The sequence below is a fragment of the Paenibacillus sp. 37 genome, from assembly GCF_008386395.1.
In the GTDB taxonomy this organism is placed as follows: domain Bacteria; phylum Bacillota; class Bacilli; order Paenibacillales; family Paenibacillaceae; genus Paenibacillus; species Paenibacillus amylolyticus_B.
The window spans coordinates 3,629,661-3,745,003 of the sequence record NZ_CP043761.1; the positions used below are offsets into that span (position 1 = coordinate 3,629,661).

Annotated in this window: 91 protein-coding genes and 1 riboswitch (2 of these 92 cut by a window edge); of the genes, 69 read left to right on the forward strand and 22 right to left on the reverse strand. The window is 44.0% G+C overall.

The features are described 5' to 3' along the window. The 4 genes from F0220_RS15600 to F0220_RS15610 form a co-directional block, all read left to right on the forward strand. Positions 1-2,887, forward strand: the 3' portion of a protein-coding gene (locus F0220_RS15600; RefSeq protein WP_149846677.1) for a carbohydrate binding domain-containing protein. It extends 1,571 nt beyond the left edge of the window; only the last 2,887 of its 4,458 coding nucleotides appear in the window; the start codon falls outside the window, past its left edge; it ends in the stop codon at positions 2,885-2,887. A gap of 135 nt (positions 2,888-3,022) precedes the next feature. Then, positions 3,023-3,151 (forward strand): DUF6254 family protein, encoded by a 129-nt coding sequence (locus tag F0220_RS32910; protein WP_219845137.1) that lies wholly within the window; start codon positions 3,023-3,025, stop codon positions 3,149-3,151. A gap of 363 nt (positions 3,152-3,514) precedes the next feature. Continuing rightward, entirely contained in the window at positions 3,515-4,813 is a 1,299-nt protein-coding gene (locus F0220_RS15605) for an NCS2 family permease (RefSeq protein ID WP_124114804.1), read from the forward strand. A gap of 164 nt (positions 4,814-4,977) precedes the next feature. Then, positions 4,978-5,955: an alpha/beta hydrolase gene (locus tag F0220_RS15610; protein WP_149846678.1), complete on the forward strand. Its 978-nt coding sequence runs from the start codon at positions 4,978-4,980 to the stop codon at positions 5,953-5,955. Positions 5,956-6,047: 92 nt separating this feature from the next. On the opposite strand, the gene F0220_RS15615 is transcribed toward F0220_RS15610, so the two are convergent. Next, the gene (locus tag F0220_RS15615) at positions 6,048-7,400 is read right to left on the reverse strand and encodes an MATE family efflux transporter (RefSeq protein ID WP_105598809.1); all 1,353 of its coding nucleotides are present in this window, start codon (positions 7,398-7,400) and stop codon (positions 6,048-6,050) included. Between the two features lie 136 nt (positions 7,401-7,536). Here F0220_RS15615 and F0220_RS15620 point away from each other — a divergent pair, with 136 nt between their 5' ends. Then, the gene (locus F0220_RS15620; RefSeq protein ID WP_105598810.1) at positions 7,537-8,220 is read left to right on the forward strand and encodes a TetR/AcrR family transcriptional regulator C-terminal domain-containing protein; all 684 of its coding nucleotides are present in this window, start codon (positions 7,537-7,539) and stop codon (positions 8,218-8,220) included. Positions 8,221-8,266: 46 nt separating this feature from the next. Here F0220_RS15620 and F0220_RS15625 read toward each other — a convergent pair whose 3' ends face one another. Then, positions 8,267-9,154: a LysR family transcriptional regulator gene (locus tag F0220_RS15625; protein ID WP_091018923.1), complete on the reverse strand. Its 888-nt coding sequence runs from the start codon at positions 9,152-9,154 to the stop codon at positions 8,267-8,269. A 148-nt stretch (positions 9,155-9,302) separates the two neighbouring features. Here F0220_RS15625 and F0220_RS15630 point away from each other — a divergent pair, with 148 nt between their 5' ends. Together F0220_RS15630 and F0220_RS15635 are read left to right on the forward strand one after the other, a co-directional pair. Beyond that, complete coding sequence (locus F0220_RS15630; RefSeq protein WP_105599145.1) at positions 9,303-10,151, forward strand: SDR family NAD(P)-dependent oxidoreductase; 849 nt, start codon at positions 9,303-9,305, stop codon at positions 10,149-10,151. Then, entirely contained in the window at positions 10,141-11,319 is a 1,179-nt protein-coding gene (locus F0220_RS15635; protein ID WP_105598811.1) for an MFS transporter, read from the forward strand. Before F0220_RS15630 ends, F0220_RS15635 begins: the two co-directional genes overlap by 11 nt. Before the next feature lie 29 nt (positions 11,320-11,348). Here F0220_RS15635 and F0220_RS15640 read toward each other — a convergent pair whose 3' ends face one another. Together F0220_RS15640 and F0220_RS15645 are read right to left on the reverse strand one after the other, a co-directional pair. Next, on the reverse strand, positions 11,349-11,750 hold the full coding sequence (locus tag F0220_RS15640; protein WP_105598812.1) for a VOC family protein: 402 nt from the start codon (positions 11,748-11,750) through the stop codon (positions 11,349-11,351). A gap of 200 nt (positions 11,751-11,950) precedes the next feature. Continuing rightward, complete coding sequence (locus tag F0220_RS15645) at positions 11,951-12,610, reverse strand: helix-turn-helix transcriptional regulator (protein WP_105598813.1); 660 nt, start codon at positions 12,608-12,610, stop codon at positions 11,951-11,953. A gap of 168 nt (positions 12,611-12,778) precedes the next feature. On the opposite strand from F0220_RS15645, the gene F0220_RS15650 reads away from it, so the two are divergent. From F0220_RS15650 to F0220_RS15680, 7 genes are all read left to right on the forward strand, one after another. After that, positions 12,779-14,137 carry an MFS transporter gene (locus tag F0220_RS15650; RefSeq protein ID WP_105598814.1) on the forward strand — a complete coding sequence of 453 codons (1,359 nt, stop codon included), beginning with the start codon at positions 12,779-12,781 and terminating at the stop codon, positions 14,135-14,137. A 24-nt stretch (positions 14,138-14,161) separates the two neighbouring features. Beyond that, positions 14,162-14,497 (forward strand): winged helix-turn-helix transcriptional regulator, encoded by a 336-nt coding sequence (locus tag F0220_RS15655; RefSeq protein ID WP_181155424.1) that lies wholly within the window; start codon positions 14,162-14,164, stop codon positions 14,495-14,497. Next, on the forward strand, positions 14,487-14,846 hold the full coding sequence (locus F0220_RS15660) for a HesB/IscA family protein (RefSeq protein WP_181155426.1): 360 nt from the start codon (positions 14,487-14,489) through the stop codon (positions 14,844-14,846). Before F0220_RS15655 ends, F0220_RS15660 begins: the two co-directional genes overlap by 11 nt. Positions 14,847-14,867: 21 nt before the next feature. Further along, positions 14,868-15,155 carry a HesB/YadR/YfhF family protein gene (locus tag F0220_RS15665; protein ID WP_091018911.1) on the forward strand — a complete coding sequence of 96 codons (288 nt, stop codon included), beginning with the start codon at positions 14,868-14,870 and terminating at the stop codon, positions 15,153-15,155. A gap of 196 nt (positions 15,156-15,351) precedes the next feature. Continuing rightward, entirely contained in the window at positions 15,352-16,716 is a 1,365-nt protein-coding gene (locus F0220_RS15670) for an MFS transporter (RefSeq protein WP_105598816.1), read from the forward strand. Positions 16,717-16,786: 70 nt separating this feature from the next. Continuing rightward, positions 16,787-18,010, forward strand: coding sequence for a macrolide family glycosyltransferase (locus tag F0220_RS15675; RefSeq protein WP_105598817.1), 1,224 nt, complete (start codon positions 16,787-16,789; stop codon positions 18,008-18,010). A gap of 137 nt (positions 18,011-18,147) precedes the next feature. Beyond that, a complete protein-coding gene (locus tag F0220_RS15680) occupies positions 18,148-19,377 on the forward strand; it encodes a multidrug effflux MFS transporter (protein ID WP_149846679.1) in 1,230 nt (409 codons plus the stop codon). 163 nt (positions 19,378-19,540) lie between these two features. Here the strand turns inward: F0220_RS15680 and F0220_RS15685 are convergent, their stop codons facing one another. Continuing rightward, entirely contained in the window at positions 19,541-20,515 is a 975-nt protein-coding gene (locus F0220_RS15685; RefSeq protein WP_105598818.1) for a helix-turn-helix transcriptional regulator, read from the reverse strand. A 105-nt stretch (positions 20,516-20,620) separates the two neighbouring features. On the opposite strand from F0220_RS15685, the gene F0220_RS15690 reads away from it, so the two are divergent. After that, positions 20,621-21,103, forward strand: coding sequence for a GyrI-like domain-containing protein (locus F0220_RS15690; protein WP_105598819.1), 483 nt, complete (start codon positions 20,621-20,623; stop codon positions 21,101-21,103). Between the two features lie 105 nt (positions 21,104-21,208). Here the strand turns inward: F0220_RS15690 and F0220_RS15695 are convergent, their stop codons facing one another. From F0220_RS15695 to F0220_RS15705, 3 genes are read right to left on the reverse strand one after another with little or no spacing between them, the layout of a single operon-like run. Beyond that, positions 21,209-22,330 carry a Ger(x)C family spore germination protein gene (locus F0220_RS15695; RefSeq protein ID WP_105598820.1) on the reverse strand — a complete coding sequence of 374 codons (1,122 nt, stop codon included), beginning with the start codon at positions 22,328-22,330 and terminating at the stop codon, positions 21,209-21,211. Beyond that, on the reverse strand, positions 22,327-23,415 hold the full coding sequence (locus F0220_RS15700) for a GerAB/ArcD/ProY family transporter (protein ID WP_149846680.1): 1,089 nt from the start codon (positions 23,413-23,415) through the stop codon (positions 22,327-22,329). Before F0220_RS15700 ends, F0220_RS15695 begins: the two co-directional genes overlap by 4 nt. Then, complete coding sequence (locus F0220_RS15705) at positions 23,408-24,871, reverse strand: spore germination protein (RefSeq protein ID WP_105598822.1); 1,464 nt, start codon at positions 24,869-24,871, stop codon at positions 23,408-23,410. Before F0220_RS15705 ends, F0220_RS15700 begins: the two co-directional genes overlap by 8 nt. 232 nt (positions 24,872-25,103) lie before the next feature. On the opposite strand from F0220_RS15705, the gene F0220_RS15710 reads away from it, so the two are divergent. From F0220_RS15710 to F0220_RS15765, 12 genes are all read left to right on the forward strand, one after another. Next, the gene (locus F0220_RS15710; protein ID WP_149846681.1) at positions 25,104-27,401 is read left to right on the forward strand and encodes a copper amine oxidase N-terminal domain-containing protein; all 2,298 of its coding nucleotides are present in this window, start codon (positions 25,104-25,106) and stop codon (positions 27,399-27,401) included. 119 nt (positions 27,402-27,520) lie between these two features. Further along, positions 27,521-29,809 (forward strand): preprotein translocase subunit SecA, encoded by a 2,289-nt coding sequence (locus F0220_RS15715; RefSeq protein ID WP_105598824.1) that lies wholly within the window; start codon positions 27,521-27,523, stop codon positions 29,807-29,809. Between the two features lie 17 nt (positions 29,810-29,826). After that, positions 29,827-30,582: a class I SAM-dependent methyltransferase gene (locus F0220_RS15720; RefSeq protein ID WP_105598825.1), complete on the forward strand. Its 756-nt coding sequence runs from the start codon at positions 29,827-29,829 to the stop codon at positions 30,580-30,582. 246 nt (positions 30,583-30,828) lie between these two features. Beyond that, on the forward strand, positions 30,829-31,776 hold the full coding sequence (locus tag F0220_RS15725; protein ID WP_091018885.1) for an ABC transporter permease: 948 nt from the start codon (positions 30,829-30,831) through the stop codon (positions 31,774-31,776). A gap of 13 nt (positions 31,777-31,789) precedes the next feature. Then, a complete protein-coding gene (locus F0220_RS15730; RefSeq protein WP_091018884.1) occupies positions 31,790-32,659 on the forward strand; it encodes a carbohydrate ABC transporter permease in 870 nt (289 codons plus the stop codon). A 65-nt stretch (positions 32,660-32,724) separates the two neighbouring features. Further along, positions 32,725-34,311: an extracellular solute-binding protein gene (locus F0220_RS15735; RefSeq protein ID WP_105598826.1), complete on the forward strand. Its 1,587-nt coding sequence runs from the start codon at positions 32,725-32,727 to the stop codon at positions 34,309-34,311. 93 nt (positions 34,312-34,404) lie between these two features. Next, complete coding sequence (locus F0220_RS15740; RefSeq protein WP_105598827.1) at positions 34,405-36,144, forward strand: sensor histidine kinase; 1,740 nt, start codon at positions 34,405-34,407, stop codon at positions 36,142-36,144. Further along, positions 36,144-37,754 (forward strand): response regulator, encoded by a 1,611-nt coding sequence (locus F0220_RS15745; protein WP_105598828.1) that lies wholly within the window; start codon positions 36,144-36,146, stop codon positions 37,752-37,754. Before F0220_RS15740 ends, F0220_RS15745 begins: the two co-directional genes overlap by 1 nt. A 96-nt stretch (positions 37,755-37,850) precedes the next feature. Then, a complete protein-coding gene (locus F0220_RS15750; RefSeq protein WP_105598829.1) occupies positions 37,851-40,082 on the forward strand; it encodes an FAD-dependent oxidoreductase in 2,232 nt (743 codons plus the stop codon). Positions 40,083-40,099: 17 nt separating this feature from the next. Further along, complete coding sequence (locus F0220_RS15755) at positions 40,100-41,308, forward strand: SGNH/GDSL hydrolase family protein (protein ID WP_105598830.1); 1,209 nt, start codon at positions 40,100-40,102, stop codon at positions 41,306-41,308. A 308-nt stretch (positions 41,309-41,616) separates the two neighbouring features. Continuing rightward, entirely contained in the window at positions 41,617-46,650 is a 5,034-nt protein-coding gene (locus F0220_RS15760) for a golvesin C-terminal-like domain-containing protein (protein WP_149846682.1), read from the forward strand. 338 nt (positions 46,651-46,988) lie between these two features. Next, positions 46,989-47,876 (forward strand): cation diffusion facilitator family transporter, encoded by an 888-nt coding sequence (locus F0220_RS15765; protein ID WP_149846683.1) that lies wholly within the window; start codon positions 46,989-46,991, stop codon positions 47,874-47,876. A 124-nt stretch (positions 47,877-48,000) separates the two neighbouring features. Here F0220_RS15765 and F0220_RS15770 read toward each other — a convergent pair whose 3' ends face one another. Then, positions 48,001-48,471 carry a ferritin family protein gene (locus F0220_RS15770; RefSeq protein ID WP_091018869.1) on the reverse strand — a complete coding sequence of 157 codons (471 nt, stop codon included), beginning with the start codon at positions 48,469-48,471 and terminating at the stop codon, positions 48,001-48,003. Between the two features lie 108 nt (positions 48,472-48,579). Next, positions 48,580-49,020 (reverse strand): hypothetical protein, encoded by a 441-nt coding sequence (locus F0220_RS15775; RefSeq protein ID WP_149846684.1) that lies wholly within the window; start codon positions 49,018-49,020, stop codon positions 48,580-48,582. 539 nt (positions 49,021-49,559) lie between these two features. On the opposite strand from F0220_RS15775, the gene F0220_RS15785 reads away from it, so the two are divergent. Further along, the gene (locus F0220_RS15785) at positions 49,560-50,282 is read left to right on the forward strand and encodes a DUF421 domain-containing protein (protein WP_306299287.1); all 723 of its coding nucleotides are present in this window, start codon (positions 49,560-49,562) and stop codon (positions 50,280-50,282) included. An 83-nt stretch (positions 50,283-50,365) separates the two neighbouring features. Here F0220_RS15785 and F0220_RS15790 read toward each other — a convergent pair whose 3' ends face one another. Further along, the gene (locus F0220_RS15790) at positions 50,366-51,658 is read right to left on the reverse strand and encodes an alkaline phosphatase (protein ID WP_374954403.1); all 1,293 of its coding nucleotides are present in this window, start codon (positions 51,656-51,658) and stop codon (positions 50,366-50,368) included. A 412-nt stretch (positions 51,659-52,070) separates the two neighbouring features. On the opposite strand from F0220_RS15790, the gene F0220_RS15795 reads away from it, so the two are divergent. From F0220_RS15795 to F0220_RS15835, 9 genes are all read left to right on the forward strand, one after another. After that, positions 52,071-53,885 carry a glycoside hydrolase family 43 protein gene (locus F0220_RS15795; protein ID WP_149846685.1) on the forward strand — a complete coding sequence of 605 codons (1,815 nt, stop codon included), beginning with the start codon at positions 52,071-52,073 and terminating at the stop codon, positions 53,883-53,885. A 255-nt stretch (positions 53,886-54,140) separates the two neighbouring features. Then, positions 54,141-54,455 carry an ArsR/SmtB family transcription factor gene (locus F0220_RS15800; protein ID WP_091018859.1) on the forward strand — a complete coding sequence of 105 codons (315 nt, stop codon included), beginning with the start codon at positions 54,141-54,143 and terminating at the stop codon, positions 54,453-54,455. Then, on the forward strand, positions 54,452-56,920 hold the full coding sequence (locus F0220_RS15805) for an FAD-dependent oxidoreductase (protein ID WP_149846686.1): 2,469 nt from the start codon (positions 54,452-54,454) through the stop codon (positions 56,918-56,920). The genes F0220_RS15800 and F0220_RS15805 overlap by 4 nt, the downstream gene beginning before the upstream one ends. Positions 56,921-57,063: 143 nt before the next feature. Continuing rightward, on the forward strand, positions 57,064-57,390 hold the full coding sequence (locus tag F0220_RS15810) for an ArsR/SmtB family transcription factor (RefSeq protein ID WP_149846687.1): 327 nt from the start codon (positions 57,064-57,066) through the stop codon (positions 57,388-57,390). 73 nt (positions 57,391-57,463) lie between these two features. Continuing rightward, positions 57,464-58,759, forward strand: a complete 1,296-nt coding sequence (locus F0220_RS15815; RefSeq protein WP_091018854.1) for an arsenic transporter — start codon at positions 57,464-57,466, stop codon at positions 58,757-58,759. 38 nt (positions 58,760-58,797) lie between these two features. Then, positions 58,798-59,217: an arsenate reductase (thioredoxin) gene (gene arsC / locus F0220_RS15820; protein ID WP_149846688.1), complete on the forward strand. Its 420-nt coding sequence runs from the start codon at positions 58,798-58,800 to the stop codon at positions 59,215-59,217. A gap of 250 nt (positions 59,218-59,467) precedes the next feature. Further along, positions 59,468-60,286, forward strand: coding sequence for a MerR family transcriptional regulator (locus tag F0220_RS15825; RefSeq protein ID WP_149846689.1), 819 nt, complete (start codon positions 59,468-59,470; stop codon positions 60,284-60,286). Positions 60,287-60,310: 24 nt separating this feature from the next. After that, positions 60,311-61,483: an MFS transporter gene (locus tag F0220_RS15830; RefSeq protein ID WP_105598839.1), complete on the forward strand. Its 1,173-nt coding sequence runs from the start codon at positions 60,311-60,313 to the stop codon at positions 61,481-61,483. Between the two features lie 206 nt (positions 61,484-61,689). Further along, on the forward strand, positions 61,690-62,658 hold the full coding sequence (locus F0220_RS15835) for an ROK family protein (protein WP_105598840.1): 969 nt from the start codon (positions 61,690-61,692) through the stop codon (positions 62,656-62,658). A 208-nt stretch (positions 62,659-62,866) separates the two neighbouring features. Here F0220_RS15835 and F0220_RS15840 read toward each other — a convergent pair whose 3' ends face one another. Beyond that, the gene (locus F0220_RS15840; RefSeq protein WP_105598841.1) at positions 62,867-63,667 is read right to left on the reverse strand and encodes a helix-turn-helix transcriptional regulator; all 801 of its coding nucleotides are present in this window, start codon (positions 63,665-63,667) and stop codon (positions 62,867-62,869) included. Positions 63,668-63,803: 136 nt separating this feature from the next. Between F0220_RS15840 and F0220_RS15845 the strand changes: the two genes are divergently transcribed. After that, entirely contained in the window at positions 63,804-65,225 is a 1,422-nt protein-coding gene (locus F0220_RS15845) for a family 43 glycosylhydrolase (RefSeq protein ID WP_149846690.1), read from the forward strand. Positions 65,226-65,346: 121 nt separating this feature from the next. On the opposite strand, the gene F0220_RS15850 is transcribed toward F0220_RS15845, so the two are convergent. Further along, entirely contained in the window at positions 65,347-66,261 is a 915-nt protein-coding gene (locus F0220_RS15850; RefSeq protein ID WP_149846691.1) for a helix-turn-helix domain-containing protein, read from the reverse strand. Positions 66,262-66,478: 217 nt separating this feature from the next. On the opposite strand from F0220_RS15850, the gene F0220_RS15855 reads away from it, so the two are divergent. From F0220_RS15855 to F0220_RS15870, 4 genes are all read left to right on the forward strand, one after another. After that, positions 66,479-67,354, forward strand: a complete 876-nt coding sequence (locus F0220_RS15855; protein WP_149846692.1) for a fumarylacetoacetate hydrolase family protein — start codon at positions 66,479-66,481, stop codon at positions 67,352-67,354. Positions 67,355-67,375: 21 nt separating this feature from the next. Continuing rightward, positions 67,376-68,842: an alpha-ketoglutaric semialdehyde dehydrogenase GucD gene (gene gucD, locus F0220_RS15860; RefSeq protein WP_149846693.1), complete on the forward strand. Its 1,467-nt coding sequence runs from the start codon at positions 67,376-67,378 to the stop codon at positions 68,840-68,842. A 16-nt stretch (positions 68,843-68,858) separates the two neighbouring features. Beyond that, complete coding sequence (locus F0220_RS15865; protein ID WP_091020967.1) at positions 68,859-70,835, forward strand: YjhG/YagF family D-xylonate dehydratase; 1,977 nt, start codon at positions 68,859-68,861, stop codon at positions 70,833-70,835. A 62-nt stretch (positions 70,836-70,897) separates the two neighbouring features. Continuing rightward, on the forward strand, positions 70,898-72,553 hold the full coding sequence (locus F0220_RS15870) for a glycoside hydrolase family 43 protein (RefSeq protein WP_223199695.1): 1,656 nt from the start codon (positions 70,898-70,900) through the stop codon (positions 72,551-72,553). Positions 72,554-72,956: 403 nt separating this feature from the next. Here the strand turns inward: F0220_RS15870 and F0220_RS15875 are convergent, their stop codons facing one another. Continuing rightward, positions 72,957-73,820, reverse strand: coding sequence for an alpha/beta fold hydrolase (locus tag F0220_RS15875; protein ID WP_105598846.1), 864 nt, complete (start codon positions 73,818-73,820; stop codon positions 72,957-72,959). A 127-nt stretch (positions 73,821-73,947) separates the two neighbouring features. Here F0220_RS15875 and F0220_RS15880 point away from each other — a divergent pair, with 127 nt between their 5' ends. From F0220_RS15880 to F0220_RS15895, 4 genes are all read left to right on the forward strand, one after another. Beyond that, positions 73,948-74,841, forward strand: a complete 894-nt coding sequence (locus tag F0220_RS15880) for a LysR family transcriptional regulator (protein WP_105598847.1) — start codon at positions 73,948-73,950, stop codon at positions 74,839-74,841. 156 nt (positions 74,842-74,997) lie between these two features. Then, positions 74,998-75,252: an Imm26 family immunity protein gene (locus F0220_RS32915; RefSeq protein WP_210108222.1), complete on the forward strand. Its 255-nt coding sequence runs from the start codon at positions 74,998-75,000 to the stop codon at positions 75,250-75,252. A 226-nt stretch (positions 75,253-75,478) separates the two neighbouring features. Continuing rightward, complete coding sequence (locus tag F0220_RS15890) at positions 75,479-75,778, forward strand: immunity 53 family protein (RefSeq protein ID WP_105598848.1); 300 nt, start codon at positions 75,479-75,481, stop codon at positions 75,776-75,778. Between the two features lie 41 nt (positions 75,779-75,819). Beyond that, positions 75,820-76,551 carry a hypothetical protein gene (locus tag F0220_RS15895; RefSeq protein ID WP_105598849.1) on the forward strand — a complete coding sequence of 244 codons (732 nt, stop codon included), beginning with the start codon at positions 75,820-75,822 and terminating at the stop codon, positions 76,549-76,551. 264 nt (positions 76,552-76,815) lie between these two features. On the opposite strand, the gene F0220_RS15905 is transcribed toward F0220_RS15895, so the two are convergent. Continuing rightward, entirely contained in the window at positions 76,816-77,430 is a 615-nt protein-coding gene (locus F0220_RS15905) for a TetR/AcrR family transcriptional regulator (RefSeq protein ID WP_105598851.1), read from the reverse strand. 176 nt (positions 77,431-77,606) lie between these two features. Here F0220_RS15905 and F0220_RS15910 point away from each other — a divergent pair, with 176 nt between their 5' ends. Further along, positions 77,607-78,344 (forward strand): SDR family NAD(P)-dependent oxidoreductase, encoded by a 738-nt coding sequence (locus tag F0220_RS15910; protein WP_105598852.1) that lies wholly within the window; start codon positions 77,607-77,609, stop codon positions 78,342-78,344. A gap of 118 nt (positions 78,345-78,462) precedes the next feature. Here the strand turns inward: F0220_RS15910 and F0220_RS15915 are convergent, their stop codons facing one another. Then, a complete protein-coding gene (locus F0220_RS15915; protein ID WP_105598853.1) occupies positions 78,463-79,335 on the reverse strand; it encodes a helix-turn-helix transcriptional regulator in 873 nt (290 codons plus the stop codon). Positions 79,336-79,543: 208 nt separating this feature from the next. On the opposite strand from F0220_RS15915, the gene F0220_RS15920 reads away from it, so the two are divergent. The 9 genes from F0220_RS15920 (at position 79,544) to F0220_RS15960 (ending at position 97,165) form a co-directional block, all read left to right on the forward strand. Continuing rightward, positions 79,544-85,927 (forward strand): rhamnogalacturonan lyase family protein, encoded by a 6,384-nt coding sequence (locus F0220_RS15920; RefSeq protein WP_105598854.1) that lies wholly within the window; start codon positions 79,544-79,546, stop codon positions 85,925-85,927. A gap of 180 nt (positions 85,928-86,107) precedes the next feature. Further along, positions 86,108-86,581, forward strand: a complete 474-nt coding sequence (locus F0220_RS15925) for an SMI1/KNR4 family protein (RefSeq protein WP_223199696.1) — start codon at positions 86,108-86,110, stop codon at positions 86,579-86,581. A gap of 229 nt (positions 86,582-86,810) precedes the next feature. Further along, a complete protein-coding gene (locus tag F0220_RS15930; protein ID WP_105598856.1) occupies positions 86,811-88,523 on the forward strand; it encodes a sensor histidine kinase in 1,713 nt (570 codons plus the stop codon). Beyond that, the gene (locus tag F0220_RS15935; RefSeq protein WP_105598857.1) at positions 88,520-89,926 is read left to right on the forward strand and encodes a response regulator; all 1,407 of its coding nucleotides are present in this window, start codon (positions 88,520-88,522) and stop codon (positions 89,924-89,926) included. Before F0220_RS15930 ends, F0220_RS15935 begins: the two co-directional genes overlap by 4 nt. A gap of 249 nt (positions 89,927-90,175) precedes the next feature. After that, a complete protein-coding gene (locus F0220_RS15940) occupies positions 90,176-91,912 on the forward strand; it encodes an extracellular solute-binding protein (RefSeq protein WP_091020976.1) in 1,737 nt (578 codons plus the stop codon). Positions 91,913-91,973: 61 nt separating this feature from the next. Beyond that, on the forward strand, positions 91,974-92,888 hold the full coding sequence (locus F0220_RS15945; RefSeq protein WP_091020977.1) for an ABC transporter permease: 915 nt from the start codon (positions 91,974-91,976) through the stop codon (positions 92,886-92,888). Between the two features lie 13 nt (positions 92,889-92,901). After that, positions 92,902-93,795 carry a carbohydrate ABC transporter permease gene (locus F0220_RS15950; RefSeq protein WP_091020978.1) on the forward strand — a complete coding sequence of 298 codons (894 nt, stop codon included), beginning with the start codon at positions 92,902-92,904 and terminating at the stop codon, positions 93,793-93,795. 21 nt (positions 93,796-93,816) lie between these two features. Next, entirely contained in the window at positions 93,817-95,445 is a 1,629-nt protein-coding gene (locus F0220_RS15955) for a glycoside hydrolase family 13 protein (protein ID WP_149846694.1), read from the forward strand. A gap of 52 nt (positions 95,446-95,497) precedes the next feature. Beyond that, the gene (locus tag F0220_RS15960; protein ID WP_149846695.1) at positions 95,498-97,165 is read left to right on the forward strand and encodes a glycoside hydrolase family 13 protein; all 1,668 of its coding nucleotides are present in this window, start codon (positions 95,498-95,500) and stop codon (positions 97,163-97,165) included. 138 nt (positions 97,166-97,303) lie between these two features. Here the strand turns inward: F0220_RS15960 and F0220_RS15965 are convergent, their stop codons facing one another. The 3 genes from F0220_RS15965 to F0220_RS15975 all read right to left on the reverse strand — a co-directional run bounded on the left by F0220_RS15965 (position 97,304) and on the right by F0220_RS15975 (position 99,821). Further along, positions 97,304-97,585, reverse strand: a complete 282-nt coding sequence (locus F0220_RS15965) for a GNAT family N-acetyltransferase (protein ID WP_036615433.1) — start codon at positions 97,583-97,585, stop codon at positions 97,304-97,306. Then, positions 97,578-97,829 (reverse strand): (4Fe-4S)-binding protein, encoded by a 252-nt coding sequence (locus tag F0220_RS15970; RefSeq protein ID WP_091020981.1) that lies wholly within the window; start codon positions 97,827-97,829, stop codon positions 97,578-97,580. The genes F0220_RS15965 and F0220_RS15970 overlap by 8 nt, the downstream gene beginning before the upstream one ends. Before the next feature lie 225 nt (positions 97,830-98,054). Then, positions 98,055-99,821 (reverse strand): methyl-accepting chemotaxis protein, encoded by a 1,767-nt coding sequence (locus F0220_RS15975; protein ID WP_223199697.1) that lies wholly within the window; start codon positions 99,819-99,821, stop codon positions 98,055-98,057. Positions 99,822-100,288: 467 nt separating this feature from the next. Between F0220_RS15975 and F0220_RS32920 the strand changes: the two genes are divergently transcribed. Next, a complete protein-coding gene (locus F0220_RS32920) occupies positions 100,289-100,426 on the forward strand; it encodes a hypothetical protein (protein WP_223199698.1) in 138 nt (45 codons plus the stop codon). After that, on the forward strand, positions 100,404-100,682 hold the full coding sequence (locus tag F0220_RS32925; RefSeq protein WP_223199699.1) for a LysR substrate-binding domain-containing protein: 279 nt from the start codon (positions 100,404-100,406) through the stop codon (positions 100,680-100,682). Before F0220_RS32920 ends, F0220_RS32925 begins: the two co-directional genes overlap by 23 nt. 148 nt (positions 100,683-100,830) lie before the next feature. Here the strand turns inward: F0220_RS32925 and F0220_RS15985 are convergent, their stop codons facing one another. After that, a complete protein-coding gene (locus F0220_RS15985) occupies positions 100,831-101,235 on the reverse strand; it encodes a VOC family protein (protein WP_105598861.1) in 405 nt (134 codons plus the stop codon). Positions 101,236-101,542: 307 nt separating this feature from the next. Between F0220_RS15985 and F0220_RS15990 the strand changes: the two genes are divergently transcribed. Next, entirely contained in the window at positions 101,543-103,282 is a 1,740-nt protein-coding gene (locus F0220_RS15990; RefSeq protein ID WP_149846696.1) for an ABC-F family ATP-binding cassette domain-containing protein, read from the forward strand. 70 nt (positions 103,283-103,352) lie between these two features. On the opposite strand, the gene F0220_RS32505 is transcribed toward F0220_RS15990, so the two are convergent. Next, positions 103,353-103,736: a hypothetical protein gene (locus F0220_RS32505; RefSeq protein ID WP_047843165.1), complete on the reverse strand. Its 384-nt coding sequence runs from the start codon at positions 103,734-103,736 to the stop codon at positions 103,353-103,355. 487 nt (positions 103,737-104,223) lie between these two features. Between F0220_RS32505 and F0220_RS16000 the strand changes: the two genes are divergently transcribed. The 6 genes from F0220_RS16000 to F0220_RS16020 all read left to right on the forward strand — a co-directional run bounded on the left by F0220_RS16000 (position 104,224) and on the right by F0220_RS16020 (position 111,550). Then, a complete protein-coding gene (locus tag F0220_RS16000) occupies positions 104,224-106,896 on the forward strand; it encodes an endo-1,4-beta-xylanase (RefSeq protein ID WP_149846697.1) in 2,673 nt (890 codons plus the stop codon). Between the two features lie 207 nt (positions 106,897-107,103). Continuing rightward, positions 107,104-107,201: riboswitch (TPP riboswitch) on the forward strand. A 112-nt stretch (positions 107,202-107,313) separates the two neighbouring features. Continuing rightward, positions 107,314-107,976 (forward strand): thiaminase II, encoded by a 663-nt coding sequence (tenA, locus tag F0220_RS16005; RefSeq protein WP_091020987.1) that lies wholly within the window; start codon positions 107,314-107,316, stop codon positions 107,974-107,976. A gap of 332 nt (positions 107,977-108,308) precedes the next feature. Further along, complete coding sequence (locus tag F0220_RS16010) at positions 108,309-108,575, forward strand: CD3324 family protein (protein WP_091020988.1); 267 nt, start codon at positions 108,309-108,311, stop codon at positions 108,573-108,575. Between the two features lie 156 nt (positions 108,576-108,731). Then, positions 108,732-109,814 (forward strand): nucleotidyltransferase domain-containing protein, encoded by a 1,083-nt coding sequence (locus F0220_RS16015; RefSeq protein WP_149846698.1) that lies wholly within the window; start codon positions 108,732-108,734, stop codon positions 109,812-109,814. A 201-nt stretch (positions 109,815-110,015) separates the two neighbouring features. Beyond that, a complete protein-coding gene (locus tag F0220_RS32510; RefSeq protein ID WP_165789879.1) occupies positions 110,016-110,162 on the forward strand; it encodes a hypothetical protein in 147 nt (48 codons plus the stop codon). A gap of 629 nt (positions 110,163-110,791) precedes the next feature. Further along, positions 110,792-111,550, forward strand: coding sequence for a CPBP family intramembrane glutamic endopeptidase (locus F0220_RS16020; RefSeq protein WP_181155428.1), 759 nt, complete (start codon positions 110,792-110,794; stop codon positions 111,548-111,550). Positions 111,551-111,788: 238 nt separating this feature from the next. On the opposite strand, the gene F0220_RS33415 is transcribed toward F0220_RS16020, so the two are convergent. After that, positions 111,789-111,971 (reverse strand): IS3 family transposase, encoded by a 183-nt coding sequence (locus tag F0220_RS33415; RefSeq protein ID WP_105599147.1) that lies wholly within the window; start codon positions 111,969-111,971, stop codon positions 111,789-111,791. Between the two features lie 142 nt (positions 111,972-112,113). Here F0220_RS33415 and F0220_RS16030 point away from each other — a divergent pair, with 142 nt between their 5' ends. The 4 genes from F0220_RS16030 to F0220_RS16045 all read left to right on the forward strand — a co-directional run. Further along, on the forward strand, positions 112,114-112,725 hold the full coding sequence (locus tag F0220_RS16030; RefSeq protein WP_091020991.1) for a DUF2239 family protein: 612 nt from the start codon (positions 112,114-112,116) through the stop codon (positions 112,723-112,725). Positions 112,726-112,782: 57 nt separating this feature from the next. Next, positions 112,783-112,965: a hypothetical protein gene (locus F0220_RS16035; RefSeq protein ID WP_223199700.1), complete on the forward strand. Its 183-nt coding sequence runs from the start codon at positions 112,783-112,785 to the stop codon at positions 112,963-112,965. 39 nt (positions 112,966-113,004) lie between these two features. Then, a complete protein-coding gene (locus tag F0220_RS16040; protein ID WP_105598866.1) occupies positions 113,005-113,898 on the forward strand; it encodes an alpha/beta fold hydrolase in 894 nt (297 codons plus the stop codon). 772 nt (positions 113,899-114,670) lie between these two features. Further along, positions 114,671-115,343: the start of a GH32 C-terminal domain-containing protein gene (locus F0220_RS16045; RefSeq protein ID WP_105598867.1), read on the forward strand. The gene runs 3,131 nt beyond the window's last position; the window shows 673 of its 3,804 coding nt (coding positions 1-673); the start codon lies at positions 114,671-114,673; its stop codon lies beyond the right edge, outside the window.

The following is a 115,343-nucleotide window of genomic DNA, read 5'->3' on the forward strand; positions in this document are numbered from 1 at the left end:
AAAGCTTCCTATTGAAAAGGGCATGTGGCCTGCCATATGGATGATGCCAACGGATGAAGCACATTATGGTGGATGGCCTGCCTCTGGAGAAATCGATATTATGGAGCTAATTGGTGGCAAAGAGAGTAATAACAAGGTATATAGCACATTGCATTATGACAGTGTGAAGCCTGACGGCTCCCATGGACACGATCAGGGAAGCCTTACTCTTCCGAAGGGAGAAACTTTCGCTGACGATTATCACGATTTCCAGGTGGAATGGTTGCCGGGTATGATTCGTTTCTATGTGGATGGAAAGCTGCATCATGAAGTGACCAACTGGCAAACGAAGGCTGCGGGCCAACCCGAGTACTATACGTTCCCTGCACCATTTGATCGTCCATTCTATCTGATTCTGAATCTGGCAGTTGGAGGAGACTGGCCGGGCTCACCTGAAAGCAACTTCACTTCCGAAAAGATGAATGTTGATTTTGTGCGAGTATATTCTTACAAAAATCTAGACACATGGCCTGATGTAACAACAAATCCCATCGAGCCTGCACAACAACGTGAACCACAAGCCGATGGCAATCAAATCTACAATGATCGTTTTTCGGAAGGGTCTGCAGACAATGGAGTGCCTCTTCAGTGGAAATTCATCACAAATGCTGATGGAGCTGGCAGTGTCAAAGTTGTAACGGATGAGCAGAAAGGTAAAGCAGCAGAAGTTACCATTGATGCATCAGGAACTGAAAACTACTCGGTTCAACTGACTCAGATGCCGATGTACATCAAGAAAAACAAAAAGTACAAGATACAATTTGATGCGAAAGCATCTGCTAACCGTACAATCATGTCCAAACTGAACCAATTTGAAAAAAGTTGGACCAATTATTCGGGTGATAACACCTTTGCACTCACGACAGATTGGCAATCCTATGACTATACCTTCAATATGCGGGATGGCACGGATAACAATGCCAGATTCGAATTTAATCTGGGGCTGGATGATACAACCGTTTGGTTTGCCAATGTCAGACTGATCGAGGTGGGTGAGGCTGATCCGTTAACTGTCGAACGAAACGCACTACCTGATGGCAACTTTATTTACAATGGCACATTCGATCAGGGCAAGGAGCGTCTGGGATTCTGGTCAAACAGCATTCAGGACAGTGCTGCAGCCAATATAAGTGTAAATAACTTTTCGAAATTCCCGATTATGGAGCGTCAGCTAGTTGTTGATGTTACTCAAACGAATGGTGATCCACAGCAAGTTTCGGTGAACCAACCGGATTTGAAGTTGGAAGCGAATACAACGTATGGTTTCTCCTTAGATGCCAAGGCAGACACACCGCGAAGCCTCGACATTGATGTTGTCAGCAGTAATGGTCATACGGTACAGGTTCATCAAGGACAAAACCTCTCCTTAAACCAAGACATGAAAACATTCACTGGAGAAATCAACATTGGAGATGGAGCATCAATCGCACAATCCGAGCTAAGACTGTTATTTGGCAGTTCTAAAGGTAAGGTATATGTGGACAATGTTCGTCTGACCAAACGTGGCAAACCTCTCTCCGTGAATGGCTACGCACATATCCCTGCAACCGAAGCCTGGGCGATGCAGGGCCTGCAACTGGAGGACTCCGCAGAAGGTGGTAAACATGTCAGTTACATGGATCAGGGAGATCTGCTGCAATATAAAATCGATGTGGCCCAAGAGGGAGAATATGTTCTGTCTGCCCGAATGGCCAGTGGGAAAAGTGATTCTGAGGTACGGTTCAGCATTCAGGATGAACAGGGTACAATCGTTGCTCAATCCGAACTGAATCTCGGAGACTCGGGGGGATGGCAAACATACAAAACCGTGTATTTCCCAGGGGTCAACTTGACAGCAGGCAAACCCTATTATGTGAATTTTGAAGGAGCAAATTATAATACACGTTGGGTGGATATTTCACTAAACAAAGTTCAAAACAGCCAGCTTGCAGCGGATCTGAATCATTGGGAGCTAATTCCTAATGATCTGACAGCTTCACATGAAGAGGGCGAAGGATTAACGATTAACTTGTCTGGTACAAATGAACATTGGTGGGATGCATTGCTGCAACAAGGTCAGATCGAACTGGATGCAAATAAATCATATCGACTTACCTTCGAGGCATCTGCTTCAAGTCCTAAATCCATGCAAGCGGTTCTTTCTCAGAATGTAGGGGATTTTGTGAAGTATTTGGAAGAAGAAGTGCAATTAAGCACGGAAACACAGTCGTATAGTTATACCATCACCATGGGGGATGCCTCAGATTCGGCAGCCGTACTTGCATTCGGACTAGGTTACCCGTTATCTACAGGTGAACACTCGATTAACATTCATAACATTCAGTTATATGAAGTTAATCCGAATGCAGATCAAGGAGGGCAACCGGCTCATGTTAATCTTATTTCCAATGGAGACTTCTCCAAAGGTAAAGACAGCTGGTTTACCTACGCGGATGGTAATGCGGCTGATCTGGAGATGGAAGTTAGCAATCAACAGCTTCATGCCAAGATTGGTAATGCTGGACAGAACCCATGGGATCGTCAAGTCATCAATGAAGGATTTGGCATACAGCAAGGTTTTAAATATAAATTAACGTTTAAAGCCAAAGCGGAGAAGTCCAGGAAATTGGGTTTGGGGGTTGGATGGGTCGATGCCGCTGCCAACTATGAATGGCATGGTTTCTTTGGGGCACGAGTTGATTTGACTCCAGAAGAACAGGAATTCACGTTTACATTTGATGCAACCGAAGCCAGCTATGCGAATACTCGCATCTCATTTGATCTGGGTAACATCGATGGCGCAGAAGATGGTAACACAACTGTCTCTTTGTCCGATGCCAGCTTGATTAATCTGGGTCCTGCCAATTAGCTTCTGAATTCTCTATATATTGTCTTATATGCTTGCCTAATTCTCTTATTACCTATACATGCAGAATAAAGTTGTCCAGGAATGACATCATAAAGAAGTAGTATACATCTCAGTTTCCAGAGGAGGATATCTTGTATGGCTGACCAGAAGAAAAGAAAAGAAGCTGCCTGGAAGTCACGAAAGCAAGAACAGCATCCCCATGGCAAAATCAAATCGCTAAAAGAATTATCCAGCGAGTATGAAGAGAAACCTACTACGAATTAAACGAAAGACTGTCAGTGAACATTGCTGGCAGTCTTTCTTCATATATTGTAGACATTGAGCCATACGTACATACTCTATTCTAAAAACGAATGAACACAAGATATGATGTCTGTATAGTTCGTGAATAACTGTGAACAAATCGTTAATTCATTGACATTGCATGTCATTTTAATTAGAATACGAAATGGACTTCAGGTTGAAAACAGATATGAGTATCTTTATGTTTAGTTTAGAGCTTAGCTGTTGAATCTTTAAATCCTAACAACGAATATAGGAGCGAGAATATTACAATCCTATATGAAGATTAGGATTTTTTGTTTTTAGCTTTGGAGTATAATTTGAAAGTTGGAGGCTGGCTTTACCATGGATAAATGGTTCAAACTTAAAGAACGAGGCACGAGCATCCCCACAGAAATTATCGCAGGGGTTACAACATTCTTCACAATGGTATACATAGTTATCGTAAACCCAGGAATACTCAGCAGCACAGGCATGGACTTTAACGGGGTGTTCATAGCAACGGTACTGGCAAGTATTGTGGGAACTCTGATTATGGGAATATGGTCCAATTATCCAATCGTCATCGCGCCGGGTATGGGCCTGAATGCATTCTTTGCCTATAGCGTAGTTGCCGGATATGGCGTATCTTGGCAGGTTGCACTGGGAGCCGTATTTATAGCAGGGATTTTGTTTATCATTTTATCACTGACTTCATTCCGTTACATGTTGCTTGATGCAATTCCTGCTAGCTTAAAACATGCCATAACCGCAGGGATCGGATTGTTTATTACAACGGTAGGTTTGCAAAATGCCGGGATTATTGCCGATTCAGAATCGAATTTGATTACGATCGGAAATTTGGCTGAACCAATGGCTTATCTGACCATTATCGGATTGATTATTACCGTTGTGCTGATGGCTTACAATGTAAAAGGTTACCTGTTCATCGGAATGGTGGTAACAGCGATACTTGCCTGGATCATGGGACTATTCCAAATGCCGGAATCGATTGTATCCATGCCGCATGGGCTCGCTTCAACGGCTTTGCAACTGGATCTGGCAGGGGTATTCTCGAATGGTTTGTATACAATCATATTTACGTTCCTGCTGATCACGCTGTTTGATACGACAGGCACGATGCTCGGCGTTGCTGAACAAGCAGGATTGCTTAAGGATGGTAAATTCCCACGCTCGCGTGGCGCATTATTGGCAGATGCCGTAGGAACAACCAGTGGCGCTTTGCTCGGAACAAGCCCAACATCAGCTTATATCGAGTCCAGCACAGGGGTAGCCGCAGGAGGAAGAACGGGACTGACAGCGGTAACGGTAAGTGTGCTGCTTGCGCTGACTTTGTTCTTCACACCGATCGTAAGTGTAATATCAAGCATCCCGGCGATCACATCTCCGGCACTGATCATTGTTGGATACTTTATGATTAACGTTATCAGCAAAATCAAATGGGATGATCTCGAAGAAGCATTTCCTGCCTTCCTGATTATCATCCTTACTCCATTGACGCATAGTATTGCGACAGGCATCGGCGTAGGCTTCATCTTTTATCCGGTACTTAAGCTGCTTCGCGGAAAAGGTAAAGATGTTCATCCAATCTTCTACATTTTTGCGGTATTGTTCTTCATTCAGCTTGTGTTCCTGGACCACTAAAACTGTCTTATCCTATGGAGAACTGCTCTCAACAAGCAGCTCTCTTTTTTTTGTAGTTCATACTCCGTTCATATTCCCGTCACGAAGGGGACATCTTCCATGGTTACACTATACCTATGTCGCAAGAGCGGCTCTACAGATATAAAGGACAGGAGAAGATGGATATGGCAGAAGCAGTGGATGTAACAACAACGGGGACTAAGGGCCGTAAAAAACGGTACTTATGGTTGAAAATAATAGGTGGTATTGTCGGCGCGCTGGTGCTGTTCATGGGCATCACGTTTGTCGTTCATACGATAAGTAATGGGGCCGAGAAAAAGAAAATCGAATCGTACGGCCAATATGTCAATGTTGATGGGAAGAATATGAATGTATCCATTCAAGGTAGCGGCGAACAAACCATCGTGCTACTTCCCGGACAAGGAACACCATCACCAGTACTTGATTTCAAATTGTTAATCGATGAATTAACTTCTGATTACAAAGTTGTGGCGATTGAGCCTTTCGGTTATGGGTTAAGTGACCAAACCGAAACGGAGAGAACCACCGAGAATATTGTTAGTGAAATTCATGAAGCTGTACAGCAGCTCGGTATAAATCGTTATATTCTGATGGGGCATTCCATCACGGGACTGTACGCGGCGACTTATGTGAACACGTATCCGGATGAAGTCTCTGCTTTTGTCGGGATCGATAGCAGTGTCCCCAATCAACCTGGCATGGATGTAAAATTACCTTTGAACTTAATGAAATTTCTTAAACAATCAGGTCTGATGAGAGTAATCTCAAAAGTGAGCGGTGATTCAGATGCATCACTTGCATATGACGAACATACCAAAGAACAGATGAGGTTGATCTCGAATCAAGTTTCAACAAATCCTACATTGGTCGATGAGCTTAAACACTTGGGTTCCAATTTCAAAAATGGAGCAAACCTCACTTACCCTCGTGATTTGCCAATGCTTCTATTCGTTCAATCCAATAACGAGCATAATCCACAGTGGATTCCGCTGCATGAGGAGCAAGTGAAACAATCTGCACAGGGCAAAATGATCCCGATGGAAGGTTCACATTACCTGCATCATACGAAATACAAAGAAATTGCCGAGGAATTCAAATCTTACATGAAACAAATCCAATAGCATAATTGATTAGTAAACTGCGGTATTGTAATAATTGAAGGCAGGATTGAGGGGGATACCCTTACCCTGCCTTCTTTCGTTTTTTTGGTTAACTACTGTGCCAAATGTTCCAGATCTGGCTGCAATTTGGTCCGCAAAACATATATCATGATGGCTCCAACTAGGAACGCCACGGCATCCGCAATAACGAGCGACCAGACTACCCCATGAAAGCCGTTCATTTGATTAGCGATATACAATACAGGAATTAACGTAATCCCTTGAATGATGGACATAACAAACGCGGCGGTTCCTTGGGCTGTTGCTTGGAAGATTCCCATAAACAAAGAAGTCATTCCTGTAATAAACAAGGATAAGAAGGTTACATGCAGAATGTAGCTGCCCATTTCAATTAATTGCGGGTCAGTCGTAAATAAACCAATCAAGTTGTCAGAGATCAGATAGACGACAACCCCAAACAGGACGGCTAACGCCAAAATAGATTTGATCGTGAATCCAATCGTTTGTTTCATGCGTAATTTGTTCGCTGTGAATGAGAAGGCAATCAACGGCACAACTCCCTCGCACAAGCCCATCAGAATAAACTCAGGAAATTGCAATAATCGTGATGAGATTCCATACCCCGCAACGGCCTGATCTCCATATTCAACAAGAAAAAGATTAAGAATGAGCGACATTGCACCCAAGAAGACACTCATAACAAAGACGGGAACACCGATTTTGAACACATTGCTCAGGATGTCCTTGGTCACCTTGAACCATTTCAGGGAGACGGTTAAGAATTGACTTTTATAACTCATATGGTAAGCGTAAAATGCACTCGCAACCAAGTTGGAGATGACGGTAGCAGATGCAACTCCAATCACGCCCCAATGGAAGACAAAAATGAATAATGCATCAAGAACAATATTTATAACAACACTGAGAATCATACCGGTCATTGAGGTGATTGCTGAACCTTCTGAGCGCACGATATTCTCCAGCGTGAAGAATAAGATGACGAAGGGTGAACCCATAAGCATAATCGTGACATACTCTTTCGTAAATCCGAAGGACTCTGGGGTTGCCCCCAGCCCATGAACGATTGGTTCGATCAGCGGGAGGCCAACGGCCATCACAATAATTCCGAGAACTAAACTACTGTAAAAGGCGAATGAAGATACATGCTTCAGATCATCGACTTTTTTCTCTCCCAGCAAACGAGAGATGAATGTACCGCTGCCTATACCAATTAAATTACCAAGGGCCATGATGACCGCGAATAAAGGTAAAGTTAGTGCAAGTGCAGTTAACATTGCCGTATTACCCAGTGTGCCAAGGAAATAGGCATTCAAGATGGAGTAAATAACACTCATTGACGTGCCTAGCATCATTGGGACAGCAAAGTGAGCTACGGCTTTGGCGATTGGTGCTTTTTCAAAGTAATGGAGGTTTTCTGTATCCATGTGGGTCACTACTTTCTTCGTTAATATTGATCTAATCTAACACCGTTAGATTGAACCTTACAGTGTTAGATGTTATCATGAACTTATGAACCTGTAAAGCATAAACTTACACTGTTAGATAAAAGGGCGGATACCGATGAAAAAACAACAGCCTCAGATTTCGGAAGATAAGATTTTGGAAATTTCGTGGGAGCTTCTCGGAGAAGAGGGCATCGAGAAATTCAGCATGAGACGATTGGCAGACAAGCTGGGGATTCAGGCTCCATCTCTATACTGGTACTTCAAGAGCAAGCAGACGCTCTATCAGCGTCTAGCCAACCAGATATCAAAAATTATTCTGGACGAGTTTCACACTGAAGGAGACTGGAAGGAGCAGATGGAGGGGCTTGCCGTGACGGTACGGAGTGTGCTCAGCCGATACCCGTGCTCCACACAGCTCATGATGATGACGCTGCCTCATGAACCGGACATGATCCGCTTCACCAACCGCATGTTGCTCTGCATGGAATCAACACCACTAGAGCAAGAGCAGAAATTACAGGCAGTTCTTACACTAGTCAACTATGTATTCTATTTCGTACTGGACGATTATCAGCATCAGCGCAATATATCTGCTGTCCTTAAGGACAAGGAAGCACTTGAGGGTGAAGAGATGATCCATCTTCTGGACTCTATGAGTGAAAAGGAAGCTGGACTCTTCAGTAGGATGTATAAGAATGGTCTGTTTGAGGTGATGGGAACCGACGGAGCTTTTGAGTTTGGCTTGAAGCTTATTTTGCTCGGGATCGAACAAGTGGTAAAGAAACCCACCGAGAATTAAACTCCGGTGGGTTTCTTCTTGTACTCACGTTAATCCCTTTATCAGTCTAAAATTTAGCCTGAATTTCTTTTAAAAACAAATCCGCAGCAGTCGAAAAGACCTGATGTTTTTTCCAAACGATATTTAAGCCAGATTCAAGTCTTGGCTCTAGAGGTCTGAAACAAAGGTCGCTTTCACTAGACGTATTCACTATTTTATCAAGTGTTAATGCATAACCAATACCTTCTTCAACCATAATGGCAGCATTATATGCAAGATTGTATGTAGTAACCACGTTTAATTTGTCAAAATCTTCGCCAAACCAATCCGCAAACTCATTTTTTGAAAATGTCTGCTTCATTGACTGTCGTGAACAGATCAATGGAACATGAAATAAGTCTGTGGATCGAATCGTATCTTTGGAGGCGAGTGGACTTTCTTTTCTCATAACCACTCCCCAAACATCTTTGTCGGAGAAATTGATATAGTTATATTTGGAAACATCCGCTGGCTGGATTAGAATACCGAAGTCAAGGAGCCCCTTGTCGAGCCGCTCAGTTACATCATCTTCATTGCCGCTGTATAGGTGATAGCGTATATTGGGATATTTATTCTGTACGTCTTTTGCCACTCTTGCAATCTGTTTCATGGCTTCCGTTTCTCCACCGCCAATATAAATATCTCCACTTATGGTTTCTTCCATGGATTCAAATTCTGCCTCTAATTTATCGACCATACCCACAATTTCTTCAGCCCTATTTTTTAAAAGCATACCTTCATCTGTGAGAATAATACTGTAACTACTGCGAATAAATAATTTCTTTCCCAACTCTTGTTCAAGGTCTTTCAATTGTCTGGACAAGGTGGGCTGCGTAACATGTAAGAAATCAGCAGCGCGTGTAATACTTCCTTCTCTGGCGACCGTAAGAAAATAACGCAATACTCTAATCTCCATTTTAACTCCTCCTTTATCCTTTATATTCTACAATAAACCTTACAGAAATGCCTTTCAAGCATAACTTGTTATAAGATATGAGTATTTGCTATGTGGTGTATAAACGCTAAACTAAAAAGCAAGGCAACTGGAGAAGAAATTGAAAGGAATGAATGATATGGATAAGACAAAAGTATGGTTTATCACTGGCGCTGGTCGAGGTATGGGCACAACTATTGCTAAGGCTGCTTTAAATGCTGGACACAAGGTTGTTGCTACCGGCCGAAATCCCGATGCAGTGGTTCGTGCGATCGGTGATTCCGAGAATGTAATGGTTGTCCCATTAGATGTTTGCGAGCCTGCTGATGCACATGCCGCAGTTAAGGCGGCAATTGAACGGTTCGGGGCGATCGATGTACTCGTAAATAATGCGGCACATTTCTGTGGAGGGTATTTTGAGGAACTGACCCCTGACCAGATTGAACATCAGCTACAGGTGGCGTTGGTTGGTTCCATGCACGTTACCCGGGCCATATTACCTGTGATGCGCACCCAACGTTCAGGACATGTTATCTCGATCTCCTCGGGCGCTGGCATTTCAGGATTTGAATTTAATTCGGCATATAGTGCTGCAAAATTTGCGCTTGAGGGATGGATGGAGGCATTGGCTCCTGAGGTAGCTCCTTTCGGTATTCATACGACTATAGTCAATCCCGGATTTTTCCGGACGGAATTTCTTACCGATGCATCCTCAACTTTCGCTAAGCCTTCGATTGAGGACTATGATGATCGGAGAGCTGGTCATCTGGAATTTTTTAATAATCAGAACGGGCAACAACCTGGAGACCCAAAAAAACTTGCCAATGCTCTTCTTCAAATTGCAAACGAGGCCCAACCGCCGCAACGCTTCATTGCAGGAGCCGACGCGATAGACATTGCAGAGCAGAAAATTGCCAACCTTCAGACAGAGATCAATGCTTACCGGGATCTCTCTAAATCCATGGCATATGACAACTAAACGAAATCACCTGCTTGTATTCATTCTGACCTTTGGTGTATTCAGTATTTTAAATACGGAGATGGGCGTAATCGGAATCTTGCCTTTGATTGCAGAACATTACGAGGTCAGTATCTCAACCGCTGGTTTAATTGTGAGTCTTTTTGCGCTTGCGGTTGCTGTATCTGGTCCCACTTTACCCTTATTATTTTCGGGAATGAACCGCAAGTATGTTATGTTGTTTGTACTTGGGATTTTTATTGTGGGCAGCCTGGTCTCCGCCATCACATCGAACTTTACGGTATTGGTCATTGCACGTGTCGTTCCGGCTTTTTTCCATCCTGTCTATTGCTCATTGGCATTTACGGTCGCAGCGGCGTCAGTCCCCAAGGAAGAAGCGCCGAAGGCAGTGGCTAAAGTATTTGTAGGCGTGTCGGCAGGCATGGTACTTGGAGTACCCCTTTCGAGCTTGATTGCCACCAGCACATCGTTGTTCTATGCGATGTTGTTCTTTGCCGCCGTAACGATCGTCGCATTTGTAGCAACACTTCTTTTTGTGCCCTCAATGCCAGTTACGAAAAGAATCTCCATGGGTACTCAACTGTATGTATTGAGAAGATCCGTGATGTGGCTATCCATTGCTGGCGTGATTTTCATGAACGGAGCTGTATTTGGGGTCTATAGTTACCTTGCTGAGTTTCTGAAAACCGTGACAAGATATGACTGGAACACCGTCAGTGTGTTGTTATTTCTATATGGCTTGGCCAATATGGTTGGGAACATGATAGCAGGGAAACTGCTCGCTAATTTCCCTTTAAGAACGATCAAGATGTATCCCATTGCATTAATAACGATATACATCTTGTTGTTCACCTTCGGACAATTCAGTGTGCCAACAGCCTTCCTTATTTTCATTTGGGGGATCATAGGAGGCATAGGGGGCAATATCACTCAATATTGGGTGGTATCGGCAGCACCGGAGGCACCCGAATTGTCTAATGGGATCTTTCTAACCTCTTCCAACCTGGGAACAACACTTGGTGCTAGTGTATGTGGACTAATCGTAACTGGAATAAGTACACAATATATTGTAGTTGGAGGAATCGTATTCCTTATCTTTAGTATCGTAACGAATTACTTCAGAATCTCCATGACTGGCCGATTCGAGGGTTCCAAAGTTGAAGGATAAGAAGCGGACGTAGTGATAGACGTTATATGTTACCGTTTCGGCATTTTGCTCTCATCCATATACAACAGGTTCCAGCGGTGACCGTCCAGGTCGGCAAATCCCGCGCCGTACATCCAGCCGTCTGTTTCACCCGGCTTGCCAAAGATGGTTCCTCCAGCTAACTCGACTTTTTTAATAAAAGCATCAACTTCTTCTCTGCTGTCAGCACCAATGGAAAATATCACTTCTGCGCTATGGGAAGTATCTGCGATTTTGGCACCTGTAAATTTCTCGAACGTTGCATCCGGAAACAGGAGGATTGTTGTTGAGCCTATGACAAGCTGGGCTCTCTCGTTGCCAACATTCTCCCCATGGAATCCAATCTCATTAAAAAAGGTAGTGGATTTCACAACATCTTTCACCGGCAGGTTCATCCAGATTTTTTGTGACATGGCAGTAGCCTCCTAGAGTATGTTTTCGACACTCTTACTATACTCTACCTCAATTCAAAATTACATAATCGGATACATACGATTATGAAAGAGTTAGAAATAACCGGTATAATGAAGGATGATTTAGAGAAATCCGAATCGTTCTAATCAGTTCGAAATCCAAACCAAAAGAGCAATCTCCGATGAGGTTGCTCTTTTGGTCATGGCTTATTATGCCTAACGGTATATACGCAGTTTCTTCCTCCGGCTAAAATGTATTCTCCCCGTTCAATATGAACATTATCGCCTAGAACTGTTTTGAATAAATGTAGCTCATTCTTGCATAACCCGGTACATACCGCGGCGGCTTCACAGATCGGACAATGCTTCTCAATAAATAGAAGACTGCCATCATCCTGCTCCTTAACCTCGGCCATATAACCTTCATTGGTACGAATTTCGGCCAATTTCTCCAATCTCTCCTTAACTCCTGATGAATCGCCAAGATGCTGAAGATATTGTTCTTGCATATTTTTATTTCGAACATCCAGCAGCTTGTCCAGCCCTTCAGTACCAAAAGCTTCTTTCATCGAATTGATGAGGCTGACGGATAAATCCGAATATCCACTTGGGAAAAAACGATTAGCCGCGGGAGTTAATATCCATAACTTGGTGGGACGACCCATGGGACGGGCCTCTTCCACAGTGGTAACCAATCCTTCTCCTTTTAGCGCATTCAGATGTTGACGAATAGCCATTCCGGATAACGAAAACTGAGAGGAGAGAGTGACAACATCCATTCCCCCGCGCTCTTTTAACAGATTAATAATTGCTCTCCGGGTACTGGTCGAGACATCCTTTTTAGTTTGATCTCCGCTCATGGTGCACCTCCTTGTGACGCTCTACTGAATCTACATGACTAACTACATTTTAAACAAAAATGTTGACAAAGTCAAAGCCGAACTGTAGCTTAGACATTATAAACAAAAATGTTTACTAAGTATCCGGATACGATGTATACATACCAATTTTCTTGGAGGTCACATTTCATGTCGTCTAATCATCAAAGTATTTTCAGCCCGCGTTATTTTGCATTATCCATAGGAATTATTTTGTCAGTGATGGCCGTTGGATTCGAAGGTCTATCCGTAACCACCATTGCCCCTTCAATTGCTGGAGACTTGAACGGTCTTAGCCTGTTCGGGTGGATATTCAGTACATATCTGCTTGCGCAGATTATCGGGACGCTGGTCGTCGGTCGGATCATTGATAAAAGAGGACCTGCAGCACCGTTCACTTTTGCACTTCTGTTGTTTATCGTAGGGCTGATCGCTGCCGCAACCGCAGGCGACATGTATACCATGATAGGATCACGGGCCCTGCAGGGTTTGGGTGCCGGAGCTATGATGACTTGTGTGTATACAGCTATATCCTTAAGTTACCCGGATGAGTTGCGTGCCAAAATTCTTGGAGCATTTGGTACTGCCTATGTTCTTCCGTCCATGCTCGGTCCATATGTAGCAGGAGTTATCGCAGATCAGTGGTCCTGGCGCTTTGTTTTCTGGGGGATCTTACCTGTGCTGGTGGTTTCAGCATTGCTTAGTTTACCTGCCTTTAGGAAATTGAAAGTGCAGAAGACGGGAGGGGATAGCGGATCTTCATCCACTTGGATGGCGTTACTCTTAACGTTAGGTACAGGGATTTTCCTGGTTGGTCTAAGTATGCTTCCGAGCTTTATGGGATTTGTTTTAGTCGTGATTGGCCTGGTATTGATGTTATTTCCGCTCCGTAAATTGCTACCGAAGGGAACTCTTACGTTGCGAAGAGGTATGCCAGCAATTCTGGCAACACGTGGGTTGTTCTTCGCTGCCTATACCAGCACACAGAATTTCCTGGTATTAGCTCTAATCGACGTGAAAGGAATTACACCTTCACAGGCCGGATTAATTGTCGCGAGTGCTGCATTAAGTTGGTGTATCATTGCGTATCTGCAAGGACGATGGGATGCGGCAGATCAGGGCAGTGGACGTCATATGAGAATCATTCTTGGGGTAGTGCTGCTTACGATAGGGATTGCCATCGTATTTTGGGTACCTGTTGTGACCGTTACCATCGCAGTTCTTGGTCAGATCATTGCAGGCGTTGGTATTGGATTGGCGCACCCGATTAGCGGTGTTGTCGCATTTTCCCAAACGGGGGAGGAAGGTGTGGGCCAAACCTCAGCAAATCTGCAATTTGCAGATTCTTTTACACCTGGTGTAGTGATCGGCATTGGTGGTTCCATTCTTGTCGTGTGTCAGGCTGGCGGTATGTCACTTCAATCCGGCTTAATTGTAGCCATGGGTTTCCATCTCTTGTTGATCGTCACGAGTATCATTGCCAGCACTCGGATCTCACTACGCGGATGAATAAGAAAGTGGGTGTGCGAACCATTGTTCACTGAAGATCCGAATAAAATATTTACAGCTTATCGCATCATCGGAACGAAATGGACGATCCATATTTTATGTGCTCTGTCTCAAGGCCCGAAGAGATTTGGTGAAATATTTGATAGCATTCCTTCCATTTCCGAAATGATCCTCTCCAGACGTTTAAAGGGTCTTCAACATGATCATTTGGTCAAAAGAACAATACGGACACGTCCTACACAAATTATTTATGAACTTACGCCAAAAGGAGCTGCTCTTGCGACATTCATACCCTGTCTAATAGACTGGGATACCAAATTTCAAAATGATACCACCGGGAGGAATAAAGATGATTATTGAGGTCAGTGATTCAGCATCGGACAAAATCGTTGAGATCTTATCAAGTGCGGATATACAAAATGCCTTCCTTAGAGTAGGCGTTGATGAAGGGGGATGCAGTGGTTTATCTTATACCCTTATCGTGGATGAACAGCAGGCAGAAGAAGACATTGTGTTAAATAAAAAACAATTTAAGATATTGGTGCACGCGAAAAGTATTCCATATATTGATGGTCTTGAGATTGACTATGAAGAGAGCGGAATGTTAGGCGGATTCACCATGAATAATCCAAATGCCAAAGTTTCGTGTGGATGCGGGGCCAGTTTCAGAATGGCCAATTATCGTGGCGAAGTGAAAAAATGTGATTAATGAAAGAAGGAGTGCAAAGAAATGATCTCATTTGTAATATCTGAACAAGCAATCGATTCATTTAAGAATGAATGGGAATTGGAAGAAGACCAATATGTAAGGATTTATGCAAAATATGTTGGAGGAGGCTCCGATGCTTTTACCATTGGCATAAATGCGAGTGCTACACCGGTCGATCCCGCATTGGTTCAATCCATCGGAGGATTTCATTTCTTTGTTGAAAAAACAGATGCCTGGATCCTGGAGGATGAACTTCTCCAAATTGACTGTAATGAAAATGGCATATTTTCAAGCAAAATCTCCTATTGAACATGGGAACCCTATTCTAGACCATAATCTTACTTTTTAAACATTTAACTTTACAAAGTATAACACTTCATGTATATTCAGGAAGTAAAAAGGTTTATTTTACCATAATACCCATCGAATTATGGAGGTGTAGAAGACAAATAACAATCAGATTGGGATTTTTGATGCTCAGTACAGGGCGCCTACAATTGGGATTATGCTGGTTCTGGCAACCGTAGCTTTTGAAGGACTGGCTATCACAACGATTGCTGCGAAGATGGCACAAAGTTTAGAGGGCATTCATTTATATGGTTGGATCTTCAGCGCATTTTTGTTATCTCAGCTTATTGGAACTTTGGTTATGGGTCAGCAGATTGACAAGCGCGGTGTTTTTACATCCATGCTGATATCTTTTAGTGTTTTTGTGTTAGGAACTGTGGTCTCCGCTATTTCTTTCGATATGCACATGCTTATTGCCGGAAGAGCCCTTCAAGGTTTTGGAGCGGGAGCCCTGATCACATGCGTTTATACCTGTGTGACGTTACATTATCCAGATACACTTCGTACTCAAATCCTGGCCGCATTCTCCATGGCATTTGTCCTGCCTACCTTAATCGGACCTTATGCAGCAGGCCTTATAGCTTCTCACATCTCGTGGCGATATGTTTTCTGGATCGTTTTACCCTTGATTGGAATAGCGCTCAGTCTCACATTCCGTTCTTTCCGTAATTTGCAGCTTCAGCAAGATCTGTCAGGTCCGCCCCGAGCAACCGACTCAAAGATTATGTATGCGATTCTGCTTGCCGTTGGAACGGGACTGTTACTCACAGGACTTGGTATGATAACCGATTGGAAAGGTATAGTACTCACTTTGGCTGGATTAGTCATCATGATCACACCAATGCGTAAATTGCTGCCTGTGGGCACTTTTTCGGTAAAAAAAGGATTGCCTGCTACTCTGGTTTCGAGAGGGCTATATGTTGCTTGTTATTTTACAACGGAAAGTTTTGTGATCTTGGCACTAACCGAAGTGAAGGGGTTATCAGCCGACCTTGCTGGCCTCATTGTAGCAGCAGGTTCTCTGAGCTGGTCCGCCGCAGCGTGGTTGCAAGCCAAGCTTGATGCACGAGATCAAGGTCGTGCCCGAAAGGGCAGGGTCATGACGGGCATTGGGATTATGATTGTTGGAACTGCACTTGTGATCCTGGCTCTTATTTTGACGGACGGCGGGATTATACTCATCCTTCTCTCACAAATGATTACAGGGTTCGGTGTTGGATTGGCCAACCCTACAACGGCAGCCATTGCTTTACAACATGCCTTGCCCAGGAAAGAGGGAGAAATGTCCGCCAATCTGCAATTTGTGGATTCCTTCTATATGGGAGTAAGCATTGGAGTTGGTGGAGCTCTGATTGCCTTGTCCGAAACGTTACAGTGGGGCATATCGACAGGTGTTTTGATCGTGTTAACTCTACAATTACTATGGGTCTTGTTAAGTTTCTTAGCATCACTACGAATCACCAAACTCGTTCATCAAGAACATCATCCAATCAACCAAGTGAAGGATAACATCTCCATGTAACGGATGACGACCGCGTCGTTAAATACATCATGAAGAACGGGGGGACTAATTGCATTGGGAGGTGGATAAGATGGCACGTGTATTAGTAGTCATTACTCCAGCTGAAGGACATGTGAATCCGTCGTTAGGATTAGTTACTCAGTTGATAGACAATGGTGAGGAAGTCATCTATGTGTGTACGGAGGAGTACCGTTCCCGAATTGAACAAACCGGTGCCCAGATCATTACCTATCCGTTTCCAAAAGATGCCTTCTCTCATGATCCGGTGTTGAAACCCCAAGAATACAAGCATTCTTATCAGTTCATTTATATGATGGTAAGCGGTATTATCCGGAGGATCATCCCCAATGTGCTACAGGTGATCGAGGGTCAAAAGTTCGATTATATGATCTTTGATTCCCTGATGGGATGGGGAGGGACTATTCTTGCAGAAAAACTGGGAATTCCTGCGGTGTGCTCGATTGCGTCCTTTGCCTTTGTGGAGCCTCTGGGGTCTAGCTCAGTTCTTAATGAGACGGAGACGAAGGAGCTTTATGAGGCTACGATGAAGATCACAACGGAGTTAGCTGAAGAGCTTCAAGTGAGTATTCCAGCCATGGAAGAGATTCCGGCACATGCAGGTCAGTTAAAGCTCGTGTACACCAGCCGTTATTTTCAGCCGCAGGCAGAAAAGCTGGATGATCGTTTTATTTTCACGGGTCCTTCGATCATAACACGTCAAGATGCTCCATCCTTCTCGTTTGAGTTGCTTCGTGAACGGTACCTACAAACCGTGTACATTGCTATGGGTACGATTTTAAATAAAAATTTGGATTTCTATCAGCTTTGCTTTGAAGCGTTAGGGGATCTACCCGTGAATGTTGTTTTATCTTCAGGAAAGTACACGGACATGACGCCGCTGGCGGATCAAGTTCCTCCTAATTTTATCGTCAAGCCATACATTGCCCAGTTGGACATGTTGCAGCATACCGATGTTTTTATTACACATGCTGGAATGAACAGCACAAGTGAGGCGTTATATTACAACGTTCCGATGGTGATGATTCCATTAACATCGGATCAGCCTCTTGTCGCCAATCGGGTACAGGAGTTGGGCGCGGGTATTACTTTAAATAAACATAACCTCAGTGCAACTAATTTGAGAGAGGCATTAACAGAAGTGCTACACAATTCACTTTATAGACGGCAGGCTTACCTCATTGGTGAATCTTTAAGGCAGGCTGGCGGTTACAAGCGAGCTGCCGAAATGATCATGAGTCATATGGGTTCAGGCCGGGGAAGTTACACAATTTAATGGTTTTCCATTCAAAGTCGCTTAATAAGCGGCTTTTTTTGGTTTTAATAACCTAAAGACTTGACCTACAGTTAACTCTATGACTTATACTCGATTAGGCTTGCAAATTATATGAGGAATTGGAGATTTTATTTATTATGGCAAAGAGCACGAATTGGAATGTTTTTGGACTGGCAGTACTACTAGGTTTATTTTCTACATTAGGTCCATTTACGATTGATATGTATTTACCGGCTTTTCCGGAGATTGCACAAAATATGAATACAACGGCATCACTTGTACAATTTAGCCTTACTGCTTGTTTATTAGGACTGGGTGTAGGACAACTCGTTATGGGTCCTTTGAGTGACGCGTACGGTAGACGTAGACCATTATTGATCTGCATGGCAGCTTATATTATTTGTTCCTTGGCATGTGCTTTTGCTCCGAATATCGGACTATTGATTTTGTTTCGTTTCACGCAAGGACTTGCCGCATCAGCTGGAATTGTCATTTCCCGTGCGATAGCTAGAGATCTGTATAGTGGACATGAACTCACTAAATTTTTCTCTTTGCTGTTGCTTGTAGGGAATTTGGGGCCTCTGGCAGCACCGATTGCGGGAAGTGGGGTTCTTTCCTTCACAACATGGATTGGCGTATTTATCTGCCTTTCATTCTTGGGAATTTTCTTATTAATCATGACAAAGTGGAGCTTAAAAGAAACACACCCTGTCGAAAGACGTATGGTTCCTGACTTCAAACAACAATTGGGTAATTACAGAATGCTTCTGCGTGACCGCAAGTTTGTTGGTTACATGCTGGCACAGGGAATCATGACGGCAGGGGTCTTTGCTTATGTGGCGGGAACACCATTTATTTACCAAAATATATATGGAGTTACACCCACAGTATTTGCTATACTATTTGCTTCGAACGGCATCAGCTTGATCATCGGATCTCAAATCGTGGGTCGATTGGCCAAACGTATCCCTGAGCAGACGCTGCTATTATCGGGACTATGGCTTGCTATAATAGCAAGTGTGGCTGCGTTGGTCGTAACCCTGGCTCATGGTCCACTTTTCGCGTTGGTGATTCCATTGTTCTTCTTCGTATGCTCGATCGGCATTACGTCTACAGCGGCATTCCCGCTTGCCATGGAGAGTCAAGCCAAGATGGCCGGAAGTGCAGCAGCACTACTCGGCGTTGTGCCTTTTCTTCTGGGTGCACTGGTTGCTCCTCTGGTCGGTATCGCGGGTGAGGACACTGCCGTCCCGTTAGGACTCACTTTATTAATGACCAGTATCATTGCGATTGTTACTTATTTCCTACTCGTTAAAAACGTCCCGCAGCATACACCTAATCATGTCCAGTCTAATGCTGACTTTTAGTATAGAAGGAACAGCTCGCCAAGCATTGGCGTGAGACATGAATGAATATGAATCCATTACAAGTCGCTGTAATAGCGGCTTTTTTGGTTTTTCTTACTGAACGCCAGCCTGAATTCAGGTAAGACATTGTAAGAAAATGGAGAGACTGGGGAGGAGGGGCTGCTCACTGCTTCATTTGATATAAGCTTAATCTCTCTTGTACAGCATTCAGGACTTCTTTCGGAATCTCCTTCACCTTGATATCTTCTCCTAGAAAAAGCAACCAATTGGTGACTTCGGTTAATTCTTCTGAGTTATGAACATTCATAAATGACTTTAGTTGGGCCGTAGTCTGGTATGGATTTGTATAGGCAATTGAAAATTTTAAAGGATGGTATTTTTTGAATTGCGCAATTGCCTTTGGACCAAGTTCCAGGACAAGGTTGAAAACTTCTTCCTGCGTATTTCGTTTTAGTTGCTCTACAATCTTTTTTGTACTCCGTCTTTTTTTCGCCGGGTATGCTTCGACATGGATGAGGTTGTCAACGGATACGATTCGTCTTTTTTCCTCCTCCAAGTCAAAACCTTCAATGATCCAATGGCCTTTTTGATGATGAAGGTGCAAGAGAACGATGGGATAGGACTTTGTTTTCTTCTCTTCTTGGACAGTAACTAACAAATAACGTTCTATAAGAAGAATTTGGATGAGTTTTTCCAAAGTAGGGTGAGGCAGGTCTGACAGATCAAGCAAGTCTGGATTATGGGGATTGGTCCCTTCAAAAAGCAATATTTGATTCAAATGCACAAGGTCATCTTGCTGATTTTCTGAGATAAGGCCTAATAATTTTTCAGCCAAAGATTGACGACTCTTCAGATAAGGAAGCTGTTGATTTCTTGTCGCCATAAAGGCAATGAATAACGCTTTGATTTCATTATCGGTAAACCGAACCGTGGGAAGGAGCGAGTTGTTCATGACAAAATAACCTCCGTCCCGCCCAACTTCAGCGACAAGTGGCATTCCCATGGCTTCAATTTCTCTGATATCTCGAATGGCTGTTGAACGAGAAATATTAAATTCTCGCATGATTTCAGAGATGGTAAAGTGTGCACGGTTATTGATATACCGCGTGATGATATTTATGCGTTCAACTTTCTTCATTGGCCCCCCTAAACAGTATCATATTCTGACATGATTTAAGGTTATTATAAACCTATCAAGTGAAAACACAAATCAATTGAAAATTTAAAGAGGACGGTGTAAACCATGAGTAATTATCATTTCGAAGAAAAAGACAGCTTTATCGTTTTAGGTATTGGGACAGAACTTAAAAGCGACTACACAGACTATGCTGGTATCAGCAAGGAGAAGGCGGATTTTTGGTCCACTGTGAAAGAGGATGGAAGCCTAGACACATTAAAGTCCCTAGCTACTAATGACTATATTTTCGCTGTAAACGAAGCAGTCAATAACAAGATGATGCATTATGCTGGGGTCATGACAGAAGAATCTCTGCCAGAAGCAACAAGAGTGATCCAATTTCCTAAGGGAGAATACCTTGTTGTAAAGGGTGAAGCAGAGACGGCAGATGCACTCAGTAATATGCTTACTGGCATTGCCTTTGGTCAAGCCCTCCCCACAGAAAAGGATTATGCCTATGTTGGCGGTCCGAATACAACGGTTGAAATGGGACAGAAAAACGGTTTGGTATATGGTGAAATGTGGATTCCTGTTGTAAGGAATGGATAAGACGTGAGATCTGAAGACTTTTGAGTTGAATATGAAGGATAAAGCTCTCTTCCAAATGGAAGAGAGCTTTCCCAATTGCACGACAGCTTGCACGACAGCATGTTATTAATTTAAAACGCCACTTCCGACTATTGTAACCTTTACTTCCGGGTGAAAACGGACTTGGGCATATTGTTTATTCCAGTCCAGGCTTTTCCACAATTCCGGGTAATGGGCAATTAAATGTCTGCCAATACCGAAGGAATCACAGCCGCTTTGCTGAAGTGTCTTGATAATTTGTTCTGCGTCCTGAGTCATGTCATCGGATAACTTGCGGTTCAGACGTTCAATTGTGTCTTTTTCCTGAAGATGATTCATTGCATACTCAACGATCGTTACTGGAAGTTCGATACGGAGGTTTACATCAATGTGGCTATCACTTGCCACCTTTACCGCAAGTTTGCGCTTAATTTGTGCGATATTTGCTTCATAAGTGACATAGTTCCTCGGGTTGTTGGAAGGCCCTGGGTGGACCTTTTTGACAAAACGCGCTGCTTTATTCCATTTCCCACTCATAATAATGTATAGAGGAGCCTGTTCGGTAGTAAGACTGCCACTGAACCTTTGCCCATGAAACAAGGCAATTCCCCGAGCATCAATTTCCTCTCCATCCTTATATAGATAAGGCAGTGTAAAATCCTGTCCCGGATCCAGCATGGGAGGGAGAAGGGTCTCTAACGTCATTTCCGGAAAAATACATAATTCCTCCAGACTCTTAATTTTTTTCGTAATAAAATCACCAATCAATATGCTGCCAACTTTTTTTTGGTGTAACAGATCTCCGGCATCGCCATCCACAATCGCAATCTTCACATGTGAGGTTGGGTAATCGGGTTCCCGATATAAGACGTCCAAGTAGGGGTAGATATCATTTTGTGCGAGTTTGTTGCCGTATAAGATCATCCCATATTTGAAAAACCGGATATCACCAGTCACTTTAGCCCGAATTCTATCTGTACTTTGACGGACGGATCTCCCGGTGCCTGAGTGGACTTCATTACCGCTGCTCCCTTGTTGACTCTCAGAATCATCGACAATTTCAAGCGTCTGTTTAATTTCACCCTCTGAGGTGATGTCAAACGCCGAAGCATTAGCCAATCTTGCATCTTTTAAACTATCCTGATCCCAGCATCCCGTCATCACCATGAGCAGGAACAGGAGGACAAGGATTTTTCCTCGTTTACTCATATCATCTTCTCTTTTCGTTTCATTATATAAGATAGGACCAACAGGAGCAGAGGCAGGATCATGAGAAAAAAGTATGCCGATCTGTTGGCAATCGTACTAATTAACTCAAGTTTTTCCTTCTGTTGTGGCAGATAGGCAATTATGCAAGAAGCAAGAACGACATATGGCACCGCTTTTTTATGGTGTTTTAGTTTGAAGAGATAACTTATACCATAGGATGCCGTATAGTAATAGCCACATATGGCCCCGAAAATGGAAATTAACCAGATAGGGAGGAACAGGAAATCGGCCCGATCCATTGTTCCGAGTGGGATAGAGCGGAGCAGATATATGACCGGTTCAGGCATTAAGTCAAGTTGCTGGGGGCTGAACGCCGTTGAACAAATGAACACGGTGAATGCATACAACACTACGACTACAGCACTTGCTGAAGCAACAGACTTGAGTTTGCCCCCGCTGCTACCTTCAACCATAGGAAACACAACGAGAAAAAACTCGAATCCGAACATAGCCATTAATGTTTCGGTTGATCCACTAATAATATTGGGCCATCCCGCCTCGGTTAAAGGCAAAAGATATAACAGATTGATTTCCTTGAGTCCATAACTGATCAATACCATCATGGGCAAGACCAAAAAGGAGATGAGTACCAGTACTCGGGCAATGATTCGTAATTTTTGCCGAACCAAATAGATACTGCTGAACAAGAAGAGGGCTAATATAGCCCAGCGAGGCGTATCCTGCAGCATCCAACGGTTAATCACACCGTAAGCGTTCACCAGAACAGAAGTGCCCATTAATAGGAAATATCCAACGTAGGCAATGATCAGCAACTTGCCAATCCATTTACCCGTAATCAGCGTTACAATATGATAAATGGACGAACTCGGGAATCTTCGCATCAAAAGCCAGCACAACAGTATGACAAGTTGGATCAGGAACCCTCCAAGGAAAACAGAGATCCACCCACCTCCTTTAGAGATAAGGTTCATACGGTAAGGGAGGGACAGAATATCTACACCAATTTCAAATTTCAAAATGAGCAAGAATAATTGTCCCCGAGTGATTGTTGTTTCCTTATTCACGTTTTTTCCCACTCCTATAGAACTTCTGCTGATTCAGCCGCTGCGGGCGGGCATCATGAGGACGCTCGCGAAGCGCCCAGATGGGAAATCGAATCCATACATCCTTCATGTCAGCTAATCGGAATGGGGCCACTGGAGCAAAATAAGGCGATCCGAAGTTTTCCATCTTACAGAGGTGATTGGTTAGAATCACCAGACCAAATGCGATGCCGATATATCCAAAAAGCGCCGCTCCAATCATCATTGGAAAGCGGAGAATACGTACTGCCGAACTCATCTCATGCGAAGGCACCAAAAACGACGAGATAGCGGTTAGTGAAACCACAATAATCATTGTATAGGATACAAGCCCCGCACGAACGATAGCATCTCCGATAACCAAACCGCCAACGATGCCGATGGTCTGGCCCACTCGGCTGGGAAGTCGGACCCCGGCTTCTCTTAACACTTCAAAGATCAGTTCAAGCAACATTGCCTCTACAAGTGCAGGAAAGGGGATGTTCTGCAATGATTTCTTGATTGTGTGTGCCAGCTCGATTGGTAAAATGGCGGAGTGAAAAGAGATGGTTGCAATATAAACAGCAGGTAATGTAAAAGCAATGACAAAACTCATCATGCGAATTAACCGTAAAAAGGAACTGACAATCCAACGACCATGATAATCATCCGGACTTTGATAAAAAGCAAAAAACGTAACTGGAGCAATAAGAGCTGACGGACTTCCTTCGGCAAGTATGGCGACGCGTCCTTCCATCAAGTTGGCAATAACCCGGTCAGGTCTTTCTGTAATGAGCTGCTGAGGAAACAGAGAGAAAGGGTTATCCTCCACAAACTCTTCAATAAAGCCTGGTGCGAGCACCATATCTGAAGATATGGATGTGATTCGCTCTTTAACTTCGTTCACCAACTCCGGATTGGCTAAGTCCTGAAGGTATACAACTGCAATTTTGGTATGTGTCTTCTCGCCAACGTTAAAATATCGAACGATTAGGGATGGACTGATAATTTGTCTGCGGATCAGATTCAAATTAACCGAAAGCTGTTCAACGAATCCATTGTGTGGCCCTCGAATAACGCCTTCGTTTTCCGGTTCGGTTGTGCTTCGGACATACATTTTCTCGGTAGAAAGAATGTAAAACTCCGGGTGCCCATCGATTATGTAAAGACATTTCCCTTGAATAAGTGAGTCTATTCCACGTTGCAGATCCGTATCTTTTCGACTTTCTAACGTGGTGAACGATGGGTAGATTTCAGAGTGAGCTTGGCCATTCAGTGCTGTTAAGACATGTGTTTGAATGATCTCCTGATCTACAAGTGAATCGATATAGAGAAGCACACTCTGTACACCATTAAGTAGAAGCTGTTGTTGTTTCAAATCGTCTGTACAGTAGAGGGACTGTTCCACATAAGAAATATTCATTTTTAATTCAGAGAATGCCTGATTGGTTGGGGTCATTGATCCACCTCTTTATAAAATGCGACATGGATTATCTTGTGCAAAATCAAGACTATTATTCAATAGTTGCTTTTTATTCAAAGAACTTATAACCAAACATTGAAAAAATAGTTGTACTAAAATCCATAATTTACAATTCAATTAGAAACTTTTTCCTAAATCTAGCGTCTAATATTATGACTTTTTGAGGGGTTATAAATTACTAGAGAGTAGAAGGAGCCAAAGACAACACATGAATATGAAGAAGAAATTATCCATTTTTACCGCTTTAGCCGTTTTTCAAGCATTTGCAGTTGGTTCTGTGAATGCGCAATCAGCACCACAAGGTGACACCGCGTCAGTAAACACGGCCAATGTAGAATCAGTTGAGGTGTCAAAGCAAGAGCAGCCAATTGCAGAGCGTGAAGTGAAGACGGAGAGTAATAACAAATCGATCAATACTCCGCCCACTGAAGCCAAGGACACTCAAACCTCGACCGGTACTGAGGCAACACCTAAAACAGATAGCGAGAAACCTGCATTGGATGGGGAAGAGACCACTACAAACGAAACGGGTACGAAACCTGTAGTTCAAGAGGAAGCCCCTGAGGGGGAAACGCCAGCTACACCTGCTCAAATAGAGCAACCATCCATTGATGGGACGTCTCCTGTAGCAGCAGGTGGGAATCTGACGTTGTACATGAATAGCAACAAAATGGAGCAGGATGGAAAAACGTATCTTGCTGGCCAGCCAATGGCTGTAAAAAACGGTGTATCCTATGTTGCCATCCGTGCGCTGGTTGACCGTGTGGGATACGGCGTCAAATATGATAACAAAACCAAGGAAACCATCATTATTAGTGGTGAGGATGAACTCCGATTCAAGACGAACAGCAAGGACTATACCGTCAATGGAGAGACAAGAACGATGAAAGGCCCTGCATATCAGCAAAAAAGTACATTCATGGTGCCGTTAACTTCCATTACTCAAGCTCTGAACATCACCTATAAAGTGAATCAGTCGGCTAAAACGGTTGTGTTGAATCTTAATACAAAACCTGTTGCAAGCTTTACCATTTCCCAAAAGGAAATCTTTGCAGGAGATCAAGTGGACTACGTGACTTCTTCCAGTTCACCTAATGGACTGGATATCGTTGACGAACGCTGGACTGGTCGCCAGGATTCATTTGATCAAGCAGGTACATATACGATTTCATATGAAGTACAGGATTCCAATGGTCAATGGAGCGATCCGTATTCAATTACCATTGAAGTATTGAGTCCTAATCTTCCTCCTGTAGCCATGTTCGCCACGGATAAAGAAGAATATAAAATGGGCGAAAAAATAACATACACGGACCAAAGCACAGATGATGAAAATAATATTGTCAAAGCCGTATGGGAGAACAATTCACTTGCTTTCTTTGAACCGGGTCCCAAAACGGTGACAATTACGGTTACTGACAATCACGGCGCTACGAACACGTACTCCAAAGTCATTACCATAACCAATGAGACCTTATATTCATTTACCGACTTCAATTTACTCTTCACGCCGGTAGGACAGAAGTTTACCTTTAACGGCGGCGAAGTGACTACGATGGAGAAAGTGCCTTATACGTACATGGATGAGCCCAGTTTGCTAATCCGCAGTAACAGTCCGGAAACCGTAAATACGGAAGGCATCGTATATAAAGAATCATCTTCGGGGCAGACCCGTTTCATGATTCACCACGTCAACAATACAGGCAAAAGAGTAAAAATGTATGTGATTGCAACCAATAACAACCCGAATCCGGCAGTTTTCGAACAACAAAATATGGGATTTGCGGGACCTACACCGTATGCTACTGTAGCCGGGAAATTGTCTATTGATAAATGGTTCAAGTCAATTCAGACTGGAGTGGATCAAAAGAAAGAGTACCTTCAACCTGGGGAAAGCAAATTGATTTTGACAGAACTTAATAAAACGCCGATGAAAGAAGGACAAGTCATCTCTCTCTATTCGGATGCATATAGTGATTATTCCTTGGACTATAACGTTATCCTGGTGGAAGAAAATAAAGATCCGTTCGAAGCCTTGCCATTGCTTCCCGTGCTTGATCGTGACGGCGTGCACAACCGGGGTACGTACCCGAACGCGACTCGCATCATAAAGTACGATGAGCACGTGGGACTCAAACCGGCCCGTCTGCCACTTGGTGACAATTCAAGCGATCCCAATCTGGTAGGAACAGATCCGATGGCTTACACAGATGCATCCAACGCGGGTAATTTCGGCGTATTGTACAAAATCACGCTGACCAATGTTGCACCGCGTACGCTTATCTCCTTTAACCCTCGTGGAGGGAAGTACTCCGGAGTAGCGCTGGTGAACAACCAGTTGGTATCGATTGCCGAAGGCAACGTTGCCGTTGCCAATTCAAGTGAACAAAGCGTTCTTTACCGCACCGGATCAATCGGAGAGAGCGTAACGATTCTGTTCTCAGCCGCGCCAGGAAGCAACCTGCCGGTCAATCTGCTCTTTACACCGCTCCCATCGGAGAAGTAAGGTAGTTGTCTCTTATAACGAATGGTTTGAGTGGCGCGTTATAATCAGCGAAAGAAAAGACTCCATATGGGGTCTTTTCTTTTCACAACTTATTTCTACTAAGGAGGAATCAAATTCCGATGAATGTAGTCGTCAAGTTGATACGTGAATTCAAAGAGCGCGATACCCGGCGTTTGTTGAAAGATTACCGAGACAGAGTGGAGCTTATAAGGAAACGGAATTTGGAAACTTGGGATGATCAGCGCCTGCAAGCGGAATCCCTTCGGCTGCAAGAAGAAGCAAGATCAGGCACATCTTTGGATGAACTACTTGTTGATGCTTATGCTCTAGTCTGCGAGGTTGCGAAGAGAACGCTCGGATTACAGCCTTACGATGTGCAAATTATGGCTGCGATTGCGTTGCACGAGAGATTTTTGATCGAGCAACATACCGGTGAAGGAAAAACACTCTCTGCTGTTATGCCTGCTTATCTCAACGCGTTGACCGGTGAAGGCGTTCATATACTCACATTTAACGACTACTTGGCAAATCGAGATGCAGCGTGGATGGGCCCGATCTATCGCTTCCTCGGGTTAACCGTAAGCTCGGTTCAAGCGGGCATGAGCCTGTTCGAGAAAAGGGAAGCTTACGCCAAGGATATAACCTATGTTACGGCTAAAGAAGCAGGGTTCGATTATTTGCGTGACACAATAGCATTAAATGAAGCTGATACCGTGCACCGTCCTTTCCACTACGTCGTCGTAGACGAAGCGGATTCGCTGCTACTCGATGAAGCGCGGGTGCCACTAGTCATTAGTGGCGATTCGAGCACAACCAAGAGTGATGGCGTTCTTTTTGCAGAAGTGGCCCGACAGCTTCAGCCAGCAGAGCATTACGATTTTGATGAGTTCCAGCGGAACGTATACTTGAATGATGCGGGTGCTGTGAAAGCGGAGCTGCTTCTGGGATGCAGCAATTTGTACGATAGCCATAACAGTCATTTGTTAACATCATTGAATTGTGCATTGCATGTGGAATCGTTATTAAAAAAAGACGTCGACTACATCGTCCGGGATGGTGGAATTGAACTAATCGAAGAACATACTGGCCGTGTGGCCGAGAACAGGTATTTGCCGGACGGGTTGCAAGCTGCGCTGGTGGCGAAAGAAGGATTGCAGTGGAAGGCCGGCGGGAGAATTCTCGGCACGATCACGATTCAACATTTCATTAGCCTGTATTCGGGAATCTGCGGAATGACGGCTACGGCGCACGCTTCAGCACTGGAATTCGAGGATATCTATGCGTTGCAGGTCGTTCAAATTCCACCGAACCAGCCAAACATACGGATCGACCACAAGCACCGAATATACACCCATAAGGAAGCCAAATATAAGGCACTTGTACAAGAAATCTCTTCCGTTCATAGGGTGGGACGTCCCATTCTTATTGGTACGTCAAGCGTTGAGGAGTCTGATATGCTGGCGGAGGCGCTTGCCGCTGCTGACGTACCTTGCCAGGTTCTGAATGCAAAAAACGATGCGAGAGAAGCCGAAATCATCGCTAAAGCGGGAGAAATAGGCGCGGTAACGGTATCTACGAATATGGCAGGGCGCGGCGTCGACATTCGTCTTGGCGGTGGTAATTCTGCTCAGGCAGAAGTGGTTGCCAAGCTAGGCGGATTATATGTGATAGGTACACATGTGAATGAAAGCATGCGAATAGATAACCAGCTGCGCGGGCGTTCTGGCCGCCAAGGTGACCCGGGAGCTTCCGTATTTTATATAAGCCTGGAAGACGAGTTGATGCTTCGCTTCGGCATTCATAGACTGTTTCGGTCTACCAGACAGGACGAGGCTCTTGATGATCCGGCGCTACGCAGCAAAATCGAGCATATTCAGCGCGTGATCATAGGTCAAAACTTCGATATTCAGCGGGAATTGAACGGTTATTCGGATATGGTGGAGGATCAGAGGCGAATCCTATACGAAGAAAGGCTCGGAATATTGAAAGGCGAGAGACCAATGAGCCCATCGGAGCAGCGGGTACGGCTTTTTTATATGGATGAGTTCTGGGCTGACCATCTGGCATACGTATCTTACATTCGCGAAAGCATCCATCTCGAGAGTATTACCAGTCGCAACCCGATCGATGAGTTTCATACGCAAATCACCCAAGCATTTGAGAAAATTCCGGCTAAAATAGATCATGAGTCGGCGAATATGCTTGGAAAACTTGGAGGTTCAAATGATCCGGCCAAATGGGAACAGTTCGGTCTAAAGAGTCCTATTTCGACTCGGACTTATATGATCAACGATCAATACAGTCAAGATAAGCGCAGCTCATGGACCGGAACGACGGTATTTGCTTTTTGGGGCAGTAAAATTTTGAAGCTGTTACTGTGGCCGGTATATAGGTTGTCAAAATATTGATGGGAGCGTGACGATCGATGAACAGTGAAGAACGGTTTACGAGCCGGGTCGATTCGTATTTGAAATACCGCCCGAGCTATCCAAAAGAGGCTATTAACCATTTGTACGACGTAGTTGGTTTAGATGCGAACAGTAATATAGCAGACATCGGTTCAGGTACTGGGATCATCTCAAAGCTACTTCTGGAACGCGGAAGCTATGTAATAGCGGTCGAGCCAAATCAGGCCATGCGGGAAGCCGCCGAGCAAACGTTAAAAAGCAGTCCGCAATTCCAGAGTATAGCAGGTTCTGCAGAATCTACGGGATTACCTGATCAGTCGGTTGATTTTATTGTCTGCGCTCAGGCATTTCACTGGTTCGATCGCTCCGCAGCTCAAATCGAGTTTCGCAGAATTCTACGGCCAGGCGGGAGAGTAATACTCATCTGGAATTCACGACTTACACACGGTACTCCGTTTCGTGAAGAGTACAATCAATTGCTCCATACATATGGAACCGACTACAATAAAGTTAATCATAAAAATATTTCTCAAACGATGCTGCTCTCTTTTTTCAAGGAAGGTTCAATGCATGAAATGCGATTCAGAATGAGTCAGAAGTTCAATTTCGAGGGATTGAAAGGCCGGTTGCTATCATCTTCCTACAGCCCTGCACCCGGGCATGCAAATTACGATCCTATGATGTCAGAACTGCGGAATTTATTTGATAAAAATAATCAAGAGGGTATTGTTGCATTCGACTATGAAACTGAAATTTTTTGGGGAGAAGTATAGATCACCAAAATGATACCCCGTTATATCAATAAGGGATAAGAATATAACGCCATTTGAAAGTCGCTATTTTAGCGGCTTTTTTTGTATTTTATTTGAACAAATTATTGCCCAGCTTGCCTGGATTTAAGTGTTGAAAGGAACCCTGGTACACTTCCTTAAAATCTTATAAGAAATTCTTGAAATTTCAGAAATTTATCCGATAGGCGGGTGCTATTATACAAATACAAACAAAGACGAGGTGATGAAATGCAAGCAAAATTGGCAGCGGACGCCGTTCCCATCTCCACAAAGCGAAAGTCATGGATAAGGACAATACAAAAGCACAAAGTGATGTATGCTCTCTTATTACCAGCCTTAATTTATTTTGCCGTATTCAAATACATTCCCATGGCGGGAATCATGATTGCTTTTAAAAACTACAACCTGGCTTTGGGACTATGGGATAGCCCCTGGGTGGGATTCAAAAATTTTACGGATTTTATGAACGGCGTTTATTTCTGGGACATCATGAAAAATACGATCATCATATCGCTGTATAAGCTATTGTTCGGATTCTCCGCGCCCATCGTACTTGCTTTACTCCTCAATGAAGTGTATAGCCAATGGTTTAAGAAAATCGTACAGACCATCACTTATTTACCTCATTTTCTGTCATGGGTCATTGTGTATGGAATTATGGTGGCATTACTAGCCCCAGGCGATGGTCTCTTTAACATGATTATGAAGGATTTTGGTTTTGAACCCATCTCGTTTCTAACGGAACCTGCCTGGGGCAGATTGCTGATCATCTTATCTGAAGTATGGAAGGATATTGGATGGGGGGCAATATTGTACCTTGCCGCCTTGGCAGGAATAGATCCAAGCTTATATGAAGCAGCTCGAATGGATGGCGCTTCCAAATGGAGACAACTATGGCATATCACGTTACCTGGTATTCGAGGAGTCATTATTCTGATGCTGATTCTAAAATTAAGCCATATCCTGGATGCGGGTTTTGACCAAATATTCATGTTTGCCAATACCTTTAATCAGGAGAAGATCGACATTATCGACACATGGGTATACCGTGAAGGGTTGGAGCGTCTCAAGATTGGCCTGGCTACTGCTGTAGGATTGTTTAAAGCTGTCATCGGATTTGCTTTGGTGTTGGCAGCGAATAAGCTCGCCAAAAAATTCGATGGGCAAATTTGGTGAGGTGGTCTTTAGAATGATCCATATGACAATTGGTGAAAAAGTCTGGCAAACCGTCGTTTATGTGATGCTTATTTTGTTATCCCTACTTTGTGTGCTGCCCTTCCTATATGTGGTTGCTGTCTCCGTAACGCCAGAGTCGGAAGTATTAAGAAGAGGAATTGTGATTATACCCGAATCCTTTACCTTTTTGGCCTATAAAGAAGTATTCGTTTCTCACGGGATCTGGCAGGCGTATAAAATTACGTTGTTTCGAACGATTGTAGGGACTGCGTTAAATGTGTTTTTTACGGTGATCGCGGCCTACCCGTTATCCAAAAAATATTTACCCGGAAGAAGTCCGTTTTTACTCTTCATTGTGTTTACCATGATGTTCAGCGGGGGGTTAATTCCGACATATTTACTAATCCGCTCTCTGGGATTGTTAAATAGTCCGTGGGTATTGATCATTCCAAATCTCATTAGTGCATTTAATCTGGTGATCATTAAAGGCTTTTTTGAGCAATTGCCTGGTGAAATCGAGGAATCAGCAAGGGTAGACGGTGCCAGTGAGCTTCAGACGTTATGGCGGATCATTTTACCTCTGTCGTTACCCGTGCTTTCAACCATTTCCTTGTTTTACGCAGTCGGGCATTGGAACAGTTATTTCGATGCCATTGTTTATATCAATGATTCCAACTACATGCCACTTCAAGTGATTTTGCGTAATATCCTACTTAACGTGGCAACGCAAAGCGCTGATTCACTCGCCAATTCCGGAGCTGTCAGTACGTTCGCTGTGCAGATGGCTACAGTTGTTGTAACTACAGTCCCGATATTGATCGTTTATCCATTTTTGCAAAAGCATTTTACCAAAGGTGTACTCCTGGGTTCCGTTAAAGGATAAAAGGCGTTCCAACCTAACTTATTACGGGGAAACCGTGATAATATACAAGCAAAGGAGAGGTCAATATGCAACGTAAAAAGATTTCATTTGCTATTCTGTCGGCAATCTTAGGATTTGGAACGCTTTTGTCAGGATGTGGGGGAAATGAAGAAGTTACATCGACAACCTCGAGTAATTCGCAAGGTCAGTCTGGCCAGTTTGCAACCAAAATGAAAATCTCCATGTTTAACCAAGGTACGTTCAATGCTGCTGCTCCCGTACCTCCACGTGATGAAGATATTCAACGCCAAATGTTGGAAGAAGAGATGAACATCGACTTGGAGATGATGATTCCTCAAGCGGGTCAAGCAACAACCAAACTGAATACACTCATTGCAGGCGGGGATATTCCAGACTTGATCTTCTTGAAGAGCCGTGCTGATCTCGCGCAATATTACGACCAAGGTGTTCTTGCGGATTTGACACCGTATATGGACCAATTCCCTGAACTACAGAAACGGTTTGGCACTGACTCCTGGGAGGCGATGTCCTATCAAGGAAAAACCATTGGAGTTCCAGGCTATGATAATGTAAACGGTATCAGTCGAAGCTTCTTCATACGCAACGATTGGCTGAAAAAGTTGAATATGGAAGTGCCCACGACACCTGATGAGTTGTTCGAAGTTATGAAAGCCTTTACAGAGAAAGATCCGGACGGGAATGGTAAAAACGATACGTACGGATTCATCGGCGGTATGAATAAAGAAGGCAATCTGCAAACCTACGGCTTTGATAGCTTGATGTGGATGTTTGGCGTCAATCCTCCTTCAGCCGTTGAGATAAAAGATAATGAACCGGTATTTCTGTTTATCGATCCCAAAATGAAAGAGGCACTTGCTTACATTAATAAAATGATGGCAGCCAAAGTCGTAGACCCGGACTGGGTGACGATGAATTCACCTGATCTGTTGGACCAAAAGATGTTTAAGGGTAAAGTTGGCTTCATGATCAGAGATGCCCGCAGGCTGGAACCGGATTATCAACAGAAAATGAAAGAAATTAGTGGAGAGGTGCCGGAATGGATCGTTATTCCACCAATGAAAGGTCCTTACGGCGATCAGATTGTTGAGAGAAAATCGTTCCAAGGCAATTCATGGGCCATTTCCGCAAAAGCGGACGAGGACAAAATCATTCGGATCTTGTCCATGCTGAATTATCTCTTTACGGATGAAGAAGCCTATCCGAATTTTGCATACGGAATCAAAGGGATTCATTGGGATGTCGTAGACGGCAAAATCAAAAATAAAACCTCCGAGTTATCGAAAGAAATGAAAGAGAAGTACCTGTGGGTCGATCATTATAGAATGCCGCGGCGTGGTGATGATGCGGAGTACTTCAGCTTCCAGAATCCGAAGACGGCGGAAGCCTTCAAGAACAATCAGCAATATGTGGGGCCAACGTTGCCAGGTAATTTATTGACCCCAGACCCGAGCGACACTTTGGATGCTGACCGCCAACGTTTCATTAATGAAAGCTTGGTTAAATTTATGACGGGCAAAGAACCTCTTTCCAACTGGGACAATTTCCTCCAAACGTTGGATACCAAGTTTGACATGCAGAAATATAAGGAAACAGCAATCCAGCAATTTAAAGAAGCGGGCCTTATCAAGTAAAAATAAACAAAGAGAGAGTGGCTATTCGTAGCCCCTCTCTTTATTAGCATGTGCTATTCTTAGTTTAAAACGGAACTAAAAGGAAGATGATCGATGCGAAGAAGAATCAGCTTGCCTTTAAAATTATTTTTTATCGTGTTTGCATTTGTATTGGGCTGCATCATCTTGATAAGCCAATTATCTTATCGCTATGTCCAAAAAGAAATACGAACCAATGATATTTATTACACCAATCAAATACTAGACAAGGTAGACCAGTATTTCACCGTTAATTTTTCCTCCTTCCAGACGATTCTCTTCTCAGTTGAAACTTCGGTGAAAGCCAACATTAACAATACCGAAGTGATTAAAAAGCAATTAAGGGAGCTGTATGAACTCAACAGTATTTATGTCAGTAATATTTATTTGATCAAAAGCGATTTATCCATTCTGGGCGGAAGTACACCTACTCGAATATTCGATGAACCTTTGTCGGAAAGAGCCCCTTTATTTGATGCGGCTGACAAGAATAGAAGGACTACCTTTGTTAGTGAACCTTACAAATCGAAGTATTCCGGCTGGACTGTTACGATGGTTCGTTATCTGAACGGTGCTCCGTTTCCTATGGCCATTGCGGTTGATCTGGATCTAAATGCCATTGAAGAAACCTTGTTCAAGATTAATAAACAGGAACAAATGAATCTGGCTCTGATCACTGCGTCAGGTAAGATCATTGCCGGATTTTCTGAAAATAAAGGACCCCTTAGTATTCAAGATCATACATTTTCAATCGGAGAGACGTCAGCGGAAGAAATTTTGGATACGTCAGAAACCACCCTTCAAGTGCATACGAAGGATGGCATTCCCGTCTCCCTTTTGAAGAAACCAACGGAGAAATTCAACTGGACCATTGTCTCCGTTAATGATGAATCACGCTTGAAAGCAGCTTTGTCCAGATTGGAAACCTATTATATTGAGCTTCTGGCTGCAGGTCTTCTTTTAAGTTTGTTCATTTCTTTCATGGTTGCCAAATTTATAAGAAAACCACTCTATACGCTCAAAACAAAAATGAAGCAGGTGGAACAAGGTATCCTCACAACGACAATAACGATTAATCGAAACGATGAGTTTGGTGATCTTTCACGAGCATTCGATCGTATGTTACAGCAAATTGTTGAACTGATTCGTCGAGCCGAGCTTCATAATGAACTTGAGCGGAAGTTGGAGATCCAGGTGTTACAGTCTCAAATAAACCCACATTTTCTGTATAACACGCTTGGTTCAATCAGCAATGTTATACGTCTTGGACAAATAGAGAAAGTCGATGTGGTAATCGGATCGCTCATTTCATTATTGGAATACGGGATAGACGATGCTTCTGAGAAGGTTTCCCTACGCCAGGAATTACGCAATGTAGCGGACTATATCGAGATCCAGAACATTCGGTATAACCGAAACTTCAACTTGATTGAAGATATCGAAGCAGGGTTAATGGATTTTCCGGTTTTCCGAATGCTGCTGCAGCCCCTTGTGGAGAATAGTATCTTCCATGGTTACAACGGAGGAGGAATTGAAGGGCCAATTACGATTCATGCGTACAGGGAGGACGGCATCGTCATCATCGAAGTTGTTGATCAAGGTGAGGGAATTCCGGCCGACAAATTAAAGCATATTTTAATCTCGGAACCAAGTGAAGAGGAAGTAAAAAGAAAACGAATCGGGCTGAATAATATTCATGGTCGAATAAGACTTCACTACGGAGATCAATTCGGACTGGATATCATTAGCATACCTAAGGAAATAACCCGTATACGCGCTGTATTCCCGGCAGAATTGCCAAAAGGAGATGCATAATGGGGAGAGACTATACCTGCTTCATTGTTGACGATGAAGACCTGATCATTCAACGATTGGAATTGTTTTTTAGCGAGCTCTCTCTTAGGGATAGACGATTTGTTCTGGTGGGAAAAGCGAATAATGGGCTGAATGGGATCGAGGAGATCATCAAACTTAAGCCGGATATCGTCATATCCGATATTGTCATGCCGCGAATGGACGGAATCTCCATGATTGAGCAGTTAAAAGTGGAGCTCCCCCATACCCAATACATACTTCTGACCGCCTATTCATCCTTTGAATACGCCCAGCGAGCTATTCAAGCCAACGTATTGGAGTACATTGTAAAGGTTCCGCTAAGGGAAGCCGATCTGAATCGAGCATTGGATAAGGCAGCTGGAATTCTAAATGAGTTTGAGAAAAAAGAAGCGGAATTTCACTCGTTAAACGTATCCGTGCTTGAAAATAAATACAGAGTCCGCAAGCAATTTTTTAACGAATTGATCCGAGGTGAAATTCCTTCTCATCGGGCATCGGATTTTGCCAATCGCATGCAGTTTCATTTCTTTCAAGCCAACTATTGCTGTTTCATCGTTGAGATGAATACGTATGAAAGTTTCCGAAACGAATACGCGGCCGCAGATCAAAACATCTTGAAGTATGCGATAACAAATATCATCGAAGAAACAGTTATGAATGGTAGCAGTGGGGTAGCTGCGGATCTGTCCGATAATCGTTTTATTGGTTTTTTATCCTGGGAAAATAACCGCAGTGATATGGAAACGGAATATGCTTGCCTATCCTTGGGAGGGCAGATCATCTCTCATTTGCATCAATATTTGAATAAAAGAGTATCTGTCGCTTTTGGAAGTCCACACCGAGGCTGGGAATCGATCAAACAGGCGTATACGGAAGCTAAAAATGTGAGTGAGGATTTCTATTATCATACCGAAAAAGTCGTAAAAACACCGATGCATCGGTTCCAATACCATAATGACAAAAAAGCAGACTTTCAGCAAAAGCTTGCTGATTTTCTTATACGCCTGAAGAGGAAGATTTCCAAGGAAGAGCTGGATAATGCACTTGCCGATCTGTCGCAATTTGTTACGGACTATAAAATCCACAAGTCCATCATGGTGCCCATGATTAGAGACTTGTACAGAGACATTACCGTGAAATTTAAATCGGGAAATAAGATGGCCACGGAAGTTCCAGACTTCCCCATGGAATATATGACATTTCAAGAGCAGCTCGCCTATATTGGCGACTTCACATTCGAATACGTGCGTGCGGGCCAACTATTACATCGTGCAGAAATTATGAGTGCTATGCATTATATAGAGACAAACCTGAAACAGCGTTTAACGCTGGAGGCCATTGCGGAGGAAGTGAATTTAGCGCCATCGTATTTTAGCAGCTTATTCAAAAAAACAATGAACGAAGGTGTGATTAGCTACATCAACCGTAAAAAAATCAACCTCGCTCTCGAGTTGTTAAATGTCCGGGATTATTCTTTATTGGAATTGTGCGAGGAAGTAGGCATTGTCAATGAAGGTTACTTTTGCAAACTGTTTAAAGAATATACCGGTGATACACCTAAGCAATACCGGATCAAAATGACACGGTAGGAATTCCAATAAGGATGCAAAAAATGTATGATTTTTTCGTGAAATCCTGTAAAAAAATAGGTACCAAAACCATTACCATGATAGGAGCATCTAATCATGGAGGTTATCAAAATGGAGTCTATAAAAGCTGATGTAACCGTCGTAGGTGGAGGTATTGCAGGGATATGTGCTGCCATTGCAGCAGCACGCCAAGGGCTGCTGGTTTCACTTATTAATGATCGGCCGGTTCTAGGGGGAAATGCGAGCAGCGAGGTCAGAGTGCATATCAACGGGTCGGCTTATCTCGGAAACAGTCCATCCTACTATGCTCGAGAGGGCGGGTTGATAGAAGAACTGAAGCTGAAGATATTTCATTACAATCCGTTATACAACAAGAAGTTGATGCTTTCGCTTTCGGATACAGTCTTACTCGACATGGTTTATGATGAGCCCAACATCTCTCTATTCCTGAACACATGCGTTCATGAAACGGGTATGGAGAACGGCAGAATCCAATGGGTGGAGGGCCTTCAATTGGCTTCCGAGAGAAAATTTCGTTTTGAAAGCCCCACCTACATCGATTGCTCCGGGGATGGAATTGTTGGATACCAGGCAGGAGCTCACTTCCGATGGGGAAGAGAGGCGACGCATGAATACAAGGAGGAGCTCGCTCCAGAAGTGGCGGATCATTACACGATGGGCGATACGATTCTGTTTCAAGCCCGTGACGTAGACTATCCCGTTCCTTACACAAAGCCAGGCTTTGCGTATGATATTACGAAGCTGGAGTTTTTTGATAGTATCCGAAAAGGATTAAACCATCGGTCTTTTCCAAGAAAAATCAACGGGCTTGGCGGATTGTGGTGGCTGGAATACGGCGGACATATGGATATTATCAAGAATAATGAAGACATCGCATTAGAATTGCGAAAATTGGTGTACGGAATCTGGGATTATATCAAAAATAGCGGTGAATTTGATGATGTAGACAATCTTATCCTGGATTATGTATGCCCGATTCCGGGAAAGCGAGAGTCGAGACGATTTATAGGTGAACACATGTTGTCTCAGAACGATCTTACAGCAAAACCTCATTTCGAGGATGCGGTATCCATCGGAGGGTGGTATATGGATCTGCATGCAAATAAAGGCATCTACGATGAGGGGCCGGCTACCGCGTGGAATTTTGTGCCTGGATTGTATAATATCCCGTTTCGCAGCTTATTTTCACGCAATATCCCTAATCTCATGTTCGCTGGCCGCAATATAAGCGCTACCCACGTGGCTTTTGGATCTACAAGAGTGATGGCAACCTGTGGTTGTATGGGGCAGGCGGTAGGAACGGCTGCTGCGTTATGCGTAAAATATGATACAGACCCCGCGGCCATCGTCAAAGCCCATATGGGTGAGCTTCAGGCGCAGCTGCTTCGAGACGGGCAAACGATTGTAGGGCTTCAAGAGCCGTTGGATCCTTATTTCGCAGATGGATTAACGATTCGTGCCTCTTCTCAGCGAAGCTATGAACAGCTTCATCCAACCGAAGAGATCTCCTTGGAAAGAGCGTTATGTTTGGTCTTGCCGATTCAGACATCCGTGGCTGAAAGTGTGCAGATCAAAATTAAAAATAGATCCGAGCAATCGGAAACGTTGCAAGTGAAGCTGTACGGCGGGGAGCGGAAGGAAAACTATATTCCCACCAGCGAGCTGAAAGACTATCACTTGCTTATTTCAGCGGGTTACGATGACTGGATTACACTGGACCTCAGTTGCAAGAAGCCAGAAGACGACAAAATCTACATTGTATTGGAAGGTACGGCGGGCCTTACTGTACACAGCAATGAAGAGAAAATGACTGGAGCGGTTAGCTTCCTTTATAGACCGGAAGAGCCATCCAGGCTGAAGAAACTTAATAAGAGCATTTGCTTCAAAGACCTGATACCATCTCAAAATATGTATAATCCCACGAATGTTGTAAACGGTTTCTCCAGACCTTATGGTCTGCCTAACGGCTGGATATCGGAACGTACGGAAGGACAGGAATGGTTGGAATTTGGTTTTGCATGCCCCAAGAATCTGGATGAAATCCATCTTATTTTCAATTCAGAACTGAATTTGGAGCATTTCGACGATCCGATCGAACCACTGATCCAGGATTATGATGTGACTTTAACTTTAGAAGATGGAACCAAGAGTGAAATTAATATCCGCGGGAATTACCTTTCGTTGAATAAACATCAGGTGCATGCACAAGGTGTAACCCAAATCCGGTTTGATTTCTGTGCAACGTATGGCTCACCTTATTATGAAGTGTTTGCAGTGAAATTTTTTGCTCCTAAAAATGCGAAGTGAGGTAGGGTGAAGTTGCGATGAAAGAATTTTTTCCTCGGAGAGGGCTGCCTAATGTCATTCAGAAGTTGGAAAATGGGGAACCTGTGACCATCGTTTATTTTGGCGGCAGTAATACGCGTTCTGAAGGATACAGAGTCATGACCGCGGATTGGCTGCGAGGGCAATATCCCCATGCCGATATACGCGCTGTGAACGCAGGCATTGATGGGACAGGATCGGACCTCGGCTGCGCCCGTATGGAGACCGATGTACTGCGTCATCAGCCTGATCTCGTGTTTGTTGAATTTGTCGGAAATGATGGGGGAGTCCCCGAATCCAAGGCGCGAATCGAAGGTATTGTCCGACAGATCCGCAAGCACAGCCCGTTTACCGATATCCTGTTCGTATATACGATTAAGGAGCGGGATTTGAACTTATTTCAATCCGGCGAGTACCAGAAGGGTGCTCTTATGCAAGAGGAAGTTGCCGACTATTACGGCATTCCTTCGATTCATCTGGGCGTGGCGGTCAGTCAATTGGTTTCAGGTGGAAAGCTCATTTTCACTTCAAGTGCAGATGTATCCATTCCCGGTGCCGTTATTTTTACGCATGATTCGATCCATCCAACGATTCCCGTAGGACATCAGATATACACGGACACCATCACCCGGTCATTTGAGAAAATGAGCGAACTTCGAGATCACGTGGGAAAAGTGGAACATCATTTGCCGCAAGATACTCTGGTCCCGGCCAATCCTTGGGAGTATGCAACCATGCTGCCACTGGATCAACTCACTCATTTTTCCGCAGGATGGTCTTACATGACTCCCGATGATTTTGCCTTAGTGCGCGAGTATGATTGGTTGTTCCCCGGTCTATGGCGAGCAGTTGATCCCGGAGAGGCGATCACAGTGGAGTTTGTGGGAACCCACATCGGCTTATTTGATATCGGAGGGCCAGATTCTGGCCGATTGAAGGTTTCGGTGGATGGAGGGGAACCATTCCTTATTGATCGATTCACACTCTATAACGATCATAATCGAAATCAATATGTTTTCTTGCCGGAGCTACCAAATGGAAAACATACCGTTCGCTTCGAGATCGATCACGAGAAAACTGACAAATCGGCCGTGTTTGAGGCAAGTGGCAATGAAAGAAGTATGGCACATGTTCAACAGCATCCGGATTGGTATGATCAAACGGTCATTCAGCTTGGAAAGTTGTTATTGGTGCAGCCGCCATTATAATGGATGGGTTCACTTGGAACACTTGGAAGACCTATATTCTATCTGACTGCTACTGAGCAATCAATTAGGATGTAGGTTTCTTTTTTTACTTAAAATCGTATAAAAAATTCTTAAAATGAAAGAAATTTCACCGTAATTTAACATGCTAAGATAAAAACGACAGAGCGGGATTAGGCAGAAGGCGAAGGTTAATTGTTTTTTTACAATCATTTGAGCAAAAGGTAATCTATTTTTGAAAGCGTTACCATTATTGAGGAGAGGCTGTGAATTGTATGGTCATAAGGAAGCTGTTTTTCTTCATCGTTTTCATGTTGACGATCGTAGTTCCTTTCAGCCTGATTGGAATAAGGGCCGCTTATGCGGAGACCTTACCTTATCAGACGATTATCATCGATGACGGGAGTATCAAGATCAATGATGTTGTGACACCTGATGCGGGTAACGAGAACAATGGATATGCGGCTCCAAATTGGACTACAAGCACAGGGGTAAAGGGGTATGATCTTTCCAGCACCAATTATACGAGTACAGCAGGCAGAACAATCACATGGAATCCACGCTTGGAAGCAGGAACAGCGAAAATTTCGTTCTATAAGCTGGATTGGGCAGATAAAGCAGATAGCAATGTGAAAATTGAGATTGTTCATAATGGGACAACAGATGTAGTCTTTATGGATCTAAGACCCTCATCTGGCGAGCCAGCGGGTTGGGTTGATTTGGGAGAGTATTATTTTTCCGGGGTTGGTGAAGAGTTTGTTCAATTGACCCGGTCTACCGGCACCACGAACACAATCCTTACACGTGCGGATGCGGTCAAGTTCGAAGGGAACATTGAGCAAAAGGAGCCACATAAGACGATCATCATTGATGATGGAAGCCTCACAATTGATCATGTCGTCACTGTTGATACAGGCAATACCAATAACGGATTCTCCGCTCCGTATTGGACCACAAGCGCGGGAGTGAAAGGATACAATAATTCCAGTTCCAAATATACGGATGCTGTAGGCAGAACGATAACATGGAATCCGCGCTTGGAAGCGGGGACGGCGAGAATATCGTTCTATAAGCTGGATTGGGCGGACAAAGCAGATAGTAATGTGAAAATTGAGATTGTTCATAACGGGATTACGGATGTGAAGTTTCTGGATCTAAGACCCTCGTCAGGTCCATCAACCGGGTGGGTTGATTTGGGGGAATATGAGTTTAGTGGTGATGATAGCGAATTTGTCAGGCTGACTCGAACGCAGCCTTCTACGGGTACCATTATTACGCGGGCCGATGCAGTCAAGTTCGAGGGGAATATCCGTCAACAAGCACCGCCGCTCCCCCCGCTAAGAAGCCGTACCTTAGCGAATCTCAGTTACACGGAAAAAGGGAGCATTGAAAATGATAACTATAAAGCAACTTTCTATGAAGCAGCATGGGATGGGGGCAGTTCCATCGTTCGTGATATGTTCTACAAGAACACAGACACGGGAAACTGGATGCCGATCAATTCTGGGGCGGAAAGATTGGAGGAACAATGGGTTTTATTAGATGGGAATGCGGGCAGCCGAACCAATTACTACGATACGATGAATAAACACTGGATTACATTTGACGGGATCACTTTTCCAGACAGCCAAACGGCGGTATTAACCGATTCCTCACACGGCAGTGATTACGATTTTGAAGTGAATTGGTCCATGGCAGGAGATAAACCCGATGTTTCCTTTGCCTTTACACCTCGCCGTGACGGCAATTATGTGATTGGATATCAATCTTTCACAACAGAGACAGTCTCCGGCATCAACGAAGTGTTAAATGGATTCCGGTCACATGCCAAAATGGTAGGTACGGTGGAATCAACAAGTTTAAGAGAGCTGAGCGCTCCGATGAGCCTGGTTGAGAAAAATGATGGTGCGGGAAATCCATTGACGTATGGCGTATTTGTACCTTCGGCAGAGCTTCCGGTTGAATTTGAACCGACGGGAGGCGTTACGAAACAACGGCTTGGCATGAGCCTGGTCAACAACGAAGGCAGCGTGCAGCCAATCCTGTATGCGCCTCAATTAGGGACTTATTCCCAAATGACCGCAGAAAGCACGTATCAATTTCATATTGGGCTAATCGCTGAAAAAAGCAAACTGTATGAGTCCTACGCGGATATTCTTCACAATGATTATGGTTATTCAGCTTATCGGGAAAATGTGTCAGATCAGTCGCTTACTGATGCGATGTTTAATATGATCGATTTGCTTAAGGTTGAGCCGCAAGGGGACGACTCTGTTAACTATGTCCCTTCACCCAGCGGGTGGTGGAGCCGTGCCAAAGGTTTTATCGATATTGAAAACGAGGATAGCGTCCGAACAAGCTCAAATGCGGTTCTTTTGGGAGCTTACTATTTGACTGGGGATGACCAGCTATACGATACGAGAGCACTGCCGTCCGTCCAGTATGGCGTATCGCGAAATGGTATTGGTTGGTCGCCAACTCAGAAGAAAGTATACGGTGTGCCTTCGTTATGGAAAATGGCTACTCTGCCGTTTGATGTTTCAAGTGTAGCCGCTGTCAATCAGATGATGGGCACTTCGGCAGGGATTGGGGCACTGGCACAGGAAGAGTACCTTGTGCGTGACCCGGATCAGAAAGACAGGGGTCCTGTCATTCAGCCCCTGATGATGTATCGGATGACGGGAGATGCGCAGTATTTGCAAGCTGCAAAGGATGCAGCTGACAGTTATATCACGCAACATATCGATACGCCTGCATCTGTCGATGTGAGTAAAAATGAGTTCATTTATTATTATAGCAAGCTGTGGATGGAGATTTTGGAGCTATATGAGGAGACTCAGGATACCAAATACTTGGATGCCGCTTATAAGGAAGCCAAACGGTATGCAACCATGTTTGTTGCTCGTCCAGTTCCTGAAGGGAACGTTACGATTCCTCAGCCGGAAACATATAATTACGCGGAGTCGTTCCATTGGCCGGAGGGTGGTAAATTTCAATATCCTCGGCTCAAGCTTCCCGAAGATATTGCCGGAGGCGTTCAAGCGGAGCGTTGGCTTGTTTCACCAAGCGGATTGACGTTTGAAGCAGGAAGTACAACCGGCTATTATCGGATGAATGCTCAGGAAGCTCCATTCATGCTAAGATTGTCGCTCTATACAGGGGATAAACTGCTGCAGGATATTGCTCATAATGCGGTTATTGGTCGGTATTCCAGTTATCCAGGTTATTACTATAAGGGCTTCGCCGTTAGCCAGCTTGAACCCGATTTTCCACTGGAAGGCCCAAGCGGAGCTACATCCATCTATTATCACCACATACCCGGGCAGCTCGGGCAAACGATGGATTATTTGATCAGTGAACAATCCTTGAAATCGAACGGGAGCATTACATTCCCTTCCGTATTTGAAACGAATTTTTTATGGTTCAAATATCACCTCTATGGGAATAAACCAGGTCAATTTTATGGCAATTCCGACGTTTGGCTATGGATGCCGAAGGGGATCATTAAGACCAATCATCCTCAATTGAACTGGATCACAGGTGAGAGTGGAGATAAATTCTACATTGGGCTAAGCAACGCATCGTCAGAAGAAATTCAGACTCCGATCGAATTGAATGAACAGATCATTGGGTTCAACCCGGCACAAGACTATACTGTAACGATCATCCGCGACAATGGTACACCAGAACAAACGGTTATGAGTGGTGGAATCATTCAAGCCACGGTTTCAGGCAAGGGCATCACCGCGATCATTGTAGAGGGACTCGATATTGATGTACCGCTGCATCAGGTCAGAACGGCAGATACATCGGATGCAAGTTATTTCTTTGATACCCACAGTCCAATTGACGCGGTTAAAGGCATGCTGATCGTTAAGCCTGACGAAACGGTTTATGATGCTTATGTGCAGGCCAAAACAACGAAACCAGCGACAATCCATTATTCCCTGGATGGCGGGGCCACGTACACAACCGTGCCAGATACGATATACCCAATGGAATGGTCGATACGGGTGAATGATTTATCCCAGACCTTCACTTATTATGTGGAATCGGAGGGGAAGGAGACCCGCAAGCGGACACTCTATCTGCCTAATCAGGTAACGGAAACGCCAGTCCAGCCCGATGATGGGCAGGATCATTCATCTATCATTGTGGATAATACGGAGGCGGAGACAGAAGGCGTCTGGATAAGGGATACGACGGCTAACGATTATTACTATGATAACTATGTGTATGCCAAATCTACGACCAGCACAGCAACAAGCAAAATGAGATGGCGGCCTGAGCTGCCGGAAAGTGTCACTTATAGTGTGTATTACAAGATTCCGCAAAACACTGCAACGAGTGAGAATTGGGCAACAAATGCCTCGTTTACCGTTTATCATAGCGGCGGCTCCGATACGGTTACTGTTGATGAGACAATGACGAACGGTACTTGGGTGCACCTGGGGGATTATCCTTTTGCTGCAGGTGATAGCGGGTACGTGGAACTAACGAACAAGGCCAACAAATCCAGAGTTGTAGCCGATGCAATCATGTGGGTGGACCCGAACAGGATACCGCAATTGGAGTCTGCCGTAGTTCAGTCCGATCGGAACGAGCTGCAGATGACTCAAACCGCACAACTAAGCGTAACCGGCTATTTGGATAACGGTTTGATCGGTGATCTTACACAGGCCGATGTGCAGTATTTCGTTGATCGTACGGATCTGGCTGAAGTGAATAGCAGTGGGTTGTTGACTCTTCTTAATCTCGATGGGAACACGGATCACCTTGAGGTATGGGCTACTGTCACGATTGACGGAGTGACCTTAACCACACCGCCTTTGAACATCACGATCAGGGACCTAACGGTTATCGTCGACAGTACAGATACAACAGGGTTATACACAACAGAAGGGTCTTGGAGCCAAAGTAATTTAGCCGGATACAAAATTGGAGTTAAATCCCGCTACTCAACCGTTCAAGGATCATCCGCAACGTGGAAAGGCCAGTTTCCAGAAGGGAAATATACCGTTTCCATCTACAAGCTCGTCCATACAACGGCAAACGATAACCATGTCAAAGTGGAAGTGAAGCATAAGACGGGTACCGAGGTCACCTATATCGATGCAACGGTCGGCTCATCGGGTTGGGTTAATCTGGGCACGTTCGACTTCACGGGAGACGGCAGCGAGTATGTTCGTTTAACCAGGGTTACTCCTACAACGGTAGACCCGCCAACGCTTCCTGCGGATATGATCTATACGAGGGTTGACGCAGTTATGTTCGAACGGCATTCCGATGATTCAGAATTGCTTGCAAATGAGGCGTCAGATGAACCGACAGTTTCTGAAGAATGACCCTGAATCATGAATGGAAGTGAAACAACAGTAAGTGATGTTATACAAATTAGTGTAAAATAACGCTAAGAGCCGAGTGGATGAGAGCAATCCATTTGGCTCTTTTTGTCTAGGTGCAAGAAAGTGTGGTAAGAGGAAGGAAGGCAATCGGAAATCTTCCTCTTATCACCCATTAAACAGTTAAGTTTTCCAAATCCAACTTTTTTGGATTCTCTTAAAAAAATTGCCGCTTTCAGATTATGTTTCGTCACACTCAAAACGTTTCTCTAGACCCACACAAATCTTCAATGATACCATCATACACGTGCTAGAAATGAAGATTGCAGGAGGATATCATTTTGGATCAACTAAAATACGATAATCTAAAGCTGGGGGAGCGCGGAGCGATCATCAGCATTATCGCCTACATATGTTTGACCTTATTAAAACTGATCGTTGGCAATATGGCCGGATCAGAAGCGCTCAAGGCGGATGGATTAAACAATGCCACCGATATTGTGGCCTCCATAGCTGTACTGATCGGTTTGAAACTTGCCCAACGCCCAGCCGACAAAGACCATACATATGGCCACTGGAGAGCAGAGACCGTTGCGTCACTAGTTGCTTCTTTCATTATGATGGCAGTAGGTTTACAAGTACTGTTTGAAGCCATCGGTTCTGTGTTCCAGGGTACACAAGAATCTCCGGATATCATCGCCGCGTACACAGGTATTTTCTGCGCGGTTATCATGTATCTGGTCTATCGCTATAACAAGAGACTTGCTACACGTATTAAAAGTCAGGCGGTCATGGCTGCAGCTCGAGATAATATCTCCGATGCCTGGGTGAGCACCGGTGCGGTCATTGGAATCGTGGGTTCCCAGTTCGGCCTCCCATGGCTGGACCCGGTAACAGCTGTCATCGTAGGTTTCCTGATCTGCAAGACCGCTTGGGACATTTTCAAGGAAGCCACACATCATCTGACCGATGGTTTTGATGTTGAACTGATTCAGGAGTACAAAAAGACGATTGCCGGAATAGACGGTGTAGAGAAGGTCAAAGACGTAAGAGCCCGCAATTATGGCAATAATGCTGTCGTGGATGTTGTCATCACCGTACATGCTGAGCTGGATCTTCAACAAGCACATGATATCTGTACAGACGTGGAGAACGAGTTAATGGAGGAGCATGACGTATACACCGTTCACGTTCATGTGGAACCTGATATGTTGAAAGAATGCATATGAGATTTAGATTTTAAAAGAGTGACCCGGCAAAGCAAAACCAGTGAATATAACTCATTCACTGGTTTTTTGCTGATTCCAATTGTTATTTTTGAACGAATACACGCGTTATTTATCCCCTACATCACTATCTCGGCAAATTGTAGGTAATCAGATTGTTATATTTATCCGCATGTTTCTGTTCATCCAGAATGATCCCCCACACCGTGTCTTTATATATGCCATAAGGGAGACCAAACCATATTTTTCTATACTTTTCCACGGCCGCCAATTCACCTTGAAACGCCTGTTGCAGCCCAGCAAGATAAGAGGTGACCGTCTCAACCGGCTCACTACTTACGCCGGAAATCTCCTGACCCGTTAGATCTTTGTACATTTGCCGAAACATTTGATTATGTCCACGTTCATCATTACGGATGCTCGTGATGATGGCAGCCTGATTGGCATCAGGTGACAACTGAATCAGTGAATCATAGAAAATCTCGTCGTTTCGTTCTCCCTGCACAGCGGATTTGATTAATTCAAGTGCTTCGGCTGATGATGTTGCCCATACCGGAGTAAAAGTGTACCTGTAACCATACGGATATGTCACATACATTAACGAATCCCTCCAAGACCAATATGAGTTAGGGTATGCACGTAAGCCTATCAGCGTTAACCCATATCAATCTGTCCCGGCTTATTATTCGAAAGCTTCAGTGAAAATTCACTTGGTATACGTCAATATTTTACTGTAACCATAAGCAATAACAAATGGCAGGAGGTATGACAAAAAGGTCCAAAAAATGTTCCATCCATTAAAATAAATGACATGTCCCATCATTTTCGCAACCCACTCAATTAAGGTCAGCGACAATGATGCAACAAGGATCGCTAACCATGGATTGGCCCCTTTCACTAAAATCGCATACATCATCAGGCAACCGGCAATCGGATAGATTCCAAGATCCATTGGTAGAGCAGCATAGGATTGGTTACGTGTATTCGGGAGAATGTTCCAGAAATAATTGAATCCTACATTGTTAATGCAGGACGATATAGCCACGCCGAGTGGATAATATTGAATAAGGATTGTAAAGTTCCGATGCAGAATCCATACGCCCATTATAATGGGAATGACCATACCCAACAGAATGTTTCCTATCATGCATTTTTCCTCCAAAACTTGTTGCTTCTATAGTTCAAAATAAGCTGCATCACTCCGTTGTTTTCTCTTCAAGAAGACGATCCACCTTATCTGTAAGTGCATCCAGTTTTTTGTCATAATGCTTGTACGTGTAGAATCCAATGACTGCTTTGACAGCAAAAAAGAGCACCGCAGCAATGACAATGAGTAGATAATTGTGGGCGACCTGCCTTAACCAATCGTTAACTGCATTTATCGGATTTCTCTCCCTTCAAAGCAAGTGGTGTTGTATATGGTAACCAACTCCATGGGATATAATGCATACTGGCAAATTCGGAAAAGGCATGTGTGACTTGTAATTAATATCCTGAAGCTTCTAAAGAATTCTGACCTGGTCATCCTCAGCAGCGCGGAGAACCAGCCCGGCCGAATCGAAGTATTAACTTTGGCAGGGGATCAGGTAGCCTGCTTTCCGTTTATAGCATTAAATAAGGCGACATATTTAAGAATAATTCTGTGAATACTCAAAAGAGTTCCATAATTATCTAACGAGTGAAAGGGTGCTTGTATTGTACGAACATGTTATCATCTTCACCCGAAGTATCTTTGCCTTTTTGCTTTTATTGGGTATTGCTCGTATATTGGGAAAACAAACGTTGTCTGATATGAACTTCCATGAATTTGTCACCGCAGTCATTATGGGAGCCATAGCTGCCAATCTAGCTTTTAACGAGAAAATAGAAGTCACACATCTGATTATTTCTTTAATTGTTTTTACCGGAACCTCTTATCTGTTATCGAAATTAAATCTGAAAAGCAGAAAAATCCGCCTACTGGCAGAAGGTTCACCTACCGTATTAATTGAAGGCGGCAAAATTCTTGAAAATAACCTCGCCAAGAATAAACTGACATTGGATTCCTTAAACCAAGTGCTAAGACAGAAAGATATTTTCAACATAGAAGAAGTGGAGTATGCTTTGCTCGAAGTGAATGGACAAGTCTCAGTCATGAAAAAAGCCAACTATAGAACAGCTACGCTTGCGGATATTCATAAGAAGGTAGAATCCAATCCAGAACGCATGCCTGTGGAGTTAATTATGGACGGGGAGATGTTAAGTAAGAATCTTGAACTGAATGGCATATCTGATAAGGAATTAATGCAACAGCTTGAATCGAAAAGCAAGAACATAAACGATGTATTCTATGCTGTAAAAGGAAGTGATGGCAGGATCTATATTGATTATTATGAGGATCAAATCAAGCATCCCATTGATGTCGAGTGACACCATGAGAAATGAAAAAAATTCCCTTCTCTTCAGATGAAAGAAGAGAAGGGATGATCGTAAACTACCGAATTATGGTGAAATTATTGGTGCTTGCTGAGGATATCAAATATGATCTTGGCATTATCTGTGTTGTCGATCAAACCGGCGAAGCGATGACTTGCCGGGCCGTAGGCATAGACAGGAACATCTTCACCTGTATGTCCACCTGTGGTCCAACCCGTAAACGAACGACTATTAATAATTGCTTCAATGGCATTATCAATCTTCGTTACATCTGCACTTTTGGCTGCTTCTTTCACCGATTCAATCTCTTCCGCCTTCAACTCGAGTTTCAGATAACTTTTCAGTGTTTCTTCAACCGAAGCACCCTTCGCAATTTGTGCGGCCATGAAGTCTGGTGTCCGCAGTGCAGCTTTAATCGGGTCTACGAAGAAGTTGTATTCGCCGTCTTTTCCAAGCGTAAGTCCGCCCGTGGAGTGGTCGGCAGTAGCTACGACAAGTGTTTCACCATCTTTTTTGGCAAAATCAATAGCTGCCTGAAATGCTGCCGCGAAATCTTCCATTTCACTCATTGCGCCAACGATATCATTATCATGTCCTGCCCAGTCAATTTGGCTTCCTTCGACCATTAGAAAGAACCCTTTGTCGTTCGAACTGAGGCGATCAATCGCTGTATTGGTCATCTCAGCCAATGATGGCGTTGTAGCAGTACGATCGATCATCTTGTCCAATCCTCCATCGGCAAACAGTCCAAGCACTTGTTGATTCTTATCAGCAAGGAGAGCGGAACGATCCGTCACATAGCTGAATCCGGCCTTTTGGAACTCCTTCGTCAGGTCACGACCCTCGCGCACAAAATTGGATTTCCCTCCACCCAGTAGGACATCAACCTTATGCTTGCCATTAATCAATTCATCATAATAATCGTCCGCAATGGCATCCATGTTTTTTCGACTGATATCATGGGCACCGAATGCAGCCGGTGTGGCATGAGTGATCTCCGATGTAGCCACGAGCCCGGTGGCTTTCCCGTTTTCTTTGGCCTGCTCCAGTACGGTTTTGACTTCCTTCTGTGCGGGGTCGACCGCAATAGCAGCATTGTAGGTTTTAACGCCTGCGGACATGGCTGTTGCTGCGGAAGCGGAATCCGTCACATTTTGTTTATCATCATCTGGATAAGTCATCTGTGCCCCGACAAGATAAGGGTCAAATACGGTTCTGTCCATGCCCTTCGTTGAAGGATCATCCTTCATATAACGGTAGGCAGAAGTATAAGAGGTCCCCATACCATCCCCAATGAGGAAGATGATGTTCTTGATTTGTTTTTTCTCTACACTTACAGCTTGAACGGCACTTGCTTGTCCGGCAGACAAGAGACTAGAAGCCGATACAGCCAGAGTCAGCGCTACCGCTGGTAATACTCTTTTGGATAATTTCACAATGATTCCTCCTCATCATATCTCGAAAACAAAAATGAATGCATGAATCTATATTCATTTGTTCATCATTAAAAAGGTTATCATTCATTTGTAAATGAAAACCAAGAATTTTGTATACCTAAGGTAAAATAAGGCGATGTGTTAATTCTTTGCATGAGCAGTAAGTCAAACATCCCAATCAGGACAATAGGGTTCCAACGAAAGATTCACATGATCTGCAACAGAAGAGATTATAAAAATATACTCATGCCTCTATTTTTGAAGTATGATACATCATAAGTAGAACGCTTTCATTTTTTTATTTAGGTTAGTTTAAATCCAATTTCATTTCAGGAGGCTCTTACCATTGACCACACCAACTCCAAATTATAATGGGTATCTCTTTGTACATTTTATTGGCGAACAACCAGACGGAGAGCAGGTTTATTTCTCCTATAGCGAGGATGGTCTTCACTGGAAGGATCTTAATAGTGGAATGCCTGTGCTGTTTTCCGATCTTGGAGAAAAGGGGGTACGGGACCCGTTTCTGATTCGTTCAGTCAAGGAAAATAAATTCTACCTGATTGCTACGGATCTCCGCATCGCAAGCGGCAAAGGATGGACTCATGCCGTTAATGCGGGGAGCCGGGACGTAATTATATGGGAATCCAGCAATCTCGTGAATTGGTCATCCCCATGGAACGTTACACTGGGTGTTGAGGGGGCTGGATGTGTCTGGGCACCCGAAGCTGTGTATGATGAAAAAACAGATGAGTTTCTCGTATTTTGGGCTTCTGCAACGCAAGAACCTCAGGAGAAAGAACGAAAGCAAAAAATATACAGCGCTCGTACAAAAGACTTCCGTACGTTCTCCACATCGGAAAAATACATTGAGCGGGATAATCATATTATTGATACAACGATCCTTCCTTCGGCTGGTTGTTACTATCGATACTCCAAGGATGAAACAACCAAAAACATACGGGTAGAAAAAGGAGACTCTCTCGACAAAGGAGCTTTCGTTACGCTGCAAGCCCCTATCCTGGAGGCTGTGGCAGGTGTGGAGGGACCTCAGATCTTTAAATTCAATGACAGGGAGGAATGGTGCCTGATTGTTGATCGATTTGCAGAAGGCAAAGGGTATCTTCCTCTGTTGACTACAGATCTGGGAAGCGGAGAATTCCGAATTGTCCCTGATAGTGATTTTGATATGGGAACGACTCAAAAGCGGCATGGAAGTGTCCTGCCCATCACAACTGATGAGTGCAGCCGGCTTCTCGCGGCTTTCGGGGATGGTCATCAGGTGCTTCCGGGACAATATGCCGATCCTGATGTCGCCAAGTTTGAGGATCGTTACTATATGTATCCGACAACAGATGGCTTCGAGGGGTGGTCGGGAACACAGTTCAAGGTGTTTTCTTCTTCAGACCTCCAGCATTGGCAAGACGAAGGTGTGATCCTTGATCTGGGAACAGAGGATGTCCCTTGGGCAACCGGTAATGCCTGGGCACCGGCAATTTCCAGCCGAAACGGGAAGTTCTATTTTTATTTCTGTGGCAAAATGCTGAACGGCGTGAGTGCCATCGGCGTTGCTGTAGCGGATACACCGATTGGTCCATTCCTGGCCGAGTCGCAACCTTTGATCACAATGGAGCAGTTGAAACGTCTGGGCATTACCATGGGCCAGGCTATTGATCCCTCCATCTATGTTGAGGAAGATGGAAGACCGTATCTGCTATTTGGCAATGGACATGCTGCCATTGTGGAGCTTAATGAAAACATGACAAGTGTCTTGGAGGACACCATGAGTAATCTCTCAGGGCTCCATGATTTTCGTGAGGCGGTAACGGTGTTGAAGCGGGGAGGACTTTACCACTTTACGTGGTCCTGTGATGATACAGGCAGCGAAAACTATCATGTGAATTACGGTACGTCAGAGCAATTATACGGTCCAATTACCTATCAATACCCGATTTTGAGCAAAAATGTCGAGAAGGGCATGCTGGGCACAGGTCATCACTGTATCTTTAATGATTCCGAAACTGATCAGTACCGGATAGCCTATCACCGTTTTGTCACGCCACTATCCAGATTCTCCTCTGGAAAGGGCTATCACCGCGAAATATGTATGGACCCGCTTCTTTTTGGTAAGGACGGACTGATTCAGCCTGTTATACTCTAACCTAACATAAGACTTTCAATTGAATCGCTAAATCGCTATTTTATGAAGAACGGATACACTTTGAAACGCCTGTCAGAATTCGCTTTTAGCGGTTTTGGCAGGCATTTTTGTCATCCACCTAAAACAAGCCCATACTGTAGGGTTGAGGAGGGGGTGTAACTTATTGAACTCCTTCATTTGAGAATGCATTTGACATCCATATCAATAAATCGTATTATTACGATATAACGATATAACGATTTAGGAGGGATACTTTTGAACATTCCCGCTTTTGACAGCAATAATATTAAACAGTTCGATGAACCTGCTAATCTGCTGAAAGCTTTATCTCACCCCATTCGTTTATGCATTGTGCGGGGACTGATGATGAAAAAAAAATGTAATGTTTCTTATATGCAGGAATGTCTAGATCTTCCCCAATCTACAGTGTCACAACACCTCCAGAAGCTTCGTAGTGCAGGTATTGTTGCTACAGAGCGCAATGGTCTTGAAGTGAACTATGTGCTTGCTGATCCACGGGTTGAACAGATTATAAATACTTTATTTGAAAAGGATGATTGTGAATCATGAGTAAAAAAGTACTGATTGTTGGCGGGGTAGCTGGAGGTGCATCTTCAGCTGCACGTCTTCGCCGTCTGGATGAACATGCCGAGATTATTATCTTTGAGAAAGGGCCTTATATCTCATTTGCCAATTGTGGCTTACCTTATTATGTAGGGGGATCAATCGATGACCGAGAGCGTCTGCTGGTGCAAACGCCAAAAGGGATGGCTGATCGTTTTCGTATCGATGTTCGCACAAGAAGTAAGGTTGTAGCTATCGATTCGCAGAAGCGAGTGGTTAAGATACAGTCGCAGGAACGCGGTGCATATGAAGAAAGCTATGACGAGTTGATATTGTCACCAGGTGCAAAACCGATCATTCCCGATCTGCCGGGTAAGGACAATCCACTAATTTATACCGTACGAAGTATTCCAGATATTGATCGGATCAAAGACCAGGTAAGTTCTTCTAACAACAAGTCTGCGATCGTCATAGGTGGTGGATTTATAGGTGTGGAAATGGCTGAGAATTTAAAGGAAGCTGGTCTGAATGTAACGCTGGTTGAGGGGAACGCACAAGTACTCACACCATATGATCCCGAATTAGCAGCTGCATTGTCACAGGAAATGGAGAATCATGGTGTGAAGCTGCTGTTTTCCAAGCGTGTTCAGGGATTCCTTTCCCTGGAGCAGGGCATTGGGGTTGAACTTGCGGATGGTCATACGCTAACAGCTGACATGGTTATTCTTGCGATAGGCGTAACGCCGGACACCTATTTCTTGAAAGATAGCGGTGTTTCTCTGGGTGCACGTGGACATATTATCGTAAATGAAGCCTTAGAAAGCAATGTGCCACATATCTATGCTGTTGGGGATGCCATCGAAGTAACGGAAACCATTCATGGTACGAAGGCAACGATACCACTTGCCGGACCTGCCAACAAACAAGGTCGTATTGTTGCTGACCGTATCGCAGGGCTTCATTCTACCTATAAAGGAACACAAGGTACGTCCATTATCAAAGTATTTGGAATGACCGCAGCCACAACAGGCAGTAATGAGAAAACACTCCAGCGTCTCGGCGTGGAATATCAAACCGTTATCGTACACCCTGCTTCTCATGCATCGTATTATCCGGGTTCTAGCGCAATTACTCTTAAACTGCTGTTTACTCCGGAAGGTAAAATTTTAGGCGCACAAGCAGTCGGGTATGATGGAGTGGATAAACGAATTGATGACATTGCTGTTGCCATTCATTTTGGAGGACATGTCCGGGATTTGACAGAGCTTGAACTGAGTTACGCACCACCTTATTCTTCTGCCAAAGATCCCGTGAATATGGCTGGATATGCAGCAGAGAATATGATTACTGGACGTGTTCAGACGTTCACCTATAATCAACTGGCTGATCGTCTGCCGGAGCAATCAATACTTCTGGATGTTCGCAGTGAAATGGAGCATCAAAATGGTCATATTCCGGGTTCACTCTCTATTCCAGTTGATGAGCTTCGTGAGCGATTAGATGAATTAGACCCATCCAAAGAAATCTGGCTATACTGTCAAGTCGGCTTACGTGGTTACACAGCTTCGCAAATTCTGCGTCAGCATGGTTTTAGCGTGAAAAACTTGAGTGGTGGTTATAAAACATACCGTCAAGCCCAGTTTAAGCCTGCTCCAATTCCTGCTGGAAAACAAGATCATCATGATCCTGCGCTGGAAGCTAAGGGAAAGAAGTCTATTCCAGCTGACTCGACACAGCCACAACGTATTGATCATGACTTGAATGTATGCGGATTGAGTTGTCCTGGTCCGCTAATCCAAGTGAAGCAGAAAATGGATCAACTCTCGAACGGAGAAACCCTGCGTGTGAAAGCTTCCGATCCAGGCTTCTATGAAGATGTCAAAGCATGGGCCACGATGTCAGGTTCCACCATCTTGCAGTTGGAAAGACTGAAAGGCGGTACAATTGAGTCTGTCCTTGTTAAAAATACAGCACAACCGGTATCGGATTCTCCCGTCAGCGATCCTGCCAGTACAATGGTAGTCTTCAGTGGCGATCTGGATAAAGCGATTGCCTCACTCATTATTGCAAATGGGGCCGCAGCCAGTGGACGGAAAGTAACTCTATTTTTCACATTTTGGGGATTGAGTATCATTCGTAAGCCGCAACCGCAAAAGTTATCCAAAACCATGATCGGCCGTATGTTTGATATGATGCTGCCTCGCGGCAGCCAGAAGCTTGGCATGTCCCAAATGAATATGCTCGGAGCAGGCCCGAAAATGATCCGTGGTCTGATGAAAAAACATCATGTGCCTTCGTTGGAAGAATTGATAGAGAGTGTAATTGCACAAGGAGCAGAGATCGTTGCCTGCCAAATGTCTATGGATTTAATGGGAATCCAGCGTGAAGAATTAATAGACCAAGTCAAAATCGGTGGTGTCGGTTACTATCTTGGTCAAGCCTCACAAGCAAATCATAATCTGTTTATTTAAAAATTTATCACAAACTCCAAAAAGCGTTGGTTCGAATTCGAACCAACGCTTTTTGGACTTAGTCATCAAGTAAAAATTTGACTTCATTTTTTTGGTATTATAATATAAGCATACACTTATATTTAATTGAAGGAGGACGTGCTATGGATTCTATGCAAGAGATAGCGGATAAGCTTAAATTGCTCGGTGATAAAACACGCCTTACGATCCTTACACTCCTCAAGGAACGTGTATGGTGCGTGTGTGAATTTGTAGAGATTTTAGACATGTCACAACCTGGAATTAGTCAACATTTGCGCAAACTGAAGGATCAAGGCTTGGTTAAAGAAAGTAAACGTGGTCAGTGGGTATACTACTCTTTAAATGTAGAGAATACACCCTATATTTCATCTGTCCTGGAATTGATGCCGGATACAGCAACTATTCTTAAATCGTTAAATAAAGAAAACTTTACATCAGTATGTAATTAATTTTTGATCAATATATAAGCATATCATTATATAGCAATGTAAATTAAGATGAACTGAAAGGGGGTGTATCGTTTTGTTTTCTACGCTGTTAGCCTGCATCATCTTTTTGATTACACTTGTACTCGTTATTTGGCAGCCTAAAAACCTGTCCATTGGTTGGTCTGCTTGCGGCGGAGCAATCCTTGCTTTACTTGTGGGTGTGGTCAATTTGGAAGATGTATGGGATGTGACACAAATCGTATGGAACGCCACGCTTGCTTTTGTGGCAATCATTCTGATCTCATTAATTCTGGATCGTATCGGCTTTTTTGAATGGGCTGCCTTACATATGGCCAAAGCCGCTCATGGCAATGGTGTACGTATGTTTATTTATGTCTCCATCCTTGGTGCAGTGGTTTCTGCTTTCTTTGCCAATGATGGAGGTGCACTGATTCTGACACCGATTGTTTTAGCCATGGTACGTGCACTGAATTTCGATGAGAAGAGAGTATTTCCATTTATTATCGCCAGTGGATTTATTGCGGATACAACTTCCTTGCCATTGGTTGTAAGTAACCTGGTCAACATAGTGTCTGCCGATTTCTTTGGTATTACGTTTATGGAGTACGCAGGAAGGATGTTTGTTCCAAATCTGTTCTCACTGGCGGCGAGTATAGGTGTACTGTATCTCTTTTTCCGCAAGAGTATTCCCAAACGATTTGATGCCAGTGAATTGAAACCTCCGGTAACTGCCATTAAGGATATGAAGATGTTTCGGTTGTCGTGGGTGGTGTTAGCGGTTCTTCTCATTGGATACTTTACCAGTGAATTTATCGGAATTCCCGTATCTCTTGTGGCAGGTATTGTCGCGATATTCTTCCTGATCATGGCTTCCCGCAGTTCAGCTGTACCAGCAACATTGGTTGTCAAAGAAGCGCCGTGGGCCATTGTATTTTTCTCCATCGGCATGTATGTCGTAGTTTATGGTCTACGTAACGTAGGTTTGACCGATCTATTGGCCGTAGTCATTCAGGCTGTAGCTGATCAAGGATTGTTTGCTGCAACAATGGGTATGGGCTTTATCGCAGCAATCATCTCATCCCTGATGAACAATATGCCTACCGTTTTGATTGATGCACTTGCCATTGATGCAACAACGGCTACGGGAACGGTTCGGGATGCGCTCATCTATGCCAATATTATTGGATCAGACCTGGGTCCCAAGATTACCCCGATTGGTTCACTCGCGACCCTGCTTTGGCTTCATGTTCTCAGCACCAAAGGTGTCAAAATCTCATGGGGCACTTACTTCAAGACGGGTATCATAATCACCATTCCGACTCTGTTTATTACGCTAGTGGGTCTGTATCTGTGGTTAAGCATTCTATAAAAGCAATCTATAATTCAAGTAACGAGGAGACGATGAACATGAGTAAAAAAACACTGTACTTCCTGTGCACAGGCAACTCTTGCCGGAGTCAAATGGCCGAAGGCTGGGCCAAGAAATATCTGAGTGAGGACTGGAATATCTATAGCGCAGGAATTGAGGCCCACGGTCTGAATCCAAAAGCGGTTGAAGCCATGAACGAAGTTGATCTGGATATTTCAACTCAAACCTCGGACATCATTCATTCAGAGTTGTTGAACAACGCTGATTTCGTAGTCACGTTGTGTGGGGATGCCGCAGATAAATGTCCAATGACGCCTCCACATGTGAAGCGAGAGCACTGGGGATTTGATGATCCTGCCAAAGCGCAAGGTACAGATGAAGAGAAATGGGCCGTATTCCAAAGGGTTCGTGACCAGATCGGGGAGCGTATTAAAACATTTGCTGAAACCGGAAAATAATACAAACCTGACTGAACAGGATAATTGAATGAGTACCGAGAGAATGCCATGATAAGTGGCATTTTTTTTGTTCAAAAAAAATGAACGTTTCATTCAGAAACGGTTCTTTGACTTACCCATAACCCCAACATAGAGTGATGACAAGGAAGGTGGTTGATTTTAGCTAGCAAATGAGAAGCACATCCCCTTGACTTTCCCCTGTACGGGAAACTATATACTCGCATTAAGTTAATAGATTGGAGTTGATATGTTGTTCAAAATCAGTGCATTTTCCAGGCTGAGCAGGGTCTCATTAAAAACACTGCGTTATTATGACCAGATTGGCATACTTAAACCGAGAAAGGTAGATCACGATACGGGTTACCGTTACTATTCCGCAGATCAGCTTCTTGAGCTCAACCGAATCATCATTTATAAAGAATTGGGGTTTACGTTGCCACAAATCAAACAGCTGTTACAGGAACATATTACATTGGAGAATATGCAAGGCATGTTTAAGCTAAAAAGAAGCGAAATTCAGCAGATTATCGATACGGAACAAGCCAAACTCGTCCGAATTGAGGAACGCATGCAGCTTATAGAGGAAGAGGGGCATGTCGAAACTGGGCAAGAAATCCGAATCAAAGAGGAAGGTGCTCGACCGTTTCTTTTTCAGACAGGGTGCGGGAGGGAAGAGGAGATCCCGAGTTTATTTCATCAGTTTGATCAGTCATTAACAAAAGAAATGCGCCAACTGATCGACGGACCTCAGGTTGTTTTGTGGAAAGAAATCGCAGGACAAGAGGAAGAATTCGAGTTTGAAATAGGTTACTTCTTAAGCTGTGAGCTGCGATCACCTCCCGACCCATTTCAACTGCGGACTCTTCCTGCCGAGCCCATGATGGCCACCATAGCTTATCGTTCCAATGCCACCTTTGCCTGTAAAGCCTGTGTCCATCTAGCTACATGGATTGAGAAGAATAACTATCAGATCAAGGAGAACGGAGCTGGTAGGGAGTTATACTTACCCTTATCTCAAGAACAAGATGTACAGTTTATAGAAATACAAATTCCAATACTAAATAGATAACTGAAGAAGACGGAGTGGATTAAAGTGAAAAATAAATGGATTATATATATTTTGGCATTGGCTGTTTTTCTGATCGGAACCCTTGAGTACATTATTACAGGAGTCATAGAAATGATCGCCTCAGACTTGAGCGTATCTACTTCCGAAGTGGGTTTACTGGTGACTGTATTCGCTCTGGCAGCGGCCATTATCGCTCCGATTCTCATTGCAATTACAATAAATATGGATCGCAAGAAGTTACTGTTGTCTGCCCTCAGTGTGTTTATTGCCAGCAACGGACTTATGCTTGTTGACCTTTCTTACGAAACTTTACTATGGGTGCGAATTATTCAAGGGGCTAGCGGAGGAGTGGCTACCGTAGTAGCAATGGCCGTGTCGACACGACTGGTTGAAAAAGAAAAAAGGGGCAATGCCATCGGCATCATTTTGATGGGGCTAAGCAGTTCGCTGGTACTAGGTGTCCCTCTAGGCACATTTTTTAGTGAAATGTTTGGATGGAGAGTTCTATTTGTTTTAATCGGTTTGTTAAGTGTTCTTCCATTACTTATTATCTACAAAAAGGTTCCGGCAATCAAAGAGGAAGAAAAAATCACCCTCAGAATGCAGCTCTCCATTTTAAAAAATCCTCTCATTCTGACTGCCTTGCTTATTACATTATTGTATATCGGCGGCTATTCGACACTGTTCACGTATATTACGCCTTTCTTGCAAGCCACATCCACTCTTACCATGACCGAGATAAGCGGTGTTCTGTTTCTCGCGGGAATTTGCAGCTTTGTCGGATCAAAAGTGGGCGGACAATTGGCAGATGCAAAGGGATCAAAGTTTACAATCTGTCTAGGCCTTCTGTTACAAGGCGTAACTCTTCTTTTGTTTGCTCTAGCTGGAGTTAATCTTGTGATGTTAATCTTGGTTTTAATGATCTTTATGTTGGCAACGTGGAGCATATCTCCGGCCCAGCAACTATATCTGGTTACACTGGCACCTCGTAATCCTGACATTGCCCTTAGCGTAAATACGTCGTTTATCCAATTTGGTTTTGCACTGGGATCTGGATTAGGTGGGCTTGTGATCAGTCGTACATCTGTCCTGTATTTAAATTGGTTGGGTTTTGGAGCTGTAGGAATTGCTTTACTTCTTGCCATACTGCTATTTAAGAAATCGAGAAGCAGGATTGGAACGACAGATCCAGTGTAATTTCAGTGATGGTAATTCTTGCTTCTAAAGTAATTGGCTTTGTTGAGATGCAATCATCCGTTATATGTAAATAAAAAAAGATCTCTTCAGCATTCACTGCAAAAGAGATCTTTTTGGTGTATAACAAAGTTATAATGAGAATCGCATTACATCATCATGGCAGAATAGAGCATGAGATATCAAAATAAATAAGAGCGGAGATCATTATGCGAAAATACATCATCGGAATTGACCTGGGTGGAACCAATATTAAGTCCGCCATTTTCAACCTGGAGTTTCAAAAAATTCACGAAAGATCCGACCCTACAGAAGCGGCAAAGGGACCATCTCATGTATTAAACCGAATGGTAGGCATTATTCAAGAGATGCTGACGTATGAGGGAATCCAGCCAGAATCTATTCTATGCATGGGTATGGGCATTCCTGGATTATTAGATCCTGAGCAGGGGCTCTCTCTATTTTCACCTAATTTTCCAGACTGGGAAAACATTCATGTCGTGAATCATATGATAAATCATTTTGAATTTCCTGCTTATATCGACAACGATGTTCGGGTTAATCTGTATGGTGAATGGCTGTTCGGTGCAGGCAGCGGGTATAAAAACCTGATATTGATAACCTTAGGCACCGGTCTGGGATCTGGTATTGTCAATGATGGAAAGGTTCTTTACGGTACTACATCGAGTGCAGGTGAAATCGGTCATATGAATATGTATCGGGAGGGGCGCCCGTGTCGTTGTGGAAGCTCAGGCTGTCTGGGAAGATATGTGTCCGCAATAGGAATGGTCAAAACCCTTACAGACAAGCTTGAGGAAGGGCGCTCGAGTATGATTATGAAGTGGGTGAAAGGAGATTGGACGGCAATTACTGCCCGTATGATCTCGGAAGCTTACGATCTTGGAGATTCACTTGCTGTTGAGGTAATGCATGAGACCGGAGAGATTCTTGGATTTGGTCTTTCCAATGTAATTAATCTATTCAATCCGGAAGTGATTATCGTTGGTGGAGGAATGTCGGCAGCGGGTGATCGCTTGCTGAATACAGTACGTGACACGGTTAAAAATCATGCATTGCATCTCTCATCAGGTGTTTGTCATATCGTACAAGCAAAGTTAGGTGGACAAGCAGGAATGATCGGCGCGGCTGCATATGCCAAAAACAAGATGTCATTATAAGGTATCACAATATGATAATAGATCAATTATGCTTGAGAATATGTCATTGCATCATACAGTCTAAAACCTTAACTTAAAATGACAGCAGAGAACGCTAACAACCTCGATGACGTTCTACCGGTTGGATGGCTAAGTTATGTATAAACACCCATTGGACAGCGTGGGAATTTTTCCATTGATCTACGTACATCCCGCTTAAAAGTGAGATTTATTTATATCCCAACTCTGTTATGTCAGCCGCGACACCTTCACGTCGTTTATGAAACTGTTTAGGTGAGGAACCGGTCATTTGTTTGAACTGCCTGCAAAAATGCTCGACATTACGGTAACCGCATCGATCAGCAATCTCTGCAACCGTATACATATGATGTGTGAGATATTCTTTGGCCAAACGTATTCGGCTATGAATAACATCCTCCATACACGAGAGGCCAAACGATTTCTTGTACATCAACTGCAGGTACCCCGGACTGACGTTTATGATCTTCGCCATTTCTGATATTGTCCACGGATGACTGGGATGGTTATGAATTGCCGTTCGAAGCTTCAACAGAGGATAGTGCTGAGGACTAATATCCTCTTGGACACAAGACTCAAGCAATTTATTGAACAAGGTTCGCAGCAGGCAATTGATGGACGATTCCCGGTAATCGTTCTGAAAAGAATGCTCTGCAACAAGCAGTTGGAACAGCTTATGACAGTATTCCGGATCATCCAGCGGGAAAGGTGTGCCTGACGGAAGGGAGGTATCGGTTACAAACGGTTCATCACTTTCAAAACGAATCCAATCATTAATATAACGCTCTGAACAAGCCTGATAATATATTTTCTGATAAGGTTTGAAAAGCACAGCACAATGAGCCGGGTATTCCTTGAGTTGTCCATCAACCCAGAACTGTGCAGGGGTCTGTGTAATAACCAATAGCCAGGCATCATGCCCTTCAGGGATATCAAAAACAAAATGGTTCTGATGTACCGCGTCACATTCCACATAAAAAATAGAGGTCATAGTTCTTCCCCCTTTCTCTTTAAGTTGTAGATAAGAATAGTTAATACACTACTTAAGCTATTTTCTATTATACGAGAGTTATCTTCATTTCATAGAACAAATGTACTATTACGATTATATGAGGAGTGTAGCTGGAATGAACAAGCAGGGTTTCAACCCATATCTTCCATCCTGGGAGTACGTACCTGATAGTGAGCCTTTTGTATTCAATGAAAGAGTGTATGTGTATGGTTCACATGACCGTTTTAACGGACATGCCTTCTGTCTGAACGATTATGTATGCTGGTCTGCACCCGTGAATGACCTTGGGGATTGGAGAAATGAAGGCGTGATCTACCGGAAAACAGATGATCCGCTGAATCCGAATGGCCATATGTGCCTGTATGCGCCAGATGTAACAGTGGGTCCCGATGGGCGGTATTATCTGTATTATGTGCTGGATAAGGTACCCGTTGTTTCGGTGGCTGTATGTGATACACCTGCCGGCAAATATGAATTCTATGGTTATGTACAATATGGCGACGGCACTCGTCTAGGTGAAAGAGAAGGGGATGAGCCCCAGTTCGATCCAGGTGTGATGACTGAAGGACAGCACACTTATCTGTATACCGGCTTCTGTGCGGCCGGAGATCAATCAAGACATGGCGCGATGGCCACGATGTTAGGTCCGGATATGCTGACGATTGTGGAAGAACCGGTATTCGTAGCACCGAGCGAACCTTATAGTAAGGGCAGTGGTTATGAGGGCCATGAATTTTTTGAAGCGCCCTCCATCCGGAAGAGAGGGGATACCTACTACCTGGTGTATTCCTCCATCGTTATGCATGAATTATGTTATGCCACCAGCCTATTCCCAAATAGAGGATTTACATATCAGGGCGTCATCATAAGCAACTGTGATCTCCATATCAACTCCTACAAACCTGCTGACAAACCCATGTATTATGGAGGCAATAACCATGGCAGCATTGTGGAGATTAACGGAGACTGGTATGTCTTCTATCACCGTCATACCAATGGGGACGCATTCAACCGCCAGGGTTGTATTGAGAAGATATCTTTTGAAGAGGACGGCAGCATTCCTCAGGTGGAAATGACCTCCTGTGGTCCGAGTGGTAGACCGCTTGAAGGAAAAGGCGAGTACCCCGCATATCTTGCATGTAATCTTTTGACCAGAGATGATCAGAAGTACACTGGAGGTTTCGGGGCAGGCGCCTGGCTGGACAGCCGATTTCCGAAGATAACCCAGGATGGTAGAGATGGTGATGAAGAGATCGGTTATATTGCCAACATGGTTGAATCCGCAACGGCAGGGTTTAAGTATTTTGATTGCAAAGGAATTCGCCAGGTCTCGATCAAGGTACGGGGATATTGTCACGGGGCATTTGAGGTCAAAACCGCATGGGACGGTCCTGTCCTGGGTACAATCCCGGTACATTTCACAAATCATTGGAAACCCTATTCAGCCGAGATAACGATACCGGATGGTATACAGGCTTTGTATTTTACGTACAGAGGTTCAGGAAGTGCCAGCCTTGCATCATTTATTTTAGCGTAATCCTCCAAACATGATCTGAGCAATCCAGGCAAAACAAAGCAGCTGCTGGTCATTCAGTGGCTGCTTTGTTGACCGATCAGGCTCTGCGGCTCAGACAATTGAAGTTTTTATGATTATACTTTTAGTCATCCGCATTGTTGGCTTCTCCGGCCTGCTGCGAATGACTGCGAAATTCACTTGGCGCGATACCTGTCCACCGCTTGAACTGGCGACTGAAATGCGCATTAGTCTTATACCCCAGCATCATCGCAATATGGTCTATGTTCAGGTCGGTTTGCTTTAACAAACGCTGCGCTTCGTTCAGAAGGGTTTCGGATAGAAACTTACGCGGAGCGATACCGTACACCTGCCGAAAAATACGATTAACCTGTGACGGGCTAATGCTCAGCGACTTGGCAATATCCTGAATCCAAGTTCGATCGCTCTCCTGAATTTCCCCGTGAAGATGGATATATCTTACCGAATCCTCAATGTGCTCAGCAATCTGATGGGCAATGGTTTCTTTTCTAGACAACGTAACGGATGCTTGCTGAGATAACTGGCCGACCAGGGAACCAAGCAGTTCAAACACAGCGGCATGTACCTTCATTTGTTTGGAGGAAGATAGCGAGCTAGACAAATGCTCTGTAGCCAGACCATACAAGGTAGACAGGGAAGAAGAGAGCCCCAGAGCCAAATTCGAATTTGCCGGATAATAGATGTCTTTGCAACGGTTAAGTTCTCTGCAAAAGGATGTATCGTGTATGCTGAAATGGACGGAAAAATAAGTGAATCCCTCCGGTCCGGCTCCCGTGCAAGAGTGGGTCATACCAGGCCGGATGAACAGAAGGTCGCCAACCGACTGACGGTAAGACTGCCCGTTGACAACCATGTTCATCTGCCCGTCCATCATCCAGTGGACTTCATACATTGAATGTTCGTGAGACGGATAAGTCCAGCTGGAATCTACTTTTCTTGCATGGAGCCCCAATAATTGAAAAGACATGCGAACATCGGGCAGACGACCTAAATACACAGCATCCGAAAGCTTGGTCACAACAGACCAACCCCCTTGTACTATTCTATATTCCAAAATCCTGTCATCGGAGTATCCTCGTAAATCATCTTTAGTTCAACGGATCTAACCTCATCTTAACAGAAAAAAAATGCGTGAAAAGGGTAAATCGTCGGAGTGATTAGAACATCGTCATGAACCATAGCGGGTGCTATGGTAGTATTATCAACCCGATGGGGAAAAATGGAGGCAAGCTTGAATGAGAATTATTCGATTTCTGGACGGACAACAGAAGTGGCTGGCAGCCGTTACGGATGATGAACAAGCGTATCGTTTGCCGCAAGCAGATTTTATGACTTTGATCTATCAAGCAAGAAAGCAGGGGGTTTCCCCAGTTCAACTTGTTGAAAGCGCTTTTAAACCATTAAACAAGTTAACTGACGATTGGACTTCATTGCATCTAATCACTCCATTGGAAGCTCCGGAAGTATGGGCGGCGGGTGTGACTTATCAGCGCAGCCGGGAAGCGCGAAATTACGAAGCAACGGAAGGCAAGCTGGATGCAAAGACCTTTTACGATAAAGTTTACGATGCCGAAAGACCGGAGATCTTTTTTAAATCCACAGCAGCCCGCACCGTCGGACCCAATGAGGCTGTCACACTTCGTAGCGATTCCAATTGGCAGATCCCGGAGCCTGAGCTGGGGTTGGTGCTTGCCGCGGATGGCAGCATTGTGGGATACATCGTTGGCAATGACATGAGCTGCCGCGATATTGAAGGGGAAAACCCGCTGTATCTGCCACAAGCAAAAATGTGGCGCAATTCTTGCTCCATAGGGCCAGCCATTCGTCTGGCGGAAACGGTGCAGAATCCATATGCGTTCAACATCGTCTGCGAAATATATCGCGAAGGTGAAGTAGTTGTCAAAAGCGAGGCAAGCACAAGTGAGTTAAACCGAAAACTCGATGAGCTGGTCTCTTTTCTGGCCAGAGATAACGATCTGTTTGACGGCACGGTGTTATTAACAGGTACAAGCATTGTGCCCCCTAATGATTTTACACTTGCACCAGGGGACCGCATTGAAATATCCATTAGCGATATCGGGACACTTATTAATCCAGTCATTTCACACTAATGTACAAGGAGGATGAATGCGATGACCACATTTCAGGTAGAGCAGACATACAGCAATTATATTAACGGAGAATGGGTGAAGGCTACATCCGGTGAAACCGAACCAAGCATCAACCCTGCGAATCGGAAGGAGGTAGTTGGCTATGTACCCACCTCAGGCATAGAGGATCTGAATCGGGCTGTTTCAGCCGCGAAGGAAGCAGCAAAAGATTGGCGGAGGTTATCAGGCGCGGAACGCGGAAACTATCTATTTCAAGCAGCCAATGTGCTGGAACGCCGGGCCGATGAAGTTGCAGAGGCGATGACCAGGGAAATGGGCAAAACACTCCCCGAAGCCAAAGGAGAGACACTGCGCGGTGTCGCGATATTAAGGTATTACGCTGGAGAAGGCATGCGAAAAACCGGTGATGTCATTCCATCAACGGATAGCGAAGCGCTGATGTTTACGACCCGCGTACCCCTTGGCGTTGTAGGGGTTATTGCTCCTTGGAATTTCCCAGTAGCCATTCCGATTTGGAAAACGGCTCCGGCCTTGATTTACGGCAATACGGTTGTGTTGAAGCCTGCTCAGGAAACTGCGGTCACAGCGGCTAAAGTCATGGAATGTTTTGAAGAGGCGGGCATCCCGGCAGGCGTTCTTAATCTGGTATGCGGCAGAGGCTCAGTGATCGGATCTGCACTTGCCGAGCATCCGGATGTGGGGGGAATAACGTTCACGGGTTCCAATGAAGTGGGGAAACGGGTCGGCGCTGCAGCGCTGGCACGTGGGGCCAAGTATCAACTTGAGATGGGTGGCAAAAACCCAATCATCATTGCGGCTGACGCTGACCTGGATTTGGCTGTGGAAGCCACCATCAGCGGTGGGTTGAAATCGACCGGGCAAAAATGTACGGCCACCAGCAAGGTCATTATTGAACGAAACGTATACGATGCTTTCAAAGAAAAGCTGCTCTCGCAAATCCAGGAAATCCGGTTGGGTGACGGCATGTCTTCTGGAAGCTGGATGGGTCCATGTGCAAGTGAAGGACAGCTCAATACCGTGTTGAGTTATATTCAAAAAGGCCAGGATGAAGGTGCCGTTCTGCTCGCTGGCGGAAAAAGAGGGGACGGTCCTGGACTGGAAGAGGGATTCTATGTGCAGCCGACCGTATTTGAAGGGGTCGAATCCCATATGTCCATCGCTCGGGAAGAAATCTTTGGCCCGGTTCTGGCCTTGATTGCAGTAGATTCCCTGGAGGAAGCGATTGAAGCGGCGAATGACAGCGACTACGGCTTAAGTGCTTCCATCTATACTCAGAACGTAGGGGCGATGCTGTCCTTCATCCGGGACATGGATGCAGGACTCGTCAGAATTAATGCAGAAACGGCCGGCGTAGAGCTGCAGGCTCCGTTCGGCGGAATGAAGATGTCAAGTTCGCATTCAAGAGAACAGGGGCAAGTGGCTATCGAATTTTTCACGGCCATCAAAACGGTCTTCGTGAAGTCATAAACTGTGGGAGGCTACCATGTACGAACAGATTACGTCGATTATGGGAGAGACCGCATCCAACTGCTTTGATATCATAGCCCATGCTCCAGGGGCTGCCGGACGTCTTCCTTTAACGGATGATTTGCTGCGGAATGCTCCAAGCGGCGACTTGTTTGGCATGTCCCAGAATGTTGGAATGGGCTGGAAGCCTGGGGAATTGAACGGAAAACAATTTCTGATCTTGAGTACTCAAGGTGGCATACGCAATGAAGACGGCAGCCCGGCAGCACTCGGTTACCATACGGGCCACTGGGAGGTCGGCCTGCTGATGAAGGCTGCCGCAGAAGAACTGTCAAGCCGTGGAGGAATCCCGTTTGCCGGATATGTCAGCGATCCGTGTGACGGCAGATCACAGGGGACAACCGGCATGTTTGACTCGCTTCCGTACCGGAATGATGCCGCTATGGTATTTCGCAGACTGATTCGCTCGCTGCCAACGCGTAAAGGCGTGCTTGGTGTCGCCACTTGTGACAAAGGTCTTCCAGCGATGATGCTCGCGCTTGCCGGCATGCCTCAATTGCCTGGTGTAATCGTTCCCGGTGGCGTCACACTTCCGCCTACCGATGGAGAGGACGCCGGTAAAATTCAGACCATCGGTGCACGGTATGTCAACGGGGAACTTTCTCTGGAAATGGCGTCCGATTTAGGATGCCGAGCTTGTGCTACACCGGGAGGAGGCTGTCAGTTTCTGGGTACCGCGGCTACAGCCCAGGTTGTAGCAGAGGCATTGGGTATGACAGTGCCACATGCCGCGCTTGCACCTTCCGGGCAGCCCATCTGGTTTGAAATGGCGCGCCAATCGTCACGTGCACTCATCCATATGGAGTCTCAGGGGATGAGGATGGCGGACATTGTCACGGATGCATCCATTCGTAATGCAATGACCGTGCATGCTGCGTTTGGCGGATCGACCAATCTGCTTCTTCACATACCGGCGATAGCCCATGCGGCTGGTTTAACCGTGCCTACGGTACAGGACTGGATACAGGTCAACAAGAATGTTCCAAGACTGGTTAGTGCCCTGCCAAACGGACCGATCTTTTATCCGACTATTCGCGTCTTTCAGGCCGGAGGTGTACCAGAGGTCATGCTTCACCTCAGACAACTTGGTCTGTTGGATGAGTCTGTACCAACGGTTACAGGTACGTCATTGGGGCAGGTGCTGGATTGGTGGGAATCGTCGGAGCGCCGTCATCTCATGCGGAAGCAGTTGAAAGAGCAGGACGGCATTGATCCGGACAGTGTCATCATGAGTGTAGATCACGCCCAGCGACTTGGCATCTCTTCGACCGTAACATTTCCAACCGGGAATATCGCTCCGGAAGGTTCTGTCATCAAATCCACCTCTATTGATCCTGCTGTGCTGGATGAAAATGGTGTGTACCGTCATCGTGGCAGAGCCAAGGTATTTACCACTGAACGTGAGGCGATCCATGCGATTAAAACTGGGGGTATTCTGGCTGGAGATGTCGTTGTGCTTCTTGGGCGAGGTCCATCGGGAACCGGAATGGAGGAGACGTACCAGCTTACATCTGCGCTTAAACATTTGCCTTTTGGCAAATACGTGTCATTGATTACGGATGCCCGCTTCTCCGGTGTTTCCACCGGAGCGTGTATTGGTCATGTTGGCCCCGAAGCGCTGGCAGGCGGACCGATTGGCAAGCTGCGGAACGGAGACCTGATTGACATCGCGGTGGATCGTAACACGCTGGAAGGCAGCATTAACTTTATCGGAGAAGGAGAGATCGAGGTTTCTCCAGAAGAAGGTGCTGTCATTCTGGCACAAAGGACCTTCCATCCGGATATGAGACCTGATGAAGCTTTGCCGGATGATACAAAGCTCTGGGCTGCATTGCAATCGGTCAGTGGTGGAACATGGAGAGGGAATGTATATGATGTAGAGCGTATTATAACTGCTCTGGAAGCCGGCAAAAAAGCGCTGGGCTGGTACTGATTTCTACCTTTTGTGTATCTGCTGTTGTACAGATCATCACTTTCATACCGGAGGTTTCTTCCATGAACATGACCAAGAAAATGATCACCAATCCCATCCTCCCCGGATTTCATCCAGATCCGTCCATATGCCGGGCGGGAGAAGATTATTATATTGCCACATCCACCTTCGAATGGTTCCCCGGTGTACGCATACACCATTCGCGAGATCTGGTTCATTGGCGACCAATCACTTCACCGCTGACTCGTGCAACGCAGTTGAACATGGAGGGCAACATTAACTCCGGAGGTGTATGGGCACCATGTCTTAGTTACGAGAACGGTGTGTTTTACCTGATCTACACCGATGTCAAAAGCCGGGTAGGTGCCTTTAAAGACACTCACAATTACCTTGTGACTGCAACCGATATTGAAGGACCTTGGTCCGAACCGGTATTTCTCAACAGTAGCGGTTTTGATCCTTCCTTGTTTCATGATGAGGACGGACGCAAGTGGCTGGTCAATATGATATGGGATCACCGCAAGGGCAAAAACCGGTTTGCAGGCATCGTTCTGCAGGAGTATTCGGTTCGGGAACAAAAGCTGGTCGGGCCAGCCAAGAACATTTTTAAAGGAACCGCTTTAGGATTAACCGAAGCACCTCATCTGTATAAACACAAGGACTATTATTATCTCATTACAGCTGAAGGGGGAACGGGGTATGAGCATGCGGTTACAGTAGCACGTTCCCGTACACTACAAGGCCCTTACGAGGTTGATCCTGCCAATCCGATCCTTACTTCATATGGCAGAACGGATTTGTCTCTGCAGAAGGCAGGCCACGGCAGCCTTGTTGAAACACATACCGGCGAATGGTACATGGCTCATCTGGTCGGACGACCAATTCATCAAAAGTATTGCATTCTTGGACGTGAGACCGCACTTCAGAAGTGTACGTGGAGCGAGGACGGCTGGCTGAAGCTTGCGAGCGGTAACCGGTATCCCGAGGTCCAGGTCATTGCACCAAATATTACGGCACATCCGTTTGAACCGATAGCGGAAATGGATCACTTTGATCAATTCGAGCTTCGGAATGACTGGAATACTCTTCGCATTCCACCCGACCCGACTTGGCTCAGCTTAATGGAACGTCCCGGTTACTTGCGCTTGCACGGTATGGAGTCGATGAGTTCAACGCATAGGCAAAGCATGATCGCGCGAAGATTGCAAACGTTTGAGTGTGAAGCCGAAACAGCTCTGGAATTTGCGCCGGACCATCCACGGCAAATGGCAGGATTGATTTTGTACTACGATACCAAGGACTATCTCTATTTACGAGTAACTTATCATGAAGAGAAGGGGCTGTGCTTGGGAATTATTCAGTCCAAGTACGGGGTTTACGACGAACTGTTGGAGGATATTCCGCTAGAGTCTGTGAATACGCTCCGCTTAAAAGTAGTGGTTGATCATGATCGCGCCCGCTTTTACTATGCGTTAAATAGTGATTCATCCTGGAATCATGCAGGCGAGTGGGTTGATATCACACATCTGTCCGATGAATCTCCGGAATATATTCGGTTTACGGGAGCCTACATTGGACTTTGTGTGCAGGACCTCGGCGGAACACGAAAACATGCCGATTTTGATTACTTTGTGTATAGAGAAACAAAGCATGAATTGAATGCATTAGGCCATATAGATTCTGCGGATGGTGTGTCTGGAGAGTTATCTAGAAATTAGAATATTGTGTAATATTACCCAAATGTTATAAGGTGGACTCATGTTAAAATATTTCTATTCGGATAAAGAAGCGCTCCCTTGTGAAGGGGGCGCTTCTTTATAAAATAGGGATGAATAACTACATAATAATATGATATTATGTTTGTCGGTAACAGGTCGAATATATTAGTTGGAGGCGTATTATGAAATTATATAAAGTTGTTCAACCCCATAATTCAAACTATCCTGATCCCATCGTTTTAGCTAAAGGAGATACGATCCTATATGGGAGAGAAGATACTGAATTCCCCAACTGGATTTTCTGTGAATCCATCGGATTAAAATAAAGAAATTGAAACAGAATCAATGAGCACATCTGGACAAAGAGAATTCCATGGTCTGCGTGTACGACTGTATTAACTTCCTAATAGGCGGAGAGGGGTGCCAAAAACTGCTGAATGAGCTCACTAATCTCATCAGCATGTGTTTCGAGAGCAAAATGTCCCGTATCCAGCAAATGGATTTGCGCCGATGGAATATCACGCTTGTATGCCTTTGCACCAGCAGGGAGGAAGGCAGGATCATTTTTGCCCCATACAGCTAAAAGTGCAGGTTGATACTTACGAAAATATGCCTGAAAGTCCGGATAACGATCCACATTGGTCCGATAATCCAGAATCAGGTCCAGTTGAATTTCTTCCGCTTCCAGTCGTGACATGTACGCGATATCCAGTGTATACCCGTCAGGTGAAACCAGGCTGGCATCGGCACCGTGCAGATACTGAAAATCACGAATGGTTTCAGGGCTCAAGGAATCACGACATGCTTCACGGTTCTCCGGTGTCGGTAACTGCCAGTACGTCTCCCAGGCTCCCCATGCGTCACTAAATCCCTCCATATATGCATTCCCATTCTGACTAATGATAGCTTGAACCTTTTCCGGATGAGCAACGGCCAATCTATACCCTACAGGTGCACCGTAATCAAATACATATAGTACATACTTATTGAGAGATAGGGCTTGAGTAAAACCTTCAATCACCTGGAACAGGTTCTCAAATGTGAAGTTGAATTGACTGCGGGGCGGCGTTTTTGTTTGACCAAATCCAGCGAGATCCGGGGCAATGACACGGTAATGTACTGCCAGTTTGGGAATCAGGTCGCGAAACATATGACTCGAAGAGGGGAACCCATGTAATAACAACATAATTGGACCATCCTTGGGACCCGCTTCACGATAAAAAACATCGACCTCTCCAACTTTTTGCCGCTGATAACTAATCTTCATAGAGACATCTCCTTATAGTTATTGGTGTCAAACTACTATAGATATCGTACAATACCATTATCCATCTGACTAACGAATAGATCGAATACCTGCTATTTCTAATTCAAATAACGAAAGGTGATGCAACGTGATTGATGCATTAGAAGGACGTTTCTTCCAAGCGTTTATTGCCTTATTGGAGGAAAAAAGTTTCAGTCGGGCTGCAGACCGTTTGGGTTATGTTCAATCTACGGTAACCACTCATATCCAGCAGTTAGAAAGAATTATCGGACAAAAATTGTTTCATCGATATCCGCGAGGAGTAGAACTCACGGAGGCAGGGCACGCATTTTCCAAATATGCTTATCAGTATGTTCATCTCGTCGAATGCCTTTCAGAACGCATGAAGGAGCTCGATCAGCCAAGCGGAACCATCCGTATCAGAACACAAGAATCTTTTTTTCTTACTCGGATGCTGCCCTTTGTCCAGGAATACACCAAAAATGCTCCAGCTGTGAATCTGCGTATAGAACAGGGAACGTATCAAGATATCCTGAAAGGTGTGCTGGACTATGAGCTGGATTTTGGTATTGTTCCTCAGAATCCGAATCGTCAGGATATTCTTTTTTACCCTCTATTAGACGAGACGATCGTGTTTGCAGCATCTGAGGATATTGCTCGGAAAGTGCGCGATTCGGGAGGCCAGATTCTACAGGACCAACAGTTTATCAGTAACGGCACATCATGCTTGTATCATACGTCTGCCGTAGATGTTTTGAAAAATATCGGGATTCGGGTAAAAGATGCGCTGGAACTGCCGAGTTTGGAAATGATAAAACAATATGTAAGCTGTGGAAAAGGTTTTGCTCTAATTCCTGAAATAGCGATTCAAAATGAATTAAAGAAAGGTACACTACAAATTCTTCCCTTTGACTCTAAAATGAGTTTTATACATGGTCTAATCGTACACAAAAATCGTGAGCTTAATTTCACAGCAAAACAATTTCAATCTGAGCTCTTGTCTTCATTCGTATCAGACTGATCGTTAAAATTATTCTCTAATCTCACCATGAGCAGGACTTGCCAGGTCATGTTTCCGCGGAGTTCGACCTGCATATCTTCTCTTCCATAGTAATATCGAGCCATGGAAGATAGCCGTATAATCTCCCTTAACTACGAAGAAGGAGTTGGGAAAATCATGAAAAATACAAAACGTAAACGCATCAAATTGGGAGATCTATATGCCATACCTCTGTCTAATGGTAATTATGCATTTGGAAGAAGATTTAAAGATGCAAGTATAGCCATTTATAATTGCATTGGTAGCACCATGGAGGATACACCACAGCAAGAGGATTATCAATTTATTGTCGGGATATATGATGATGCCTTAAAATCAGGTGATTGGCCTGTCGTAGAAAACCGACCTTTTGAAGATGAAGAAGAGGCTTGACCGCCTCCTGCGTGTATAATTGATCAACTGACAGGAAGAATATCCGACATAGTACAAGGGAAAGATTGAACGTTCTGAGCCAGAAGAATGCCAGGGATTAGAAATTGCAGCTGTGTGGGACGCTCAACATATTGTGGATAGGATAATGGGAGATCACACATTGCATAAGGATTCCTTTATATAATAAGTTAAAAGAGTAGAAAAAATAAAAAAAGAGGTCATGACGATGGATACTCTCAACTGGATTCAAAGCTGGTATTATGAAAACTGTGACGGTGATTGGGAACATTCATACGGTATGCGAATTGATACGGTGGATAATCCTGGTTGGTCTGTCGAAATCGACTTGACGGATACATATTTAGAAGATGTACCATTTGATTCGATTGAAGAAGAGAGAAATGAAGAAGATTGGTTCTACTGTATCGTAAGAGATGGCGTGTTTCATAGTGCAGGGGGAGCAAAAAATTTGGAAGAGATGCTTAATTGCTTTAAAAATTGGGCTTCAAGTTTGGATAGAAGTTAATAATGCACTAACCATCGGGAGTAATTTAAGGAGAGAACCATATGTATCTAAAAGAATTCGATATAGACTTACCGTATATTGTAGATGATGAAAATATTGAATCTATAATGACAAAACAAAAATGTGAGTACAACGAAGCAACAAAATTAGATTATGCATTAAATTGGAAATGGAAAAGACGCTCTTTTAGTTTGGAAACCCGCTGTATTACAGCGATGTATGAACGGCTGTTGGGGAAATACAAAACGAAAGATTGTTGGAAAGTCCTAATAGAATGTGTAGAAAACATTACGGATGAACGTATTGTTAACCATTCTGGTGTGTGTTCGGTACCAATCCAATTTAGTTTGAATGACTTTAGTGAAAAAAATGAGTTGGAGAAAAAAAAGACTACGCTTCGACTGCTAATGGAAGGCATAGAGAAACTGGTTCTTTGTAATAATTGGGATATTGATCCGTTTAGGGAGATAGCTTTGCAAATCGAGGAGTTAGAGTATGTAAATGAATGGACTTGGAAAAAAGACGTAAAGAGCCCTAATAAGAAGTACATTGCTAAAGTCATATGTCATCATAACGTAGAAAGTATGAATATATTCCTATCTATTTTACAACCTGATGGCACGCAAGTACTTTTAGAGAAGGTCATATCAGAACAACCAGATGAATTTGCCTATGCTGAACATCTAGGGGAGCTTACATGGGTATCTGATTTCGAAGTTGCTTTAATTAATAAAACAGGCACTGAAAAATTTTCTGTAACCCTAGAACATTAATTATTTGGCTGCTAGAAAACATTGTCCAGCTGGTGTCATGGTCTCTTTTATTATTAGGCATGTATTTATCTTGAGAATTACATTTCTCTCGTATAAATGACATGCCCGTTTTTATTTATGCTGTAAATCCCCTTGTGATTTTGCGTCCCATTGGTGTCTGGGCGAAGCCCTGAGTAATCAGGAGCATCTGCTCCATCTGCAACTGGCCTGTTATCTTCGGCAGACATATCTTTCGATGCCCAGATGACTAGCTTATTCACGAGATCAAGAATCAAACGTCTTACCCACATAATGAAAAGAGTGAATATGCGTTTTGGTGAGTTCAATCACGTTTTTGATAAATGCCTCACGTGATTCACGATATCCGCTTAATATCCAATTGTTCAACAGTCCAAAAAAACCGTAAGCGGTGTAGTACTTGAAATAGTCCATGTTGACTGGGTAATTGTTGATCGTCTCAAAGACAAATTGCTCCTGATAGATTTTGAGTATGGTTTGTGGAAAGCCTGTATGTAGACCAGGTAACGTATCATCGTATTGAATCAGTTCGAAGAAGTCACGGTGTTCGTAGATATAATCCACGATTTGAAAAGATTCGGCATCCAGCTTGTTTGTTGAAACCTTTTGGCCGTGCCAATAGGGTTTACCTACTGCACCCCTCAATCCTTCGAGTGTCATAGTCAACAACTCTTCGGCGAGTATATATTTATCCTGGTAGTGTAAATAAAACGTGCTGCGATTATAACCCGCCTGATCAACGATGTCTTTGACAGAAACACCATGGAATCCTTTTTTCTTAATAAGCTGAATCAGAGCGGTTTTTAGGTGCTCCTTGGTTCGATTACGATGTTGAGCTGTCACAGTAAGTTCATTATTCATTCAAAAAAACTCCTATAAATATAGACATATTTTTATGAAGTGTCTACGAGGTAGACACTTGGTCATATCTTAATGATTGGAATGTTACAATTTTAAGCATAGAATTAGTTTTGTAAACATCATATAGCACTATTTATATAGGCGCTATTCAAAATATTATACTGGGGGATTTATTCATGGGCAAACTTCAAGATAAAGTTGCAGTCATCACAGGAGGAGCATCCGGAATTGGTGCAGCGACAGCTCGCTTATTCGTTTCCGAAGGAGCTAAAGTGGTCTTGGTGGATCTGAATGAAGAAAAAGGTAAGGCGTTTGAGCAGGAACTAAATGCGCTTAAAGCAGAGGCTCTCTTTATTAAAGCAAACATAACAAGTGAAGAAGAGGTTTCTGAGATTTTCAAACAAACCGTAGAAGCATTTGGTCAAGTGGATATCGTATTCAACAATGCGGGAATCGGACGTGTTCATCCGACGCATGAGCTTGATTATGCCGAATGGCGCAATACAGTCAATGTTGATCTGGACGGCGTATTCTTGGTCGCTCGTGAATCGATCCGCGAAATGCTGAAAATCGGCGGAGGCACAATCGTCAACACGGCATCCATGTACGGATGGGTTGGTTCGCCTGGTTCAGCAGCTTACAATGCAGCTAAAGGTGGCGTTGTGAATCTGACTCGTTCCCTCGCGCTGGAGTATGCTGAGCAGAATATTCGAGTGAACTCCCTTTGTCCAGGTTTCATCGATACACCGATTATTCCGGAAGAGAGCAAGCAAGCACTTTCTGCGGCAACGCCAATGAAACGTCTGGGTCAAGCAGAAGAGATGGCGAAAGCCGTTCTGTTCCTAGCTAGTGACGATTCTTCATATATGACAGGAAATAGCCTGATCATAGACGGAGGATACACCGCTCAATAAGTTCAGCAATTCCGAAGCACACAAAGAACATAGTTCCATTAAAAGTCGCTATTCTAGCGGCTTTTTTTATTGTATTGGTATAAGAGCAGTTCCCAATCCAAGGACAACTAGCAAACAGCTATTCATAATAGATAGCCTCGTAAGGAAACTCCAACTTATTCATGCGATATTCTTTGGGTGACATGGACATATATTGCCGAAAAACTTTGCCGAAATAGCTGGGGCTCTCAAAGCCGCATTGTTGACCGATTTGGGAAATCGGGAGTTCCGTTGTGCGGAGAAGTCGAACTGCCACCTCAATGCGTCTGTCTTTGAGATAGGCTAGCGGTGATGTTTTCTCGGATTTCTGAAATAACCTGCACAAGTAGTGTTTATTGATATCGCAATGGCTGGCTAGAAGATCCAACGTCAATGGAGATGCATAATTCTCTCGGATGAACTTTTTACATTTCTCAATCGTTGTTATGGAAAGGGCACCGATATCCCTCTCTGCATCCCGACTCGTCTGCACCAAGATGAGTAACCAACGATAGATTTGCATAGACAACCGATATTTGTCGGTGACTTTCTCTTGATGAATCAAATGGATAATTTGCCATAACTCTTGAATCAAGGGAGAGTCCGCGTTTCGTCGAATGACATGTCCCTCATTATCATGAATCATATCCCAAATTCGGTTGGCTTCATCCCCGCGAATGTTGATCCATATAAATTCCCATGGTTCATTGTTCTCTTGTTTGTAGTAATAGCAATGTTCTCCGGAGATTTTAACAAGTAGGGCATGTCCCTTTGGTAAAGGAATCGTTTGATTTTCAATATCCAGATAACCCTGACCATTAAGTGTGTATTGAAAAACGACGTGCCCCGGGTCCGGTCTATCATCACTTGGACAACGATACTCTTCGCTAGAAACGATCTGCCATCCAATAGAGTCCAGTGTCATGATTGATGTATCGTCATTACGAAAAGCATAAGAAACCGTATGAACCATCGTTTCGTCTCCTTCCTAAAAAAGTCAATTATCTTATATAATACGTCACATTTTTTAGATTGTCTGTCTTTTTTTAGACCTGTAAGATAAATGTAAGCGGTAACATAAAAAGGAGGTGGCTGTAAATTGTGTTCATATGACAACAAGCTGGGCAGGATCGAACTGATGATTCTACAAATGAATTTTTAGATAAGGAGGAGTTAATCGAATGATCCGAAGAACTGTTTCCATCCAGAAATCGATGTTTGTATCTTTTTTAGCACTCCTTATGGTTATTTCACTGGCTGTCCCTCCGGCGCCGATACGCGCAGAGTCATCAAGCAGCCTGCCGGGTCGCCAAGCAGAGTATCTTAACCGGGGATTGGTTGCGGTTCTTGTAGACAACGGCGTTTTTCTGAGCTGGAGGTATTTAAACAACGATCCAGATGATATCGCTTTTAATATATATAAAAATGGAACCAAAGTGAACGCATCGCCCATAAGCGATGTGACGAACTATGTGGACACCACTGGTTTCGATAGCTCGCAATATCAGATCTCGACCGTTATTGCAGGCAAAGAGCAAATGCAACCGGAGGTTGTATCGGTCTGGCATAACGATTATCTGCCTATTCCGCTCGATAAACCGGCCGATGGCCGGACCAAGGATGGTGGAACCTACTCCTATTATGCAGGAGATGCTTCCGTAGCTGACTTGGACGGGGATGGCGAATATGAAATTGTTTTCCTGTGGAGTCCGAGCAATTCCAAGGACAATTCGCAGGCCGGTTATACGGGCAATGTCTATATCGATGCCATCAAACTGGACGGCACCAAGCTGTGGAGAATTGACCTGGGAGTCAACATCCGGGCCGGAGCGCATTATACGCAGTTAATGGTGTATGACCTCGATGGCAACGGAAAGGCCGAGGTTGTTGTCAAGACGGCGGACGGCACAAAGGATGGCCAAGGCACGGTCATCGGTGACGGCACGAAGGATTATCGCAACGATGGCGGATACATACTGTCAGGACCGGAATATCTGACGCTGTTTAACGGTGAGACTGGCGCGGCTGTATCCACTGTGAATTATGATCCGCCAAGAGGCAACGTCAACGATTGGGGTGACGGCTATGGCAACCGTGTAGATCGGTTCCTTGGCGCGATTGCTTATCTGGACGGTACGAAGCCAAGTGTCGTGATGAGCCGGGGTTATTATACCCGTACAGTGCTTGTTGCTTATGATTATGTTGGCGGGAAACTCGTCAAACGCTGGACGTTCGACACAAACGAAGTAGGTTCACAATATCAATCACAGGGCAACCATAATCTAAGTGTGCTGGATGTTGACCAGGATGGCAAGGACGAAATTATGTTTGGCGCTTTGGCCATTGATGATGACGGCAGCTTGCTGTACAGCACCGGACTCGGCCACGGTGACGCCATGCACGCTGGCCAGCTCAATCCGAACCGGGAGGGCTATCAGGTCGTAAGCGTGCACGAGCATTCGGATGCAGCATACGGACTGGAGATGCGCAATGCGGCAACAGGTGAAATCCTCTGGGGTGAGAAAACAGGTTTTGACACCGGTCGCGGGATGTCGGCGGACATTGATCCGAACTATCCAGGTTACGAATCATGGGCCACGACCGTTACCAACGGGCAAAGTGTACCTGTAACCAATACCTATTCAGCAGCAGGAGAGGCTATCTACACTGTGGACGAAGGGCCCAAAACCGCCAACTTTGCCATCTGGTGGGATGGAGATCTTCAGCGGGAGCTGTTGGACCATGAGTGGGATAATAGCACAGCCAAAGGAATTCCGCTCATCTATAAGTGGGATTACCAAAACAAAAAGCTGAATGAAATCTTCCGGGCAACTGGTACGTTAACGAACAACCATACCAAAGGCAATCCGGCACTTCAGGCGGACATTCTGGGCGACTGGCGTGAGGAGCTTCTGCTGCGGAGCGAAGATAGTTCGGAGTATCGTCTCTACACAACGACCATTTCTTCAGACTATCGCATCCCTACGCTGATGCAGGACCCTGTGTATCGACTTGGCATAGCCTGGCAAAATGTAGCCTACAACCAGCCGCCTCATACCGGCTTTTATCTTGGAGCGGAAGCTACAGCATTCCCTAAAGCTGATCTGGCGCTGACTCGCGAAGCAGAAATGCCGGAGCAGGTTTACCGTTTTAATTTTGGCACAGAGACTGCGTCAGGAAGTACGAACATACAGGATACGCTCTACGCACAAGATCCGGGATACGGCTTCAAGGATACAAATGGTGTTACGGTAGGGGCAAAACAGGTTTCGGTCCCGGCGGGCACGACATTTGCCGTTGATCTGCCCAATGCGAACTATAAGGTGACGCTGCGATTGGGCAATGATACCAATGATTCGAACGTGGGGGTCAAATCCGAATTCGTTCAGAAGCTCGCCATAACAAATGTGACCGCTGGAACACCACTGGAGTATTCCTATGATGTTGCATTGGTGGATGGACAGCTTGATCTGCTCTTCGCTGGTACAGCCATAGACATCCAGGATGTCATCATCGAAAAATATCCAGAGAAAGCGGCTGGTGCGGCAACAACGATCTATATGGCTGGTGATTCAACCATGCAATCTTACAGTGAAGCGCAGGCTCCTCAAGAAGGATGGGGCCAGCAGTTCGGACGTTATTTCTCCAATGGGGCAGTCGTCGTGAACGATGCGATCGGTGGTCGAAGCAGTAAATCCTTTATGGTAGACGGTCGTCTCGATACGATCCTGCAGCGAATTAAGCCGGGGGACTTCTTCTTCATTTCCTTTGGTCATAACGACGCCAGTGCAGGGATACCGGACCGATACGCATCACCGGAGGACTATAAAATTTATTTGGCTCGTTATGTAAACGGTGCCAAACAGCGGGGCGCTACACCGGTATTGCTGACTCCGGTTGGACGCAGAGATTTTAATACAGTGACTCAAGAATTCAACGTTAGCTTCCCGGCATATGTTCAGGCTGCCAAAGAAGGAGCTGAAGAGCAGGACGTGCCACTGATTGATCTGAGCAAGTTGAGTATTGCTTACTACGACAAAATTGGTAACACAGCTACGGAAAAAGTGTTCTTATATGCTAATCCGGGTGAATATCCAAAATACCCAAATGGTATCAACGATAATACGCATTTCAGCAGCTATGGTGCACAGAAAATTGCCGGACTCGTTGCTGGTGCAGTCAAAGACATGGAGCTGAGCATTTCATCACTGGTCATTGACCCGGATATTTCCGAGCCAGAGCCAGAGCCGGAAGCCCAGCTATATGAGGAGAATTTTGAAGGTGATGCTGCGGGCTACCAATATGCGATGGTCAATGCCACGGGTATTGCAGGGACCATGACGGGAACCGTTGTTGAACAGTCTGGAAATAAAGTACTGTCCGTAGCGGGTTCCGGATCGGGCAATCGGGCCAAAGTATTCCGTCTGTTCGATGCCGTAAACGGCGATCAGGTGAACGTGAACTTTGACTGGCAATCCGGTAATGTGAGTGCCTATCCTTCAGAAGGTCACCTCACAATACAGGATTCTAACGAAAATGCACTGTTCACGCTGTATACCAAAACCGGAAGCACCAAAATTCATTATTTTGTCGGTGCATATAACCCAGACTACGGCACAGGGGATACAGCTATACCCGAAGGGGGAACGGCTACAGATATTTCCAAGAACCAGTGGGTCAATGTGGATGCAACCGTTAATTTTGCCGAGAAAACATTGGATCTGACATTAACGAACCTAGCCGATCCGACAGTTACCCAAACGATTGCAGATATCTCGCTGAGTTCCGCCGCATATGCGGACAACGTCAGATCCATGCGGTTCCTGGGAACGAGAAAAGGCGGTGGAGGCACGTTGAACTGGACTACCCAGATCGACAACGTACGAATTGAAGGCACTCAGCTCTCTTCAGAGAGTGGCGATCAGACGGCCTTGATAGCTCTGTACGATGAGATCAAAGCACTGAATCTGTCGGATTATACGGATGCATCGAAGGCCGTGGTGAACCGGGCTTTGGCAGCTGCGGAAGCCATATTCAATACGGAAGCCACGCAGTCTCAAGTTGACCATACGTTTAACATGTTAACTGTGGCGAAGGATTCATTGACAAGTGAACCAAGCGAAGAGATAAGTGAATACAAATTTGACTTTGGTTCTGGCGACGCAGCCGACGGATACATCAAGGTAGATGCCAAAAGAGCGTACATTGAAGGCAATGGGTACGGCTTTGCTGATACTGCGCTGACCAAAGATGAGAACCGGGAAACCGGAGATTTGCTCAAGGAAGATTTCACACGAGTAAATGGTACCTCTTTCCTGGCGGAAATGGAGCCGGCCAATTATCGGGTAACGATGACCATCGGGGATACGGAGGAATCAACTAGCGCAAATGTTGTTGTGGAGCAAATGACCAAGTTGCCGCTCACAACCGTTGCCAAGGGCGAATTCAAAGAAATTACGTACGACATTGCCCTGATTGATGGGGTATTTAACTTCAACTTCACCGGAAATGCACCGAAGATCAATGCGCTGAAGCTGGAGCGTCTGCCAGATCACAGTGCAAGCGATAAACCTGTTATTTATTTGGCCAGCGATTCCACTGTGGCCAATTATGCGGAGAACTACCGTCCGCAAGCAGGTTGGGGCGAAACGTTGGGTGGATATTTTGATGCAAATGAAGTCAGTATTGATAACCGGGCAATTGGAGGATTGAGCAGCAAGACCTTCCTGGTCGGTGGATATCTCAACGATATTTTACTCGACATTCAAGAAGGCGATTATCTGTTCATGCAGTGGTCTCATAACGATTCCACACCTTCACGTCCAGAGCGTTATCTTACGCCTGAGCAGTTTAAGGTATATCTAAAAGAATACATTAACGGTGCTCTGCAGAGAGGTGCGATTCCAGTTCTGGTCACGCCAGTGAATCGTCGTGATTTTACCGGCGAAGTGCTGAACAAGAGCTTCCCGGAATACGTACAGGCGATGAAAGAAACAGCGCAGGAGACGGAAACACTCATCATTGATCTGAACCAAGCCAGTTGGGAGCATTTCCAGGAGCTTGGCACAGAAGGAACCAAATCGATATTCATGTGGGTAGGTACAACCGAGGACAATACACATTTGCAAATGAACGGTGCAATCAAGGTTTCTGAACTCGTGGCACGTCTTGTGAAGGAATTGAATATACCTTTATCTGATTTTGTTACGTTGGAAGGGGAATCTCCGGAGCAGAAGGCCCCGCATACTACGGCAACTGTGGAAGGAGAATCGCAGAACGACTGGTATACTTCTCCGGCACAAGTAACCTTCACAGCAAGCGATGAAGATTCCGATCTCGAAGGGACCTATTATCAAATCAATGGGGGCGAAACGGTTAGTGGCACACAGTTGACTCTAACTGAAGAAGGTACACATACCATTATCTACTGGAGTGTCGATGTTGACGGTAATAAAGAGAGCGAACAGTCTTTATCCATATCCATTGATCTTATACCTCCAACCATTGAAATTCATGGTCAAGCTGAATACACCATTGATCAGCATGTGGAAATTGGTTATACAGCTTCCGATTCGGTATCCGGTGTGAAAGAACCGGAGGGTGTGCTTCTCGACACTCCTGCGTATACACTGGAACCCGGCCTGAACCAGGTGACGGCAACGGTCTCCGATTTGGCTGGCTGGGAACAGACGGTAGAATATCGTTTTGGCGTTATTGCTACATTCGACAGCCTGATTAATCTGACCAACGCCTTTGCTGATGAATCGATCGATCCTAATGCTGGTGTTCTTGCTGATCAGCTCACAAACACGTTACAGCAGGCCAAACAGGCAGCAAACGATCGTGAAGGAGCAAAAGCGCGTCAATTGCTTGCATCCTACGGTAATGACGTTCAATTAGCTAGAGGAACCGTATTTACGGATGAGCAGGCAAGTGTACTGATTAAGTGGGAGGAATGGCTCCATCAGACAACGCCACTAGCAAACGGTGCCCCTGGCACTCCGGTGTTATCTGATAATAATGGTTACGACACGGGGCTCAAAGACGGAGACTATACAATCACGATGAATCTGTGGTGGGGGAATAACGGCAATCAGTTCAAGCTGTATGAGAATGGTGAATTGATTAAAGAAATTTCTCTGGTCGATCAATCTCCATCCGCCCAATCTGTTCAAGTTGATATTACTGGAAAGAAAAATGGCACCTATATCTATACTGGAGAATTGATTAATGCACTGGGTTCAACCATGAGTGTTCCACTGACAGTCATCGTCACGGATGCTTCTCCGGGGCAAGCCGTTCTGTCGAACGACAACTGGGACGGTGACGGCAACTATAATGTCACCATGAATCTGTGGTGGGGAACAAACGCAACCGAATACGAACTTTACGAAAATGGTGTATTGATTGACACACAACCGCTGCAATCTCATTCGCCTGGTGCACAGTCTGCGGTTACCTCTATCTCTGGAAGAGCACTTGGAATCTACGAGTATGAAGCTGTACTTCGTAATTCTTCAGGGGAAACCAGATCACACAAATTAAATGTGACGGTACGAGAGTAGACTGAAATGTTTGAGGCATTCCATTATCCACAATGAATTAAAGTAGGTTAGGTTTATAAAAAAGTGCTATTCCTCATCCATTTGAGGAGTAGCACTTTTTACTTATTTTGCGATAAAATTGTAAAGAGAGTCCATTTTGAGGGAAGAAGGTGTACTTTGAGCAGCAAAATCCATGAATTTATGATTTGGGCTGAGTCAAACGGTTGGATAATAACTCAGAAATCGAATTATCATTTAGATTTAGATGTCAGTTTCATAACTAGATACAAAGTTATTCCGGAAGAATATTTAGATTTTTTACGTGTGATGGAACAATGCATTACCCCTGATGAAAAGACATGGTTCCTTTGTGAGAGTGAATACAAAAATAGTTCAGATGCTGATTTTCAATGGAATGAATTTGAACTGCTCAGCTTGGAAGCAACAAACGGAGACGATCAATGGAGATCAGAAATAACGACATGGTGGAATCATTATCTACCAATCATGATTTCTGTTAACGGTGTCTATTCCTTCTATGCTATTGACTTATCCAATGAAATAGGAGCGATTGTATATGGAGAAGAACCAGAATTTGAAGAAATTAAAAAAGTGGCTAATCATCTGAATGAGTTTATGGAACTCATTATGTCGAATTCAATAACACTTTATTGAGCAAATTTCGATCTCTTTTAGAGAACTTCATCTATTAATCTCTTAGATGTTACCCTCCTCTATGAAAGCGTTTGACTTATTTGAATATCAATCTATAATGATGAAAGGAAATTGGACTTGGACGAGGGCTATGGAAAAATCGATAATCGGCATAGCTCTATGTATATCCACAGCAAGCTTCCATATCAGGAGGCTTGCTGTTTCATTTTCAGAAGGAGAATAAGTCAGAATGACACTTAAAAAAAGAATCTTTTTATTGTTCTTTCTCAGTGCGTTTATCCCTTTTATCAGCATATTTGTAATCTCTTATTATACTATTGACTCCATCTTCGCCAACAAAATTGATGATGGCATCCGTAGCAATTTACAGCAGGTCACGTCCTCATTGGAGAATTCAATCACCAATATGAATCACGTTACCCAGCAATTGTCCTACAGAGGAACTTTGGGCAAAAGCATGGATGAATTCTTGAATCCGTCCTCTGATATCTTCGAATTAATTGAGGCCAGGGACGAATTAAAGAGCGAGTTAAGTGTGGTCACATTTACCAATCCCAACATCGGACTGACGTTATATTACTTTGAAAAAGAAGGTACTACTCAGTTCGGAAACTTTCCAATTAAGGATCGTTTCTCTCCTGAGTCTCTGCCTGTGCTCTTCCAAACCTATGGCATTAAGTACTATGGCCCCCATATGAGTATGAACCGATTTGATGATCAACTTGTTCTGTCTGCTATGCGTAAAGTACAACTTTCCGAGAGGAACGACGTGTTCATTTACGTAGAATCAGGCTTTCGCCTCACACAGGATATCTTGGGCTACAATCAATACAATGGCGCATTATCTCATCTCATCCTGGATGGTGAAGGCAACATTGTGTACAGCGAAATACCGGAAGCCATGAAGGTAGGGGAGAATTTCTCCAGCTTGACAGTAGATCCTGCCAAGGACGGGATATCCCGGGGGTATCACTGGTTCAAGGAGGATTCCTCACAGAAATGGAGTGTCGTATCGGTCATTTCGCAGTCTCAATATCAACAGGAGAAAAACCAGTGGTTGCTTCAAATTTTGCTGGTCGCTTTATTTTTTCTCGGATTTACCGTGTTTCTCGCTTGGCTCCTGTGGAAGATGGTCTACAAACCACTCGGTCTGTTCCATTCGGAGATCAATGGGATGTCCAAAAATCCACAAACGAAAGGGAACCGAGCTCGCACTCAGATTCCTGAATTTGATTTTCTGCTCGGTGAATTTTCGAATATGCAGCATCAGATTGGTGACCTCTTCAAGGAAGTTCAGCAGAAAGAGAAGATACGTGCAGACCTGGAAGTGGAAAAACTGCTCTATCAGATCAACCCGCACTTTCTGATGAATACGCTCGATACGGTGCACTGGTTGGCCGTCATGAACGGACAAGGAGAGATCGACAAGCTGGTGCAGTCATTAAACAAGTTACTGTATTACAATTTGGGCAAATTAGGGCAAGTCTCCACGATGGAAGAGGAGATTGATGCGTTAAGACAGTATCTGATTTTGCAGCAAATTCGCTATGATTTTGAATTTGACGTCCGTATTACTGCAGATGAACAAGTGCTTCAAATTCCTGTGCCCCGCTTCATTCTGCAACCGCTGGTTGAAAATTCGTTATATCATGGATTGAGTGACGAAGGTTTTATTCAGATTGAAGTAACATGCACTTCAACGTTGAACATTATGATACAAGATAATGGTGCAGGTATGACTGAGGAAACCATTCATAATCTGCTGAACAATCGTGAAGCTGAACAACAAAAAGTAGGAATGGGCATCGGACTCAATTACGTTCACCGCATGTTGAAAGCACAGTACGGGGATCAAGCACAACTGGTGATTGAGAGTGAATTGGGAACAGGGACAAGCATCCTGCTCGTTTTGCCTATTAAAGGAGAAGATATCTCGGCATGATTAAGGTATTAATTGTAGATGATGATAAGTTGGTGCGCAAAGGCATTAGCTCTGCGATGCCATGGAAAGAGTTCAGCATGGAGGTTGTAGGAGAGGCGAGTAACGGGGCGAAAGCACTGGATTTCCTGAAAACCCAACCGGTCGATCTGATGCTGACGGATCTTGCGATGCCCGTTATGTCAGGGATTGAACTGATGCGAGCTGCGAGGCAGCTCTATCCGGAACTTCACATCGTTGTGTTAACACTGCATCAGGATTTCGATTATATCCAGGAAGCACTCAGACTCGGAGCCATTGACTATATAGCCAAAGTCCAGCTGGAGAAAGAGCAATTTGAACATGTTCTGCAACGGATACATACCCGAATCAACGGGTTGACAAACACGATCAGAAAGATGCCTTCGCAGAATGAAATCAATGTCCATTATCAACATGTGTATGCACTTGTTTCACAGGATCGAAAATCAGAGCATAAGTGGCCAATGGAGATAACTGCGCATGAAGATGAGGTAAGGTGGGAGGTTGAGCGGAATAGCTGCATGTGGGCTGTTCACCCGTCGAAAGAGGATCAACTATTTCATCAATTGAAGGAATCGCTGCATCAAGTTCCCCATGGTACGTTGTTGGTTTTGTCTGATGTACAAGAGCGCACATGGTCACAGATCAAAAACTGGATTATGAATTATACAGATACGTCTTTATTCTATGCGTACAACCCCAATAACCAAGTCATTACCGTTTCGATGAATGAGGACAACACATGTTTAAAAGAACCGCAGGATGAAGAGATGGATCGGATTAAGCAAAGTTGGTTCCAGACACCATGGACCCACCACGACAGTTACTACAATCAACTCATTGACCAGTTTATATCATTACGATTACATAAAGGTCAGTTGATGGGATTGCTGTACTCGATCGTTATGGAATGGAACCACCTTTTTGCCCAAACTACGCTTGGAAGAATCGCCATGATACATTCTTTCGAGTCCTGGTACGAGGTTGAAGCATGGATCAAGCAGACAGCTGCAAGCATTCAAAAAGCAGATGAACAGACTTCGTATTCGCAGGAAATCATCGATGCCGTTAAGAAAGCGGTGATGATCGTGCAAAATGATTTGGAGCATCCCTATACAGCTTCAGGTCTGTCGCAACAACTTAACATCAGCCGAAGTTATTTCAGTCAATGTTTCAAAGATCTGATGGGCAAAACCTTTAATGAGTACTCCCGATTTATCCGGGTAGAGAAGTCCAAAGAATATTTGCTCAATACGAATAATACGATTTTCTGGATTGCGGAGCGAGTGGGGTATACGGATGAAAAGTATTTCAGCCGCATTTTCCGCGAACTGACCGGTCTTCTGCCAAGCGAATATCGGCAGCTGGGTAGGGGAAATAAATAGCCGACAGCTCCTGTTTTAGGAGCTGCCGGCTTTTGTTTTTGATTAAGAGTAAGGGTGGTTAGACGAATGTAGATCCGTAGGTAGGGTAAATGCTCACAAGTTAACCATACTTCATAATGCGGACTGAAAAACTGTAATCATTTCTCTATCCAAACGGACGTGTAATCCCTATCACGATGGGGCTTCACTCCATTTTATAATGAAAGCGCAAACAAATATTAAATATCAGAAAAAGGGGAATCGAACTAGATGAGAACAAAATGGTCCATGAAAAGCAAACGGTTGACGAAACGTCTGGCCGTGCTGTCCATGTCTGCCTTAATGGTTGCTGCCCTAGCGGCATGTGGAGATTCTTCCACTCCTCCTACTGCAGAAGAAGCAGGCAAATATGAGGTAACGCCGGGAGATCCGTTCAGTGCCTATAAAGACGAAATTACCGTTACCATGGGACGGGTAACCACAGCCAACCCGAAACTGCCGAGTGGTGATACCTATGAGAACAACGCGTATACAAGGCTGGTCAAAGACACGTTTAACGCACAGATTTCAGATCAATTTGAAGCCAATGGCGAAGATTATAGCCGTCAGGTTTCGCTCGCCATCGCGTCCGGGGAATTGCCAGACATGATGCGTGTTGATTCCAAAGATGAATTGAAAGAGCTGGTGGATAACGATCTGATTGAGGATCTGACAACCATATATGATCAATATGCTACGGATAATATCAAGCAGATATACGATTCCTATGATGGCCGTGCATTAGAAAATGCAACGATTGATGGACGTCTGATGGGACTTCCGGCGACTTCTCTGGATTCCGCACCCACGATGGTTTGGGTTCGTCAGGACTGGTTGGATCTGTTGGGGATACAACTTGATGCAGACGGAGACGGTGCCATCTCGCTCGATGAAGTAGAGAAAACGGCACAGGAATTCCTGGAAAGAGACCCTGGCCAATCGGGGAACCCGGTAGGTATTCCATTTGTGAATACGATGAATACAACAGATTATAATGGTTCTGCATATACGATGCTGGGTGTGGCCTCAACCGAGAGAGCCTTCCCGCAATATTGGATGAATGGTGAAGACGGCAAAATCGTGTATGGTTCCACGACAGAAGCAACGAAGAAGATGCTGGGTATCATGGCGGATTGGTTCAAGAATGGTATCATCGACCCGCAATTTGGAACCCGCACGTTTGACGATATTACGGCACTCTACGCCAATGGCCAAAGCGGTATTGCTTTTGGACCGTGGCATATCCCTGACTGGGGACTGATCAGTGCAAAACAGATGGATAAAAATGCGAAATTCTCGGCTTATACGCTGGAGGATGCAAACGGCAAAGTAAACGTAGCGCATGCCAATCCATCCAATCAGTTTATCGTGGTGAGAAAGGGATACGAACACCCTGAACTGGCCGTTAAGATTCTTAACCTGTTCTACGATAAATTGGCCAATGATAAAGATGCCGCAACAACCATGCCAGAAGCTGCCAAATATCAGGAGACCGGGGTAGACGGATCTACGAGACCTTTTAATATCGAAGTCAATTCGGCTACATCGCTGCTGGATGATTACTCTGACGTTGTTCGTGGGATCAAAGGTGAGATTGGCCTGGATGAGGTTCGAACAACCGAATCGAAAAACAATATCGGCAGCATCAAAACTTATTTGAGCGACATGGATACGGATGATGTGACTGCTTGGTCCAAATATCATTCACGGATCAACGGAGTGGGGCTGATCGACAAACTGACACAGGAAAACAAATTCGTATGGATGACACCTGCTTTCTCCGGCACTACACCAAGCATGAAACAGACGTGGGCCAATCTGACGAAGTTGGAGCAGGAATCGTTTATCAAAATTATAACGGGTTCAGAACCTTTGGATTACTTCGATACATTCGTGAATAACTGGAAAAAACAAGGCGGTGATCAAGTCATTCAGGAAATTGAAGATGAGATCGCATCCAAACAATAATATCCATGCACAGTAGCAGGGCTGCGATAAGCAGCCTTTCTTCAAGGAAAGGGGTTCATCCATGAAACAGGGGAAATTGAAAGCGAGAGGCCGGCTTGGCCCAGGTGCCATGTACCATATGATGATGCTACCAGGCATTTTGTTTTTGCTGGTATTCAGCTATGTTCCAATGGTCGGTATCATTACGGCTTTTCAGGACTATATACCGGCCAAAGGCATGTTTGGCTCTGAATTTGTAGGGCTGAAACATTTCACTTATATGTTCAAGCTGCCGGATATCGCGCAGGTCGTCAGCAATACGTTGGTGATAGCGATTGGCAAGATTTTGCTTGGAACGATGATGGCCATCATTTTTTCCGTTTTGTTAAATGAAATTCGTGTCAAATACGTTAAAAAATCCGTGCAGACGATCGTTTATCTGCCGCACTTTCTATCCTGGGTTGTACTGGCATCGGTCGTTGTCAACATGTTCAGTCTGGATGGCATTGTGAATCAAATGTTGGCGTTTTTTGGCCTCGAAAATATTAATTTCCTTGGCAGTAACACCTGGTTCCAGCCACTGATTATAGGAACTGATGTATGGAAAGAATTTGGTTACAGTTCCATCGTCTATCTGGCTGCCATTACGTCCATTGATCCCGGTCTGTATGAAGCGGCAGGAATGGATGGAGCCAGTTGGTGGAGAAAAGTATGGCATATTACATTGCCAGGCATGCTGCCTATTATTCTGCTCATGGGCGTAATGAGTCTGACCAACATTTTGAGCGCCGGTTTCGACCAAGTCTATAATCTGTATAACCCGGTTGTCTATGAGTCAGGCGACATTCTGGATACCTATGTCTATCGGATCGGTCTCGTTGGACGACAGTATAGCTTCGGTACAGCTGTTGGTTTGTTCAAGTCCGTAATCGGCATTGTTTTGCTCTTGTCTGCCAACCAGTTGGCCAAAAAATATACGGATCGAAAAATATTCTAAGGAGGCCAAACCTGTGTCCTATTCTGCAAACTTCAAAGATCGAATTGGCCGGTTTGTCATCTATGCCATCGTCATCATGCTGGCATTGGTCTGCCTTCTTCCGTTATGGAATATCGTTGCCATTTCATTCAGCAGCAGCGAGGCGGTATCCGCAAATGCAGTAGGTCTCGTTCCAGTCAATTTTACAACAGCAGCGTACACCAAAATTATTGATGATGCACAGTTCTGGCGTTCCTTTGGCATATCTGTTCTACGTGTCGCGCTTACCCTTGTGCTTAACATGGTTTTGATTATTTTAATGGCTTATCCGCTATCCAAATCGAAGAGGGATTTCAAAGGCAGAAACATTTATATGAATATCATGATTTTTGCCATGTTGTTTAGCGGAGGCATGATTCCGAGTTACCTGCTGATCAAAAACCTGGACATGCTGAATACGATATGGGCACTCGTTCTGCCAGGTGCTGTCCCCATATTCAGTGTCATCCTCGTGATGAATTTCTTCTCCGCTGTACCTAAGGCGCTTGAAGAAGCAGCGTTCATCGATGGAGCAAATCCCATTCAGGTCTTGTTCAAAGTGTATGTCCCTGTGTCCATTCCTGCGCTGGCGACAGTCGCCTTATTCAGTATCGTGGGTACATGGAATGACTTCTTCAGTGGTTTGATCTATATGACCAAAGTTAGCAATTACCCGCTAATGACCTATATTCAGTCCCTTAACGTGAATATTGCCGATTTGCTTCAAGCAGGCACCAATTCCAGTGAACTCAGCAACCTGACTGAAATTTCGAACAAAAACCTGAACGCAGCCAAAATCGTGGTCGCTGTTATCCCGCTTTTGCTGATTTATCCGTTACTGCAAAAATACTTTGTGACTGGCATTGTCGTCGGATCGGTCAAAGAATAACGTTAAGGAGGTTTAATGAACATGGAAAATAAAAAATGGTGGAAAGAAACCGTTGTGTATCAAATATATCCACGGAGCTTTCAAGATAGCAACGGAGATGGCATCGGCGACTTGAAGGGCATTGTGTCCCGATTGGATTATTTGCAGCAACTCGGCATTGGTGCGATCTGGTTATCACCCGTTTGCAAGTCTCCTCAAGATGATTACGGATATGATATTTCAGATTATCAGGACATTGATCCGATGTTTGGGTCTTTAGAAGATATGGAAACGTTAATTCTTGAAGCCAAGAAACGAAATATTCGGATCATCATGGATCTGGTGTTGAACCATACATCGGATGAACATCCCTGGTTTCAAGAAGCCAAAAAAGGCAAAGACAATCCGTACCATGACTACTACGTCTGGAGAGATGGTGTTGAAGGAACACCTCCGAACGACTTGGGGTCCACCTTTGGTGGTTCAGCTTGGGAATGGGTGCCTGAAATCGGGCAATATTATTTGCATCTATTTTCCGTAAAACAGCCAGATCTCAACTGGGAAAACCCGAAAGTCCGACAGGAAATATACAACATGATCAATTGGTGGATCGACAAGGGTGTGGGTGGTTTTCGACTTGACGTGATCGACTTAATCGGTAAAGAGCCAGATGCAAAGATTACGGGAAATGGACCTAATCTGCATCAATATATCAGGGAACTGAGCAAGGAGACGTTTCAAAAAGCGGAAGACCTACTAACGGTTGGAGAAACATGGGGCGCCACTCCGGAAATCGCCAAGCTGTACAGCAATCCAGACGGTAGTGAGTTTTCAATGGTCTTCCAATTTGAACACATCAGTTTGGATGAACAAGAAGGCAAAGGAAAGTGGGATCTTAAACCTTTGGATGTGATGGCATTAAAAAAAGTGCTGTCCAAGTGGCAGACGGAGCTCAAGGGTGATGCTTGGAACAGTCTGTTCTGGAACAACCACGATTTGCCACGTATCGTATCACGTTGGGGAAATGATGGAGAATTCAGAGTTGAATCGGCTAAAATGTTGGCTACCCTTCTTCATGGCATGCAAGGTACGCCTTACATATATCAAGGTGAAGAGTTGGGTATGACGAATGTTCAATATTCGATCGAGGATTATCGGGATATTGAATTGCTCAACTTTTATAAGGAAAGAATGGGGAAAGGTTATCCTGAAAGCAACGTGATGGAGTCGATCTACGCCAAGGGACGTGATAATGCACGCACACCTATGCAATGGGATACTTCCGATAACGCGGGTTTTACACAAGGGGAACCTTGGATTAAGGTGAATCCAAATTATAAGCAGATCCATGCCGAGGAAAGTTTGAATAACCCTGAATCCATATTTCATTATTACCGGAAGTTAATCCAATTACGAAAAGATCATGAAGTCATCGTATATGGTGATTATCAGCTGATCTTTCCAGAGAACCCAGACGTGTTTGCATATACCCGAACGCTGAATGGTACGACAATTCTTGTGGTATGCAATTTCCAGGGATATACGACCGAACTTCCGCTTCAGGAGCAATTAACAGGGTCCTATCAGCTTTTGATAGCTAACTATACAGGTGAACTATCGGAGAGCGAATTACGTCCATACGAAGCTAGAATGTACCTTATCCATGATTAAAGCATAATACGTTATATAATGTTCAGTTCTCAAGAAAGAAGGATTGTATTCAATGAAAAGAGTATGGTGGAAAGAAGCAGTAGCTTATCAAATCTATCCGAGAAGTTTTATGGATTCCAACGGAGATGGGGTTGGTGACATCAAGGGGATCATATCCAAACTGGATTACATTCAAGATCTCGGTATTGATCTGATATGGATCTGTCCGATGTATAAGTCACCTAACGATGATAATGGTTATGACATCAGTGATTACTGTTCCATTATGGATGAATTCGGCACGATGGCGGACTTTGATCAATTACTGTATGAAGTGCATCACCGTGGCATGAAACTCATTATGGACTTGGTAATCAATCATACAAGTGACGAACACCCGTGGTTTATTGAATCCAGAGCTTCACTGGATAATCCCAAACGAGATTGGTACATCTGGAGAGATGGGAAGAATGGGGACGAACCGAACAACTGGGAGAGCATCTTTGGCGGTTCTGCTTGGGAATATGATAAAGTCTCCGGACAGTACTATCTCCATCTGTTCTCCAAAAAACAACCGGATTTGAATTGGGCAAACAAAGATGTTCGTAAATCAATATATGAAATGATGAATTGGTGGCTGGATAAAGGGATTGATGGTTTCCGTGTTGATGCAATCAGCCATATTCACAAAGAAGAGGGCCTCTTGGACATGCCTGTTAAAGAAGGCGTCAAGTACATCTCCTCTTTTGAAAAGCATATGAATGTCAAAGGAATTCAGAGTTATCTGCAAGAAATGAAAGAGAATACATTGTCCAGATATGACGTGGTGACTATTGGGGAAGCAAATGGAGTTAAGGTAGAGGACCAAGAAGATCTGCTGGATTGGATCTGTGAAGTCAGAGGTAAATTTAATATGGTTTTCCAATTCGAACATCTTGACCTTTGGAAAAACAGCACGGACAGAGAACTGGATATCCTCAAATTGAAAAACGTCTTGACCAAGTGGCAGAAATCCCTGGAAAACGTCGGTTGGAATGCTTTGTTTATTGAAAATCATGATCAGCCCCGCAAAGTTTCATCTTGGGGAAATGACAGTGCTTATTGGTATGAAAGTGCCACTGCGCTTGGTGCCATGTACTTTTTCATGCAAGGTACGCCTTTCATATATCAAGGGCAAGAAATAGGCATGACCAACGTGGCTTACCCATCTATAGAAGATTATAACGACATCGCTGATCGGAATATGTATCAGATCAAACGCGAAGAGGGGATGTCGCATGAGGAGATCATGAACATCATCTGGGCTTCAAGTCGCGATAATTCCAGAACGCCGATGCAGTGGTCTTCGTCCAAACAGGCCGGGTTTACCACCGGTACGCCATGGTTAAAAGTGAATAAAAACTACGTCAATATTAATGTAGAGAAACAACTTCAGGAACCACGTTCTATTCTTCAATTTTATAAACAAATGATTCAGCTGCGAAAAAAACACGATACGTTGACTTATGGTATTTATGAGCTTCTTTTGCCGGATCATCCGAGTGTATATGCATATACACGTACACTGGCAGACGAACAGGTGCTGGTAGTAATCAATCTTACTGAACACATGGTGGAGCTTGAGGAAAATGAGCTTGGCCTCAACTTTTCAGAGATCTGGCTTACCAACTATGAGAATGGCATGCTGCCACTGGTGTTGCGACCGTTCGAAACAATCGTTGGTTTCAGTGATAATGTATAAGCAGGAAACGTAATAAAGCGTCTATATCATGGTCTGAATGATATAGACGCTTTTTATTGTTGTTTGGCAGGAGTATCAAAATTCACCAATAAACCGTTACATTTGTTAACCACATGAAATCAGCTGCGAATATTCGTTTTATTGATGGAGAACATCCGCGTATTCAGAGATACGTTCGAAACGTCCCTTGGCAAACGGGCATAAAGGTAAAATCTTAATACCGTTTTCTCGCGCGTATTCCACCATAGCTTTGATAAGTTCATCGCCAAGCCCTTGTCCTCGGTAAGCATTTTCCACCAAAGTGTGATCAATTATGTATAGCTCTGGACTCGAGATTACATAGGTCATCACCGCAGCAATGTCACCGTTATCTTGAATAAGGAATCTTTTATTGGCAGGTTCATGTTCTACGTTATGCATGTTCATCCTCTTTCTTTGTTGAATATTCACCGTCCAGAAGCTTATACGTCAAAGCTCCGCTTGGACATGTGTCAATATGCCGGGCAATGGCCTCCGAAGTGTCACCATCAGGATCAACCCAAGGACGCTTGCTTAAATCAAAAACAGCAGGGAGGCCCTTTACGCAAATCCCAGAATGAATGCAGACATCCGAATTAAACATGACCTCGATATCTTTGCCGTAGTATAACTTTTGTTTACTCATAATTCCTCACATCTTTCACTGTTGAGTTTATTTACAGATCTATAAGTTCAGGCTTACATGGCAAGCAGTATCTGCTTGGCTCTCAATGTCCGAATTATAAATGAGGAATCGTTAATTAGTCAACGTGACAAATCTCCTAATACGTTGGTGGATGCTGTCCTATACTGATCATTCTCTTCCAGAGGTATTTCTCATCCGCCTCGCACACATCATCTAACAACACCTTTAATGAGATTGTGATTTAGTCACTTCGATCTGAAATTGATCGGAATATGATTTGAGATTGCCTGCAAGACCGGCGAGTTCCCCGGAGATGTTCGACAGTTCGCTTGCCGACCGTTGCTGTTCCACAGCACTAGCCGTGACTTCTTCGGCCATGGCTGAAGTTTCCTCGGTTGCGGAAGCAATATAACTGAGGTTTTGTTCCAGCTCCTGACGAATAGAGTGCATATCCATCGTCCGGCTGTCTAAACTCTGAGCCAACTCATGCACTTCGGTCGATAAGCGGCTAACCTGTCCAAATGCCTGGAGGCAATCAGCGATCTGTTTTTCCTGTTCCTTAACAGCTACCATATTCGCATCAAAATGACTGCCCATCCGATGTATCTCTTGAACAAATGAACCCAGTATCTCATCAATCTCCTGGATCGAACGTTCGGATTGTTGAGCGAGCTGTCCCATTTCACCTGCAACGACTGCAAAGCCTTTACCCGCTTCTCCAGCTCGGGCTGCTTCAATTGAAGCATTCAGGGATAGTATTTGAGTTTGTTTTAAAATGTTGTGAATTTGACCGCTAATAGAGGAAGCGAGTTCGGATTGAGTCGTCAGAGACCTGGAAATATCCTGTTGATGCTCAACACGCTTGGCATTCTCTCGGCCCTTCTCAAGCAGAACCTCATGTTCACGTGTAACTTGTACTTGAACAGAAGATAGCTGCTCTGAAGTATAAGTAAACTGTTTCACATATGAACCTACTTCATCCATTATTTTGCTCAGATTCTCTGAATGCTGGACGGAGTGTTCTGTCTCTTCAGCCTGTTTCATTGAACCTATGGCAATTTCCTCAATCGCTCTGGAAAGTTCTTCGCTTTGACGCTGGTTTGTCTGAGCGGTTTCCGAAATATCTTTTGATGACTGTTGTAATGTATCTGAACCTTGCTGTATTCCCATCAGAATGTTCGTCAATTGGGCAACCATGATGTTAATCAAATCACTGATGTCACCGAGTTGATCATTGGTCATATGTGTGGATACGACTTTGAGATTCCCATCAGCAACCTGTTCGAGGCTTGACTTAATATCGCGTACTTGTCTAAGAATACCTCGTACTACGAATAACATCATGATCAAAGAAAGAATCAGTACAATCACAAAAATCGGGATTATGGTCGAATATGCATTATTCAGAGATGTCGCGGAGACTTGATTCACTGCTCCAGCAGAAATATCAATGCCCAGATAGCCAATGACAATACCTTGCGAATCCTTGATTGGTGTAAAGGAGGACAATAGCTGTCCCCAAGTTGGATCATCTACAATGCCTGTTGTGACGACTTCACCGCGTAACAAGCGTTCCTGAATCTGGGGATTAAATTCCATTGGAGTCGCGTAAGGGCTATATTCCGTATCGTCCCAATCAGCTCCATCTACGGTGTAGAACCACCCGTCTGAAGTTTTGTTATACATATAAACATACAAGGCTCCCGATTGAAGCCTAACTTTAACGAGTTCGTCCCTAAGACTTTTATATTCGTTGCTCTCCTCTGAAGCAGTAGAAGATAATGTCTTAATTAATTCCGACTCCTGACCTAGTTGAGAGGCGGTATTCACAGCCAGCTGCTGATTGTTATGCTGCATGGTCATTAATGATGCATTTTCACTGGAGTCGATGGTGGCCCATATGATTAGACCGCCCATAGCCAGTAGCGGAACCAGAATAATCAAATACAGTTTGAACCTTAAATCCATCTTTTTTTTGCGAGTCTGACTCACGTACGGTTCCCCCTTGGATGTAATAAAGTAAATATGGTTATTCGTATAACCCCATACTATTTATCGTAATATTGGAGGGGGAAATGAAGACTAACACTAAATTTGTATATACATATACGTAGGAGAATATGATCATTTGTGCTACCAGTGCACTAAACCCGAATGTAGAAGTTACGTCTTGCATCAAGAAACGTTGTCATTACCAAAAAAGCTCCACCAGCTTTGGGAATGGCATGTAGACAAGCATGAGGGATATCCTGGACAAACCTCTTTGCATAAGCGAGGGGCTGCCATCATCTTCCTCTCCCCATAGAACTTGAACAGGAACCTTCAGCTCGGGTAAATCTGTTCTATTGAATTCAGTATATTTTGCATTATAGTGAGCTACTTACCCTTTATTTGATCGAATTGATAAGCGGGTTATTTTAACGGAGACTGGGAAAAAATTGTTGCTACATGCCCAAAAAATGCTTGAGCTGTATCATATGATTAAGGAAGTGACTGCTGCACAATGGGAATTAACAGGTAATATCGTGATCAGTATTGGGGAAACGTTGTTGATCTATCGTTTTCCACCTACTATTGAAGAGTTCAAAATGCATTGAAGAGTATCAGATCGGGATTACTTCCAATATTGAATTCTGGAGTATTGAAGCTGTGAAACAGTCGATATTGAGCGGTATGGGCATATCCTTGTTACCTCGAATTACGGTAGAGAGGGAACTGAAGGAAGAACAACTTTCAGGTCAGCAGTACAAACAGAATCTAGCTACGCAGTTGTTATATCCCAAAAACAAGTGGATCTCTCCCCAAGTGGAAGCTTTTATCGAGATCGTTAGAAATCATGCCTCCCTATGGTAAGAAATGAGAAGAGTGTCTTCTGTTAATTTCCCGTTAAAATACTTCTTCCGCTTTAGACAAAAATGAAGAGACTATAGCTCATCACTATGGTCTCTTTCTGCTGGTCATAAAGATTAACAAAAAAGTGCCTGCTCATTTCAACTGTCCTTTATACTCTACCATTGAACCGTTGGATTGCTTCCTCGGTCATCGGCGTGAAGAGATTAACCAGATTACCGTCAGGATCGCGAAACAGCACAGCACGATTCCCCCACGGCATTGTGGTAGGTTCCTTTACCCACTCATCGACAAACGGCTTCAAACGCTCGTATTCGGCATCAACATCGTGGACGTGGAACTCAATAATGACAGTACGATTGTTGGCCGCCACAGCGGAACCAGCGCCAAATAGTTGCACCGTCTGGGAGTGGCCGATCGCTAGAGTGCACGATGGCATAACGAGTTCGGCAAAGACAGGTGCAGGGCGTTCTGCTGAAACACCCATAATTTTCTCATAGAACTCGACGAGACGATCCACGTCATCAGTAATGATGCGCACAGAAGCAAAATTCACGAGATATCATCCTTCCTATAATAAGTAATACATTTTGGATCAAAAACACTTCGTATTTACTTCTACTCCTTTACAATTGCTTACTCCAACTATACAAATACACTACTGACAACAGTATGTCAGTAGTGTTTTATGAAGAAACCACCGTCCACTAGCCATCATTCTATAGAAAGTATTAGAGTTTTAAAGTGAGGGTACTTGCTAAAAATCGATTGTACTTGGTGGTAAACAGTGTTACTCTAAAAGTCTGTGTTCGACAATATATTCAACACTAGCCACCAATTTAGTTATAAAGAAAGGTAACACTATGATAAAAGTTGAAAACTTATCCTTCTCATTTCCACAAAAGGAACTATATAAAAACATTTCATTTACGTTTGAAGAGGCACAACATTGTGCTTTTATCGGAACAAGCGGCAGTGGAAAAAGTACATTGATCGATATCCTGATGGATCCGGAACGATATTTGTTCGAGGGCAAGTTAGAGATAGACCCCGATTGCAGAATTGGGTATGTGAGTCAGTTTTTGCAAGTAGACAAAACAAAAGAAATGACCGTTTTTGAATATATCGCAGAAGAATTCATCAAGATACAAGATGAAATTACAGCAATTTATGCGGAGATGGCCACCACATCGGATATGGATTCCCTGATGGAAAAGCTTCAATTGGCTTTGGATGCCTTCGAAGCGATGGATGGGGACAATTTCGAAAAAAACATCAATAAACAGTTAAACCTTGCCAACCTCATGAAGCTCAAAGATCTTAGTATATCCGCCGTAAGCGGCGGGGAATTCAAACTTATTCAAGTGATGAAGGAAATGCTGAATCGTCCAGACTTCATGATTATGGACGAACCCGATGTATTTTTAGACTTTGAAAACTTGAACGCGCTTAAAAAATTGATTAACACCCACAAGGGAATGCTGCTCGTTGTTACGCACAACCGTTATCTGTTGAATCATTGTTTCAACAAAATCATACACCTCGAAAACACAGAGCTCCAGGAGTTTGACGGGCGATATATCGATTATAACTTCTCGCTGCTTCAGACTAAAATTGAGCTGCAAGAAATCGCAGTTGCTGAAGCTGAAGAAATTGAGAGATATGATCATATCATCGACAATCTTAGAGAGATCGCCACGTATAATTCAGAAGCCTCCAGAGGCAGAGCGTTAAAAGCCAGAGTCAAGTTTCAAGAGAGATTGGAAGCACGTCGAATAAAAGAGCCATTTGTCGATATCAAACAGCCAAATATCCGTTTTGGAATTGATAAGGAAATGGAAGACACCGTTGTGGTTAACGTCAATAACTATAGCGTTTCCTTTGACGAGTTGCTTTTGGAAAATGTGAACTTTGAGATCAAATCAACAGATAAAGTAGCCCTGATCGGTCCTAACGGTACCGGGAAAACGACTTTACTCCGAGAAATCTTCAAAAATAATCAGGATTTCATTGAAATCAATACTGATGTTAACGTGGCTTATTTATCTCAGGTTCAAGGCGAAATGCTAAAAGATTCGAATACCATACTAAATGAATTCATAGATGCTGGTTTTCAAACTTATGACGAGATTAGATCGTATCTTCCAAACTATGGCTTTGAAGGAGAAATCCTTGATCAAAAGATTGAATCGTTATCTGGCGGAGAAAAAAACATGCTTCAATTGGCTAAAGTTTCTGCCAGTCAAGCCAACGTATTGCTCCTAGACGAACCGACAAGCCATCTGGACATCTATACACAAATTGCTTTGGAGAAAGCAATTGAAGACTACAAAGGTGCGATTATCATGATTTCTCATGATTTCTATTCTGTTGTAAATGGTATGGATTATGTTTTAATTATCGAGGACAAAACGATTAGTAAAATGAGTATAGAAGAATTCAGACAGATGATTTATGCGAGTCATTTTGATGAAAACTATCTAGAAAATGAACAAAAGAAAAAGTCTGTCGAAATGAAAATTGAATTGGCTTTAAAAGATACTAATTTTGAACTTGCAAAGAGTTTGGTTGATGAACTAGAAGAGCTGATTAAGTTGCTTTAGACAAGGTGAATATTGCATAAATCTAAATCCCCCTGAATGTGGATTACTCCTCATTCAGGGGGATTTACTTCTAGAAACAGCTAAACGAGCTGATTCGCTGCAGATCAATGCCGGTGTATAGCCAGAAGAAGCCATTCCAACGGAAGCCAGCCACCGAATTTCTACCTACAAATACCGGGTACATCCAGAAGCCGGGACCACGATCCGGCCAAATATATGTGTAGCGAAACAGACAGCCGGATATGGCTCTTGGATCTACCGCATATAACGAAGCGGGTTGCTGTGGAATGAATGATGGTGGCGGTCCGGTGGGTGCCTGCACGCCTTGTGGTCCGCCGCCTCCACCCCCGGGGAACGATGGCGGACCAGGAAATCCGCCGGGTCCTCCTGGTCCTCCGGGACCCCCAGGTCCGCCAAAGCCTCCACCAGGTCCAAAAGGAGGTAAAAATGTCATATCACATCACTCCTGTTCATTAGTCTAATGTATTGTATGTAGGCAATTGAGCAGGGGAATGGGTGGAAGCCTATAGAAGGCCGCTAAAAATCAAGTCGAATCAAGTAAATTAAATTGCAGAAAAATGTCGAATAAAGTGATTGCTAACTAATTTATTATAACGAATTGAATATTAGCAGTGTTTGGCTGTTACTAGTAAAGCAGGCATGACCAAAATGATTTTGCATTTACCTTATGTGAGTAGGGGAAGGCATATCGTTTTGGTCTTTTTTATATCCAAATCGGATTCAGGCAAAAATAACGGACCAAAGCAAAAACAGAGTTGGATTTCCAGCTTCCTAAACTCACACGAGATTACCAAATGATAACTTTTTATTATAATTATTGGAAATTTGTTATGTGTAAGCGCTATCCAAAGAACTATAATCTATTTATCTGGATGTTAATCCGTTCAGAATAATTAGATCAAATCTAGAGGAGGAATTGTATGAAACGGTTAGGTCGATGGAATATAACAGCCTTGGTTCTTGTGCTGGTACTCGCCATGCTTCCATTTTCGAATGTCTCACATGCAGCCAAGGCAGTTACGGAAGTGGAGGGAGGTCATTTGAGCACAAACTTTGAAGACGGTACACTTCAGGGATGGACTCCACGTACAGGTAACGAAAGGCTGACAGTGACACAACAGGAAGCACACGAAGGTCAGTCCAGTATGCTGGTCGCCAACCGTGAGCGTTCCTATCATGGACCGATGTTATCGATGAAGGATCTGCTTAAGCGTAACCAAGAGTACGAAATTGCGGCATATGTAAGACTTACCCAGGAGCCCACCACGGATCAAACACTACAGCTCACCACATATAAAAAAACAACTGCCGAAAGCTGGAACCCGATCGGCAGCGTGAAGATTGCCAAAACAGAATGGAATACATGGCACAAGATCACCGGAAAATTTCAGTATAGCGATGATCCCACTGAATTGAATTTGTTCATCGAAACACCCTACATCTCTGAAGATAGCGTAGATACGTTATCGTTCTATGTGGATGATGTATCATTTACTCTGGCCGAGCAACTGGAGATCGAAGAAGGGATTCAGTCTCTGGAGGACCTGTATCAAGATGATTTCCCCATTGGTGCAGCGGTGTATCGCTGGCAGTTGGAAGGCGCATATGGTCAACTGCTCACAAAACACTTTAACAGCTTGACCGCAACCTATGAGATGAAACCGAAGTACATGTCTCCTTCCGAAGGTGTTTATGAGTTCGAGGCAGCCGATCAATATGTTCAGTTCGCCGAGGAACATGGTATGGGCGTACGCGCACATGCGTTGTTGTGGCATATTGATGCTGCAGAGTGGATGTTCAAGGATCCTCAGGGTAACCCTGCGAGTCGAGAATTAATACTTGCCCGGATTCAGGATTACGTTGAAACCGTCATGACCCGATACAAAGGTAAGATCTATGCCTGGGATGTGGTAAACGAGGCGATTGCGGATAGCAATGGTGATGCCAACGGTTTACGTAAAAGTCCCTTTTATGAACTAATCGGTCCGGATTACATTGAGAAAACCTATGAATTCGCCCGTGCAGCCGATCCGGATGCCAAATTATACTACAACGAATACTTCACGGAAATCCCTGAGAAAAGAGAGCATATGTATCGGTTGGTCAAACGACTGAAAGAGAAAGGGCTCATTGATGGTGTGGGTTTGCAATCCCACTATAACCTGGAATCCCCGCCCATCAAGGAAATTGAAAAAACGATCAACATGTTCGCCGAACTTGGATTGGATATTCAGATCACGGAACTGGATGTGGATAGCGGAATTCCATTTGGTGAAGAGATGTCCGATGAAGTTGCGGTAAAGCAGGCGTATCGATATAAGGAACTGTTGGATTTGTACAAAAAACACAAAGATCACATTTCTTCAGTTACCTTATGGGGACTCCAAGATGAGAAGTCTTACAACAACCAGGCTATGCTGTTTGATTCAGCCCTGAAGGCCAAAAAAGCATACTGGGGACTCGTGGATGAATCCAGCTTGCCTGTGTTGACACAGAGAGCCGTCTCACTTTCGGGTAAACCGGATATCAAAAAACAGTCACAAGATCCGCTCTGGAACAAAGCGGTGTCTACTCCACTGAAGGGTGATTCTTCAGGATCAGCTAGTTTCCGCACCTTATGGGATCAAAGTAACCTATATATCCTTGTGGATGTTCAGGATGCGAAGGCAGACGTGAATGACAGAGTAGAACTCTTTGTTGATCTCAATAATGGCAAGACCACCTCATATGAAGCAGATGACCGACACGTAATCATTAAGCGGTCGGGTAAAGCTGAGGGCGCGGAGCAACGTTCATATCGTGTACGTGAGACAAAAGCCGGATATCAGGTTGAATTGTCCATTCCATGGGGTGGTATCCAAGTCGGATCAGAATATGAAGCCGGCTTGGATATCCGTGTGACTGATGGCGGTGCAAGTGGGACACAACCTTATAATCCACTGTACTGGAATGATCGAACACAATCACAGGAGCAAGATACAAGCAAATACGGCGTGATTCAACTTGCTCCTATGCCCAAATCAGCACAAGCTGTGCAAGGGATTGTTCAGATTGATGGGAAGAAAGACGCCCTATGGAATAAGGCTGTACCATTTGAAGTAAAACGGTTGAACCAGAGCGAAGGTGCAGAGGCAGTGGCTCGCGCAATGTGGTCAGGTGAGTATCTATACCTGCTGATCGACGTCACTGATCCAAACATCATTACAGACAGCATTAACCCATGGGATCAGGATTCGGTTGAGATTTTCCTGGACGAGAATCACCAGCGCACACCGTATTTTCAATATGATGATGCCCAGTTCAGAATCAGTGCAGACAATGTGGGAACCTTTGCAGGGGGGGCCTCACCCGGACGCCTTGTAAGTGCTGTGAAGAAAACAAATCAAGGATATCTCGTAGAAGCCAGAATCCAATTACATTCACTGACACCCAAAGCAGGAAATGTTCTCGGTTTCGAGCTTCAAATTAATGACAACCAGGGCGGAGGTAAGCAGAACGTAGCCAAGTGGAATGATATGACCAATGAGAGCTGGAGAAACACTTCCCAGTACGGAATAATCACTTTTGTTGGAAAGAACAAACTCGGGCATTAAACCATCGGCAGTAATTGCAAGAATAGAAACCATCATAACAGTGGCTAAAACTCAACCATTGTTGTGATGGTTTTCATCGTTTACATAAGTCACCGAAGGGTGATAAGGGGCGATACAATCTGCCTTGACTATATTTAACAGCCCTTGATATACTAAATGGATGTTATTTTCTCTTTTATGGGGATAAGAAAGTTATCAACTACATACAACCGTTTGCGAGGGAGCCTTAACCGGCTGAGAGGGTGTTAAACCGACCTTACCTGATTTGGATAATGCCAACGTAGGGATGCAACGATGAAACGCTGACTTGGGTAGCTCATGCGAACCCCCTTGTTTTAGTGTATTTGTCTGCGAAACATCCATAGGATGTTTCGTTTTTTTGTTTTTAAATACGTACATTATGAATTGGAGGAACATATGTTGACTATTTCAGAGAGACTGTATCAGGCAGCACAGCCCGTGTGGAAGGAATGTCTCGAGCATCCCTTTGTTAAAGGAATCGGAGATGGTTCCTTACCGGTCGAACAATTTCGTTATTATTTGCTGCAAGACTACTTGTACCTGTATGATTATGCCCGTGTATTTGCACTAGGTATCGTCAAGTCGCACGATCCCAAATTGATGCAGTTTTTTAGTAAAAACGTAGATAACATCTTGAATGGCGAAATGAAAATTCATCGTTCTTATATGGAGCGATTAGGAATTACAGAGGATCATGTTTTTCAGGTAAAACCTGCACTGAAAAATGCAGCTTACACTAACTATATGCTCTCTGTTTCCCATGCGGGTGGCATAGCAGAAGTACTTGTATCCATTCTGGCCTGCTCATGGAGTTATGCAGAGATTGGTCAAGTCCTTGCTCAAAAACCAGGTGCAGCTGAGCATCCTTTTTACGGAGAGTGGATCACAGGATATGCTTCCTCTGAATACAACAACAGCAATCAATCCCTTGTGACGTTAACGGATAAACTATTAGAAGGCTGTAGCGAGGGAACGTACCAACGGATGGAGGATATTTTCGTGATGTGCAGTCGTTTTGAGCTTGATTTTTGGGAGATGTCATGGGGGCTGGAGCCTTGAGTTCAATGTTAGTTAATTCAATTAGAGAGCAGCTAATCAAGATGAGTACAGCGAATAATCAGAACGTGTCAGCCCAAAAAGAGATGATTAAACATTTCAACAACAAGCCCTGATATAATAAGCAAATAGCAACTATCTATTTTCTATGGAGGTGAGGCTATTGAAAACAATCGGGGTAGGGTTCTTACATGCACGGCTCTATGCAAAGCCAGTGAAGGATATGGCAATGCTTTGCATAGAGCCCGGGAATAATCACATTGCCAACGACGAATCGTAATATTCTACTAACTGGCTTTGCACCTTATTGATCTATTAAATAAGGAGTGAGGCCCATGAAATATTCAAAAGCCGAGTCTATTTTTCCGGAAGAATTGTTACGGATCATTCAAGAATACGTTCAAGGGGAATTGGTTTATATCCCAAAACCCAAAGAGGCGCACCTAAAATGGGGCGAGAAAACAGAGAGCAAGAGTAGGGTCTCTGCTCGAAACGCTGAGATCAAATCCTTATTCTGCAATGGAGTCAGGATAGAGGAGTTGGCGGGTCGGTATTTCTTGTCCTGCGAAAGCATAAAGAAAATAGTCTATACAAAGAACTAATGAAATCCGCTATCTCGTCATTTCGACGGTTTAGCGGATTTTGTGCAAAGATGACTTAAATCAACTTATACATAGTAACCGCACCTCTAAATCGATAGACTCAAGTTAAGGTTGTTGTGATGAAGGACGGCCGGATCATACAAAGAGGTGTAACGAATGAACGAAATCATAAAGAAGAAGCTGCTGGACAAAAATGAACTGCTCATTAACATGGTGATTGAACGCGTAAAAAGAGATTTTCTAGAGGATATCGCCATTATTGGGCTTACTGGTTCATTTAGCACCGGTGACTTTCACGAGAAGAGCGATCTTGATTTAGTTATCATAAATAATACAGAAAAGGGATGGGAAATATCCGATTGCTTCATCTTGGATGACGTTGGATATGATATCTATTGCACGCCATGGGATTCAAGAATACAAGAGCAATCCACCTTGGAGAGTTCCAACGTATCCAGCCTAACCGACCTAAAAATACTCTACTATGCAACGCCTGAGGATTTGGAAAAATTGAACGAGTTCCAGCAAAAAGCTCTTGATGCACTTGCGAATCCGATAGGAGAAGCGTGTCTTAATCGGGCAAATAAATGGATCGATCTGGCTAAGCAAGCATACAGCAATACGATGCTTGGTGAAGATATCGGTTCAGTGCGATATGCATCTGCTGGGGTTCTGTACAATCTAGTCAATGCCTTGGTGAGTATGAATAACACGTGCATTAAACGAGGGATCAAGCGATATTTGGAAGAGATACGTTCGTTTCGTTATGTTCCGGATGATCTCGAATCCTTATGCATGTCAATCATCGAAGCTCATACCATTGAAGATATTCGAAAAACATCTTTTAATATGTTGAATAGCGTTACGAGGTTACATAGCACGATGTGTGATAACTTCATTGTTAAACCGGTTCCGACCTTTGATAATCTTGGAGGAACATACGAAGAACTGTGGTGCAACTACCGCAATAAAATTTTGAACAGTGTTACAACGAACGATGCTTCCTACGTCTTTCTTTCGGCCTTTGGAGCACATGAGTATCTTGATGAAATGGCCACGGAGAAAGGCACCAAGAAATATGAACTTATGCAATACTTTGATGCAAGCAATTTACCAGTTATGAAAGAGAAGCTCCTTGAAGTGATGGATGAATATCTAGAAGAGTATGATAAGGTCGGCAGAGAAGTCGAACGTTATACAACCTTTGAGCAACTATATGCCCATTATATGAATCAATGACCTTACGTTCCAGCTAGTAATAAGTCCGGGAATTGAACACAAGGAAAAAATCCTTTTACAATGATTGTCAGTACGTTTATAATACAATCACCACGTAGATTACCCGACAAAAAAAGTGAAATATTGTAATATCTAGCCACACTCGGCTCGTCATATTCTTGAGCCGCTTATTACAACATAATAGATATCGGAGGTATGGTTATGGTCAAGAAGAAAATTTCGACAGCCATCAGTGCAGCTTTAATCGTTTCTATGCTGGCTACTGGCGTGATCGTCGCTATTGAAGGTAAAACAACGTTAGAGGTAGCGAAGTCAGCAGGGGATAAAAAGGTTGAAGTTATTAAATGAAAGCAAGACATTAATTAACCTGTAGCGGGACAAGAACATATTCCAATTAAAGTCGCTATTTTAGCGACTTTTTTTGTTTTATCGGTACATGTTCGGGTCCTGGGCTAAGGACAAGAACTTGTACCGATTGCGGATAGATGTTGATGTGCAAATTTTCTATTTTGAAAATCCAGTCGTACTTGTACTGAAACAAGCCCCTTAAACAGCGTTTTTTTCGTATTCCAAACGCCTTCCAATGAATCTCATTCAGCCAATTGCGGAATGCCTCACCCAAGCTATTTACTAGCGTTTTTGGCGTGAGAGAAAGAGGGGGCAGCTTAACATACGTTTTCGTCCAATACCATTTGACGCTTAGATATGTATACGTTTAGTTCAGTTCTTACCATCCTTATTATCAGTGACCCTATATCCGTCTCCAGTCTTATTCTAACTAGACTAAAGTCTCGATTGGGTGCTAGGCTCAGGTTTGTTTCGCGAATTCTAACACAGTGTTAAACTCCTAATCGGAATACATATACTTAAAGGAGTGGTATGAATTGAGTACATATATGATAAAAGACAGAAAAAAGAACTCCGAGGACGGAAGCACGATTCAATCATCAAGGAAAGGGTTATTCGTTTTTTTCGCTATGCTGATTCCATTAACGATTATCAGCTATGTTCTGGCCTTAAACGTATCACCCGTGTTTGGTCTGCTGCTCATGTGGGCACCTGGCCTATCCTCCATATTTGCCCGTTTAGTACTGCATGAAGGATTTTCGGATATTTCACTGCGGATCGGAGGAAAACGAACCTTAAAGGCCATCCCATTTGTGTTGCTATTACCGGTTATCATTGGTTTATGTGCTTACGGATTCGCCTGGGTTACGGGGTTAGTGGACTATGTGAAGTCAGGAGATGTCTTTATTGTCAGCCTTGTACTATCTATTATCTACCAAATGTTCGTAGGCACGGCCATCGGTGTGATCAGCAGCGCGGGAGAAGAGTTGGGATGGAGGGGATACATGCTCACCAGACTCATCAAAGCGAGAGTGCCTAAACCCATTTTAACAAGCGGTTTGATCTGGGGAGCGTGGCATATTCCGGCCATTCTGCTAGGGAACTATTATTCGGGACCGTCACTCGCCTTGTCCATTGTACTGTTCCTGATTACCATCAGTTCTTTTAACTTCATAATTAGTCACCTGCGATTGAGCACAGGCAGCATTTGGCCCGCAATTCTGCTTCACGCTTCCTGGAATGCCATCATTCAAGATGCATTTGACGAGTCAACAAAAGGAGAAAATGTCTTCCTATGGACGGGTGAGTCGGGTATATTGGTGGCTTGTGTGATGTTGATTGCCACCTGGATCTTTTCTAAAAAATCTGACTATAAGCAGCGTATATGATACTCTCTGGGTACAGAAAAATCCTTCTACTGGTGATAGAAGAGAAAGGGCGAACCTTAGAAATTGAATTATTTACGTTTCTTTAAAATATCAAAACCGAGCTAACGGGAAACGTTAGTCCAATAAAACCAAGAAAACAGTCGATTATGAACTACTCCCTGTCAAGTTGACAGTTAAAAAAACAAAATAATGGTTTCATTGAGATGCCTTGGCTCGGATGACGTGCTAAGGCATTTTATTATGCTGCTCTTCGGTATTCGTTCGGTGACATACCGCCCAAACGCTCTGTGTAACGGTAGTTGTTATAGTAGCGCACGTACCGCTTAACCGCGCTGTGAAGATCTTCATAGGTGTCATACTTCGTCAGATAATAGCTTTCTGTATGGCTTGATACCGCCTCCAGCAGGCTGCCTTTTGTAATGAGCTGAACGAGACTAGGATTTTACAGCACAGACTATTTGTAATATTAAAACTTAACACAAAATAATTATACCCGGGTAATATTGATTTTATCTTTTTACCCGGGTATAATTATTGGGCAAGGAAGAAAAAGGAGGTATAACATGGAGGCTTCACCTGCTCAAATAAGCTGTACTGCTTTTTTAGAGAAAGATTGTTTTGCCAAAGGCACTTTAGATTACGTTGTCGGAATCGTAAAAGATACCTTGGAGGACAGTAAGTTCGTACAACTGCTTATTTTTGACGATTTGACGGGTAAACCACTAGATATTGATTTTCGTGGAAAAACAGCTGAGGTGCTTGAGCGGTTAAACAGCCAGGCTGGACATATATCGGATACGAAAGAAAATGAACAACCCTCTCGCAGGGTTGGCCGTCCTAAGCTGGGAGTGGTGTCCGGTGAAGTTACTTTGCTTCCTCGACATTGGGACTGGCTTAAAGCTCAACCCGGAGGAGCCTCCGTAACGCTGCGAAAACTGGTTGATGAAGCTCGCCGCTTGGGAGAGAACGAAAGTAAAGTTCGCGCCGCACAAGAAGCAAGTTATCATTTTATGACTGCAATGGCGGGCGATTTCCCTCAATATGAGGAGGCTTTGAGAGCACTGTATGCCGGGAATAAAGATCACTTTTACGGATTAATTGATGATTGGACACCCGATATCAGAGACTATATTAAGACTTTAGCCAAGGGTGCATTCATACAGGAAGAGAGTTAATAACCACTTAAACGACGTTCACAACAGCAGATAAAGAAGGAAAGTGGGGTATGTAACGTGACTGAATCATCTCGTTACATTGAACCGACTAAAACTGGTCCCGAAACTGAACATTGGGATTTTGTCATGTTCGTCAGAGCAACACAGCGTCGTTCCTGGCCTTTTCAAATCATGTATCCTACTTGGAAGGGACTGGACGGCGAACTGCCGCCATTGAAGATTCTCGACCATTGCCCATAACAGAGTTACCATAAAATTAAGTGTAAGGAGAACATAACAATGAATATGTTAAGAGCCAACGGCATAGAACTCGCCTATGACAGTTATGGCAGCGAAACGGATGAAACCATTCTGTTGATTGCGGGGCTCGGTACCCAGATGATCCGTTGGACCGTTCCATTTTGTGAAATGCTGGCGACCCGGGGATATAGAGTAATTCGTTTTGACAATCGGGACACGGGTTTATCCACACACTTTAGCCATCACGACACATTGGATTTTGAAGCACTTGCTAAAACACTCATGTCGGGACAACTCCCGGTTATTCCATACACACTTGATGACATGTCTGATGATACAATTGGATTGTTAGATGCCCTGGGGATAAAAAATGCACATGTCGTTGGACGTTCGATGGGCGGCATAATTGCCCAGCTTGTTGCCAGCCGATATCCGGAGCGGGTTCTCTCGCTTACTTCCATCATGTCAACAACAGGAAATCCCGAACTTCCACCAACATCGCCTGATGTAATGGCGTTAATGACTCGGCCAGCACCAAACCCGATGAAGGATGAAGCTATGTACTTAGCTCATAGTGTAGCTTTTGCCACACGTATTGCGGGTACGGGTTATCCATTTGAAGAGAACGAATATCGTTTAATGATTCGAGAAGAGGTTCGGCGAGCTTATGATCCGGGGAGTATTGGGCGGCAAATTGCAGCTATTGCAGTTTCTGGAGACCGTCGTCCACAACTTGCAAAAGTGAAGGTTCCATCTTTAGTAATCCACGGGGTGGAAGACCCTATGTTTGTGCCAGCATGCGGACAAGATACGGCTCAATCCATCTCTGGTGCAGAATTTATGTTACTTAATGGCATGGGACATGATCTGCCGGCACCATTGTTTGAAACGGTTGTAGATGGAATCGTACGAACAGCCCGGCGAGGGCGCTGATGGTAAGCGCCCTCAATTCTTTTAAAATGGTTCTTCAGCTTTCGAAAAGAAGTTTTCCTACGATGACACAGTGAACTGTACCAAAACTTACCGCTTCAGCTATCGCGATGAACCCTTATCATTATGAATAGTGCCATGGAATATATCGAAACAAATTTTGCAAGCTGTCTAAGAATAGTGCAAATCCAAGTAATGTCGTGGGGCAAGAGCATAGTTCCATTGAAGTCGCTAATATAGCGGCTTTTTTATTTTAGCGGTACAAGTTCTTGTCCCGAGCCAAGGACAAGACCATAATCCAATAATTCATTCGATGAGCATGAAATCGAGAATGTAACGCAGGATTAATACATAAAAAATTGTGCTTTTATTGGGTTTATAATACTAACGATATTTTGTCGAACAAATTAAAGAGAAACCTAGATGTAAACTTTTGATTGTACGTGCCCTACTAATTGCAACATTCGAATTCAAAATCAAGGAGATGCACTGACTGCCGAATAAGCGCTTTTCAACAGCCATCTTTAATTTACATTTGTAATCATTTTGTTTTTAAAAAATAAAGAAATGATTAGATCAACTTAAATAAAAGTTGTTATTTTCAAATAATCAGTCATAAATTGTGCAAATGTAAACTTAAATAGATATTAATATATGACTAAATGTTCATTTATCCAAAAAAACTTTGACAAATGAAAACGAGTGGATTATTTTGTTAAGAAGGAATGTATTTTTTAGACACCTTTTACGATTCTATTAGAAAAGAGGGTATGGAATGAACGATAAATCTAAATTCGCAATATGTCTTCTGATGGCAACGGGATTAACTCTGACTTCAAACGGTATTTTTACATCTAAATCAATTGCGTCTAGTGCTGTACTCGCTGATCAGGAAACAAATAAACAGACAAAGGAGGAGCTTGATATTTTTGAAAGCGCATCCAAATCAAATACCAATCTGATAGGCTGGCATTTGAAAGGAAAAGGAGGATTAGAGAATACTTCAGAAGGAATCTTGCTAACTTCACAGCCTAAAGAAAATGTAATGGCCATCTCAGAGACAGTGTCCGATGATTTTATCTATGAAGCTGATGTCATGATCAGGGATACGAAGGCAGATGCAACATTGTTGTTTCGATCTAATGAGGATGGCTTTAGCTCGTACATGCTGCAAATCGTTCCGGACGCAGGTCTGATTCGGTTAAGAGATTCAAGAAATGGAGATGGGAGATTAAAGGAGGAGCGTAAAGTTTCTGTTGAAATGGGGCAAATCTATCATCTCAAAGTGAAGGCAGTGGGTTCCTCGCTAAAAGTATATTGGGGCAATCAATATAAACCATTAATTGATGTTCAAGACATTTCGTATCAAAGCGGTAAGCTTGGACTCCATGTATGGGATGGATCCGCCTTGTTTTCGAACATCGTGGTGAGCGATCTGAAAGGTAATT

Coding starts and splice junctions, on each gene's coding strand:
- F0220_RS15915 (WP_105598853.1), bottom strand. CDS start 79,335: ATGGTTCATACGGTTTCTTATGCTTTTCGTAATGACGATACATCAATC.
- F0220_RS15735 (WP_105598826.1), top strand. CDS start 32,725: ATGCAACGTAAAAAGATTTCATTTGCTATTCTGTCGGCAATCTTAGGA.
- F0220_RS15675 (WP_105598817.1), top strand. CDS start 16,787: ATGGCACGTGTATTAGTAGTCATTACTCCAGCTGAAGGACATGTGAAT.
- F0220_RS15630 (WP_105599145.1), top strand. CDS start 9,303: ATGAATGATATGGATAAGACAAAAGTATGGTTTATCACTGGCGCTGGT.
- F0220_RS15955 (WP_149846694.1), top strand. CDS start 93,817: ATGGAAAATAAAAAATGGTGGAAAGAAACCGTTGTGTATCAAATATAT.
- F0220_RS15810 (WP_149846687.1), top strand. CDS start 57,064: ATGGATTCTATGCAAGAGATAGCGGATAAGCTTAAATTGCTCGGTGAT.
- F0220_RS15605 (WP_124114804.1), top strand. CDS start 3,515: ATGGATAAATGGTTCAAACTTAAAGAACGAGGCACGAGCATCCCCACA.
- F0220_RS15870 (WP_223199695.1), top strand. CDS start 70,898: ATGAACATGACCAAGAAAATGATCACCAATCCCATCCTCCCCGGATTT.
- F0220_RS15680 (WP_149846679.1), top strand. CDS start 18,148: ATGGCAAAGAGCACGAATTGGAATGTTTTTGGACTGGCAGTACTACTA.
- F0220_RS15685 (WP_105598818.1), bottom strand. CDS start 20,515: ATGAAGAAAGTTGAACGCATAAATATCATCACGCGGTATATCAATAAC.
- F0220_RS15720 (WP_105598825.1), top strand. CDS start 29,827: ATGAACAGTGAAGAACGGTTTACGAGCCGGGTCGATTCGTATTTGAAA.
- F0220_RS15640 (WP_105598812.1), bottom strand. CDS start 11,750: ATGTCACAAAAAATCTGGATGAACCTGCCGGTGAAAGATGTTGTGAAA.
- F0220_RS15715 (WP_105598824.1), top strand. CDS start 27,521: ATGAATGTAGTCGTCAAGTTGATACGTGAATTCAAAGAGCGCGATACC.
- F0220_RS15625 (WP_091018923.1), bottom strand. CDS start 9,154: ATGGAGATTAGAGTATTGCGTTATTTTCTTACGGTCGCCAGAGAAGGA.
- F0220_RS15755 (WP_105598830.1), top strand. CDS start 40,100: ATGAAAGAATTTTTTCCTCGGAGAGGGCTGCCTAATGTCATTCAGAAG.
- F0220_RS15965 (WP_036615433.1), bottom strand. CDS start 97,585: ATGCATAACGTAGAACATGAACCTGCCAATAAAAGATTCCTTATTCAA.
- F0220_RS15840 (WP_105598841.1), bottom strand. CDS start 63,667: ATGACCTCTATTTTTTATGTGGAATGTGACGCGGTACATCAGAACCAT.
- F0220_RS15935 (WP_105598857.1), top strand. CDS start 88,520: ATGATTAAGGTATTAATTGTAGATGATGATAAGTTGGTGCGCAAAGGC.
- F0220_RS15920 (WP_105598854.1), top strand. CDS start 79,544: ATGATCCGAAGAACTGTTTCCATCCAGAAATCGATGTTTGTATCTTTT.
- F0220_RS15770 (WP_091018869.1), bottom strand. CDS start 48,471: ATGTATGTGACATATCCGTATGGTTACAGGTACACTTTTACTCCGGTA.
- F0220_RS15990 (WP_149846696.1), top strand. CDS start 101,543: ATGATAAAAGTTGAAAACTTATCCTTCTCATTTCCACAAAAGGAACTA.
- F0220_RS15730 (WP_091018884.1), top strand. CDS start 31,790: ATGATCCATATGACAATTGGTGAAAAAGTCTGGCAAACCGTCGTTTAT.
- F0220_RS15695 (WP_105598820.1), bottom strand. CDS start 22,330: ATGAGTAAACGAGGAAAAATCCTTGTCCTCCTGTTCCTGCTCATGGTG.
- F0220_RS15865 (WP_091020967.1), top strand. CDS start 68,859: ATGTACGAACAGATTACGTCGATTATGGGAGAGACCGCATCCAACTGC.
- F0220_RS15760 (WP_149846682.1), top strand. CDS start 41,617: ATGTTGACGATCGTAGTTCCTTTCAGCCTGATTGGAATAAGGGCCGCT.
- F0220_RS32505 (WP_047843165.1), bottom strand. CDS start 103,736: ATGACATTTTTACCTCCTTTTGGACCTGGTGGAGGCTTTGGCGGACCT.
- F0220_RS15940 (WP_091020976.1), top strand. CDS start 90,176: ATGAGAACAAAATGGTCCATGAAAAGCAAACGGTTGACGAAACGTCTG.
- F0220_RS16015 (WP_149846698.1), top strand. CDS start 108,732: ATGAACGAAATCATAAAGAAGAAGCTGCTGGACAAAAATGAACTGCTC.
- gucD (WP_149846693.1), top strand. CDS start 67,376: ATGACCACATTTCAGGTAGAGCAGACATACAGCAATTATATTAACGGA.
- F0220_RS32910 (WP_219845137.1), top strand. CDS start 3,023: ATGGCTGACCAGAAGAAAAGAAAAGAAGCTGCCTGGAAGTCACGAAAG.
- F0220_RS15610 (WP_149846678.1), top strand. CDS start 4,978: ATGGCAGAAGCAGTGGATGTAACAACAACGGGGACTAAGGGCCGTAAA.
- F0220_RS15710 (WP_149846681.1), top strand. CDS start 25,104: ATGAATATGAAGAAGAAATTATCCATTTTTACCGCTTTAGCCGTTTTT.
- F0220_RS15615 (WP_105598809.1), bottom strand. CDS start 7,400: ATGGATACAGAAAACCTCCATTACTTTGAAAAAGCACCAATCGCCAAA.
- F0220_RS32920 (WP_223199698.1), top strand. CDS start 100,289: ATGCTTGAGCTGTATCATATGATTAAGGAAGTGACTGCTGCACAATGG.
- F0220_RS15725 (WP_091018885.1), top strand. CDS start 30,829: ATGCAAGCAAAATTGGCAGCGGACGCCGTTCCCATCTCCACAAAGCGA.
- F0220_RS32510 (WP_165789879.1), top strand. CDS start 110,016: ATGGTCAAGAAGAAAATTTCGACAGCCATCAGTGCAGCTTTAATCGTT.
- F0220_RS15660 (WP_181155426.1), top strand. CDS start 14,487: ATGATTATTGAGGTCAGTGATTCAGCATCGGACAAAATCGTTGAGATC.
- F0220_RS15875 (WP_105598846.1), bottom strand. CDS start 73,820: ATGAAGATTAGTTATCAGCGGCAAAAAGTTGGAGAGGTCGATGTTTTT.
- F0220_RS15925 (WP_223199696.1), top strand. CDS start 86,108: ATGATTTGGGCTGAGTCAAACGGTTGGATAATAACTCAGAAATCGAAT.
- F0220_RS15930 (WP_105598856.1), top strand. CDS start 86,811: ATGACACTTAAAAAAAGAATCTTTTTATTGTTCTTTCTCAGTGCGTTT.
- F0220_RS15690 (WP_105598819.1), top strand. CDS start 20,621: ATGAGTAATTATCATTTCGAAGAAAAAGACAGCTTTATCGTTTTAGGT.
- F0220_RS15665 (WP_091018911.1), top strand. CDS start 14,868: ATGATCTCATTTGTAATATCTGAACAAGCAATCGATTCATTTAAGAAT.
- F0220_RS16000 (WP_149846697.1), top strand. CDS start 104,224: ATGAAACGGTTAGGTCGATGGAATATAACAGCCTTGGTTCTTGTGCTG.
- F0220_RS15855 (WP_149846692.1), top strand. CDS start 66,479: ATGAGAATTATTCGATTTCTGGACGGACAACAGAAGTGGCTGGCAGCC.
- F0220_RS15635 (WP_105598811.1), top strand. CDS start 10,141: ATGACAACTAAACGAAATCACCTGCTTGTATTCATTCTGACCTTTGGT.
- tenA (WP_091020987.1), top strand. CDS start 107,314: ATGTTGACTATTTCAGAGAGACTGTATCAGGCAGCACAGCCCGTGTGG.
- F0220_RS15740 (WP_105598827.1), top strand. CDS start 34,405: ATGCGAAGAAGAATCAGCTTGCCTTTAAAATTATTTTTTATCGTGTTT.
- F0220_RS16040 (WP_105598866.1), top strand. CDS start 113,005: ATGAATATGTTAAGAGCCAACGGCATAGAACTCGCCTATGACAGTTAT.
- F0220_RS15970 (WP_091020981.1), bottom strand. CDS start 97,829: ATGAGTAAACAAAAGTTATACTACGGCAAAGATATCGAGGTCATGTTT.
- F0220_RS15845 (WP_149846690.1), top strand. CDS start 63,804: ATGAACAAGCAGGGTTTCAACCCATATCTTCCATCCTGGGAGTACGTA.
- arsC (WP_149846688.1), top strand. CDS start 58,798: ATGAGTAAAAAAACACTGTACTTCCTGTGCACAGGCAACTCTTGCCGG.
- F0220_RS15895 (WP_105598849.1), top strand. CDS start 75,820: ATGTATCTAAAAGAATTCGATATAGACTTACCGTATATTGTAGATGAT.
- F0220_RS16030 (WP_091020991.1), top strand. CDS start 112,114: ATGGAGGCTTCACCTGCTCAAATAAGCTGTACTGCTTTTTTAGAGAAA.
- F0220_RS15945 (WP_091020977.1), top strand. CDS start 91,974: ATGAAACAGGGGAAATTGAAAGCGAGAGGCCGGCTTGGCCCAGGTGCC.
- F0220_RS15890 (WP_105598848.1), top strand. CDS start 75,479: ATGGATACTCTCAACTGGATTCAAAGCTGGTATTATGAAAACTGTGAC.
- F0220_RS15650 (WP_105598814.1), top strand. CDS start 12,779: ATGTCGTCTAATCATCAAAGTATTTTCAGCCCGCGTTATTTTGCATTA.
- F0220_RS15905 (WP_105598851.1), bottom strand. CDS start 77,430: ATGAATAATGAACTTACTGTGACAGCTCAACATCGTAATCGAACCAAG.
- F0220_RS15670 (WP_105598816.1), top strand. CDS start 15,352: ATGCTGGTTCTGGCAACCGTAGCTTTTGAAGGACTGGCTATCACAACG.
- F0220_RS16020 (WP_181155428.1), top strand. CDS start 110,792: ATGCTGATTCCATTAACGATTATCAGCTATGTTCTGGCCTTAAACGTA.
- F0220_RS15645 (WP_105598813.1), bottom strand. CDS start 12,610: ATGAGCGGAGATCAAACTAAAAAGGATGTCTCGACCAGTACCCGGAGA.
- F0220_RS15745 (WP_105598828.1), top strand. CDS start 36,144: ATGGGGAGAGACTATACCTGCTTCATTGTTGACGATGAAGACCTGATC.
- F0220_RS16010 (WP_091020988.1), top strand. CDS start 108,309: ATGAAATATTCAAAAGCCGAGTCTATTTTTCCGGAAGAATTGTTACGG.
- F0220_RS15805 (WP_149846686.1), top strand. CDS start 54,452: ATGAGTAAAAAAGTACTGATTGTTGGCGGGGTAGCTGGAGGTGCATCT.
- F0220_RS15620 (WP_105598810.1), top strand. CDS start 7,537: ATGAAAAAACAACAGCCTCAGATTTCGGAAGATAAGATTTTGGAAATT.
- F0220_RS15835 (WP_105598840.1), top strand. CDS start 61,690: ATGCGAAAATACATCATCGGAATTGACCTGGGTGGAACCAATATTAAG.
- F0220_RS15960 (WP_149846695.1), top strand. CDS start 95,498: ATGAAAAGAGTATGGTGGAAAGAAGCAGTAGCTTATCAAATCTATCCG.
- F0220_RS15775 (WP_149846684.1), bottom strand. CDS start 49,020: ATGATAGGAAACATTCTGTTGGGTATGGTCATTCCCATTATAATGGGC.
- F0220_RS15705 (WP_105598822.1), bottom strand. CDS start 24,871: ATGACCCCAACCAATCAGGCATTCTCTGAATTAAAAATGAATATTTCT.
- F0220_RS15910 (WP_105598852.1), top strand. CDS start 77,607: ATGGGCAAACTTCAAGATAAAGTTGCAGTCATCACAGGAGGAGCATCC.
- F0220_RS32915 (WP_210108222.1), top strand. CDS start 74,998: ATGAAAAATACAAAACGTAAACGCATCAAATTGGGAGATCTATATGCC.
- F0220_RS15750 (WP_105598829.1), top strand. CDS start 37,851: ATGGAGGTTATCAAAATGGAGTCTATAAAAGCTGATGTAACCGTCGTA.